This is a genomic window from Nitrosomonas sp., from assembly GCA_031316255.1.
Classification (GTDB): Bacteria; Pseudomonadota; Gammaproteobacteria; order Burkholderiales; family Nitrosomonadaceae; genus Nitrosomonas.
This window is the reverse complement of the sequence record JALDQW010000001.1, coordinates 1730145-1845487: the sequence shown is the minus strand read 5'-3', so window position 1 is coordinate 1845487 and position 115343 is coordinate 1730145. Positions and strand designations below refer to the sequence as shown.

At 47.6% G+C, this 115343-nt stretch carries 92 protein-coding genes and 1 pseudogene (1 of these 93 only partly in view); 40 read left to right on the top strand and 53 right to left on the bottom strand.

Annotated features, from left to right (window positions below; all coding sequences use genetic code 11):
* The first annotated feature begins 5 nt into the window (after positions 1-5).
* The gene (locus MRK00_08225; protein MDR4517358.1) at positions 6-1955 is read left to right on the top strand and encodes a hypothetical protein; all 1950 of its coding nucleotides are present in this window, start codon (positions 6-8) and stop codon (positions 1953-1955) included.
* Here the strand turns inward: MRK00_08225 and MRK00_08220 are convergent.
* The gene (locus MRK00_08220; protein ID MDR4517357.1) at positions 1881-2186 is read right to left on the bottom strand and encodes a hypothetical protein; all 306 of its coding nucleotides are present in this window, start codon (positions 2184-2186) and stop codon (positions 1881-1883) included. The genes MRK00_08225 and MRK00_08220 overlap by 75 nt on opposite strands.
* Positions 2187-2215: 29 nt before the next feature.
* A complete protein-coding gene (locus MRK00_08215; GenBank protein MDR4517356.1) occupies positions 2216-6721 on the bottom strand; it encodes a hypothetical protein in 4506 nt (1501 codons plus the stop codon).
* 153 nt (positions 6722-6874) lie between these two features.
* Between MRK00_08215 and MRK00_08210 the strand changes: the two genes are divergently transcribed.
* Entirely contained in the window at positions 6875-8074 is a 1200-nt protein-coding gene (locus tag MRK00_08210; GenBank protein ID MDR4517355.1) for an ISNCY family transposase, read from the top strand.
* Positions 8075-8302: 228 nt separating this feature from the next.
* Here MRK00_08210 and MRK00_08205 read toward each other — a convergent pair whose 3' ends face one another.
* From MRK00_08205 to MRK00_08180, 6 genes are read right to left on the bottom strand one after another with little or no spacing between them, the layout of a single operon-like run.
* A complete protein-coding gene (locus MRK00_08205) occupies positions 8303-10081 on the bottom strand; it encodes a BatD family protein (GenBank protein ID MDR4517354.1) in 1779 nt (592 codons plus the stop codon).
* 2 nt (positions 10082-10083) lie between these two features.
* Positions 10084-11856 (bottom strand): VWA domain-containing protein, encoded by a 1773-nt coding sequence (locus tag MRK00_08200; protein ID MDR4517353.1) that lies wholly within the window; start codon positions 11854-11856, stop codon positions 10084-10086.
* A 27-nt stretch (positions 11857-11883) separates the two neighbouring features.
* Positions 11884-12879, bottom strand: coding sequence for a VWA domain-containing protein (locus tag MRK00_08195; GenBank protein ID MDR4517352.1), 996 nt, complete (start codon positions 12877-12879; stop codon positions 11884-11886).
* Positions 12872-13348, bottom strand: a complete 477-nt coding sequence (locus tag MRK00_08190; GenBank protein ID MDR4517351.1) for a DUF4381 domain-containing protein — start codon at positions 13346-13348, stop codon at positions 12872-12874. Before MRK00_08190 ends, MRK00_08195 begins: the two co-directional genes overlap by 8 nt.
* A 5-nt stretch (positions 13349-13353) precedes the next feature.
* A complete protein-coding gene (locus MRK00_08185; protein MDR4517350.1) occupies positions 13354-14268 on the bottom strand; it encodes a DUF58 domain-containing protein in 915 nt (304 codons plus the stop codon).
* On the bottom strand, positions 14265-15248 hold the full coding sequence (locus MRK00_08180) for an AAA family ATPase (GenBank protein ID MDR4517349.1): 984 nt from the start codon (positions 15246-15248) through the stop codon (positions 14265-14267). Before MRK00_08180 ends, MRK00_08185 begins: the two co-directional genes overlap by 4 nt.
* Positions 15249-15779: 531 nt before the next feature.
* Between MRK00_08180 and MRK00_08175 the strand changes: the two genes are divergently transcribed.
* Both MRK00_08175 and MRK00_08170 read left to right on the top strand, forming a co-directional pair.
* Complete coding sequence (locus MRK00_08175; GenBank protein ID MDR4517348.1) at positions 15780-17066, top strand: DUF3391 domain-containing protein; 1287 nt, start codon at positions 15780-15782, stop codon at positions 17064-17066.
* A gap of 19 nt (positions 17067-17085) precedes the next feature.
* Complete coding sequence (locus MRK00_08170; GenBank protein MDR4517347.1) at positions 17086-18372, top strand: GGDEF domain-containing phosphodiesterase; 1287 nt, start codon at positions 17086-17088, stop codon at positions 18370-18372.
* Positions 18373-18408: 36 nt separating this feature from the next.
* Here the strand turns inward: MRK00_08170 and MRK00_08165 are convergent, their stop codons facing one another.
* The 16 genes from MRK00_08165 to MRK00_08090 all read right to left on the bottom strand — a co-directional run bounded on the left by MRK00_08165 (position 18409) and on the right by MRK00_08090 (position 35827).
* Positions 18409-19134: a M48 family metallopeptidase gene (locus MRK00_08165; protein MDR4517346.1), complete on the bottom strand. Its 726-nt coding sequence runs from the start codon at positions 19132-19134 to the stop codon at positions 18409-18411.
* Positions 19135-19136: 2 nt separating this feature from the next.
* Positions 19137-19898, bottom strand: a complete 762-nt coding sequence (locus tag MRK00_08160) for a 1-acyl-sn-glycerol-3-phosphate acyltransferase (protein MDR4517345.1) — start codon at positions 19896-19898, stop codon at positions 19137-19139.
* 2 nt (positions 19899-19900) lie between these two features.
* On the bottom strand, positions 19901-20440 hold the full coding sequence (gene gmhB, locus MRK00_08155) for a D-glycero-beta-D-manno-heptose 1,7-bisphosphate 7-phosphatase (GenBank protein ID MDR4517344.1): 540 nt from the start codon (positions 20438-20440) through the stop codon (positions 19901-19903).
* A 1-nt stretch (position 20441) separates the two neighbouring features.
* The gene (gene glyS, locus MRK00_08150; protein ID MDR4517343.1) at positions 20442-22583 is read right to left on the bottom strand and encodes a glycine--tRNA ligase subunit beta; all 2142 of its coding nucleotides are present in this window, start codon (positions 22581-22583) and stop codon (positions 20442-20444) included.
* Positions 22580-23521 carry a glycine--tRNA ligase subunit alpha gene (glyQ, locus tag MRK00_08145; GenBank protein ID MDR4517342.1) on the bottom strand — a complete coding sequence of 314 codons (942 nt, stop codon included), beginning with the start codon at positions 23519-23521 and terminating at the stop codon, positions 22580-22582. The genes glyS and glyQ overlap by 4 nt, the downstream gene beginning before the upstream one ends.
* Before the next feature lie 233 nt (positions 23522-23754).
* A complete protein-coding gene (locus tag MRK00_08140) occupies positions 23755-25782 on the bottom strand; it encodes a TonB-dependent receptor (protein ID MDR4517341.1) in 2028 nt (675 codons plus the stop codon).
* Between the two features lie 156 nt (positions 25783-25938).
* Positions 25939-28536, bottom strand: coding sequence for a glycosyltransferase family 39 protein (locus tag MRK00_08135; protein MDR4517340.1), 2598 nt, complete (start codon positions 28534-28536; stop codon positions 25939-25941).
* Positions 28537-28576: 40 nt separating this feature from the next.
* A complete protein-coding gene (gene mltG / locus MRK00_08130) occupies positions 28577-29584 on the bottom strand; it encodes an endolytic transglycosylase MltG (GenBank protein ID MDR4517339.1) in 1008 nt (335 codons plus the stop codon).
* 18 nt (positions 29585-29602) lie between these two features.
* Entirely contained in the window at positions 29603-30844 is a 1242-nt protein-coding gene (fabF, locus tag MRK00_08125) for a beta-ketoacyl-ACP synthase II (GenBank protein MDR4517338.1), read from the bottom strand.
* A 28-nt stretch (positions 30845-30872) separates the two neighbouring features.
* On the bottom strand, positions 30873-31112 hold the full coding sequence (gene acpP / locus MRK00_08120) for an acyl carrier protein (GenBank protein MDR4517337.1): 240 nt from the start codon (positions 31110-31112) through the stop codon (positions 30873-30875).
* Positions 31113-31273: 161 nt separating this feature from the next.
* Entirely contained in the window at positions 31274-32011 is a 738-nt protein-coding gene (gene fabG / locus MRK00_08115; protein ID MDR4517336.1) for a 3-oxoacyl-ACP reductase FabG, read from the bottom strand.
* A gap of 63 nt (positions 32012-32074) precedes the next feature.
* Positions 32075-33013, bottom strand: coding sequence for an ACP S-malonyltransferase (gene fabD / locus MRK00_08110; protein MDR4517335.1), 939 nt, complete (start codon positions 33011-33013; stop codon positions 32075-32077).
* A gap of 3 nt (positions 33014-33016) precedes the next feature.
* Complete coding sequence (locus tag MRK00_08105) at positions 33017-33973, bottom strand: ketoacyl-ACP synthase III (protein ID MDR4517334.1); 957 nt, start codon at positions 33971-33973, stop codon at positions 33017-33019.
* A gap of 56 nt (positions 33974-34029) precedes the next feature.
* Complete coding sequence (gene plsX / locus MRK00_08100) at positions 34030-35043, bottom strand: phosphate acyltransferase PlsX (protein MDR4517333.1); 1014 nt, start codon at positions 35041-35043, stop codon at positions 34030-34032.
* 72 nt (positions 35044-35115) lie between these two features.
* Positions 35116-35298: a 50S ribosomal protein L32 gene (gene rpmF / locus MRK00_08095; GenBank protein ID MDR4517332.1), complete on the bottom strand. Its 183-nt coding sequence runs from the start codon at positions 35296-35298 to the stop codon at positions 35116-35118.
* A gap of 13 nt (positions 35299-35311) precedes the next feature.
* The gene (locus MRK00_08090) at positions 35312-35827 is read right to left on the bottom strand and encodes a YceD family protein (GenBank protein MDR4517331.1); all 516 of its coding nucleotides are present in this window, start codon (positions 35825-35827) and stop codon (positions 35312-35314) included.
* Positions 35828-35868: 41 nt separating this feature from the next.
* On the opposite strand from MRK00_08090, the gene MRK00_08085 reads away from it, so the two are divergent.
* The 3 genes from MRK00_08085 to zapD all read left to right on the top strand — a co-directional run bounded on the left by MRK00_08085 (position 35869) and on the right by zapD (position 38747).
* Positions 35869-36480 carry a Maf family nucleotide pyrophosphatase gene (locus MRK00_08085; protein MDR4517330.1) on the top strand — a complete coding sequence of 204 codons (612 nt, stop codon included), beginning with the start codon at positions 35869-35871 and terminating at the stop codon, positions 36478-36480.
* A 146-nt stretch (positions 36481-36626) separates the two neighbouring features.
* Complete coding sequence (locus tag MRK00_08080) at positions 36627-37817, top strand: TIGR03087 family PEP-CTERM/XrtA system glycosyltransferase (protein ID MDR4517329.1); 1191 nt, start codon at positions 36627-36629, stop codon at positions 37815-37817.
* Between the two features lie 174 nt (positions 37818-37991).
* Positions 37992-38747 (top strand): cell division protein ZapD, encoded by a 756-nt coding sequence (zapD, locus tag MRK00_08075; protein ID MDR4517328.1) that lies wholly within the window; start codon positions 37992-37994, stop codon positions 38745-38747.
* Between the two features lie 221 nt (positions 38748-38968).
* Here the strand turns inward: zapD and MRK00_08070 are convergent, their stop codons facing one another.
* Positions 38969-39775: a hypothetical protein gene (locus MRK00_08070; GenBank protein ID MDR4517327.1), complete on the bottom strand. Its 807-nt coding sequence runs from the start codon at positions 39773-39775 to the stop codon at positions 38969-38971.
* A gap of 855 nt (positions 39776-40630) precedes the next feature.
* Between MRK00_08070 and MRK00_08065 the strand changes: the two genes are divergently transcribed.
* The 3 genes from MRK00_08065 to MRK00_08055 all read left to right on the top strand — a co-directional run bounded on the left by MRK00_08065 (position 40631) and on the right by MRK00_08055 (position 44105).
* The gene (locus MRK00_08065; GenBank protein MDR4517326.1) at positions 40631-41269 is read left to right on the top strand and encodes a hypothetical protein; all 639 of its coding nucleotides are present in this window, start codon (positions 40631-40633) and stop codon (positions 41267-41269) included.
* Between the two features lie 320 nt (positions 41270-41589).
* Positions 41590-42801 carry an IS256 family transposase gene (locus MRK00_08060; GenBank protein ID MDR4517325.1) on the top strand — a complete coding sequence of 404 codons (1212 nt, stop codon included), beginning with the start codon at positions 41590-41592 and terminating at the stop codon, positions 42799-42801.
* A 284-nt stretch (positions 42802-43085) separates the two neighbouring features.
* Positions 43086-44105, top strand: coding sequence for a ribonuclease T (locus tag MRK00_08055; GenBank protein ID MDR4517324.1), 1020 nt, complete (start codon positions 43086-43088; stop codon positions 44103-44105).
* A gap of 3 nt (positions 44106-44108) precedes the next feature.
* Here MRK00_08055 and MRK00_08050 read toward each other — a convergent pair whose 3' ends face one another.
* Positions 44109-44513 (bottom strand): hypothetical protein, encoded by a 405-nt coding sequence (locus MRK00_08050; protein ID MDR4517323.1) that lies wholly within the window; start codon positions 44511-44513, stop codon positions 44109-44111.
* A 276-nt stretch (positions 44514-44789) separates the two neighbouring features.
* Here MRK00_08050 and MRK00_08045 point away from each other — a divergent pair, with 276 nt between their 5' ends.
* Positions 44790-45770: an endonuclease/exonuclease/phosphatase family protein gene (locus MRK00_08045; protein ID MDR4517322.1), complete on the top strand. Its 981-nt coding sequence runs from the start codon at positions 44790-44792 to the stop codon at positions 45768-45770.
* Between the two features lie 677 nt (positions 45771-46447).
* Here MRK00_08045 and MRK00_08040 read toward each other — a convergent pair.
* The 8 genes from MRK00_08040 to atpD are packed head-to-tail and all read right to left on the bottom strand — an operon-like array spanning position 46448 to position 52608.
* Positions 46448-47308, bottom strand: coding sequence for a F0F1 ATP synthase subunit gamma (locus tag MRK00_08040; GenBank protein MDR4517321.1), 861 nt, complete (start codon positions 47306-47308; stop codon positions 46448-46450).
* On the bottom strand, positions 47292-48785 hold the full coding sequence (locus MRK00_08035) for a F0F1 ATP synthase subunit alpha (GenBank protein MDR4517320.1): 1494 nt from the start codon (positions 48783-48785) through the stop codon (positions 47292-47294). Before MRK00_08035 ends, MRK00_08040 begins: the two co-directional genes overlap by 17 nt.
* Positions 48786-48789: 4 nt before the next feature.
* Positions 48790-49548 carry a F0F1 ATP synthase subunit delta gene (locus MRK00_08030; GenBank protein ID MDR4517319.1) on the bottom strand — a complete coding sequence of 253 codons (759 nt, stop codon included), beginning with the start codon at positions 49546-49548 and terminating at the stop codon, positions 48790-48792.
* 36 nt (positions 49549-49584) lie between these two features.
* Positions 49585-49851, bottom strand: a complete 267-nt coding sequence (locus MRK00_08025) for a F0F1 ATP synthase subunit C (protein ID MDR4517318.1) — start codon at positions 49849-49851, stop codon at positions 49585-49587.
* On the bottom strand, positions 49848-50519 hold the full coding sequence (locus MRK00_08020) for a F0F1 ATP synthase subunit A (protein ID MDR4517317.1): 672 nt from the start codon (positions 50517-50519) through the stop codon (positions 49848-49850). Before MRK00_08020 ends, MRK00_08025 begins: the two co-directional genes overlap by 4 nt.
* Positions 50519-50791 (bottom strand): AtpZ/AtpI family protein, encoded by a 273-nt coding sequence (locus MRK00_08015; GenBank protein ID MDR4517316.1) that lies wholly within the window; start codon positions 50789-50791, stop codon positions 50519-50521. The genes MRK00_08020 and MRK00_08015 overlap by 1 nt, the downstream gene beginning before the upstream one ends.
* Before the next feature lie 24 nt (positions 50792-50815).
* A complete protein-coding gene (locus MRK00_08010; GenBank protein ID MDR4517315.1) occupies positions 50816-51223 on the bottom strand; it encodes a F0F1 ATP synthase subunit epsilon in 408 nt (135 codons plus the stop codon).
* Positions 51220-52608, bottom strand: coding sequence for a F0F1 ATP synthase subunit beta (gene atpD / locus MRK00_08005; GenBank protein ID MDR4517314.1), 1389 nt, complete (start codon positions 52606-52608; stop codon positions 51220-51222). Before atpD ends, MRK00_08010 begins: the two co-directional genes overlap by 4 nt.
* A gap of 163 nt (positions 52609-52771) precedes the next feature.
* On the opposite strand from atpD, the gene MRK00_08000 reads away from it, so the two are divergent.
* On the top strand, positions 52772-53809 hold the full coding sequence (locus MRK00_08000) for a folate-binding protein (protein ID MDR4517313.1): 1038 nt from the start codon (positions 52772-52774) through the stop codon (positions 53807-53809).
* A gap of 30 nt (positions 53810-53839) precedes the next feature.
* Here the strand turns inward: MRK00_08000 and MRK00_07995 are convergent, their stop codons facing one another.
* Positions 53840-55864, bottom strand: a complete 2025-nt coding sequence (locus tag MRK00_07995; GenBank protein MDR4517312.1) for a TonB-dependent receptor — start codon at positions 55862-55864, stop codon at positions 53840-53842.
* A gap of 475 nt (positions 55865-56339) precedes the next feature.
* Here MRK00_07995 and MRK00_07990 point away from each other — a divergent pair, with 475 nt between their 5' ends.
* From MRK00_07990 to MRK00_07975, 4 genes are all read left to right on the top strand, one after another.
* Positions 56340-56858 (top strand): YfiR family protein, encoded by a 519-nt coding sequence (locus tag MRK00_07990; GenBank protein ID MDR4517311.1) that lies wholly within the window; start codon positions 56340-56342, stop codon positions 56856-56858.
* Entirely contained in the window at positions 56855-59632 is a 2778-nt protein-coding gene (locus tag MRK00_07985; protein ID MDR4517310.1) for a response regulator, read from the top strand. The genes MRK00_07990 and MRK00_07985 overlap by 4 nt, the downstream gene beginning before the upstream one ends.
* 112 nt (positions 59633-59744) lie before the next feature.
* Positions 59745-60923 carry an acetyl-CoA C-acyltransferase family protein gene (locus tag MRK00_07980; protein MDR4517309.1) on the top strand — a complete coding sequence of 393 codons (1179 nt, stop codon included), beginning with the start codon at positions 59745-59747 and terminating at the stop codon, positions 60921-60923.
* Positions 60924-60944: 21 nt separating this feature from the next.
* A complete protein-coding gene (locus MRK00_07975; GenBank protein ID MDR4517308.1) occupies positions 60945-61331 on the top strand; it encodes a hypothetical protein in 387 nt (128 codons plus the stop codon).
* A gap of 18 nt (positions 61332-61349) precedes the next feature.
* Here MRK00_07975 and MRK00_07970 read toward each other — a convergent pair whose 3' ends face one another.
* The 5 genes from MRK00_07970 to MRK00_07950 all read right to left on the bottom strand — a co-directional run bounded on the left by MRK00_07970 (position 61350) and on the right by MRK00_07950 (position 65306).
* Complete coding sequence (locus MRK00_07970) at positions 61350-61520, bottom strand: DUF3330 domain-containing protein (protein MDR4517307.1); 171 nt, start codon at positions 61518-61520, stop codon at positions 61350-61352.
* 41 nt (positions 61521-61561) lie between these two features.
* Entirely contained in the window at positions 61562-62233 is a 672-nt protein-coding gene (locus MRK00_07965; GenBank protein MDR4517306.1) for a hypothetical protein, read from the bottom strand.
* Entirely contained in the window at positions 62208-62741 is a 534-nt protein-coding gene (locus tag MRK00_07960; GenBank protein MDR4517305.1) for a universal stress protein, read from the bottom strand. The genes MRK00_07965 and MRK00_07960 overlap by 26 nt, the downstream gene beginning before the upstream one ends.
* Before the next feature lie 166 nt (positions 62742-62907).
* On the bottom strand, positions 62908-64446 hold the full coding sequence (locus MRK00_07955) for a putative sulfate exporter family transporter (GenBank protein ID MDR4517304.1): 1539 nt from the start codon (positions 64444-64446) through the stop codon (positions 62908-62910).
* Between the two features lie 224 nt (positions 64447-64670).
* Positions 64671-65306, bottom strand: a complete 636-nt coding sequence (locus MRK00_07950; protein ID MDR4517303.1) for a hypothetical protein — start codon at positions 65304-65306, stop codon at positions 64671-64673.
* Between the two features lie 145 nt (positions 65307-65451).
* On the opposite strand from MRK00_07950, the gene msrB reads away from it, so the two are divergent.
* From msrB to MRK00_07935, 3 genes are all read left to right on the top strand, one after another.
* Positions 65452-65928: a peptide-methionine (R)-S-oxide reductase MsrB gene (gene msrB, locus MRK00_07945; protein ID MDR4517302.1), complete on the top strand. Its 477-nt coding sequence runs from the start codon at positions 65452-65454 to the stop codon at positions 65926-65928.
* Entirely contained in the window at positions 65925-67373 is a 1449-nt protein-coding gene (nhaC, locus tag MRK00_07940) for a Na+/H+ antiporter NhaC (protein MDR4517301.1), read from the top strand. The genes msrB and nhaC overlap by 4 nt, the downstream gene beginning before the upstream one ends.
* 208 nt (positions 67374-67581) lie before the next feature.
* Entirely contained in the window at positions 67582-67779 is a 198-nt protein-coding gene (locus MRK00_07935; GenBank protein ID MDR4517300.1) for a hypothetical protein, read from the top strand.
* Between the two features lie 208 nt (positions 67780-67987).
* On the opposite strand, the gene MRK00_07930 is transcribed toward MRK00_07935, so the two are convergent.
* The 3 genes from MRK00_07930 to MRK00_07920 form a co-directional block, all read right to left on the bottom strand.
* On the bottom strand, positions 67988-69286 hold the full coding sequence (locus MRK00_07930) for a diguanylate cyclase (GenBank protein ID MDR4517299.1): 1299 nt from the start codon (positions 69284-69286) through the stop codon (positions 67988-67990).
* A 145-nt stretch (positions 69287-69431) separates the two neighbouring features.
* Positions 69432-70631, bottom strand: coding sequence for an ISNCY family transposase (locus MRK00_07925; protein ID MDR4517298.1), 1200 nt, complete (start codon positions 70629-70631; stop codon positions 69432-69434).
* Between the two features lie 228 nt (positions 70632-70859).
* Entirely contained in the window at positions 70860-72368 is a 1509-nt protein-coding gene (locus MRK00_07920) for an NAD(P)H-hydrate dehydratase (GenBank protein MDR4517297.1), read from the bottom strand.
* 77 nt (positions 72369-72445) lie between these two features.
* On the opposite strand from MRK00_07920, the gene purL reads away from it, so the two are divergent.
* The 4 genes from purL (at position 72446) to MRK00_07900 (ending at position 80141) form a co-directional block, all read left to right on the top strand.
* Complete coding sequence (gene purL, locus MRK00_07915) at positions 72446-76480, top strand: phosphoribosylformylglycinamidine synthase (protein ID MDR4517296.1); 4035 nt, start codon at positions 72446-72448, stop codon at positions 76478-76480.
* Between the two features lie 17 nt (positions 76481-76497).
* Positions 76498-77757: a ChaN family lipoprotein gene (locus MRK00_07910; GenBank protein ID MDR4517295.1), complete on the top strand. Its 1260-nt coding sequence runs from the start codon at positions 76498-76500 to the stop codon at positions 77755-77757.
* Positions 77758-77885: 128 nt separating this feature from the next.
* The gene (locus tag MRK00_07905; protein MDR4517294.1) at positions 77886-79895 is read left to right on the top strand and encodes a M1 family peptidase; all 2010 of its coding nucleotides are present in this window, start codon (positions 77886-77888) and stop codon (positions 79893-79895) included.
* Between the two features lie 48 nt (positions 79896-79943).
* Positions 79944-80141, top strand: coding sequence for a DUF2283 domain-containing protein (locus MRK00_07900; protein ID MDR4517293.1), 198 nt, complete (start codon positions 79944-79946; stop codon positions 80139-80141).
* A gap of 306 nt (positions 80142-80447) precedes the next feature.
* On the opposite strand, the gene MRK00_07895 is transcribed toward MRK00_07900, so the two are convergent.
* Positions 80448-81227, bottom strand: a complete 780-nt coding sequence (locus MRK00_07895; GenBank protein MDR4517292.1) for a hypothetical protein — start codon at positions 81225-81227, stop codon at positions 80448-80450.
* A gap of 424 nt (positions 81228-81651) precedes the next feature.
* Here MRK00_07895 and MRK00_07890 point away from each other — a divergent pair, with 424 nt between their 5' ends.
* Positions 81652-81894 carry a BolA/IbaG family iron-sulfur metabolism protein gene (locus MRK00_07890; protein ID MDR4517291.1) on the top strand — a complete coding sequence of 81 codons (243 nt, stop codon included), beginning with the start codon at positions 81652-81654 and terminating at the stop codon, positions 81892-81894.
* A gap of 294 nt (positions 81895-82188) precedes the next feature.
* Here MRK00_07890 and prsT read toward each other — a convergent pair whose 3' ends face one another.
* Positions 82189-84987: a PEP-CTERM system TPR-repeat protein PrsT gene (prsT, locus tag MRK00_07885; GenBank protein MDR4517290.1), complete on the bottom strand. Its 2799-nt coding sequence runs from the start codon at positions 84985-84987 to the stop codon at positions 82189-82191.
* Between the two features lie 281 nt (positions 84988-85268).
* Here prsT and MRK00_07880 point away from each other — a divergent pair, with 281 nt between their 5' ends.
* From MRK00_07880 to hrpA, 5 genes are all read left to right on the top strand, one after another.
* Positions 85269-86549, top strand: a complete 1281-nt coding sequence (locus MRK00_07880) for a nucleotide sugar dehydrogenase (GenBank protein ID MDR4517289.1) — start codon at positions 85269-85271, stop codon at positions 86547-86549.
* A 26-nt stretch (positions 86550-86575) separates the two neighbouring features.
* Positions 86576-87622 carry an NAD-dependent epimerase/dehydratase family protein gene (locus MRK00_07875; protein ID MDR4517288.1) on the top strand — a complete coding sequence of 349 codons (1047 nt, stop codon included), beginning with the start codon at positions 86576-86578 and terminating at the stop codon, positions 87620-87622.
* A gap of 122 nt (positions 87623-87744) precedes the next feature.
* The gene (djlA, locus tag MRK00_07870; protein MDR4517287.1) at positions 87745-88533 is read left to right on the top strand and encodes a co-chaperone DjlA; all 789 of its coding nucleotides are present in this window, start codon (positions 87745-87747) and stop codon (positions 88531-88533) included.
* Positions 88530-89150, top strand: coding sequence for a glutathione S-transferase (locus tag MRK00_07865; protein ID MDR4517286.1), 621 nt, complete (start codon positions 88530-88532; stop codon positions 89148-89150). Before djlA ends, MRK00_07865 begins: the two co-directional genes overlap by 4 nt.
* A 15-nt stretch (positions 89151-89165) precedes the next feature.
* Positions 89166-92939, top strand: a complete 3774-nt coding sequence (hrpA, locus tag MRK00_07860; GenBank protein ID MDR4517285.1) for an ATP-dependent RNA helicase HrpA — start codon at positions 89166-89168, stop codon at positions 92937-92939.
* A gap of 874 nt (positions 92940-93813) precedes the next feature.
* On the opposite strand, the gene speA is transcribed toward hrpA, so the two are convergent.
* The 3 genes from speA to MRK00_07845 all read right to left on the bottom strand — a co-directional run bounded on the left by speA (position 93814) and on the right by MRK00_07845 (position 98084).
* A complete protein-coding gene (gene speA, locus MRK00_07855) occupies positions 93814-95763 on the bottom strand; it encodes a biosynthetic arginine decarboxylase (protein ID MDR4517284.1) in 1950 nt (649 codons plus the stop codon).
* A gap of 12 nt (positions 95764-95775) precedes the next feature.
* Positions 95776-96723, bottom strand: coding sequence for an agmatinase (gene speB, locus MRK00_07850; protein MDR4517283.1), 948 nt, complete (start codon positions 96721-96723; stop codon positions 95776-95778).
* Positions 96724-96806: 83 nt separating this feature from the next.
* The gene (locus MRK00_07845; protein MDR4517282.1) at positions 96807-98084 is read right to left on the bottom strand and encodes a hypothetical protein; all 1278 of its coding nucleotides are present in this window, start codon (positions 98082-98084) and stop codon (positions 96807-96809) included.
* 351 nt (positions 98085-98435) lie between these two features.
* Here MRK00_07845 and MRK00_07840 point away from each other — a divergent pair, with 351 nt between their 5' ends.
* The 4 genes from MRK00_07840 to MRK00_07825 are packed head-to-tail and all read left to right on the top strand — an operon-like array spanning position 98436 to position 103057.
* Positions 98436-99536 carry a phospholipase D-like domain-containing protein gene (locus tag MRK00_07840; protein MDR4517281.1) on the top strand — a complete coding sequence of 367 codons (1101 nt, stop codon included), beginning with the start codon at positions 98436-98438 and terminating at the stop codon, positions 99534-99536.
* A gap of 18 nt (positions 99537-99554) precedes the next feature.
* Positions 99555-100955 carry a hypothetical protein gene (locus MRK00_07835; protein MDR4517280.1) on the top strand — a complete coding sequence of 467 codons (1401 nt, stop codon included), beginning with the start codon at positions 99555-99557 and terminating at the stop codon, positions 100953-100955.
* Between the two features lie 57 nt (positions 100956-101012).
* Positions 101013-101891: an N-acetylneuraminate synthase family protein gene (locus MRK00_07830; protein MDR4517279.1), complete on the top strand. Its 879-nt coding sequence runs from the start codon at positions 101013-101015 to the stop codon at positions 101889-101891.
* Complete coding sequence (locus MRK00_07825; GenBank protein MDR4517278.1) at positions 101891-103057, top strand: N-acylneuraminate cytidylyltransferase; 1167 nt, start codon at positions 101891-101893, stop codon at positions 103055-103057. The genes MRK00_07830 and MRK00_07825 overlap by 1 nt, the downstream gene beginning before the upstream one ends.
* A 136-nt stretch (positions 103058-103193) precedes the next feature.
* Here MRK00_07825 and MRK00_07820 read toward each other — a convergent pair whose 3' ends face one another.
* From MRK00_07820 to MRK00_07810, 3 genes are all read right to left on the bottom strand, one after another.
* A complete protein-coding gene (locus tag MRK00_07820) occupies positions 103194-104522 on the bottom strand; it encodes an HD domain-containing protein (protein ID MDR4517277.1) in 1329 nt (442 codons plus the stop codon).
* Positions 104523-105476: 954 nt separating this feature from the next.
* Positions 105477-106673 carry an ATP-binding protein gene (locus tag MRK00_07815; GenBank protein MDR4517276.1) on the bottom strand — a complete coding sequence of 399 codons (1197 nt, stop codon included), beginning with the start codon at positions 106671-106673 and terminating at the stop codon, positions 105477-105479.
* A gap of 132 nt (positions 106674-106805) precedes the next feature.
* Positions 106806-107033 carry a hypothetical protein gene (locus MRK00_07810; protein MDR4517275.1) on the bottom strand — a complete coding sequence of 76 codons (228 nt, stop codon included), beginning with the start codon at positions 107031-107033 and terminating at the stop codon, positions 106806-106808.
* A gap of 17 nt (positions 107034-107050) precedes the next feature.
* Here MRK00_07810 and MRK00_07805 point away from each other — a divergent pair, with 17 nt between their 5' ends.
* The 7 genes and pseudogenes from MRK00_07805 to thiO all read left to right on the top strand — a co-directional run bounded on the left by MRK00_07805 (position 107051) and on the right by thiO (position 114140).
* Positions 107051-107959 carry an efflux RND transporter periplasmic adaptor subunit gene (locus tag MRK00_07805; GenBank protein ID MDR4517274.1) on the top strand — a complete coding sequence of 303 codons (909 nt, stop codon included), beginning with the start codon at positions 107051-107053 and terminating at the stop codon, positions 107957-107959.
* Entirely contained in the window at positions 107956-109134 is a 1179-nt protein-coding gene (gene devC / locus MRK00_07800) for an ABC transporter permease DevC (protein MDR4517273.1), read from the top strand. The genes MRK00_07805 and devC overlap by 4 nt, the downstream gene beginning before the upstream one ends.
* Positions 109134-109811: an ATP-binding cassette domain-containing protein gene (locus MRK00_07795; GenBank protein ID MDR4517272.1), complete on the top strand. Its 678-nt coding sequence runs from the start codon at positions 109134-109136 to the stop codon at positions 109809-109811. The genes devC and MRK00_07795 overlap by 1 nt, the downstream gene beginning before the upstream one ends.
* Positions 109812-109922: 111 nt before the next feature.
* Entirely contained in the window at positions 109923-110651 is a 729-nt protein-coding gene (locus tag MRK00_07790) for an NAD(P)-binding protein (GenBank protein ID MDR4517271.1), read from the top strand.
* Positions 110644-111486, top strand: coding sequence for an FAD-dependent oxidoreductase (locus tag MRK00_07785; protein ID MDR4517270.1), 843 nt, complete (start codon positions 110644-110646; stop codon positions 111484-111486). Before MRK00_07790 ends, MRK00_07785 begins: the two co-directional genes overlap by 8 nt.
* Before the next feature lie 1316 nt (positions 111487-112802).
* A pseudogene (locus tag MRK00_07780) lies at positions 112803-112942 on the top strand (transposase).
* Positions 112943-113045: 103 nt separating this feature from the next.
* Positions 113046-114140, top strand: a complete 1095-nt coding sequence (gene thiO, locus MRK00_07775) for a glycine oxidase ThiO (GenBank protein ID MDR4517269.1) — start codon at positions 113046-113048, stop codon at positions 114138-114140.
* 41 nt (positions 114141-114181) lie between these two features.
* On the opposite strand, the gene ispH is transcribed toward thiO, so the two are convergent.
* Positions 114182-115126, bottom strand: a complete 945-nt coding sequence (gene ispH / locus MRK00_07770; GenBank protein MDR4517268.1) for a 4-hydroxy-3-methylbut-2-enyl diphosphate reductase — start codon at positions 115124-115126, stop codon at positions 114182-114184.
* A gap of 54 nt (positions 115127-115180) precedes the next feature.
* Positions 115181-115343, bottom strand: the 3' portion of a protein-coding gene (locus MRK00_07765) for a 3-deoxy-7-phosphoheptulonate synthase (protein MDR4517267.1). Its footprint extends 959 nt past the window's final position; 163 of the gene's 1122 nt are visible here — the last part of the coding sequence; its start codon lies beyond the right edge, outside the window; its stop codon occupies positions 115181-115183.

Below are 115343 nucleotides of genomic sequence, written 5' to 3'. Positions count from 1 at the left end.
GTCAAATGCGAAACTATTCATTCATCAAATTATTAATGATTGGTTTTTGCTATTTTTTTATAGCATCCCATTCACAAGCTGCGGTCATAACAATTAACGGAGGGAAAGTAGAATACTGGCGCAATCATGCCATTGGCACGCCCAGCAATGACTTTGATCGCGCCGTTATCGTCATCCATGGCAGCGACCTTGATGCGGAAATTAATTATAACCAAATCAGCAATGCCGCTGAAACCGAGGGCATGCTAGACAGCACGCTGATCGCAGCACCAAAATTACCAGAATCCCAACAGAGTGATGCCGACATGCTGTATTGGGAAGATGGAGGAGATGGTTGGCGAGGAGGCTACAATTCTGTGAATGGCGCAGAGGTATCTTCGTTCTCGGTAATTGATGTAATTTTGCAGCAAATTAACGATAATTTTCCCAACATTAAAATGGTTACTGTCGTTGGGCATTCAGCAGGCGGTCAGTTCGTGCAACGCTATGCCGCAATAAATGTAAAAGAACAAAACTTGCGCGCAGACTTGAAAGTAAAATATGTCGTCGCCAATCCAAGTACTTATATGTATCTTTCTACTGATCGTCCTGAGCCGGTCGGCAATGGTTGCGACAGTATTTTTGAAACGGATTATTATAACAGTTACTTTTATGGGCTTTGGGGAGTACATCTTCTTCCCTACACAAGTTCGTCTAATGGATATCCCAACCAAGATTGGTCGCAACTCACTACACAAATCATTAATCAGTTAACTTCCCGTGAGGTCTACATTATGCTGGGCACTGCGGACACTTCAGCCAATGGCGGACTCGTTACCTCATGTCAAGCCAATGCACAAGGTCCGAATCGATATGAACGCGGCCTGAATTATTATGCGCATATCAAGGACCATTACCCCAACGCCAATCATGAAAAGATCGAAATAACTAATGTAGCCCATAAGTACGACGTCATGTATAACTCTCGCAAAGGACGCGAAGTAATCCTTTACGCCAGGAATGACAATGACTGGCAAAACTTGGGCGGTATTATAGAGGAACAGCCAGAATGTGTATCATGGGGCCCGGATCGTATCGATTGCTTTGCGCGTGGCGGCGACAATAATCTATATCATAAGTGGTGGAATGGTTCGGACTGGCATGGCTGGCAAAATCTCAATGTTGAGACAATAAGTCAGGCCAGTTGTCTCTCAAGGATGCCGGATACCATCGACTGCTTCGTTCGCGGAGAGAGTAATCGCATGCACAAAGTATCCTGGGATGGCTCGGTGTGGGATGTTTTGGATTTAGGTGGCGTCATCCAGGATCAGCCTGAATGCGTTTCTTGGGGAGCCAGCCGCATCGACTGCTTTGCGCGCGGTGGCAATGATCATATGTACCACAAGTATTGGGACGGCGCGAGCTGGCATGGGTGGGATGATCTAGGCGGAGTGATCAAGGAACAGCCCTCCTGCGTTTCCTGGGGACCCAACCGTATAGATTGTTTTGCACGCGGCGGTGCAAATCGTATGTACCATAAATGGTGGAGCGGTTCAAACTGGCATGGGTGGGAAAATCTCGGAGGAATTCTTAAAGACCGGCCAGAATGTGTCAGCTGGGGACCGAATCGTATTGATTGTTTTGTTCGAAGTAGCAGTTATACCATGCGCCATAAATCGTGGAATGGCTCTAGTTGGCTGATATGGCGATCTCGGGGTGGCAGCATCAAAGGTCAACCTGCATGTGTTTCCTGGGGATCGAATCGTATCGACTGCTTTGCTCGAGGCGATGAAGATCGCATGTATCACAAGTGGTGGAATGGAAACAGTTGGGGGGGCTGGGAAAACCTGAATGGATTGGTCAAAGGCAAACCCAACTGCGTCTCATGGGAACCTCATCGTCTAGACTGCTTTGCCCGCGGTAATGGTGACAATATGTACCATACCTTCTGGAACGACATACAATGGAATCCCTGATTCTACCGAGTCGGATTCAACTGAACCCAACAGCAAGATAGCAAGGGTCGGGCCGGGGTGACGGGACAAACCAGACTGAATCCGGTCATATTCAAGTGACCGTTTAATTGCCTCGTCTCCCGGCAGATTAGTTGTATACGGCATTCCCCGCACTTGATCCTCATACATTACATCTTGCGGCGGCGCATCAAACCAACCGGTTTTTGCGTCGCTATTGACATGATGTTGCAATGCAAGACTGGGTATCCTCTTGCTGGTACTTAAATCAACGGCATATCGATTGCCCCGCTCAGATCCGCCATCAACGGAAAGTCATCTCGCATTTCGATCATTCCTGTGGACTTAATGAAAAAGTAAGCTCCGAAAAGAGCGTTGCTATAGAAAACACGGGCTACGGCCTCGAAGCCACCTTCCGTCTTATCGATGACCCATGCCGGGTGCGCCGCTGCCAAGAGCAATTTACGGTCGGCGGGTGACATTGACGCTTCGAACATCGCATCGTTCATATGATCGAATATGAAGAACGGCCCTTCATCACCTCTCACAAAGAAACAGAAGAACCTCAGATAGTCAAGAGTATTATCCGCGTTAAGGCTGAGATCATGCTTGGCATTAAACTCATGAATTGGCGGAGACTCCCCGTTTAGATAAGCAACATCGTCTCCGTTTTCAAGAAAATAGAGCGCACGGTTAGGATGCTCCCACGATTTCGCGCGGACCTTGAAGATACCGCTGCCCGGATAGAATGACAACGCGCCTCGTTCCACGATCCATCCGCTTGCATCACTTGTCGCTTTCGCTTTCTTCAACACACCTTTGGTGTGCTTAATAAAGATTTTCGCACTCTTACTGTCTACCTTATGCCAGCCAGCATGAACATCCCAGTTCCGGCCTTCTTGCAAAGCTCTCGGTTCTTTGTCGGCGGAAACCGAACTACGGATTACGTCACTACTGAGGTCGATCGGTCTGCGTCCCCAAGAATCCTCGATTGTCCATGCAGATGAATCATTGAGAAGCGGTGCAATTCTACTAACCCAGTCCTCAAGATTGAGCGCTGCGATGTGATGAAGAATCGTCCAGCCAAACCGATCAGCTTCACGGAATACCTCTGGGAAGGCATCAACAATCTTCCTGAGAAGTGCGTCTGGCACGCCACACTGCAAGGAAACGTACAATTCTCCCTGGAATCCATATTCGGCCACCCCGACGCTTAGTCGCTCTGTGTCAATCATTCTTGACGCCAGGTTCCAGTTTTTTGCGCTCAGCGCACGCGTAAAAGGTGTTTGCCCACGCTTGTTAAGTGAATTTAGTTGTTCACTGGTTGCTTGGTTGATCTGTTTTTTGATCAAATCTGTCGGGGCATTTGACTTTGTGAGCAGGTGCAGCACGGTATTCCCATGCTCGTCGGTAAGTAGATCTTGCGGCAAGCCATTCTCGCGAATATAGCGACGCACAGCGCTCCAAACGCCAAGCTTAAGAGCCACGAAAAACCCCGTTGGCCCTTCTTTTCGGACAGGTTTCGCGAGGTTAACTCTCGGGTCTTCAAGCAATAAGCGCTGAGCGCGCTCGACATTCATCGCGAGTCCGAGCGGTGTGGTTTCATTTGGTCCGCTTGCCGCATTCACATCGACACGCTCATCTGCTAATAAAACACTAAGCGTTTCAATAAGCTTTTCAATATCATTATCTTCGGCTTTCAGATCCAATGTCCAGAATAATATCTTGAACGGACTGGCTTCACTTTCCATTGGATCAATGTATCGCAATAGCAAACGAACGCATTCAGAATGGTAATTTTTAACCGCGACTTCAAACGCTGACATCCTTAACGCTACGTTGTTAAAAGATTCCGATTGATTTGTATTAGCTAGGACTCGATCTAAAATGGATTTACTTCCGTTCGCAGCAGCTATAACCAGACAGTTAGGCGCATTCTCTGTTTCTGTTTCATCAGTGAGGTACTCACATAGCAATTCGAATACATTTATTGCGTCCCAGCCGGCTGCATAATGAATCGGCATCCATCCCCGGTTGTCTTTGCTAGTCGGCGAAAAGTTATAATAATGAACAAGGTCGCGTGCAGCATGATAATTATCATATCGAGCAGCGTAGTGCAGAAGAGACGCCTCGCTTGGGCAAGCAAGCTTTTTCTCGAGCTGTTCTTTCGGAGCTTGCTTTGCTGCAGCATCCATTAACGCCATAAAAATATCGTGCCTGCCCATCTGGATGGGCGCAAGTACTGGCGGCCACCCTGCCTCTCCAAGAAAAGGGTTTACTCCAGCTTCTAATAGAAACTCAACTGCTTTAAACTGCCCCCACGCAGCTTGAACAAGGGGGCTAGTCGGCCTCTTTCCATGCTCATAAAACACGTGCAGACTATCAGAATCTAGGCGTAAAAACTGTTTCAACATGAACATCAAACCATAGGATGCCGCCAAAGTTGCATGATTATGCTTCCCTTTCTTCGGCGACATCACAACCGGAGCGCGCGGAGTGCGACTATGTGAGAAGATATTTAAACAAAATTCAAATAGTATACGATCGCGATTAGGTATGTCGGCATTATCAAACGCCCAATGCCTACGATAAACGGCAAGTACCTCTGCAGCCTCCGGGATTTCACTTTCAGTTTTTTTTGAACGCCTGATTTTTGGACGCCTCTCTGATTCCCACACCTTCGATCGATCGCGCAACCGTTCCTTCATCACCAAAAAATCTCGTCGACTATCACACCAACCCTTAGCTTCTGCCCAGTTTTCTAGAACGGTTTCGTGGACTAACCTTATCAATCCATCTCCTGCGCCAACAATTAATCGATGACGACTAAAACTATCAATCAATGCCTGCTCATTTTTGTAAGGAACTTGTCTAGGCGCAGCAACAAGCTGAAGTCTTTCACCTTCAACACCGACAAGCGGTTGAAGGAAATAGTCGAGGGCATCATCTTTGATGTCACCTATTTTGGCGCGTTGCCACGCACTCGCCGCCTGCTGCTGAATAATATCTTCGAAGTCAAGCGATTCGCCGCCATCATTCAGCATGGCATGTGAAATCGCATCTTCGGCATCGGCAGACGGATCGAACAGCATGAGGTTCCGGGTCCTTTCTGGTTCGAACCTCTCATTAACATAGTTCCATAGGTGATAGAGACGTAGCGCGAGGAGTGGTAATACCGAGTTGCGGGCCGCATAATCGTCCCTGTCTTGTAATTTACTCAGATTGCTTTTAAGTTTATCCACCACGTCGTTCGCCAGCTTATAGCCAGTATCAGCGAAGGGTCTACGGATGACCTCGTCAATAAAATTGCTCGTGAGTTCGACCTCCACTTCATGAGCTGTCTCGAATGCCTTTCCAAGCTCAAGTTGGTCGTGTTTAGACTTACGGCTGCTTTCCAGTGTGTAAACGATGCCGATATTTGGAAAATCAACCGCTTCTTGAACAAACTGCAGTAGTGAGCGCCAGTTGCCAGCTTCCCGTCCTGTCAGCATATCGACAATTTCTTCAAATTGATCAAGACCGAGAACCAAACTCGAATCTCGGGTTTGTGACTGCACTAAGGCATTAGAAATGATCTCGGCTGCTTTTTTCGGCGCGTCGGCCCCTCGATTCACGGCGTCAAAGATGTCATTATTCGGAATCGCGAGTTGAGCTTGTCTTGCGATCGCCTCCAGGATTGTAAAAACCACTGGCTTTCGTTGACCGGTCGAAGTTCGGAAATCCTCCGGCCGAAAAACTGCTATGTGGAATCGGCGCCTATGCTCTGGATCGGTGAGACTGCGCAGTATGCCTGCGCGAAGAACGGAAGACTTACCGCTACCACTTGGTCCAACCAATCGGACAACGGGGACCCGTGCTGTATCGGCGAAGCGCTCCAATAAATGTGCAACGCAAGATTTAATAATTGAGCTGCGGCCTACGAACCTTTCACCGTGACCGATATCATAGTACTCAAGTTCGCGATAAGGATTACCGGTCGCACCGCGTTTGCGGCAAATCTTCTCTGTAACAAAACTACGTACACTTCGACGCAGTTCTTCATATGTCGAGGTTGGGTTCTGGTTCAGTCCTCTTTCGGCTAATGCACGCATCCAATTATGTACAGCTATTGATTGCGGCGCATATTCTTTATCATCCCAAGATGTCCGCTCCGCGCGGGTCATACCCGCTGTTTGCTTGTTAAACCAGCGACTTCTATTGAGCGCTATCTCTTCACCGCCATATATAATTGGTCCGTCTGCCATCAGGCAAAGCAAACCGGGTTTACCTGCCGGATAGTTATCACTACGATAGCCGCGAGCGTCAAGAAACTCGAAGACCCCTCCTGTCAGTGGGAAGAAACCTTCATCAAGCAGCTTGCGTGTTTGATCAGGGTCATCTGGCCATTCCGGTGCTAAACGATAACGGCTGTTTTGCATCCAATCTTCAACGCCGCCAATAATGCTTGCGTCAAAGCCGTCTTCCAGCGGAAGTCCTATCCTCTCACCCACAATGTAAACAACTCCTAGACATTCGTTTGACGAGGGCCGAGGGATACTGCGCTGCATGGTACGTCGTTGATCCGGACCTTCTGGCCCGATATGGATATCCCAAACGTAGGCAATCACATCATTTTTGCCATACTCGCGGAGAACATCCTGCACAACACGTTGTGCGATAGCCATTTCTTCCAAAACGTCACTCGAACCGGCAATAAGAATGAATGATTCATCAATCTTCAAAAACCCTTCGGGATCAGTTTCCATTCCCGAATTCTCTTCATTTGTCATATTCCATGGCTCCTCAAACTCAATCTTACGTTCATTTTAACAAATCATGTTAGATCCACAAGAATTCGAAATCTAGGTGTAGAGAACAAATAAACTGTCCGGGTATGTAGCAAATGATTTGTCCGGATTATCTTAGTCCCAGGAGGGACAAGGATGAAACGGACAGAATGGCTACAGGAGACACGGAAGATGAGATTTGAGGAAGCCTATGGGAATTATAAAAGTGGGAGTATCACGCAAGACGAAGCAGCAAAGCTGCTTGGTGTATGTGATCGCACATTTCGGCGCTACATGAACAAATACGACGAAGGTGGTCTGGATGCGTTATTGGACAAGCGGCTGACCCAGGCATCGCACCGCTGTGCGCCAGTGGATGAAGTGATGCGTTTAACGGAACAGTATCGCAACCGTTATTCTGGCTGGAATGCCAGGCATTTTCATGCATGGTATTGCAAGGACGGTGGCACACGCAGTTATACGTGGGTTAAGAGCCGGTTACAAGAAGCTGGGTTGATCAAACGTACATCAAAGCGTGGCGCGCATCGAAAACGTCGTGAACGCTCACCACTGACCGGAATGATGATTCATCAGGATGGCAGCACCCATGAATGGGTAGCCAATCAGAAATGGGATTTAATCGTCACTATGGACGATGCAACCAGTGAACATTACTCGATGTTTTTTGTTCAGGAAGAAGGCACTGCCAGCAGCTTCAGAGGCGTTCAGGCGGTGATAGAGAAGCAAGGATTGTTCTGTTCCTTTTATTCAGACCGAGGCAGTCACTACTGGCATACACCAGAGGCTGGTGGCAAAGTAGACAAACATAATCTTACGCAGTTTGGACAAGCCATGAAGCGGCTCGGAATTGAAATGATCGCGGCCTACTCGCCACAGGCGCGTGGACGCAGTGAGCGCATGTTCCGCACCCATCAAGAACGTTTACCCAAGGAACTGGCGCTGGCAGGCATCGCCGACATGGAAACGGCAAACCGTTATCTGCAGGAAGTCTATATGCCTGCTTTTAACGATGAATTCAAGCAGCCTGCTGCGGTAGATGGATCAGCATTTGTACCCTGGATCGGTGGAGAAATTGAGGATTTCCTGTGCGAGCGTCATGAGCGTGTCGTGGGTCATGACAATTGCGTCAGCTTCAACAACTTGAAGCTGCAAATTCCTGCCAATCAACATCGGTGTCATTACGTGAAGGCCAAGGTGACAGTACTGCGCTATCCCGACGGCAAGTTAGCGATCTTGCATGGGCCGCGGAAAATTGCCCAGTACGATAAAGCAGGCCAGGAAATAAAACATGATGAAAAGCTGTTGCGTAAATCCGCCGCCACAGCTTCGCAATGAACATCGAGAGGAGTTCACTGCGTTTAATTGCAAAGCGGACAGTTTATTTGCTATAAAACCGGACAATTCTATTTGTTGACAACAGAATTCGAAATCTAGGAATACTTATTTATATTAAAATTGTTCCCGTTACCCCGCCAAAGCGTATTGTTCATCGATACGTTATTTCCAACATCGCTCATCGATATAATGGAAGAACAAAATGCCACATTATCATTACCCTTTCTTTCAGGAATACAACCCAGGCAAAGCACTTTTGGTTTTATTACTATTAGACGCATAATCAGTTCTAGGCAATTCAGCAATCAGTTTCGCCAGTTCCTGCCCGTCCCAGCTTTCCGGATCATCCTGATACAACACCCTATCCAAATGTGTTAACGCCGCACTGATAGCCGGATTATTCAGACGCATCGAGAGCTCTTCAAGTCCTTTGGGTGGAGACTCCGGCCAGTGGCATGCCGCCCATTTGAGCAGAAAATGGCGCGCTTGTTGGGGGTTGTTGTCCTTGCAGGCGGCTAAAAAGAGTTTTCTGGCTTTGCGGCTGTTCCCGGATTCCTGGCCGGATACTTTTTTCTCGTCACCCACCTGAATCACGCGATGGCGTCTGTTGTTCCACCAGAGCCCCAGGGTAATCAGCCACAAGGCGGCAAACAACAGGCTTGCCCAGAACCAGCCGGAATGATTGAGAGTTGAAGACGTTGCAGCGCAATCACTTTGCAGCAGCGGGTTTGCCGGCATTCCTTGTGCAGTGTGTTGTCCAGCGTGTTGTGCGGTTGTTTCACCGAATTCAAACGCAAAATCATTGAATGCTGCTGCAGGGTTTTGCTGCTGTCCGGCAGCAGGAAGCACTTCCAGGGTGCGCTCCGGCAGTGTGGCGACCTGTTCGCTGTCAGTGACGGTATTCCACCAGTGCAAGGTAAAAGCCGGCAGCGTGTATTTGCCCGGTTGCGTGGGCATGTACGCCAGTCGCAGTGTTTTTTCCCCCTGGACAGTATTCGGCAGGTTTTGCGTGTTCGATTGCGCGCGGTCGGGATAGAGTTTGAAACCCTCGGGATCCTTCAGTTTCAGTTCCGGCAGTTGTTCACCCGTCACGCCCAAGGCTTTGATGGTGATGGTACGGGTAACCGGGTCGCCAAAATTGATTTGATTGTCTTCGGGCTGCCAGGTTTCATGCAGTTCAACCGCTTGTGCAGGCAGCCAGTAAGGCGATTTACTTTGACTCGGCCGTGGCCGCACATCCAGCGTAATCGTTTCACCGCGTAACCGGACAGGCCGGGTGTTGGAAAAAAAGCGGTCAAAAAAAGGATCGTGCCGCTGCGTCTGATCCGGGATTTGTGCGTTCAATACCGGCGCGGGAATCACCAGTTTGCCGCTGTTCTGCGGAAAAACGGCAAATTCCCGTTCAATCACGTTGTAAGACCGGCCATTGGGTTGCGCCAGGTATTCACGGTCATCTCCGAGCTTATGCACCAGCGCATTTTCATGTTCGGGTTCACTCAGGGTTCCCTGCGCCAGATTGACGGCAAAAAACACCCGTTGTGTGTAACGCACCATGCCCTGTACATACGGATCGGTTTTATCGACTTCCGTTTCCAGGAAAATCGGCGCGGCCCTATCGGGGTCTGTGCTGACGGATGCGTCGGCAACCTGCAGCGTCAGTTCAGGCGTATATTCGCCATTGATATTGAGTGGCGGGATGGTCAATGCGCCGCTGCGTTTGGGAATCAACGAAATCGTCCAGGTAGTGCGCGAATCCATTTTGCCATTGACGATATTGACGCGGCTGCCGCTCATGGTTCCGGTGACGTCAAAATCCTGGTTCAATGGATGGGTATCCGGCATGGATGAAACCCGCCCTTCGGCTTCGATGGTCAACCGCACGGTTTCACCCTCGCTGATGCGATCACGATCAAGCTGCGCGGTCAGTGCGGCAAAAGCAGGCGGCGCAAACATACTCAAATAACCCAGCAAAACTGTAATGACCAAGATAATGTGTTTTCTATTCATTGCTATTGTTGTCTTCGTTGCACATGTTCGAGCATGAATTTGCGGCGCAACAGGCCGGAAGGGTCTTCGGGAATCTGCCGCAGCCATTGTTCCAGTGCAATGTCTTCCTCGGTCGGCAGCGTGTCATGTATTTCTGGCGCATCCTCTGGGGTCGGTGCATTCAGCCGCGCGTCCTGTTGTTCGTCCAGTTGTTCATCGTGCTGCGCATCATTGGGTTGCGGTTCGGCCTGGGTGTCCTCGGCATGTTGTTCATCACTTTCGTCGTTTTTGTCGCGCTTGTCGTTTTGCGCTTGGTCTTCAGGCTGCGTCATATCGTTTTGTTCCGAATCGCCTTCCGAACCATTTTCTTCATTTCGGTCATCGCCGCTTTCTGTCCCATCCTCTCCTTTTTCGTCCTGCTCGCCATCACCATTTTGCTGCTGCGATTCGCCATCCTGCTGCTGGTCTTGCAGCAGTTTTTCCAGCAATTCGAGGTTGGCTTTGGCGTCGTCATGCGCAGGATTTTGTTCCAGCACGTCACGATACGCATCGATTGCCTGTTGCAGATCCCCTGCCCGGGCGAGCGCATTGCCCTGGTTATATCTGGCTTCCATATCGTCCGATTCGGCAAACGCCTGTGCCGCAGCGGCATAATCTCCGGCTTCATACAATGCCATACCGCGCCAGTTGGGATCGAGAAACTGTTGTGCGGCGGTTTGCGGGTCGCCTTGCTGCAAATGCTTTTGCGCCTGCTGGTCCGCGCGCATCCATAAATCCTGCCAGCTAAACGCATATGCCGGCGGCGGGGATATCAATAAAACCGCAAATCCCAGCAACCAGCCACGGCGGAACGATACGGCGGCAAGCAATACGACCAACGGCAAAACCCAAACGCCATATTCCACCCAGCGTTCAATGCCGCCTGCACCGCTTTCCATTTGACCGAAATCACCGGTGGCGGAAATTTCGGGCAAAAGCCGGTTCAAGTCCTGGTCATCGGTTGTCAGTTGACTGTATGCACCACCCCCGGCACGTGCAAGTTCCTGTAGCGGTGCCGCATTAAAACGGATGACTTCGGTAACGCCGTCGTGCATGATCGCGCCGCCCAGCGCCGTGCCGACGCCCAATATGGAAAGCGAATAACCCCGTTCACGCAATTTTCGCGCTTGGGCCAGCGCCGCGGCTGGATCTTCGATGCCGTCGGTAATCAGCAATAACTCGCCATGCCTGATCCCTTTCAAGTCCAGCAGATCGCCGGCCATTTGTAATGCAGGCGCTGCAAAATCGCCTTTTGCAGGCATGATATCCGTACTCAGTGCGGTAATCAGATTTTTAATCGTGTCATTATCTTCGGTTAACGGCGTGACAATATGCGGTTCGCCTGCAAAAACGACTAATCCGGTGCGCCCTTCTCTCGACCGTTCCAGGATGTCCATGATCTTGAAACGCGCGCGTTCCAGGCGCGATGGCGTCAAATCGCGGGCATCCATGGTTGGCGACAAATCAAGGATGACTACCCGCGACATTTGCGATTGCCAGACTGGCTCCGGCTGACGTTCCCATACCGGTCCGGCCAGAATAATAATGGCCAGCAGCCAGCCTACGGCAAGCAAAACGAAAGGCAGGCGCGCCGATCTTCCGGGCGATTCCAGCCATAGGCCGGACAATAACGGCTGGTCAAAGACAGCCTGCCATGCCGCGCCTGCGGACTGCTTACGCCAAAGTGTGATCAGCAGCCATACCGCCGGTATCAACGCCAGAAACCATAATGGACGTAAAAAATGAAATTCACTCATAACACCCAAAGCATTAAATACAGTTGATTACCCCGTCCGCCACCAGCGCACCGCAAGCATGAAACTGATTATCAGTCCAAGACCCAGCGGCCAGATGAACAGCTCAGTTGTCGGACGCACCACGCGGCTGCCTTTTAACGTGGGCTCCAGTTCATCCAGCTGACCGTAAATGGATTGCAGCGTATCGCGGTCTGTTGCGCGGAAATATTGCCCGCCGGTCAGGTCAGCAATCATTTTTAAAGTTTCCTCATCAAGATCGGAAGCCGGATTGACCATACGCATGCCGAAAAAACTTTGCATTTCTCTCGCTTCACCGCCGACACCGATGGTATAAATCCGCAACCCCTGTTGTGCGGCAAGTTCCGCAGCTTTGCGCGGCTGGACATGACCCGCGTTATTGGCGCCGTCAGTGAGCAGCACCAGCACCGCTTCTTCATGGTCATCCTGCAAATGTTTCAAATGCCGCATATGCTTTAGCGCCATACCAATGGCATCACCGATCGCTGTTTCACGGCCTGCAATACCGATCACAGTATCCTGCAGCAGGCTGGCCACGGTATTGTGGTCAAACGTCAATGGCGTCTGTAAATACGCTTCGCTGCCGAACAAAATCAGTCCGATGCGATCGCCTTCGCGGCGGCGGATAAAGTCACCGGCCACCTGTTTGACCACTTCCATCCGGTTTGTGCGCCCGTCGCCCATATCGGCAATTTCCATGCTGCCGGAAACATCGACGGCCAGAATCAGATTACGGCCCGTTTCGGGCAATTCGGCTTCTTCGCCTAACCATTGCGGCCTGGCCGCAGCGGCAACCAGCAAAAACCAGCATACGAATAAACCCCATGTACGCATGGACCGCAACTGAAAACGGCTGATTATCGTGGTGGTTTTTTCCTGATAGGCATTGATGAACGGCGCAAACAATACACCCTGATTTATCCCCGTCACCGGCGGCAAGAAACGCCAAAACATCCACGGTAAAACCAGACACGCAAACATCCAGGGCCAGGCAAACTCAAACATCTGTCTTTTTTTGTGGGGTATTGATTTTAATCCACTGGTTAACGAGCACAATCAATTCATTCAGTGCTTCTGAATCTGCACGTTCATTGTTATACGAATCGGTCAATAATAACTGCCCCGGTCCAGCGGAAAATTTCCCGTTGCCACCGTTAACATCCAGAAATGCCAGCCAGGATTCTCCGGTAAGCGACGCGACTTCGTTCACAGACCAACAGGCCATTGCATACCGTTTCAGCAACTGATTCACAATAGCGACAGGCTGCGCAATATTGTCCATATTTTTTTTCAACAGTTTGAGTTCATCTAACGCGGCGCGCTGCGGCGCAATGCGTTTCTTGTATCTGTAAATCAGCACGATAAAAATAACCGCAAGTACACCTGCAATCCACCACCCCGGCGCGGGCGGCCACCAGCTGACGGGTGAAGGCGCATGTAATGGTCGCAGTGCTGCAAGCGGATCTTCTATCATATCGCCTAGATCCCTTTTTTATGCCGGGTCAAGCCGGCGCGCAATACGGGCACCATCGGATCATTGGTGGCGATTTCCAACATATGAATCGCATGACGCAGGCACAAGCCGCGTATTTTCTCGCGATGCAACTGAAATTGCGTTTGCCAATGATCAATGACCGACGCATTGCTCGTGTCCACAGACACGCGTTTCTGATTGACGCCAAGACGATAAAAGCCTGCCGGTGGCGGTGATGCCTCCAGCGGGTCATAAAGCAATGCAGCAATCACATCATTATGCTGCCCCATGGCGCTCAGATATTTTTCAGCATTATCGCCCAGTTCTCTGAAATCGCTGAGGATGATGATCATACTGCCCGGAAGCGCAATCCGGGCCATGCGTGCAAGTGCACGATCCATGCGGCCGGATACGATATTGCCCGGTTCAGCCGGTTGTAATTGTATCATTGCCTGCAGCAGGGGGAGCAATCCGGAATCACGCGCCGCCGGTTGTATTTCGCGGTGCTGGCCTGCCGCCTGGATTATGCCGCCGACACGATCACCCGCACGCACGGCCGCCCACCCCAGTAAAGCGCTCAAACGGCCCGCCAGAACAGATTTATATTGCGTGCGGCTGCCAAAATACATGCCCGGATGCAAATCGACCAGAAACATTACCGGGCGCTCGCGTTCTTCACGAAAAAGCTTGGTATGCGGACGTCCGCGTCGCGCGGTTACGCGCCAGTCAATTGTTCGCGCATCATCGCCAGGTTGATACGCGCGCACTTCATCGAACTCCATCCCGCGGCCATGGTACACCGAAAGATAACCGCCCGCCTGCGCCGACAATACGCGCCTGCGCGCGCCGAGTTCCAAGCCGCGCGCTGTTGCACGCAACCGGATCAAGGCGTTTAATTCCAGCGCGGTGCCTTCGCTCATGGCGACGGTACGTTGACTAAAATCTGGTCAATACACTGCTGGGAAGTGATGCCTTCCGCTTCTGCTTCATAATTCAACAAAATTCTGTGCCGCAATGCATCCGCTGCGACTTTTTGCACGTCTTCAGGCGTCACAAAATCCCGCTCAGCCAGCCAAGCCGTGGCGCGCGCAGCACGTTCAATGGCAATGGCGCCGCGCGGACTCGCACCCCACCGAATCCAGCTGGACAACTCTTGCCCATATTGCGCGGGATTGCGGGTTGTTTCGATGATTTCAACGATATATTCCTCAACCGCTTCGGCCAGATGCAACTGCATGATTTCACGCCGGGCCGTGAAAACTTGTTCCTGTGTCAATTTACTGAGCGAATAAGGCGCTTTACGATCCAGCGAACACAGGGTCTCATGACGCACCAGTTGCAGGATCCTACGGCTGGCGTTTTTATCCGGATAATCCACGCGCACATGCAACAGAAAACGGTCCAGCTGCGCTTCAGGCAACGGGTAAGTGCCTTCCTGCTCAATCGGGTTTTGCGTAGCCATGACCATAAATAACGGCGGCAATGGATAACTGGCTGCACCGACTGTAATCTGCCGCTCTTCCATCGCTTCGAGCAAAGCAGACTGCACCTTGGCAGGCGCACGGTTGATTTCATCGGCGAGTATCACATTATGAAACAGTGGCCCTTTATTAAAGGTGAAACTGCCGGTTTCCGGATGAAAAACGTCGCTGCCGGTTAAATCCGCTGGCAACAAATCGGGCGTAAATTGTATACGATGAAAATCGGCTTCCAGACCACTCGCCAGAGACTTGATCGCGCGCGTCTTGGCCAAACCAGGCGCACCTTCCAGCAACAAATGGCCATCGCATAACAATGTCAGCAAAAGGCGCTGCACCAATGCCTGCTGACCGACAATCTGTTGCTCGATATCATGGTAAAGCTGCGTAAATGCTTGTCTGCAAATCTTATTATTTGTCATTTTTTATGTGCTTTTTATATGTTTCCGGATTTTTTGAATCGATACATTTCAAGAAGTTCCGGAGGGACACTGAATGATCGAAACAGGAGACAAATTTTTGACCATAACACACTCCTTTCTTTTATCCCAGAATGACTGATAGTCATACGTCGCTCTGTACTCAGCACAACACACTGCAATGGGCATATGCTGACAATCCGCACCAATGAATTCAGTAAAAAAGCATCGATCGATATCAAACAAGCGAGAAATGATCGTTTTGTAACTTCTTTTCTTCATTTTGTTCTGGCAATTTTCAGGTATAACTATTGTTGGAAAGCGCTGAAAAAAACACAACACAGCACGTGCGTTTGAATGTACACCAACACCGATACAGCAGTATATTGAATTATAAACCGACATTGATACCAACAAGTCAAAAAAGCTCAATTTATTGAAACGATTAAAATAATGCATCATTTGTATTTAAGCTATCAATGCCCTATGTTTTGCTTCAAGATTGCTCGCAATTGCTTTTTCAACAGGTGCTGAATGGGTACCAGCCAATCCATCTACAAAATAAGAGTTCGGGAGTTGAGATTCGGAATGTATGTCAGCAAGCTTGACCGCCCCTGGCTGGAAACACCTTACTCGATCCAGGGGATTCTGATTAAAACCATGGAGGACATTTTAGAGTTAGAACGTCACTGTGTATTTGTTTATGTCGATTTCAACAAAAGCGAATCGCATATCGTCAAGAAATACAGTTCCTGCACATTGAATACAGTAAAAATCCACGAAACAAAAAAAACTTCTCCACGAGCCTATAAAACGCCCAGAGCCGCTGTTGAAAAGACACCTTTTCATGGCAGTCAAATCTATACCGATACGCGTACTGTTGAAGAAGAACTTCCAGTCGCCGCCAAGGTGCATCATATCGCGCAGGAAGTTATCAAGGCAATCAGGACAAACTACGAACACAGCAACAATATCGAGGTGCGGGATGCGCGAAATGCTGTCTACGCAATGAGCGACAGCATTGTGCGCAATCCTGATGCGATGCTGTTGCTCGCGCAACTTAAGTCATCAGGAGAACTGCTTTACGACAATGCAGTGAATAATTCAATTCTTCTGCTTGCTTTTGGCCGGCATCTGGGTCTTCCACGCGCGGAGCTCTCCTTGCTCGGACTGGGCGGGTTGCTTATGGATATCGGAAAATTACGTGTTCCTGCCGAGATAACGGCAAAAGTTGATTTTCTTGACGCTGAAGAACTCACACAGCTCAAAAAACATGTCACGCACGGTGAAACAATTATCAAGCAATCGGGAGATATTCCTGAAGCAGTATTTGATATCGTTTCACAACACCATGAGCGGGAAGATGGCAGCGGCTATCCCCGCGGACTCAATGCCAATCAACTAAATACCTATGCCCGCATGGCCGCAATCGTCGATAGTTACCAGGAGCTTGTCAGATCGCAACCAAACTCGCCGACGCCAAAAACATCTCAGGTCTTTAATCTCCTCAAGAAGCAATCGAGCTACGGGTTGAATGCAACGCTGGTCGAACAATTTGCGCATTGCGTCGGTTTTTTTCCGGTCGGAAGCCTGGTGGAACTCAATAGTGGCGAAGTGGCCATTGTATTAACGCACAGCCGTTCCAAAAGATCTTTGCCAGAAGTCATGGTTGTGCTTGATACGAATAAAAAACCTTATGACAGCCCCGAAACACGCGATTTAAAATTACTGAAACCCGGCCCTGACGGTATTCCATATACCATCGTGCAGGATCTGCCTCACGGCGCCTATAACATTGATATCAAAAAATACTATTTATGAAATATCGGTCAATCAATTCATGACAATTCATAGCTATCAAGACTTTCTAAGTATTGCATCAAAAACACTATTCGATGCCAACAATACGGATCTTCACAGTGCCGTCATAGTGGTAGAACTGGAAGGACTTCCTGCACTTGACGGGATTCTGGGCTATACAGAAGTTGATGAAATACTCGGCCAGTTGATCCAGCAAATGGTCGATGCATTGAACACTACGGATATTGTCGGCCCGGCCGGGCGTTACCAGATCTGTTGTCTGTTTTCCGATCTGCTCACGGCCAATCACGCAATACTGGCCGCACACAAAATCATACGTATCTTTACACAACCGCATCAATTCAATAATCGCCGCATCACTTTATTGCCGCGTATCGGCATCGCGCTCAATAGCACTCATAGCGGTGATCTCAAACAGCTCATGAGTAATGCAAGTTCAGCGCTTCATCATGCCAAACGCAATAGAGAATCGATTCAATTATTTGACGAAAAAGAAAAAAACCAGATTCTTTCCGGTATAGATACTTGGTCAGAACTTGACCGCGCGATTGAAACAGGCGACCTGCAGCTGGTCTATCAACCGCAATTATGGACAGCCACAGGAAAGCTCCGGTCGGCTGAAGCATTATTGCGCTGGAACCATCCGACAAGAGGGTTTATTCCGCCCGAGAAACTGATCCATGTTGCCGAAGGAACGGAATTGATGACCAAACTGACACTATGGGTTTTTAACACTGCGTTACGACAATGCGCAGAATACCGTAAGGCGGGTATGAATACAGGTGTTTCAGTCAATTTGTCGGCAAGTGATTTAAGCGATCTGGAACTGGTCGAACTGATTGAACAGGCTGTGAATATATGGGGAGTTTCTCCAGAAAATGTCATGATCGAATTGACTGAAACAACCATTATGGAAAATCAACCCGGTTCTTTGGAAACGCTGCACGAACTCAAAAATATCGGATTCAAGCTGGCAATGGATGATTTCGGAACAGGTTATTCTTCAATGGAGCGCTTGCTGCAATTGCCCCTGGACGAAATAAAAATCGACAAGATGTTTGTTAAAGACATGTTAACGCAATCAGTTCACGAACGCATAGTGAGTTCGATGATCAATTTAGGTCATCAGCTTGACTTGCATATCATTGCTGAAGGTGTAGAAAATCGGGCCACTTATGAACGCCTACAAACGCTAGGTTGTGACGCTGTACAGGGCTACCTCATAGGAAACGGCATGCCGCATACCGAGTTAATCAAACTCGGACTTCGACTCAATAATCAATCATTTCTGCAAACAATTGATTGATGACTTCATTCCCCGGCAAGCAAATTATCGGTCCGGTTAGATGAGATGGATAAATTGGCATTCTCTTAGCTTTGCACGCGCCCGTTGATAATCCGGATAAATAGCGGCAACACGTTGCCAGAATCTGGGCGAATGATTCATTTCGATCAAATGACACAGCTCATGCGCAACAACATAATCGACTACATGTAACGGCAATTGAACAAGACGCCAGTTCAACCGAACCATTCCGCGGCTATTGCAACTGCCCCATCGCGTTTTGGCGTTTGACAGCTTGAATGGCGGTTTGGGTACCCCGAGTTTATCCGCATAAAGCTCGATGCGTTCGCCAAAACAAATCAGGGCCTGTTGCCGATACCATGCATGAATCCATTTCTGCAATTGTTCGGGGGTAATCTGGAGTGCCAAATCGGGTGGTTTTGTTGTCCCGTTGCCCACTACAGGCACCATTTGAATCTGACCCGATATCTCTATCTCTGGTCTCCATAAATCGCCGAGCAGAGGATACAGCGCTTGGTTCTGCAGTGCCCCGGCATGATTCAACTGTTTTTTGTTTTGCCATGCGTCAAGCTTCTTGAGTATCCAATCAGCTCTGGACTGTAACAGCATATCAATTTGAGCATAGGGATAACCACGCGGAAAATCGAACGGAACAGAAACCTGCAACCCTTCATGGTCAATTTTCAAGCCAATCGTTCTGCGTCGGGTGCGCTTTAACCGGTAATCGATAGCCTGACCTGCCAGACAAATCCGTTGCAACATGACTACATGGTGTTGGCTTTGTTATCATCGGTAATGGTTGCTACCGCAGCCGTTTTTCTTTGACTGATGCGCGCCACCTCGGTTTCAATCCAGTTTTCCACCTGTTCATTAAGTGCGTTGGCTTCCATTCCTGTCGGGTCGATCGGTTTGCCGATACTAACGGTAATGACACCTGGTTTTTTTATAAATGCATTCCTTGCCCAGAATTCACCTGCATTATGCGCCACAGGCACTACAAGTGTATTGGTATGCGTAGCCAGCCACGCACCGCCAATGCGGTATCTTCCTTTCTTGCCCGGCGGGATTCGCGTACCTTCCGGGAAAATCACCACCCAGAAACCATTCTTTAATCGGTCCTGACCCTGGTCAACTACTTGATCCAAAGCACTCCTGCCTGCGCTGCGATCAATCGCAATCGGACTTGTCATGGCCAATCCCCAACCAAAAAAAGGGATACGCAAAAGTTCTTTTTTCAGCACCCATACCTGCGGCGGAAAGATTTTCTGGAATGCCAGTGTTTCCCAGGCTGACTGATGCTTAGACAACACAATACTCGGCGTCTTTGGGATATTTTCCGCGCCCAGAATCCGGTAACGCAGGCCGCAAATATGATGCAACAAAAATAGAATAATGCGTGTCCACGTTGAAGTCACCCGGTAACGTGCATGCGCTGAGAGCGGAAAACAGGCCAGCGTAAAAATCGCGTATGGCGGCGTTATGATTACAAGCAACAGCATATAAAGTGTAGAACGCAGCAAAGCCATCATCAAGTCGGTCCCACAATCGCGTCAACTGCAGCAGACAAGTCATCAAACACCCGTGTTCGCGGGGGTAATTCGTCTTGTTCCAGAGTAGCCCTGCCTTTTCCGGTCAACAGCAGAACGGGTAATGCATCGACTGCATCGGCTGCCTGCAAATCGCGTAGTGCATCACCAACGACTGGTACATTCTTTAAATCCGTACCATAACGCTGCATGATTTCCTCAAACATGCCTGTTTTCGGTTTTCGGCATTTACATTTGTCATGACCGGTGTGCGGACAGAAAAAAATGGAATCAATACGCCCACCCACTTGGGCAGCCGCCTTGTACATCTTGTCGTTAATCGCATTAAAAGTCACCATGTCGAGTAAACCTCGTCCGATACCGGACTGATTGGTGGCTGTAACAATACGATAGCCGGAATGCGTCAAATGTGCGATGGCTTCCATACTGCCCGGAATAGGCTGCCATTCATCCGGGGTTTTGATGAATGTTTCGCTACATTGGTTAATGACACCGTTGTGATCAAGAATAATCAGTTTCATATCAGCGAACCAGTTTGGATAAATCGGCCACACGATTCATGGCTTGATGTAATAAGTTTAATAAACAAAGCCGGTTTGCGCGCAAATCCGCTTCGTCGATATTGACCATCACTTGGTCAAAAAAGGTATCGATCGGCGCCTTTAACGCGGCCAGTGCCTGCAAAGACTCAGTATAACGGCCTGCCTCAAATGCGGTATCAGCTTGTGATTTTACCGTCTCCAGTTTTTCATAAAGCGCCTGCTCAGCAGATTCTTTGAGTAACCCGGTATCCAGCCGGATATTTCCAGGATTTCCCAAGCCAATGTTGGCTTTTTCCCTGAAATCTTTTTCCAGAATATTATTTACACGCTTGTTGGCGGCGGCGAGACTGATTGCCTCGGGCAACTTTTCAAACGCCCGTACAGCTTCCAGTCTTTTCGGAATGTCACGGAGCATTTTAGGCGAGAGACTTAATACAGCATCTATTTCCTGTATCTGATAACCTTGTTCACGCAGGCTACCAGCCAGACGATCGTATAGAAACTGCAACGGGGATTCCGCTGCGTCCGGGTACTTGTCATCAAACGCCAGTCTGGCTTCCTTAAGCAGAAAATCCAACGATAAGGGCAATTCTTTTTCAATCAGCATGCGAATCACGCCCAACGCGTGGCGGCGCAATGCAAACGGATCCTTGTCACCGGTTGGAATCTGATTAATACTGAACAAACCGGTCAGTGTTTCAAGTTTATCCGCAAGCGCAACGCAGATACCGACAGTATTGCGCGGTAACGTATCGCCGGAAAAACGCGGCTTGTAATGGTCCTCGATAGCATGCGCGATCGTTTCGCTGTGTCCGTCGTGCAGTGCATAGTAATAGCCCATAACACCCTGCAGTTCAGGAAACTCACCGACCATTTCAGTCAGTAGGTCCGTTTTGGCTAACAGCGACGTCTTACCGGCTTCATCCGCGAGCGTTTCACCGCCGAGCAGCAAGGCGATCGACCGGGCAATGACGCGCACCCTCTGGATACGCTCGCCCTGTGTACCCAGTTTATTGTGGTATACCACATGATCAAGTCCGGGCAGACGTGATTCCAGTGTTTTTTTTCGGTCCTGCTCAAAGAAAAACTTGGCATCGGCCAAACGTGAGCGCACAACCCGTTCATTGCCTTCAACCACCAGGCCAGGATCGGATGGCCGGATATTGGAAACCAGCAGGAATTTGTTCGCCAGTTTTCCATCGGAATCCATCAATGGAAAATATTTCTGATTAACCTTCATCGTCAGAATCAGACATTCCTGTGGCACTTCAAGAAACTCAGACTCAAACTGTCCAACCAACACATTGGGCAATTCAACCAGCGCAGTCACTTCGCTGAGCAAAGCATTGTCTTGCAGCAATACCCGGTTCTCTCGCGCAGCTGCTTCATTCAATTGGCGCATGATTTCAGTCTGCCGCGCTTCAAAACCGGCGATGACTTCGCCTTCTGTCAACAGTTGTTGCGCATAACTGTCTGCATCCCGCAACTGTATGGTTGTGTTTTTTGCCGCAAAGCGGTGTCCCTGGGTTTCACGCCCGGAACACAACCCCAACGCCGCTACCGGTATAATATCGGCGCCGTGAAGCGCAACCAGGCCATGTGCGGGTCGGACAAAATTAACACTGTCCCAGCCGTCAGACAGTTGATACGTCATCACTTTAGGGATCGGCAATGCATTGATGGCTATATCGAGCACATTCTGCAGACCTTCTTTTATGCTCACTCCGGTTACAACACTCTCCAAAAATAACGTTTCTGTTTTGCCGTCCTGAACACGCTTCAGTTGTGAAACAACAGCAGCGTCCGCACCCAGATTGGCCAGTTTCTTCAACAATGGCGGCGTGGGGTTCCCGTGTTCATCCAATCCAACCTTCACCGGCATGAGTTTTTGCGAAACGGACTTATCCGCAGCCTGTGACGCGACATCAGCGATCCAAACAGCCAGCCGCCTAGGAGTGGCATAGACTTTTTTATTTTTGGTGCCTTCCGAAATCAAACCATGGTCCCGCAAGCTTGTTTCAATCAATTCGGCAAAATTTAATGCCAGATTCTCAAGTGACTTGGGTGGCAATTCTTCCACCAGCAACTCGACGAGTAAGTTTTGCGTCATCGTGTCGTTCATGCTGTCTCAACCGATTCCGTGGATGGTCTGGATTTTGGCATTTGGGCGACCCATTCACGTGGCGCCATTGGAAACGGCGGATCAAGATTCTCCCGGCTGGCATAGTAGGCCTGCGCCACATTGCGCGACAAGTTGCGGATGCGGCCGATATAGGCAGCGCGTTCAGTGACGGAAATTGCACCGCGCGCATCAAGCAGGTTAAACGTATGCGCGGCTTTAAGCACCTGTTCATAAGCAGGCAGCGCCAGTTTGCGCTCGATCAAATTTTCAGCCTGTGTTTCATGACTGGCGAATGCATGGAATAAATAGTCAGAATCACTCTGCTCAAAATTATAGATTGACTGTTCCACCTCATTCTGGTGATAGACATCCCGGTAAGTCAGTCCCTCTGTCCATACAAGGTCGAACACATTCTCCACACCCTGCAAATACATGGCCAGGCGTTCCAGACCGTAAGTAATTTCACCGGTAATCGGTTTGCAGTTGATACCGCCGACCTGCTGAAAATACGTAAACTGAGTAACCTCCATGCCATTGAGCCAGGCTTCCCATCCCAATCCCCAGGCACCCAGTGTCGGATTTTCCCAGTCATCCTCAACCAGGCGTACATCGTTTTGCTGCAAATCGAAGCCGAGTTCACGCAATGAATCAAAATACAAATCCAGGATGTTTTTTGGCGCGGGTTTGAATACAACCTGAAACTGATAATAATGCTGCAACCGGTTGGGATTATCGCCATAACGGCCATCCTTTGGACGGCGCGAAGGTTGGACATACGCCGCTTTCCATGGCTCCGGCCCGATCGCGCGTAAAAAAGTAGCGGTATGGCTGGTACCCGCCCCAACCTCCATGTCATAGGGCTGAAGAATGGCACACCCTTGACGGGCCCAGTATTGTTGCAAGGAAAAAATAATTTCCTGGAAAGTATGTTTCTTCATGAAAAAACCTGCAGCAACTCCAATAATGACAGAATAGCCGAATTTTACAGGGTTTTACATGAAGCGCGAAAGATTGATGGCTTTTTCAGGGATAAGGAAACGGACATAAAGCAGTCAATGTATAGCATTGACTCCTACGGGCAAAAGCGTATTATGGATTTTTCCGGCTGAATACAGAGATTGCATTAACAGAGCTTGATAACCGGTCTTACAGAAAAAAATCATTACCGGAACTAGAAATCCCAGCGTACCCCCGTATAAATTCCTCTTGGAATGCGTGATGCAACGGTATTAATAAAGTCTGATTGCGATTCCCGGTGATTCTCACTGAACAAATTTTGTCCTACGAGAAAAAATTCGACATTTTTTACCGGCTTCCAGCTCATTTTGGCATCCATGGTTATATAATTTGAAATATTATAAAAAGGCAAATCATCCACATAACGCAGCCAGAGGTTAAACTGAAGCCTTTCGGACAAATCAAAGTTTGATCTCAGAGACATTTGATGGCGCGGGTTCGCTTTACCCGCTCCGCCGGTAGAAGCATCAATTTCAACAAAGGCGGGATTTGATTTTGTATCGATCTCCAGATAGCTGTAATTCCCCTGCAAGCGCCATCGCTCATGAGGCCGCCAATCGATGGATACTTCTGCGCCATAAGACTGAGCAGAGCCCTGATTATTAAAAAATACCGGCAGCATTAAATGCTCTTGCTGGAGTAACGTAAGAATCAGATCGCGATGCGCTCCAGCGACCGTCCTGATCATACCCACTTCAAAGTCGCGCAAATCGCTGTAGTCATTATAAAAACCGGCGATATCTATAGACGCATGCGTGTTAAATTGATGACGATAACCGAGTTCGTAGGCAATCAGCTTCTCAGAGCCAAAACGATTCGACCCAAGAATGGCTTGCATTATGGGTAACGAAGAGCCCGTCAAATCGGGCTGAGGCGGGATAACACCGTTATTAATTATCACATCATGTTCTCCGCGAGAAGGCGTGCGAACAGCACGTGATATTGAGGCCCAGACTGAGTTCCGGGTATCCGGCGTCCACATAATACGCGCATTCGGCTGCACCTCGACACCGCTAAAATTGTTATAACCCAGACGCACGCCCAGCGAGAACTTCAGTTTGTCCGGCAACACGCTGATTTCATCACGAATAAAACCGCTGACAAAATAGTTCGACGCTTGTCGGGGAACAAAAGTAGTGAACAATGTATCGCGCGCATTCGTACTGAATAAACGATAATTCACCCCCCAGGTCAGATCATGTCTGTCAAACAACGGAAACCGATGCTGAAATTCGGTATCAAAACTTTCAACGTATTTGGCCTGAGGCGCAAGTTGATTACTCACACGGTCATAATATGTTTGCAGCATCATCGAGGACCGCTCGGAAATACTGCGATCCCAGCGCAAGCGAATATTACCGCCGGTCTCATTGCGATTTATGATATGCGGGTTAGAATTCGATTGTAATAAAACGGGGGGTATCACAGTATCAGTAATACCATTGACAAACATATCACCCTGCAGGGTGAAATCATCGTTACCACGCACATGATCCACACGAAAACCTGCCCTTGCGGAATGCCAGTTATCATTTGCGCTGGCACCCGACAGTGTTGTGGTATGGTCCCGGATAAATCCTTTGGCATAAACACGAAAAGGGGTATCTTCATTGATTTTCCCGCCATAACGCGCGCCGACAAAACCCTGTTCAAAGCTGCCGCCGCCGGCTGTAAACAGTGCGCCCTGCGTTTGCTCAGCCTTCTTGGTGATAATATTAATGACGCCATTGACTGCATTGACACCCCACAGCGTCGCAGCCGGGCCACGGACAACCTCTATTCGGTCTATATCTTCAATGAATGTATCCTGCTGACTCCAAATGACGCCCGAAGACAGCGGTGTATAGACGCTGCGCCCATCCATAAGAACCAACAGCTTATTGGAAAAACGGCCGTTAAAACCACGAATACTGATAGACCACTTATCTGTTCCTATTCTCGCAACCTGTACACCCGGCGCCATGCGCAACGCTTCAGGTATACTTGTCGCACCCGAACGACGAATGTCCTCGCCAGAAATAACAAAAACCGCAGAAGGAACTTCGCTCAAGCGCTGCGATCTTTTTGATACGCTGACCACCTCGACATTCATTAATTCCTCGAGGCTCATTGCGAAAATATCTTGATCTTTCGTTACATGCGCATCCGTGCTGTTCGCTGCGGCCAGACTTCGAGTCAACATCAGAAAAAGCAGTAATAGAAAAATTTGTGTTTTGAAAAACATCGTATATCGAATTCTGGTTTACTTCTTTAGGCCAATATGGGTAAGTAACTTAACGGTAGATCAATTCACTGCATTAAGAAAAGAAAATCTACCCTGCTCAAAATTCTTATTGTTTCAAATCGGTATTCCGCCAAACCCTTTTGAAATACGATAATACACACGCCTCAGTAATATACCATCCCTCTGGATCATTCGATATTTAATTTCGCCTGGCTGAACAAGCATTTGCTTCAAATTATCGCCGTCCCTGATCCGCTCAATTTGAATCGCTTTCATACCGATCTGGATAATTGGCCGATTGGTAGGTGGCTGCGATGGAAACCAGAGGTTATACATCGCACCACTATCGCCAAATAAATTACGCGAACGAATATCCAGATTGCCGCGCGCATGGTTATAAAAATACAAACTGCTGGCTACCGACCATTTGCTCATCCCGACGATAATAGGCTCCTGTTGTGTCTGTTGCCTGACTTCTTCAGCAATTTTCTCGACTTCGAGTGTTGTTTCGCGCCAGAAATAATGCTCGGTAAAAAAGTGATACGGTAATCCAGGTATGCCCAGCACAAGATAATGCAGGGCAAATGCATAGACAAACAAGCAAGCTGCAATAGTAATCCGCCATGTTTTCTGCAACCATTCCGACAACTTGCCCGAGCTGGTTGCATAACCCATCATTGCTGCAACAGAAGGCAGTACCGCAAACCAGACAGGTCCGGTCCAGTGAAATTTCGGATGATCAAAAATACTGAAAATGAAGAAAATAAAAAGCGGAACGCCGGTAAGAATCTGAACAAACAACTGTTTTCTTGCTGGCAACATGTGTTTTACCGCATCATCATCCTTAAAACCGCTTGAGCGCAACGCCAGTATGGCGGCTAAGAAACCTATGGGCGTCAGCAGGATCATGATATAAACCATAAAATAATGCACTGAAAACTGACTTTGATCTGCCACATGCCGAGTTGTCTGGAACATAAAGGAGGTCCACTCATGCTGAAAATTCCAGATCAGTACTGGCGAAAAAATAAGCAATGCAAGAATAGCTGCGAGATAAGGATGCGGACGAACCAGCCAGCGACGCGCGACCGGATCGATCAAAACATAACACAACGCCGCCAAACCGAGCAAAGCCAGCGTATACTTTGACAATAAACCCAGGCCAAATGCAATGCCCATCCCCAGCCATGCAGATCGCTGACCCGCAACCAACGCTCGCTCCATAAAATAAAGCGTTGCTATCCATGTCGCAGCCAACGGCGCATCCGGTGTCATTATGAAACCGGACAGAAATCCCAGCGGTAACACGGAAAACAGCAATACCGCCCGCATTGCAGTAGACTTGTCGTACAAGTTCTGCGCGTAAGCATACAGAAAACCCAGAGCGATCAGATTGCACACAAATGCACCCGCACGCACGCCGGCCTCGTTATCGCCCAGCACCGCTGTGCCCAGCCAGATCAGCCACGCAACCATGGGCGGATGATCATAAAAACTCAAATCCATATGTTGCGCATATTGCCAATAATAGGCTTCATCAGGAATCAATTGCGCAAGCCCCAGATAAATCAAACGCAGTACGATACAAAATGAAACAACGCCTATCGCTGCGACCCGCCAGCGTATATTGAGTGACGGTCGATACTTTTCGTCCGGAAAAACATAAAAAGCGGAACCCAGATAATTAACAAGCGCGGTTGTCATAATTGCGGGAAATATAGCGAGTGAAGGCGGCAAATGTCCAATATAAACGAACAAAGCCAGTACCCCGCCACGCAACAAAAGCGCAAGCACGCCCACCGTTAAGAAACGGCCGAACCGGTGCCATTGTAGATAACTGGCATGCTGCTGGCGGAATGCCCAGGTTGCATTCAACGTATAATTCACACTCACAGCAACAAAAAAACTGACAAAATGCGCCAGTGCAAGCCCGGCTTCATGATCAATCATCCACTTGAAAACAAGGATATCCACCATTACACCCAGCAATCCGACGAGCGCAAAACGTCCGGCTGTACGCCGGGTTACCGCACCACCCGCCAATGTCATCAGGCGCTGCATATAAGCCAGTTGATGAGAAAACGATAGCTTTGAAGTCCCACGCACACGGTCGCGAAAGCAGATCGGTATTTCCTTGATGCGCAAATTGCCATCATTAGCCATCAAGATTTCGAGCAAAATTTTGTAACCATGAGCCTGTTTGGAAACAGTTGCCGCCAATTCCTTGCGAAATGCAAAAAAACCGGATGTTGCGTCACTGACATCGCAAAACGGGCGCGCTAACCAGCCCCCCATTCGCGACAACAGTTGCCTATAAACTGGCCAGTTATGCGTGTTGCCGCCGTTGATATAACGGCTGCCGATAACCACATCGTAGCCGTCTTGCAGTATGGGCGTCACTAGGGCATTTAATTGTTCATGCGGATGACTGAGATCGGCATCCATGACTACAATCACATCGCTGCGTGCCACATCTGCACCGGTCAAAATGGAAGTGGTTAAATCCGGTTTTCCGGTCCTCTCGATCAGTTGGATATTAGAATACTTCTGCCAGGCGCGAATTTTGTCAGGCGTGCCGTCGCTTGAACTGTCGTCGACAAAAATGACTTCAAAATTGTCCGATGGAATATTCAGTGCGAAAAGCCGGGTTAACAATAAATCAATATTTTCTGATTCGTTCAGTGTGGGTACTACGATTGAAAACTGTGTCATGCAGCGCCACAAAATGCTAATTTTTGTTTTAACACCATGATTAATTATTTCGCCGTCTCTGATATTTGTTTACTGCACGGTTATGGTCTGCCAGATTAGTAGAAAATTTTGACTCTCCGTTGCCTTTCGCCACAAAATAAAGTGCATCTGTCGTGGCGGGATTTACAGCTGCATATATCGATGCAAGTCCCGGCATGGCAATCGGAGTCGGTGGCAGCCCTCCCCGGGTATAGGTATTAAAAGCATGGTCTGTTTGCAGATCTTTTTTGCGCAAATTACCGTCGAATTGATCACCGAGACCGTAAATTACGGTCGGATCCGTTTGCAACCGCATACCGATACGCAAACGATTGATAAAAACGCCGGCAATCTCCGCACGATCGCTTTCCAAGCCGGTTTCTTTCTCAACGATGGATGCCAGAATAAGCGCCTCGTATGGCGACTTCAGCGGCAGAGAATCCATGCGTTCCAACCAGGCTGCTTGTAGATGGTTCTGCATGGTTTGATAGGCACGCTGCAGAATTTCAATATCCGTACTGTTTTTGACAAAATAATAGGTATCAGGGAAAAACATGCCTTCGGCAAATTCTTCGTTGGCACCGAGTAGTTGCATGATTTCCGCATCACTCAGATCGGCGGTTGTATTTCGTATATCCGGATGATCATACAATGCCGTTCTGAATTGGGAAAAAGTCCAACCTTCCACAAACATGACTTTATTCTGTCGGATATCGCCCTTGATCAAATAGTCCAGCAATGCAATTTGTGAAAGATTTTCGGTCAGCCAATAGTCACCGGCTTTGATTGCCGACTCTTTACCTTGGTAGCGCGCCAGCAGTATAAAAGACCATTGATCGGGAAGAATGCCTGCATCATGCAATTTCCGGGCAATCTGTTTCAGGTTGCTACCGGAATCAATCGAGAATTCATAGGGAATTTCTGGCAGTACGATATCGCGATGATAATGATGATAAAGCCACCCCGAGATCAGAGTGGCTACAAGAAGGAAACTTAAAAAAATAATGAAAAGGCGTTTAAGCGTACGCATGCGCCATCAAATTAAACGTTACATTTTTCGAAATACTAGCGTTCCATTGGTGCCACCAAATCCAAAGGAATTAGACAATGCAACATTAATATTCATTCTTCGTGCTTCGTTGGGGACATAATCAAGGTCACACTGTGGATCCTGATTATCCAGATTGATTGTCGGTGGAGAAATTTGATGATAAATAGCCAACGCAGAAAAAATGGCTTCAATACCGCCTGCCGCACCCAGCAGATGTCCAGTCATTGATTTTGTTGAATTTACAGCAAGTTTCTTGGCATGTTCACCAAAACACCGTTTTACTGCAATGGTCTCTGCAATATCACCTAAAGGTGTTGATGTGCCATGCGCATTGACATAGTCAACTTCTGATAGATCAATCTTTGAATTTTTAAGCGCATTTATCATGCAACGCGCAGCACCTTCACCATCTTCACTCGGTGCAGTCATATGATAAGCATCTGCACTCATGCCGAAACCGGCCAACTCGGCATAAATGGTCGCACCCCTGCGTTTGGCATGCTCCAATTCTTCCAGTACCAGCACGCCGGCACCTTCGCCCAACACAAAACCATCGCGCGCCTGATCCCACGGCCGACTCGCCGCCTCGGGATTATCATTACTCACCGACAATGCCTTGGCAGCTGCAAAACCCCCAATCGCCAAAGGTGTAACACAGGACTCGGCGCCGCCACAAATCATGATATCCGCATCGTCATATTCAATCATCCGTGCCGAACTTCCGATACTATGCGTCGCTGTCGTGCATGCGGTCACGATTGCAATGTTAGGGCCCTTATACCCATACTTTATGGATAGATTTCCCGAAATCATGTTGATAATCGTACTCGGAATGAAAAAAGGCGAAATTTTTCGGGGTCCACCCTTATGATAGGCTTCATCCATATGTTCAATCATCGGCAGACCGCCAATGCCCGAACCGATATTCACACCGATGCGTTCGGCTTCCAGCTCGGATATATCTTCTATACCCGCATCCTTGATTGATTGGGTTGCTGCAGCCATACCGTAGTGGATAAAAATATCCATCCGGCGCGCCTCTTTGGATGGAAGATATTCACTGATATCAAAATCATCCACCTCTCCGGCAATCTGAGAAGCAAAAGCTGATGCATCAAAACGGGTAATGCGGGAAATACCGGACTTGCCGGCCACGATATTTTCCCATGCTCCTGAAATTGTGTTTCCAACGGGTGAGACAATTCCCATCCCGGTAACAACCACCCTGCGTTTGGACAAAATGACTCCGTTGAATTACGTAATATAATTAATTGCTTGCGTTCTCACTGACATAGTCAATCGCTTCCTGGACGGTATTGATTTTTTCGGCCTGCTCGTCTGGAATCTCGCATTCAAATTCTTCTTCTAGCGCCATCACGAGTTCCACTGTATCCAGTGAATCTGCACCCAAATCGTTCACAAATGATGATTCGTTTTTTACTTCCTCTTCTTTTACACCAAGTTGCTCAGCTACGATTTTTTTTATGCGCTGTTCTATGTTTTCCATTTAAATGCTTCCTTCTAAGTAAGAAATAGATCTCGTATTTTAACAAATTTTAAAATTCTGCAAAACAAGAAAATAAACTGAAACAATACCTGCAGCAGAAAAAAATATTACAGGAATATTACTAAAAAACAAATACCTGCAATCATTATTCATACAACCTGTTAATCCATATACATACCACCATTCACATGCAGTGTAGAACCGGTAATATAGCCCGCCGCAGACGATGCAAGAAAAGCCACCGCTGCAGCAACCTCTTCCGATTGCCCCAGCCGTCCCAAAGGCACATGCTGGATCAGGCTTTGTTGTTGCGCTTCACTGAGCGCACGGGTCATGTCTGTATCAATGAATCCCGGCGCAATACAATTTACCGTGATATTACGGCTTCCCACTTCGCGCGCCAATGATTTACTGAAACCGAATATGCCCGCTTTGGCAGCAGCATAATTTGTCTGTCCTATATTTCCAATAGAACCGACAACAGAAGAAATATTAATAATGCGTCCATAACGTGCTTTCATCATGGCTCGAAGTACTGCCCTGCTTAGTCGGAAAGCCGATTTAAGATTGGTTTCCATGATATCGTCCCATTCCTCATCCTTCATCCGCACCAGGAGATTATCACGGGTAATACCTGCATTGTTGACCAGAATTTCAATTTCACCGAATTTCTCGCGAATAGTCTCAAACGCACTGTTGATTTGATCAGTATCATTGACATTCAAAACAACACCCATACCGCGAACCCCTGCACTGTGCAAATACTGGCCGATCGCTTCCGCACCATTTTGAGTCGTCGCAGTACCCATTACAGTAGCGCCATGTTGCCCCAGTTTCTGTGCAATAGCCTGTCCTATACCCCGACTGGCGCCTGTCACCAATGCTACTTTATTTTCCAAATCGTTCCTCCATTACACCTATCGCTGCCTGATAGCTGTAGGCATTGTTCCTTGCATATCCAGTTATTTGAAATTGGCCACCGCCTGCCTGATTGCCTCACTGCTGGTCAGCGACACATGTTGCAAATTACGATCAATACGTTTATTGAGCCCGGTTAAAATGTTTCCCGGACCACTCTCGACACTATGTGTGATCCCTTCCGCTGCAAAAGCCTTTATCGTATCGACCCAACGAACGGGACTGAACAGTTGCCTGGTCAAAATAGCCTTAATCGAATCCACATCATCGTGCGACTTTGCGTCAACATTATGCAGGATCGGAATATCCGGCGATCGTAATGACACTTGTTCGAGCTGTTGCTGCATTTTCTCGGCCGCAGGTTTCATGAGCTGACAATGCGACGGAATACTCATTGGCAGCATTACGGCGCGCTTGGCCCCTTTTTCCTTGGCCAGTTCAATACCTTTCAAAACTGCATTCTTATGCCCTGCAATAACCACCTGCCCCGGCGAATTAAAGTTGGCCGGCTCCAGAGATTCCTGATTGTTTAACGCCACGACCTCCTGGCATACTGTTTCTACAGCCGCATCTTCCAATCCAAGTATGGCGGCCATACCGCCAACACCTTCCGGTACAGCCTGTTGCATGACCTGTCCACGAAAACGAACCAGTTTAAGTCCATCAGCAAAGCTTAACGCACCCGACGCAACCAGTGCGGTATATTCACCCAGACTGTGTCCCGCCAAAAGCGCAGGTTTTTCACCCCCCATGGCTTCCCAGGCACGATACACAGCCACTCCCCCCATTAACATCAACGGCTGTGTATTCACTGTCAGATTCAGGTCTTCTACAGGTCCGTCGTTAACCAACGCCCAGAAATCCTGTGCAAGAACATCCGATGCCTCAACAAATGTATCACGTATGATCGGTAAATCATCGTAACCGGCCATCATACCGACCGATTGCGAACCCTGACCGGGAAAAACGAATGCAAATTTCATTGATTACCAGCGCAGCAGTACCGCCCCCCATGTGAAACCACCGCCAACACCTTCTAGCAGCACAAGCTGATCCTTATGGATACGGCCATCCCTCACCGCCATATCCAGTGCCAGAGGAATAGAAGCCGCGGATGTATTGCCGTGTTTGTCAACGGTTACAACGACTTTGTCCAAGGGTATACCCAGTTTCTGTGCCGTTGAACGAATAATGCGAATATTGGCCTGATGCGGTATCAGCCAGTCGATATCCGAAGGTGTCAACTTGTTTTCTTCAACCGCCTCATGCACAACATCTTCCAGCACTTTGACCGCAAATTTAAAAACCGTTCCGCCTTCCATATTGATATAGGGATCGCCCTGAACCACACCACCACCGATACTGCCTGGAACCGAAAGCACATCCTTGTAACTGCCGCTGGCATGCAAATGACTTGATAAAATACCGGGTTCTTCACTTTGAGAAAGCACAACCGCACCGGCGCCATCGCCAAACAAAACACAGGTGCTTCGATCTTTCCAATCCAATATTTTGGAGTAAATTTCAGCGCCGACAATCAGCGCATTCCGGCATTTGCCGGAACTGACAAACATATCGGCAGTCGCCAGCGCATAAACAAAACCACTGCAAACAGCCTGTACATCGAACGCCGGACAATGATCTATACCCAGTTTATCTTGCAAAATACACGCGGTGCTCGGAAAAATCATATCCGGTGTAGTCGTTGCCACAATGATTAAATCAATATCCTTATTGGTCACACCCGCCGCTTTCATTGCTTCTTGACTGGCAAAATACGCCAAATCACTGGCCTTTTGATCATCACGCGCAATATGACGCTGCGTAATTCCCGTGCGCGAGCGTATCCATTCATCACTTGTTTCCACCATCTTTTCCAAGTCATGATTGGTTAGAATCTTTTCCGGCAAATAGCTGCCTGTACCTACGATACGTGAATACATTTGGTTAACAGTTTTCGTTACGTTATATCTTTCTCTTGGAAATCGTTATTATTCTTTCAGGATTGTCTGGACAACTCGGCCACACGTTCAGTGATACGGCGCAACATACCGCCGCGCACTTCGTCGGCCGCACGTTTAATTGCTGAACGAAATGCAAAAACGTCAGCAGACCCGTGACTTTTAATGACAATACCTTTTAGCCCCAGGAAGCTTGCGCCATTATACTGGCGGTGATCCACCCGGCGTTTAAATGCGTTGATTACAGGCAGGGCAACCACACCGGCAAGCTTGGTCAGCAAATTACGTTTAAACTCTTCGCGCAGATACGTAGCCAGCATTTGCGCCAGACCCTCGGATGTTTTAAGCGTCACATTTCCGACAAAGCCGTCGCAGACAACGACATCTGTCGTCCCTTTATAAATGTCATCGCCTTCTACATTACCATAAAAGTTAAGTCCGCTACCACGCAGCAAGTCTGCTGCCTGTTTAACGATTTCGTTACCTTTGATTTCTTCTTCGCCAATATTCAACAACCCTACACTAGGCGCAGTTTTATTTTCTACGGATGAGACCAATGATGCGCCCATAACCCCGAATTGTAACAGGTGTTCGGCTGTGCAATTGACATTTGCGCCCAAATCGAGCACATAAGTATGACCTGTGATAGTTGGCAAAACAACGGCCAGTGCTGGACGATCAATCCCGGGAATTGTTTTCAAAACGAAACGCGAGGTTGCCAGCAATGCGCCTGTATTTCCAGCACTGATACAGGCCTGGGCTTCACCTGTCTTGACCAGATTAATCGAAACGCGCATGGAAGAGTCTTTTTTGTTACGCAAAGCCAGCGCAGGAGATTCATCCATACCCACGACCTCACTTGCCGGATGGATTCTAACACGCGTTCCGGGTTTGAATTTTGCAACCTGTAATTCAGCTTCAATCGCTTCGGGAATACCTACCAGAATAATATTCGCTTCGGGATCATGTTTTAGATAATCAATCGCTGAAGGTACTGTCACATGAGGACCATGATCGCCCCCCATGCAATCTATCGCGACCGTGATATCCAATTTCGAAGCCTTTTTGGCGCGCCGTTCATCTACACTTAAGATTCAATAAACCACAAATTGCTGAAAAATTGTTTAATCGTCGGATTTGGTTTGAACGACCTTTTTACCGCGATAATAGCCATTCGGGCTGATATGATGACGCAGATGAACCTCTCCTGTGCTGGGTTCAATGGCTAATGGTGGATTTTTCAAAGCATCATGCGATCGATGCATCCCCCTTTTTGAAGGGGATTTTTTATTTTGTTGCACTGCCATACACTATAACTCCTTACTTTACTCTATCTTTCTTCAGCGCTTCTAAAGCTGCAAACGGATTCTCTGATTCTGCATCCTCACGCGCCTTATAGCGCTCCGGATCATGTATTTCACATTCACCTTCATTATGTCGCGACGAGATCGATAAACTTAATATAATCTCATCTTCAATCAAATCCGTCACATCCATGTCCACGGTTGCCAAAACGGCATCAACTGTACCGTCCCTGTCCATTTGAGCCAGCTCATTTTCAGTTTCAACCAGCAGCAGGGATGTATTAATATCCAGCATATGCGACAAACCGCCCAGACACCGTTGACAGTTAAGATACATCTCACCGGCAACCTGTATATGCAGACAAGGTTTGTTATTCTGGTCCAGCGCACCAATTACCCGGTAGCTCACTTCACCTTTGTTTTCATACAGAAAGTCCTGTATGCGTTCCAGATCAGCAAGCCGGATTTTACCATGATGCTCCCCTGCTTTGCGCACAAAATCAAGCGGATCTATTACAAATGATACAGACATAAGGCGCGCATGTTATATTTTTTATCTTTCAGTGTCAAAAAATGCAAAAAGAAACTTTGAAAATACAAAAAATTACTCAAAAAATCGTCCTCGGATCCAGCTCAATTTACCGCCGGGAACTGTTGCAGCGCTTGCAACTACCCTTTGAAACCGACAATCCGCAGGTTGACGAATCAGTGCTCCCTAATGAAACGCCTGAAGAAACAGCCCTGCGTCTGGCCGAGGCCAAAGCACGGTTTGTCGCCCAAAAATTTTCACAGGCGCTGATTATCGGGTCTGATCAGGTCGCAGTATTGAATGGCGTCCATCTCGGCAAACCGTTGACACATGGGAATGCAGTTAAGCAATTGCAACGCATTCGCGGACAGAAAGTTACTTTCAGTACCGCATTATGTCTATTAAACAGTCACACAGGCCGACTGCAAGCCCGGGTAGTTCCGTATCACGTCAAATTCCGCCAACTGAGCGATCAGCAAATTGAAAATTATCTCACCAAGGAGCAGCCCTACCACTGTGCCGGCAGCGCAAAATCAGAAGGCCTCGGCATCGCACTCATCGAACAGATGAACGGCGACGATCCCAACGCACTGATCGGCTTGCCGCTGATCGCGCTCATCGAAATGTTGAGCAATGAAGGCGTCAGCGTAATCTAATCCGATAAAGTCATAAGGTACTGACAAATCCACCAAACCCGGCAATATCAAACCGAAAGAGTAACCAGTACACCATGGTACAGTTGACGGCGCACCAGGATTGATGTGTAATCAAATCCGTCATCCCACAACAAACAGTTCATCCAATGAATATTTTATACATCTGCCACCGTTTTCCATACCCTCCTGAAGGCGGCGGAAAAGTTCGCGCGTTTCATATGATTAAGCACTTGACCGAACAAGGCCACAAAGTATGGGTTGCCTCGCTTGCCAGATCACAGCAGGAGTTCGATGAATGCGCCGGCATCGCAGAATACTGTCATCAATATACGATAGGCCTGGTTAATGAATCCGTACAATGGGCGCGAATGATTGCGTATTTGCCGACACCCATGCCATCCTCGTTGGCTTATTTTTACAGCAGCAAACTAAAAAAACAGATCAATGCCTGGCTGGATACAGAGAATTTTGACGCGATCTTTGTTCATTGTTCGGCTGTCGCACACTATGTGGAAAATGTCCAAAATATTCCCAAAATACTTGACTATGCCGATATGGATTCCCAGAAATGGCTCATCTATAGAAGTTTCAAACCTTTTCCCCTAAACTGGGGATATTGGCTGGAAGGGACAAAACTGATGTATTCCGAGAAATCGCTTGCGTCCAAATTTGATTTGTCCACCTGCATTACAAAGGCCGAACTGGAAACACTTGACAGCTTTAACACGGCAAAAAAAACTGACTGGTTTCCCAATGGCGTGGACGCCGAGTTTTTTAAACCGGACGGCACTCAATACGATCCGCATAGCATTTCTTTTATTGGCCGCATGGACTACTATCCCAATCAACAGTGCATGCTCGAATTCTGTCATCAGACTTTACCGCTGATTCAGGAGAAAATACCTGAAGCAAAACTTTATATTGTTGGCGCAGAACCGCCCCGGGAAATACGCGAACTAGAAAACATTCCCGGCGTTATTGTAACCGGCAGCGTAGAAGATGTACGCCCATACGTTCTAAAAACTGCCGCAATGGTTGCACCGCTCAATATCGCGCGCGGAACACAAAATAAAATTCTGGAGGCAATGGCCATGGGCGTTCCCGTCGTATCCAGCACACTGGCTGCAGGCGGCGTCGATGCAATACCCGGCGAACATTTTTTGACCGCCGACACACCGGCAGAATATGCCGAGAAACTCACCAGTCTTATGGAATCCGCTCCCTTAAGAGACAAACTTGCCAAAGTGGGCAGAGAAAGAATGCTCTCAAATCATTCCTGGCATGAGAGTATGAAAAAAATGGAAGCACTCATTTTAAGCTGCATCAAAAAAACATAACACAAAACGTTTTCTTGAATTATCTTTACGATGAATCCTTAAAGCAAATCCAGACAAAAAAGCTCGTTTCACCTTGCACCTTGGCCACTAATTCGATTATTACCAAATTTTCATTTGTATAATTTTATCGCTTAAGGCAAGATTTGGTTTTATCGTCTAAAAAAATATTCCATCGTGATCTGCTACGAACACCCGCTCAATGAACGCATCCGTACCCTGTTACGATTAGAAGACCTGTTCAAAAAAATAGACTTCTTCTCCGCCAAGGATTCTCCGCTACAACATCATGCTTCGCTGATGACGTTGTTTGAGGTACTGGAAGTCACCAGCCGTTCGGATATCAAAACCGATTTATTACAGGAATTGGAACGGCAAAAGCAGATGCTCGAAACACTACGCAAAAACCCGAATATTTCAGAAACGGCGCTGGATGATGTTCTGGATAATATCCAGACCACTTTTCGATCCATGCTGGAAATATCCGGCAAGGTTGGCGAGTATCTGCGCGATAACGAATGGCTTATGACCATCAAACAGCGCACCAGCATTCCGGGCGGCGTATGTGAGTTTGACCTGCCGTCCTACCATTACTGGTTGAATCTGGATCCGGCCATGCGCCGGAAGGATTTCAACGAATGGCTGGCTCCCATGCTGCCCATTCGCAACGCATTTGGAATCGTGCTCTATCTATTGAGAAGCAGTGGAAAAACCACACAAAACATTGCCCATCAGGGCATTTTCCAGCAGCCTGGAAGCGATTATTTCGCGCATTTGCTGCGCGTCAGAGTCAACGAAGATTTTCCTTGCGTTCCAGAAATCAGCGCCAACAAGTATGCACTGAATATCCGCTTTATTCCCTCGCAATCCGGGCAACGCGCAAAAGTTTACGAGAAAGATGTCGCATTTGAACTGACGTTTTGTAATCTTTAGCATTGTTTCAATTAATCCCACAAGATGATTATGATAAAACGCATTCGGAAATTTTAAACGGAGCGGGCTTGACAGAGACTGAAGCATACACTTATTTTTTCTTGATTCGCGACCCCAGTTTTCCTCAAACAATTACCATTATTAAAATAGCATTGATGCATGTGAAAATAATTCCTAAAGAAACTGCCTAAAAAAATACAGGCTCACTTCTGACCTTATCTTTATAGCTCCTCTATCGAGATATTCCTGAATTCGAGAATTCCTACCGCTGAATTCCTATCTAGCCAAGTCTCAACCACTAAATCAAATTTTTTTATTTCATTAGCTCTTGTCGAAAGATTGGGGAATTTCATAGTCATGGTTACAGGCACATCTGCAATTAGAATAATACGTCGAAAGTCTCCTCTATTTGAAAGGACGACTTCATTCACACCATATTGCTCTCCGTAATTATCAAATACACGAGTTCCATAAATTTCAGTAAAATGACCAACTTTAGGATTAAAATAATTGTATCGATCCACAATAGTAACTAGACCCCTATCACGATATTTGCTGGTAAGTTCTAGAGTACACGCCAGCGTATTTCCATTTTCTCTGTTACAACCATTGAACGCATACTCCACGCCATGCAATGACTTGGTTACCTTCTGGTATGGTTTTTCCTGTACTTCTTTAGGGCTTTTTTCTTGTGATTTTCTCTGCAATGATTGATGAGCCTTAATACATTTAACGTATTCCTTATACATGTCAACTGCTGCTGTATCTCCCAGACCATCTCTATACATTGGCCCACCACCTTCCAGCTGCTTTAAAGCTAATTCCGCATTGGCACCGCTTTTAAGGAATTTAGCCTGCAGTTTACCTGCGTTTGAATTTTCATATTTACCACTACATATCGCGATAGCATCTCTAGTATCTTGACTAATTGGTCTTAAACCTTTTAATTCATTGGAGTTAGGTGTAATCGAACATCCCGTAATAAATAAAATAAAAATAAATTTCCCAAATATTTTTAAACTATGCATATACAACCTCAATTTCTCTAAAAAAACTATTCTCTCAAACAAATTTCCACGTTCGTAACCAGCATAAATTTAACAAAACCATTAAAAAGCAGTATAAACATCAATATGATATGCAAGATTTTATTATCGATGTCAAGTCAATCTTAGCAACAACAACCTTTTTAGCAAGAAAAAGAATTTCATTTCTACCTGTTCAAGAAGTATTAATACAATAAAAACTGGCAAAGCAAATTATTATCTTTATAACTCTATGTTTTTATTCAGAGGGCAGTTATGCCATATATTTGCTACGCACACTATGGGGTCGTCTTGCAATCATGCACGCACAAAGGGGTTCGGTCTTGCACGCACAAATGGGTTCGGTCTTGCATTAATACATTCATAGATAATCGTCAGGCCTATATTAGTAGGCTATTATTCTAGACCTGAACACCCCACAGTACAACTGGATTGGTTGCCTGTTGCGAGCCAGGCAGAGAGGAGAATTTGAATGTTGTATTGCAAGACCCATTTTCCCTGCAAGCGCAGATAGGGGTCACAAGCGCAGATACGGATAGGGGTCACGTACGGATAGGGGTCACGTACGGATAGGGGTCAGGTCGCGAATCAAGAAAAATAAGGTATACTACAGCTCGTATCAAGACCACTCTGGAATTCTTTATTATGGACCCCTTCTTTCCTTCAGAAAAAAGACAATGGTTTGATTGTGACCGTTCTGGCATGGAGCATCAATACTGTTTTCTTCTGTATTGGTTTTATTGCTGCCTTTTCTTGGGGATTATTAAGAATCTTGCTCAAAGATAGATAACCGATCCAGCTATATAACTTCCAACTTTCTCGAGGTTTAAATTATCTATGTACTATAAACATCCCAGCACAACATTAAACAGGTTGTTTTCCAATCGTCCCTATCAAGGCACTGATCCCATGAAAGCCAAGTATCTGTTTATTGGCCTTGATGCAAATTATGCTGAAGATATTGATCAATCCGGAATATCACAAGAAATGTATGAATATCTTGATGACGATGTTTTATTTTGGGAAAAATACGGCGTGCACCATCCTTTCTTACTGGACAATTACAAAGGCGATGGCAAGTTCTATCACCGCAGTTTCGCAAAAATCGGCTTTACCAAAACGCATGCACCTGAAATTGCTTTTATAGAATTACTGCATTTACCAACGTATGGCAGGAGTAAACTCGTACCGTCCGATCTTGACGATCAACATCTGGCATGGCTGAATCGGGTTATCCTGGAAGGTGATTCAAAATATATCTTCATGCCTGCCAGTGTTGGCAATCTGATGCGCCGAACCGGACATTTCCCGTGGATAGCGGCCAAGCCTGATGCTACCGATAGCGAACTGAAGGTTTGGTTCACCGATGAAAACAAAACTGTCTTTTGGCATTATCACTTTTCAACTTACGGAAAATTTGCCGCCACCAAGGAAAAGCAGGCCGTCGCGATTCGAGGATTGATCAACGACGATTGATTAACTGGGATAATCGCAAGAATGAAGGAAATCGTGATTTTCCTAATGATAGTTGGACGCGCCTGGATTCAATCAAAGCAAGTAAATAGAAACAGCAGGACCACTTAGTAGTAAATTGCCTTAAAATATGAATAAGAGGTTTTAACAGCAATTATTGAGCAGCTACATGAGTAGCAAGCAATTTTTAGAAACAATTAAACCACTAATTCAATAGCTCCCAGACATTATTAAAACTGACGTTCTGTAACTTGTAATTACGATTTGGGAGTATTAGAAATTCTGTGTCATTCCTTTAGTATTAAATTTTATAGGAGTGACGAATGAACAAGACTACAGTGCAATTTGATTTTGAAGAAGCCTTGGAATCCTTGAAAGCGGGGCGGAATTTGAATGGAAAAGATGGCATATTAACGCCATTGATCAAACAACTCACTGAAGCTGCATTGGCGGCGGAACTTGAACAGCATATCAAATCCGGGGATGAACAGAACCGGAAGAATGGCACGACGCCAAAGACTGTAAAATCAGCATCAGGTAGTTTTCAACTGGAAACACCCAGAGACCGCAACGGTACATTTGAACCTCAGTTGGTTAAAAAGCATCAGACTCATCTTACCGATGAAATCGAACGCAAAATTCTATCGTTATTTGCGTTGGGCTCCAGCTATCAGGATATCTCTGGGCATATTGCCGAGATATACGGCATTGACGTTTCATCGGCGACGATCAGTGCAGTCACTGACAAGCTTATTCCGGAGCTTAGGGAATGGCAGCAACGGCCATTGGATAGTCACTATCCGTTCGTGTGGCTGGATGCCATACATCACAAAGTGAAAGACGATGGCCGGTATGTCAGCAAGGCAGTTTATACCGTACTTGGCTTAAACATTGAAGGAAGGAAGGAAGTGCTGGGGTTGTATGTTTCGGAAAGCGAAGGCGCCCGATTCTGGCTTTCCGTACTGACAGACCTGAATAATCGTGGCGTACAGGATATCCTCATTGCCGCCGTTGACGGACTCGTGGGTTTTCCTGAGGCAATCAACAGTATTTTTCCAGAAACCGAGGTTCAGTTATGCATTATTCATCAAATCCGCAATTCGATGAAATATGTGGCGTCAAAAAATCAAAAAGCATTCATGGCTGACCTGAAACCGGTATACAAAGCGCCGACCATTGATGCAGCTGAAGATGCGCTTGATGCATTGGAAGCCAAATGGGGAAAACAGTATCCCATCGTGATTCAATCCTGGCGCAACAAATGGGAAAATTTATCGGTATACTTCAAATATCCTGAACCGATACGCCGTGTGATTTATACAACCAACACCATTGAGGCCGTACATCGCCAATTTCGCAAACTGACAAAAACCAAAGGTGGATTTCCGAATGAAAACAGTCTGTTGAAATTATTGTATGTTGGTATCAAAAACGCCAGCAAAAAATGGACAATGCCAATACTAAACTGGAATTTGACATTATCCCAGCTTGCGATATATTTTGAGGGGCGTTTGGATGCGGCGCTGGATTTATGAATTTAATACAGATTTTTATGTCACCGCTGAAACTGGTTAGCGTATCGACACGAATTGTGTCGATCGGTCACCGGTTTCAGTGGTCAACAAGCGAAGCGCGTTAGGTGATTGGCAAACTGACACAGAATTTTGAACACCCTCTACGATTTACGGAACGAATAACCTGAGTACAGTCTTTTTCCGGTTCAACTTATAAGAAATGATCTTCGGCAACTTAACCGTGACCGGTTTTATCGCTATAATCTGTTGTCAATTTCTGATCTTTATGTCATCAAGGGGGCGTTATGATTAAGAAAATTCAGTTTGTCACGGTTTTGCTTGTGCTTTTTGCTTTATCAAATAGCCTGCTGGCCAGTGCCCCTGCGAGCGGCACATTGACCGCAACGCAATCATGTGAAGCGTTTGTTTCAAAAAACAAAAGAACAAATCCCGGAGATGTCCAACTGAGTATTGGACAGACATACGCAATCATTGAAGTCAATAAAGCCAATGCTCCATCCTGGTACCGGTTGACGATTCCCGATGCGCAGCCGCATGAACGCTGGGTGGCGGAAAATTGCGGCCAGATTGATGTCAAGATTGGCGACGGGCCAGGTGGCGGCGGTTCGTCTGGAAACAGGCAATGCAATACCGCCGGACTGGAAGACAGCTATGTACTGGCTTTAAGTTGGCAACCGGCGTTTTGTGAAACCAGCAGCGGTCGAAACAAGCCGGAATGCCAGATCGATGACAAGACGACGTATCAGGCCGGCAACTTTACTTTGCATGGACTGTGGCCGAACAGACAGGAATGCGGTACAGAATATGGCTATTGCGGGGAAGTAAAAAACAATCCAGGCCATTTCTGTGATTATCCGCAATTACAGCTTTTTACCGATGTCCGGAAAAATCTGGAACAGGTCATGCCAAGTGCTGCCGCGGGCTCCTGCCTGCAGCGTCATGAATGGTTTAAACATGGTACGTGTCAGACCAATTTGACCATAGATGAATACTTTGAAGTGGCGGTTAACATGACCCGGCAATTCAATGCATCGGGTATTGGTTACTTTATGTCCCGTCATATCGGTGAGACGGTAACAGAAGCTGCATTCATTGCGCGTATCGACTGTGCGTTAGGACAGGATACGCATAAAAGCATTGAACTGAAGTGTCAAGGCGATAATCTGGTTGATGTGTATATTCATCTGACGGATGTGCCGGATAACAAAGCGGATCTGGAGACGTTAATGAATAGGGAAAATCGCGCATTTAAATCTAACTGCGGTGGAGAATTTACTGTTGATCCCATTGGATTCGCACATTAGCAATTATTCATTACCGCAGGCTGTTTTCCATTCGATTTCATCAATGCTTCCGGGTTGAATTTCTTCCCATTGCTGCGGTTGGCTATAGGCGCGGACAAGTTCGCCTTGTCCCATGTTCCAACTGTATTGCTTAAACGCCAACAATTTGACATGTTTGGTCCGGCAGTCAAATTTGCGCCGAACTTTCTCTGAAAGAAAATAAATGCCTGTATCTTCCTGTTCAATTTTATAATCCAGCAGAGCCCATATCTTTACCTCGTCATTTGTCCCACTCTTAGTCGCTAAGTCTGCGTAAACCGCATAACCGCCGTTCTTGTCGCTTTCACTGACCAGGATCCATCCAGCCATTGTCATCGTGGCGTCAGCACTTAAGAACAGCAACGATAAAGTCAATATTAGTTTTTTCATCATGTTTCTTTGCCATTTTGTCAGATATGGCGTATCTATGTGTTGTAAGAAAAGAAATGCCATTGCGGTGTATCAGTATATCCGTCCCGGACGGCAAAACACAATTTGTTGGTTTTCTGGCTATTCAGTCAGGCAACATCCAATCGAATGTTTCCAGAACGGATTGAGTGCGATAAACTGGCTTTTAAATTGGCCTTTAACAATAGCATTTCGAAATTAGATACCCTGCAGTTTTTTAAAATGTACGCTTTTTACTGACTGACAAGGAGGTAAAGTATGAGAAATCTATACGTTATCCTGATCGCAGGCATTCTGTTTTTGTCGGGTTGTTCAAGTATTCCTTCAGGTAATGACGGGGATGTGCAGCTTGCGCAGTGTGATGATGTTGTAGATCGGGGACATCTGAATATTTTATCCATCAATCTGTTATTTTCTGAAACTCAGACACGTGATCAGCGATTGGATGCGATCGCCGGGTTTGTATCGGATGTTCCGGTAGATGTTATCCTGCTTCAGGAAGTTGCCAGCGGTGTTTTGGTAGGTACTGCCAACACTGCGTTTGATCTGCAGGGAAAATTACGTGACCGTGGGTACGGATACGATCTGCAAACCGCATTTGAAACCGGTTTGCCCGGACTTCTGGGGGTAGCGAATGCAGTTTTAACCCGCTGTGAAGTTGATTTCAAGATGGTAAAACGGTTGCCCAAGGCTTCCGAACTTGAATTTAAAAATCATGATATCAAGTTGCCAAGAAACGTGATGATGACCCGTTTAAACATTCCCGGTTTCGGCAAGATCAATGTTTACAATACGCATTTGTGCGCCAAGTGCAGTGCTGAGGAACTTGACGCGCAGCTAGAGACATTATTGACGTTTGTCGTTGAAGCGGAATCATTTTATCCTCAAAACAATCCGGTTATTCTGGGGGGTGATTTTAATATCGACCGGTTCCGGGTTGATCCTTTTGCGGAAGGAGTTTTCTATGACAAAATCACAGATGCCGGTTTTACCGATGCCTATGCTGTCGGACGTTCTCTGGAGAATTTGTGCTCAAATCCGGCGGCAGCTGACCAGCATTGTACAGTCGGCGTTTCCACACTGGATGCGGGTGACTCGGCAAGACGGATTGATTATATCTTTGTTAAAGATATCAGTGGTTTGACTGAGAGTCGTGTGGTCTTCAATAATCTTGTTGACGAGAATCAGGTTGGTGTTTCCGATCATGCGGGTGTTTTCGTTTCGATAAGATTGCCATAAAAATCCTGTTGGTTTCAGTAGGCAAAATCGGCAAAGGCTGGTTTGCTGTGGTGCATACCGCCGTCATGTACGTCGGTACGATTCTTTTTCCCCCAACCCTGGTATAAAGTGTCAACCACATTCTCCTAAATGTTAGTTGGTTTTGGTGTGATCTGACAGACCTTATGGATAGCGGAAAGCTTTATTAATTTAGGGTGCATTTAAGTCATGACAAGTTCGCTATTTCATGAAGTCCGTCAGGTCACTCAAATCTGACACAGCTCATTTGGATTTATACCCGTACATAAAACACGCCCTTCCGTGCGCATCATTGCAGAACAGGTGTTTGCGTGATATCTGTAAATTAATTTTTTGCGTTATTCGATATGGCTGAATTATGAGTCAATTTACTTTTATCCTTTAGGCGACGCTACTGTCTTCGAAAGATCGTTCCTGAAAAATAGCAGCATGACGGATAGATAAGCGAGCATGCCGATAACAATCAGTTGAAATCAGTACACAACTTCTCCTGATACGCCGAATACGAATTGACTCGGATAGATTACACAAACACATGAAAATACCCGAAATAAAAGGTCTGAGGATCGCTTTAGGCAATCGGCATAACAGTGCCGACAATCTTTAAATTGATGACGCATACTCTCGGCTGGCCGATGCGCCATACGCGAATTGCGTTGTCATAGGCGAAGTGTCGACTCCCCGGTATTCGATAGTGCTTCGGCGCTTAGAAGAATAACTTCGATTTCTTCAATTATTTCTTCCTGACGCACTCTGTTAAAGTGCTGATGTAATTGCGCATCGTTTTTTTCCAGGCGGCGAATGGCGTTTTCCATATGTTCCAGCCGCATATGATTTTCCATCATTAATGATGTATAAAAAACCTGGTGCAATGCAGCATAAAGATAGTGGTCAGTTAATTGCGCCAGAAACTGTACCGGTTCTACATTCAGCATAGGCGGATAGGCAAAATCGGATTTCTTCTGCGGCGGCGCAAGCGGCAGCAATTGCCTCAGATTTACAGTTTCTTTTTCATAATCATGATAAACAGCGCTGATTTGACCGATCTTTTCAAGCGTCAAATGTTGATGTAACTGATTGAGAATCTCTGCCAAATGCAATAACGTGACCTGAATTTCATCGGCAACGCCATGTCCGTTGATACAGGCCACAACACGCTGATCACCCTGAAACTTGTCATGTAACCGGCTGCCGACAATCAGAAGCAGTGTGTTTTCCTGTTGTTCGCGGGTTTGCACAAATTCAAATAATGCTTTGTTAAAGTCGCCGCAAAAACCACGCTCAGATCCGATAACAATCCACAGTTGCTGCAACGCTGCCGGCGATGTTTGCGGATGCGGATGAAAGCTTAAAAAATCCTGCGACACCGATTCAATACTGGAAACAACACGCTGTTGCGTGGACAGAAAAACATCGAGCTTGCGTATTTCCAGTAGCGCCAGGTTTTTCATGGCGTTCAGGATGCCTTTTATTTCATCCAGCGTAGTGATTCGCTTTTTTATTTCATGCCGCTTGCTCATCGCTTTGCTGTTTTAACCAGGCATTGACCAGTCTTTTCCATTGATCGCGTCCTTCATCAATATTCAAATCGGCATTGGCTACCTGTTCTTGCAAGTGCGCCAAAAGTGTTTTGATCTGTTCCAGTTCCACCGTATCGAATAACCCTTCGTTATAGGCCACCAACCAGGCCATCTGAAATTCGATCGTAACGGGGGATAACGATTCCTGTTTGAGTATTTCCCGTAAAATTTTTCCGCGGCGTATCCGTGCTTCCATGCTTTTATCCAGTTTTGATCCAAAACGTGTAAACACTTCGAGCTCAAGAAACTGCAGGTAATCGAGTTTCATACGTCCGGCTTCTTTTTTGATGGCTGGGTGTTGCGCTTTGCCGCCGATACGGGAAACTGAGCGGGTTACATCAATCGCGGGCAAAAAACCGCGCACAAAAAGCTGGTGATCCACATAGATTTGACCATCGGTAATCGAAATCAGATTGGTTGGAATATAAGCGGCGATTTCCCCCTGCTCTGTTTCTATAATGGGCAGTGCCGTCATACTACCGCCGCCTTGACGGGTGGAAAGATGTGTGGAGCGTTCCAACAGACGCGAGTGCAGATAAAAAATATCGCCGGGATAAGCTTCACGACCCGGGGGCCTGCGCAGCAGGAGTGATAACTCGCGGTAGCTGCGCGCGTGCGTGCTTAAGTCGTCGTATACAATCAGGGTATCACGGCCTTGGGCCATCCAGGCTTCGGCGACGGCACATCCTGCAAATGGCGCCAGATATTTAAGGCCTGGCATCGCGCTTGCTTCCGCCACAACCAGAACTGTATAGTCCAGCGCCCCCGCGCGGCGTAACGTTTCTACTGTGTAAACAACAGCAGAACGTTTCTGGCCTATCAAGACATAAATACAGTTAACTGCTTTTCCCCGCTGGTTAATCACCGTATCGATTGCAAGCGTGCTTTTTCCACACCCATTATCGCCGATTATCAACTGCCGCTGACCTTTGCCAATCGGGATCAGTGCATCGATAATTTTGTTGCCGGTATAAACCGGTTGCGAAACAAAATCGCGTGCGATGATAGGTGGCGAATGCATATCCAGCAAACGGAATGTGTCGTAAGACAATGAGCCTGCACCATCCAGCGGCCTTCCCAGAGGATCGATGACGCGTCCGAGCAGCACATCGCCGGTACCGATATGCAGGCGGTTGCCAGTCAGGAAAACGGATGTGCCCGCAGTGAGTTGTGCGGTCTGTTCCAACAGTATTGCACCCACACGGTCACGTCCCAAGTGGAAAACTTGCGCCCTGCTGCCATCTTCCAGATGAACCATTTCGTCCATACAGGCCGACGGCAAGCCACTAATCCAGGCGATGCCGTCACCGACTGAAATGACCGTGCCCTGCTCAGACATGCGCAGCCGATATTGATAACGGGATAACCGGGCTGCCTGTTTGCGCAATGGCGAATCGGGTGGTAAAACGGTTGTCATGACATTATTCTTCTTGTTCTGCCTGTGCCAGAGGTTTGCTGAAGAATTTTAGTTCGTCGCGTAAATTGGCATGCAAGACCCACGGACCGATGGTCATATGAATTCCGGCCAATAATGTCTCATCACATTGAAATTCAATCGCTGTTTTCTTATTGACCAGCCCGGACAACGCATCGGACAACGCTTCCCGGTGCCTATCGGCTAAAGGAAACGCACTTTGCACGATAATCTGTGCGGCTGGTGCGGCGGCAGCCTCGGCGATTGCGCGTTTGTCTGCTTCGTTCAGACTGGACAAGTCCTCAATTAGAAGCTCAAACAAATGTGTTTCCAGTTCGGGGGTCGCCACCCGGGTCAACAGTTTGCTGGCAAATGCGACACCCTGCGCGATGGCTTTTTCCTCAATCATTTTTTCATAATCACATCGACAGCGTTCATCCAGAATTCGGCGCCGCTCGGTTTCCTCGTCAATTTTTTGCGTGATTTCCGCCAGTTTGCGTTCGCGTAACTCGGCCAGTTCAGCCGCCAACTGCGCATGGGCAGTTTCTTTTTCATTTTCCCACTCGACCAGAAACTGTTCGTTTTTTTGTTTAAGCGCTTTGGCTTCTTCCTCGATGCGTTTGGCATCCGCTAAGGCCTGATCGATACCAGTACGGCGCTCGTCGATAATGTCCAATACTGGTTGATACAAAAACCGCTTTAAGATCCAGATAAGGATCAGAAAATTGATAATCTCAAGTAGAAAGGTGGTCCAGTCGAAATCCACGCGCCGTTTCCGTTTAGTGATCGATGTTAATCATTCTTATTGAACGAGATATTCCATCAAGGGATTGCGGAACAAGATAATCAATACAATGACAAGCACATAAATAGCCAGCGATTCAATCATGGCCAGACCGATAAATAACGTGCGCATGACTGATTTTTCCGCCTCGGGCTGACGCGCCAGTGCGTCAAGCGCCTGACTGATTGCGCGTCCCATGGCCAGCGCCGGAAACATCATGCCGATTGCGACAGCCAGCGCAGCGCATACAGTCGATAAAATTGTAAACCAGGTCATGTCGCTCATAGCTGTTTTCCTTTTTCACTTTGCTGAGATTGCATCGCGCCAGCAACATAAATCAATGCTAGCATTCCGAAAATATATGCCTGAACCAATGCTTCAACGATATGCAGCATCAATAAAGGTATTGGCACCAGTAAGCCTGCCACCAGTAAAACCAACAACGCCACCAGTTCCAGACTCATGATATTACCAAACAGACGCACAGCCAGAGCAATTGTTCTTGTTACTTCGCTGATCAAATGAAATGGCAGTAACAGTGGTGTTGGGCTCAGGTAATGCTTAAAGTAACGCATGCCACTCTGGCGTATACCAAACCAGTGTACGGATAAAAAAACCAGAATGGCCAGACCCGCAGTCACTGACAGATTTCCCGTCGGCGAATGCAATTGTGGGATCAGACCGGTCAGATTGGCAATTACAATATAAATCCAGAGTGTGGCGATAAAAGGCAAGAGTTGTCGCGCCTGTCCGGGCAACACCGCCGCTATGCCGGCTTCCATGGTTGAGATAATGCCTTCCAGTGCTGTTTGCAGCGGACCAGGTTTCAGGGACAGGCTACGCGTTACAAACCAGCTCAATACGCCCAACACCAGCATAATTCCCCACGTGGTAATTACAAGGGTGGTGATTCCTATTGAGCCGATATAAAATACAATGGTATTTTCTTCCATTAGTCATGCTCCCGCACGAACAGATAGACATTGATAAAGCCTATAACGAGGCCCACAATCAGCAAACCGATAGTCCAGTGTATCGAATAGTCGTCAGTCTGGTCGTCCAGCCAGTTACCCAGATATAAGCCCGCGATAACCGGTAAAACAAACAGCAGCGAAAGCGTTCCCATAAATATCGATTGCGCAAGCAGTGTAGAACGCTCCGCTTCAGCTTTCCGCATGCGTTTAATTTGTTTTTCAACAGACTTGCGTAACTGCTTATCATCCATTACAGTCTCCATCGCAGATAACTGTTATAAGTGAATCCCGCTTCTCTGCATCTGCCACAATCGACGAAACATTTCCTGCTCCAAATGACTCAGGCTTTCTTTGATTTCTCGCAATGACTCCTCTTCCGTCAGCAATTGCTGCATTAATCCAGTGCTGATTCGCTGATAATCGCTGTCACAAAGAAAACGGCGTGAACTGATATACAGATTGTTATTCAGAAAATAAAGGATACCGCCGGGAAATGCAAGATAATACCAATCGCCGCTTTGTATTTGATAACGCGCCAGACCATAATTGAGCGCAGTCATCATACGTGCATGTCCGGCAAGAATTCCAAAACTGCCTGAAGAATCCGCACCGATGAAGCTGGTTACATGCTCAACCGGAATATATTGTGTCGCACTTTGCATGTGTAATGTAAATGTTTTCATACCACTGCATCCATGGTGCCGCGCATATAACAGCGTTCTTCCGGCACGGAATCGTAATCCCCCCGCAAGAATGCTTCGCAATCCGCCAATGTCTGCTCAAGTTTAACCGAAACGCCTTGAATACCGCTATGGGAACTCATGACATGAAATGGTTGCGTCAGATAACGTTGCAGTTTCCGCGCCCGCATGACAATGCGCTGATCTTTTTCCGATAAAGCTTCCATTCCCAACATGGCAATCATATCCTCAAGCTCCTGATAACGCGCCAAGTGCTCGCGCACGCGTTCCGCCACGCCATAGTGCCGATCGCCGAGAAACACGCGATCCATCATTTTGCTGGAAGATTGCAGCGGATCGACGGTTGGGTAAATGCCCTTGGCGGCCTGCGTACGCGAGAGAATTACGGTGGTGTCGAGATGGGACAAAATTGTGCTGACAGCCGGATCAGTCATGTCATCCGCAGGGACATAAACGGCCTCCACGGCAGTGATATTGCCACTGCGGGTGGAGATAATACGTTCCTGTAATTCAGCAACTTCGCTCATCAGCGTGGGTTGATAACCGACTGTTGCCGGCATGCGCCCAAGCAATCCCGAGATCTCACTTCCAGCCTGCACAAAACGAAAAACATTGTCCATGAGCAGCAAAACTTCTTTATGCATGGAATCCCGCAGATACTCGGCATACGTCAATGCGGACAACCCAACTCGAAACCGCACGCCCGGCGATTCATCCATTTGTCCATACAGCATTAATGTTTGCGGCATCACGCCCGCTTCACGCATTTCGTGCCAGAGTTCATGGCCTTCACGGATGCGTTCGCCGACACCGGCAAAAACAGAAACCCCCTGATGAAGATGGACGATTGCATGCATGAATTCCATAATCAATACGGTTTTGCCGACGCCTGCGCCGCCAAACAAACCTGTCTTGCCGCCTTTGATAAACGGACATAACAAATCAATGACCTTGATTCCGGATTCAAGAATACCCGTTGCAGGCACGGTTTCAGAAAGCTGGGCTGGCGGCGCTATAATGTTGCGCATTTCTGTTGTTTCAAGTGGGAGCTGGCCATCAAGCGGCGCGCCAAACATGTCCAGCATCCGGTTGAGGCAATCCGGTGTGACCGGAATTCGTAGCGGCCCGCCGCTATCAAACATGGTTATCCCGCGTTTTAGCCCACCCGTCGAATGCAACGCGATTGCGCGTACCCGTTTTGCGTCTAAGTGACGGTATACTTCAAACAAATAGTTCTGATGATCTACGGTGCAGAACAATGCCTGGTGCAACGGCGGCAAACGGTCGCATATCACATCGACTACGGGTCCGTGAATTTCTTCAATCAGGCCAATCGGGTCATTCGCGGACGCAATTGCGTGCACCATTTGTTCCATGAAGTGAGTTTCCTCAATAGTGGGCTGTAAAACCGGGTTATACCTTAAACGAATTGCCGCATGTAAACAAGATGCCAGGATTGCGCTGCCTGATATTTTTCTTCAAGCGGGATATCGTATAATTAATGGTTATAACTAATTCTTGCTTAATATGATGCTTGAAAGCTGGCGTACTTTTTTACAAGATTCTAATGCTGTGATTGAAAACGATCAGGTTGTTCATTTTGATAACCGCTTGGCGGAATTAAAACAGGTACAAAATGGAACGATACTGGTTGATTTGTCTCATTATGGGCTGCTGCGTTTCTCAGGGGTAGATGTGCAAACGTTTCTGCAGAACCAGTTAAGTTGCGATGTCAGAGAAGTGACCGAAAACCAGGGGCAATATGGCAGCTATTGCACACCCAAAGGACGGGTGCTGGCCAGTTTCATTCTGTGGCAAAAAGATGATGCGTGGATAATGCAGTTACCGGCCAGTCTGTGTGCGGGCATGCAAAAAAAGCTGTCCATGTTTATTTTGCGCGCTAAAGTTAACATTACTGACAGCAGCAATCAATGGGTACGCATGGGTATAGCCGGTAAAGAAGCCTGCCAACGCCTGCAGGAAGTCCTGGAAATTTCACCCGAAGAATGCGCCCAATTGCGCATGATACATACTTCGGACGCCAGTATTCTTTGCCATGCGCCTGACCGGCTGGAGCTTATCGCCATAGAGGCATCTGCGCATAAAATATGGCAATTGTTAAGCAAAAATGCTTGTCCTGCCGGAGCCGGCTGCTGGAACTGGCTGGAAATAAACGCGGGCATACCGGCTATTACGGTTGAGACCCAGGAACAGTTTTTGCCACAGATGATTAATCTGGATCTGATCGGTGGCGTCAGTTTTAAAAAAGGATGTTATCCGGGGCAGGAAATCGTTGCGCGCACCCAGCATCTCGGTCAACTCAAGCGCAGAATGTATCTGGCGAATATTGGGACAAATGATCCGGTATCGGCTGGCGATGACATATTTGGCACAGATGCCGAAAATCAGTCTTGCGGTAAAATCGTCAATGCTGCAGCATCGCCGGATGGCGGATTTGATGTGCTTGCTGTCATTCAAATCAGCAGTGTTGACGCTGGAAAATTGTACCTGAAATATCCCGATGGGCCCGAATTGCATATCCGCAGATTGCCTTATTCGCCGAAATAGCGGATCAACCCTTCCGTTCTTTTATCGGTACTAAAAAGTGTACAGTATTCTGCCATAAATGCTTCGCGGTATTTGTGACGGGATGCCGTCAGTGGAATCAAATTCCTGATGTGTTTTATTGGTAACATTTTGTCCGACAACAGCGAGTTCCATCTTGCGGGACGGACGCCATGCCAATCTCAGGTCAAGACGTGCTTGTGTTTGTATATTACGCCCGGCCAAACTGTCGGTGTAATAAAAGTTGCTGTTCAACTCCAGATTATAAGGCAGCTGAATATCTGAACGTACCGAGAATTGATGACGCGGATCTGAATTCTCAAGAATGAATAACCGCTCCAGATCCGCTGTGCTGTTTTTGACATAGCGTCCGTCCAATTTGAACCAGGTATAACTCGATGCGAGTTGCCAAAAAGGAGTAACCTGCCATTTTGTCATGACCTCGGCGCCATAAGTATTTGCTTTTGCCAGATTGTCTACCGTGCTGAGAAACAGCAAATGCGGCAGGGGCATGGCTTCAAAAATCGGCCCGCTTCTCTCGCTTGTTCCCAGGTCGTCATAGAGGTTAAAAAATAATGCGGTGTCCACCGAAAAATGACGTGTCAGCAGACTGCGATAACCCATTTCGAATGCATTGATATTTTCAGAACGGAATTTTCGGTCGCCAAAGATGCCGAATAACAATGGCAATGAATTCGGGGTATCACCCGGCAAAGCCAGGAAATTGATGCGTATATCATGGCTTGAACGCGACGGAACACGGACCGCCCGGGAATAAGCAGCCCAAACAGAATGTTGATCATTGATTTCAAACAATAAACGCACATTCGGCTGATATTCGAATCCAGTAAAATCATTGTGTTCGATTTTGGTGCCAGCGGTAAAACGCAGTTTCTGCGTCAACTGTATTTCATCCTGTATAAATGCGTTAAACGTTTTGTAATGACGGCTTGACGGGGTGAAGGAAACCACGAAATCATTGCCCAGTTCATCGAGTACGCTGCGGTAACCTATACCCCAGACGACATCATGACTATTGAACAAACGGCGTTGATTCTGAATCTCGAGATCTACAGTATGCACCAGGTTGGTGCTGCCCAGGGCCTCGCGCTTGAAGTAGTCATAATAGGCTTGAACACGCCATTTATTATCATCCGAAACATATTTGTTCCAAAGAAAGACCAGATTTCCGGCCTGATAATTGATGGTATCCCTGAGAACGAGCGGTGCTGGCGGTGTTAATGAAGTCGAAGTGCCCAGTTGGCCGGCCGTGCCGACAGTATACCCGCCTTGCAGCATCCAGTCGCTGTTACGCGTCGAACTACCGTCGATACGGAAGCCTGTATTCAGGTTGCGCCATTGGTCATTGGCCGGCCCTAAATTTGATTGATCATGCAGTTGATCGTAGTTTTCGTGGTGGCGACCCTTGGCGTAGAGCCGGAAACTGGTGTCGTCATTGATTTTGCCGCCGACGCGTGCGGTCAGGTTCCGTTCCAGAGAGCCACCGATTAATGCGACAGTTGTACCCTGCGTATCGCGCGCATTTTTGGTAATAATATTGATGACGCCATTGACCGCATTTGCACCCCATAAAGCGCCGCCGGGTCCGCGGACAATTTCGATACGGTCGATATCCTCCAGCACCATATCGTGCATGTTCCAATAAACACCAGAAAATAACGGCGTATAGATTGTTCTGCCATCGACCATGACCAGTGTTTTTTGGGCAAAACGGTCGTTAAAGCCACGAATCGTCACAGCCCACTTGTTTGCGTCAATCTGGGCGACCTGCACACCTGGTACGCCGCGAAAAACATCGGGTAACGTCGTTGCGCCTGAACGGCGTATATCGTCCTGGGAAATGACGTGAATGGCTGAAGCCGACTTTAAAACAGATTGCGGTTTTTTACTCGTCGAAATAACTTTGACATTCAGCAGTTCTTCAAGATCGATTGCATAGATATCGTCACGTTTGTTTTGAGCGATGGCTGACTCTGGCAGCACTATCCACAGGAGAAGACAGAAAAATGCAAGCGTGAAGCGCCGATGGTACGCCATTACTATTAAACTATAGTCGGGTAAGCTACTGCTTCTGATTAAAATGGGAATTAATCGATAACATCTTGTGTTCTGATCGAGCTATAACGAGTTGTCCATGATTGTAAATGATATTTTTATATTAACCAATATAAAAATAGTGCTTGTTGTTCCGACCGTAAAGGTTCGACTGCGTGTCAGCTGGTTTTCTAAAACTGCTTCCGTCAATAGTTGATCCAAACGTCTAATGTGTTTGCAATTACAAAATGTGTTCGTCTGCACTACAGCTATTTGCTTTTATAAAATCGCAGAAGATCAAGTGTTATTGGCTATCATTAATATGATAGTATTTGCCGTGTGAAATTAATATCCAAGTGGATTTGGTGTAACGTAAGGACTACTGACACTTAATTTATAAGCGCAGTAAAAAATATTGTGATTCGTTCAGAATAGTGATGCATTTCTCTTTCATCATCCATCATTAAGCATGATAAAAGTGGCAAATATTTTGCGGATACTGATGATTCTGGGCGTCGTCTTTCTCAGTCAGAACATCAATGGCGAATCGCTGCCGGAATACCGTTTAAAAGCCGCTTTTGTATACAATTTTATTGCCTATACCGAATGGCCGAATGATCTTGGTTCCGATGTCAATCTTTGTCTGATAGGCAATCATCCTTTTGGTGATGAAATTGATTCACTGGATGGGCGTCATGTGAATCAATTTCAAGTTGCCGTAAAATTCAAAGCACTATCCGATGATTTTCTGGATTGTGAAGCGGTCTTCGTATCCAGTGACGCGATCAAATATTTACCGGAAATTCTTCAGAAACTCAACGACAACCCGGTACTGACTATTGCCGATACGGAAAGCGCAATTGATCGTGGAATTATGCTGAATATGAGAATTGCGCATGAAAAGTTATTTTTTGAAGCTAACCAAAAGAGTGCGCGAAATGCTGGCCTGATGCTGAGCGCCAGACTGCTCCGTTTGGCAGCCCGGGTATACCAATGAACAACGAAAATAATTCAAAAAAAATTGCTCAGTCAACGTTGAATGCGCGTTTATTGCGTATTGCCCGAATGACGTTAGGCATTACGCTGATTATCGTTGCGTTCGTGCTTGTTATTGGCAATTTTACGCTCAGTCTATTATCTTTGATCAATTCGAACGAATCCAGGGCAACCGCTTTTGCTGAAAATTTGGCCGCCTCACTGGTGTTCGATGATTCAGGATCAGCTCAGGAATTACTCAATTCATTGGCAAGCTCAGATGATGTATCTGTCGCGATTGTATTTACACAGGAACATCGGAGATTTGCCAGCTTTCAAACCAGACGGACTCTGTCTCCCGATACGTTTAACTTGCCTGCTCGGAATCTGGAAATCACCCTGCATCATATTAAGTTGGTGCAACCCATTCTTTTCCAGCAGGAAAAATATGGTTACTTTTATTTGGTTACGAGCTTGTCCGCGATTTACTGGCAAACTGCGTGGCTTGCGTTTATTATTTTTATTACCGCAGTAGTTGCCATGACGATCAGCCATATACTGTTGTACCGGTTAAATACGGCTGTCTTGATTCCATTAACCAAATTAAGTAACTTGATTACACAGGTTTCCGATAAAACCGATTTTAATATCCGCGCCGATCAAAGTTGCATCGTGGAACTGAATACGCTGGCCAATGGATTTAACCATATGCTGGAACAAATTGGTCACCGCGAAAAACGCCTGGCTGGACAAAGGGAACTGCTCGAAATTGAGGTTGCGGCAAGGACGGCGGAGCTGCTCACAGCCAAGGAAGCCGCCGAGGCGGCCAGTTCTGCAAAAAGTGAGTTTCTTGCAACCATGAGCCATGAAATCCGCACGCCGTTGAATGGCGTACTTGGAATGAATGAACTGTTGTTAAACAGCAATTTAAATCCGCAACAAAGGGTATGGGCTGAGTCCGTACAGTTATCCGGCCATCATTTGCTTGGCGTGATTAATGACATTCTTGATTTTTCAAAATTCGAGTCGGGTTATATGCTGTTGGAATCAACCGATTTTGATCTTGTGGGCCTTGTTGAAGAAGCTGTGGCAATGTTCGCGCAGCAAGCTAAAGACAAGAATCTGGAGCTGGCAGTACAATTTTTGCCGCCAAACACACCAATGAATTTGCGCGGCGATCCGTTCAGATTGAGACAGATCATCATTAATCTTATCAATAATGCAATCAAATTTACCCAAAAGGGGGAAGTCGTTGTACGAACGGCGATTGCGGGAGAAACAGAAAAACAATTAAAGATTCGATTATGTATAGAAGATACCGGTATTGGTATTGAGCCTCATGCGATAAAAAAAATCTTTGAGCATTTTTCACAAGCAGATGCCAGAACAACGCGCCAATATGGCGGAACAGGTCTTGGCCTGGCGATATGCAAACTGCTCGTTGAATTAATGCATGGTCAAATCTGGGTAGACAGCGTGCCAGGAAAAGGCTCGCGTTTCTATGTTGAACTGGAATTAGACAAAGCCCATAAACCTGTGGTCAATATTGCTGATAGTCAACTCTTCAAAGATGTATACGTACTCGTAGTTGACGATAACCGAACCAATCGGGAAATTCTGGTCAATCAACTGGCGAGCTGGAACATGCAAGTCTACTGCGCCCCCGGCGGAGCGGAAGCACTGCATATTATGAAACAGGCTGCCAAGGATCACATATTTTTCCGTCTGGCCATTCTGGACATGCATATGCCGGGCATGGATGGACTGGAATTGGCGCGTGCCATTCAATCGGATGCCCAATTTAGCCGGCCCAGCTTGATGATGTTGACATCAACGATGGAAGACAAGCTGGAGAGTAGTCCGGAAATAGATATTGAGCGTTTTATCCAAAAACCCATTCGGCAGAGTGATCTTTATAATGTAATTGCAAATATTTTAGCCGTTACACCTGCTCAATTGTCTGTTCAAGCAAAGTGTAAAATGTCGGAAGAGAAAAATCTGCAAGGCGTAGTGTTGCTAGCGGAAGATAACCCGGTTAACCAGCAGGTTGCATGTGCCATGCTGGAAAGTATGGGTTTGCAGATAGCGCTTGCTGTCAATGGACAGGAAGCGTATCAAATGGTGCAAAATAAGCGTTATGATCTGGTGTTTATGGATTGTCAAATGCCGGTTATGGATGGCTATGAAGCGACCAGGTTGATTCGGCAATTGCCGGATGAACGAGGCAATCTCTCGATCGTGGCATTGACAGCCAATGCATTGTCAGACGATCGGCAAAGGTGCCTTGATGTCGGAATGAATGATTTTTTGTCGAAACCTTTTTCATTGGCACAGTTGCGCGCCATACTGGAACGATGGCTGCCACAACATGGCAAAGGCGGCCAGGTGGAAACAGAAGGTGCTGCTGTCGCAGAACATGAATCATCTTTGACGGCTGATCGTATGGTGATTAACAGAGAAAAGCTGGCTGTATTGAGCGCGCTTGACACGAATGACGATAAGTATTTTTTAAAAAATGTTTTGTCGGTTTTTCAAACATCTGCGCCACGAACCTTGTCCCAATTGAATCAGGCTGTTGTTACCAGGGATGCCGAGACCATTAAACAGACTGCACATACGTTAAAATCCAGTGCAGCAAATATCGGCGCGGAGCAGTTGGCTTATTTATGTCAATGTATGGAAACAAGCGCCACCGAAAAACAATTGGATACTGCACAAAAATTAATGGGTACGCTTCAACATGAAGCTGACAAGGTGTTTAAAGAACTTCTACCGTTAATTGACGAAATGAAGTAGTCAGGAAATATGATACACGGTCTATTTTTTGGCAAGAAGTGGACAGTTATGATAAATACTCGTCAGAAACATAGACTGAATATCCAGTAGACGGAACGAATAGAGGAATTGCATGCGTGAAGTAGTTGTTCTCAGTGGTGTACGGACTGCAATCGGCGATTATGGCGGCGCACTGAAGGATTACGCGCCGGCAGATCTCGCCGCGAAGGTTGTCAATGAAGCCGTCAGGCGGTCTGCAGCCGATCCTGACGAAATCGGCCATGGAGTCTTTGGCAATGTCATTCACGGCGAAACGCGGGACATGTATTTGGCGCGTGTTGCCTGCATGAATGGCGGACTGCCCCAGCATACCGCGGCACTTACTGTAAATCGCTTGTGTGGCAGCGGCTTGCAGGCCATTATTTCAGCGAGCCAGTATATCCTGCTCAACGATACCGATGTTGCCGTCGCCGGCGGCGCTGAATCCATGAGCCGGGGCGGCTATCTGTTACCTTCACTGCGCTGGGGGCAGCGCATGCAAGACGGCGGCACAGTCGACATGATGGTGGGCGCATTGACAGACCCTTTTGAATATGTGCATATGGGAGTAACCGCAGAAAATATTGCACAGAAATGGCAGATTAACCGTGAAGAACAGGATGCGTATGCTGTTGAAAGCCACCGTCGCGCCATTCACGCGATTCATCAGGGTTATTTTAAAGATCAAATATTGCCTGTTGAAATTAAGACCCGTAAAGGAGAATTCATTTTCGATACCGACGAACATCCGCGCGAGAATGTCACTATGGAAGCATTGTCCAGACTGAATGCTGTATTCCAGAAGGGCGGTACAGTTACCGCAGGTAATGCGTCAGGTATTAACGACTGTGCTGCTGCGATTGTTTTAATGGATGGAAAAATGGCTGAGAAGCGTAATATGAACCCAGTAGCGCGTCTGGTTTCTTACGGTCACGCCGGTGTGGATCCACAATTTATGGGTATGGGGCCAGTTCCGGCAGTGCAGAAAGCACTTGAACGTGCATGCATTAATATAAACGATATTGATGTGGTTGAATCGAACGAGGCGTTTGCCGTACAGGCTTGTGCGGTAGCAAAAGAATTGCACTTCGATTCGGCCAGAACAAACCCTAACGGCGGAGCAGTTGCACTTGGGCATCCGATCGGTGCTACCGGTACAATATTGACGATCAAAGCAATTTATGAACTGCATCGCACAGGTGGGCGGTATGCGCTGGTAACGATGTGCATAGGCGGCGGTCAGGGTATTGCCGCAGTATTCGAACGCTTATAACAAATAATGGAGGTCAAGACGGTGAAATTACTTGTGTTATTGTTGTTACTGATATCGTCTCACAATGGATGGGCTGAAAGCGAGCAGCAAATTATTCAACTGGAAAAAGCGCTAATGCGTGTTCAACAGGACGCTCAGGCAACGCACCAGCAGTTCCTCATGATCCAGGAATTACGCCGCAATGAAGTACTGGGCTCTCCACTCGCCGATCTTCCCGGTGCAACTGCTGAGAGTACACCCATTCCAAAATATGAAGATATGATTCAACGTCAACAGGAAAGAAAAAATCGTATTGAGCAATATACTGCCGATTTGGACCAGCTTTATTCGCGTTTTCGGGCGCTGGAGGAAGAACGGCAACTGCTTATGGATCAAATTAACCAGCTTGAACAACAACCAACTGAATAGTGTTGCTGGAAAAACCTGCTAATCCTTTTTCTCGTTTTGTGCCTCCCATTTCGCAAAGCATTCAAGGCTGCAATAGTGCAGCACATAATCGCTGCCCTCCCCACTCTTGGCTTCTGAAGCCGGAATTTCTTTCAAGCAAACTTCGCAGGCAACAGTTTCCGGATCGACCGGCTTTAGCTTATCATTCATGATCATTTCCTCGTTGAGATACTATCTGTCGATTGAATGCTTTATACAGTATATTCCAAAAAATAAACAACCGCTCCCAGCATGATCAGGGCCAGCTCAAAGAAAGCCACCCAGAACAGGATTGCAGTTATACGGCGCCCCATCGGTTTCATGGGTTGCCACAGATAACGCATATACCAGCGCCATAACCCGAAGCGTGACCATTTCTGCCAGTTGATCAAATAGCGTTGTATATCATTTGCCCAGACGGTGATACTCTTGTCCACACGATGCAATTGTTGTTTGCGTTCGATCTCGGGTATGCCATTATAAAAATCAGTAATAGTTAATTTTGACTGATTTTTAAAAGATTCATCGTATGGGTTGGACATCGATTCAATCATAAAAGTTGTACGGTTTTTCAGGCCTTGCGCGTAATCAATCTGAATACCTTCCGCTAATTGTTGGGTGGTAAAAGTCAGTTCAAATTCAAACGGTGGTTGCTGGCTGATATTTTGCCCCCTGAAGTAATACCGGTTGGCGCCTATTTGTTGCCACTCCCTGAAATTGAGCATGGGATTGATGCGAAACATCCGTTCAATATCCTGACAAAACAGTTTGAGTTCTGTTGCGTTCAGTGGGGTTTGGACAATAGCCCAGGCGGCGTCCTGGTTGTCCGCTTTATTTGATGTGCCTATGGTGTTGAGTCTAACCGGTTTTTTCGGTACTGGCATGTGTTACACCGCCTTCTTTTGGGTACGGCACGATCAACACAGCGGTGCGTGTGACGTGCATTATTTTTTTTGTCAGCATAGTGGAACGCAATCCGGACAAGCCGGGTATTTTGCCAGGACGTGGCGAACCGATGACAAGCAGATCGTATGTTTGTTGTGTTAAATAATGCAGCAGGGCATCATCCGGTTTTCCAAACAGAATAACCCGATTATAGTTTAACGCTTGCGCAGCGACCTTTTGGTTCAAGCGGTCGCACTGTTGATCGACTTCCTGTTCCAGCTCTGTTTGCAGATATGCGCGAAACTGATCACGGGTTGCGCCGTTATTAAGCCAGTCATCGCCTGTCATATGCTGCCAGAATTCGGGGACAACGATAAGATGGTCGATTGTTCCCGCTTTCGCACAAACGTGCAAGGCCATGTTTTCAGCAGCCATGGCGCCTGTTGTGCCATGGCTGGCAAGCAAAATATGTTTGAAAGGATTGCAGTCCGCGGATTCTGATGCCAAGGCGCGTGAGCCTCAATAGAAGAAGTAGATCGCCATAGCCAGAATAAATGCCAGAATGAGCGCGACGGCATCTTCCTTGCGATCGCTGCCAAAAATGGATAATGCCGACCCACGTTCAAAGGTTTTAATTTCCTTGTTTTGCATGGTACGCCTTAAATGTATATTGTTATACAGTTTCACTAATGAGCAGCATGACCACGATCAGTGATAACGCGGCTTTGATAAACCCCACTATGCCGCCTATAATGGCGGGTTCGCCACCGGCCTGTTTCATTGCACTTACCGTAATCTGCATACCAAGACCGACCAGGCCAAATGCAAATAACCAGGTAATCCATTGCCGGAAAGCTTCTATTTTTTTTGCGGTGTGCCGTACAGCTTTATGTGCGGCAGTCAGGATTTCATTGGCTTCATCAGACAGGATTCTCGCGTTAATGATGCGCCGAACGGCATTATCATCGTCTATGGACATGATTTTTCCATTTTCGATTAATCGTTCCAGCGCCTTGCGCTCATCGGTTTGTTCGATATTACTGATCTGTACACTGAGCAGCCGGACTTGTCCGGGTTTCAGGAGATTTTCCATCTCAAATCCCTGCTCTGGCGTATTGCCAAAATACTTGCCCTGATAATGACTTGCCGGAGCAAAGATTCCTGTCGTTGACAGTGCAAACATCAGGATGAAGCCCAGCACAAAAACGGGAAATTTAGTGATGACGACGTGCCCGACATTTACCTGTGCTGTTGAAGCAGTGCCTTCTTTTTTGACATACCAGATAGCCAGCCACAATACGACAACCGGAAGAATCAGTACCCGGGTGATATTGAAGATTTCGGCAACCATTAAAGTTTCAATACCGTCGGGCTGAAATGCCAATGCTGCGCCTGCAACCTGTGCTGAATTCAGGATACCGGTACCCGCCCATGCGCCGAATTGCACATAACTCATATCCAGCAAATGGCCAATAATCGGGAATACGAACATGCATCCAACGCCCCATAGTAAAATGGTGCCTATCGTATACGCGATTTCTACCGGTTTGGCTTGTACGACAGGGGCTACAGCGACTGTTGCAGATACCCCGCATACGCCCATGCCTGCCGATAAAACCCCGCCCATTGAATTGGAAATATTGCGCCGTGATCCTATCCATAAAACAATGCCAACTGATCCCAGTACAAAAAAACCGATCATGACAATGGAAAGACCGCCAAGGTTTTTCAACTCAGCCGCGCTGTAGAGTGCACCGAGAAGAATGACGCCTGTTTTGAGTCCAAGACGGGATAAACGTATGCCGTTCTTTGCCCATTCCGGAATTTTGAAAACATTGACAATGATGATGCCGGTAACAATGCCTAGAACGACATAGTTGAGTCCGAACAATTCGTGTATATATTTTCCGGTGCCGCCAATTTCGCCGTAGTTAACACTAATTACCGCGATCTGTGGCGCAATAAACCAGCGTATCAGCATGGTAATGAAAAGAATCAGCATTCCTCCGGCAATTGTGGACGAGTAATAGTCCAAATGACCTTCTTTATGCGAACCGAGCCAATGCCAACATCCTGTAAGGACAGCAACTGTTCCGAAGTATAAAGGCAACGTGTTGAGTTCATCAAGGTATTGATACGCCTTGCCGGAGGCAAGATATTCCAGTAGCGGGTTCAATAAACCGGTGTCCGCAGAATACCAGATTGCGAGCATTGAAAGACCAATGATTAAAAGAGCGGGGCTTTTCTGGGTGTAAATCATGTTAATTTACAGATAAGCTATTTTTTCGGAATCATGTAAATCAGTATGTTGTGGATTCAAGTAAAAAATCTAAAAAATAAAACGATCAAATCACTCGGAACAACGTCGCTTTCTATCGAAATGGACGCGCTAATCTCCTAAACTGTGGCGCAACGCCAATTTACAAACGGCAAATGCTAATGCCATTTGTTAATTCTTTTTAATTGATTCCTGAGTCCTTGCAATGGAAAGCCCCGTTCATAGGCTTTTTTTGCATAAAGCAGTGCTTTATCGTAGTCTTTCTTCTTGAAATAAAGTAAGCCCAAGTTATAGCTTGTCGTTGGATTGCCTGGTTCAATTTCTGCAGCAAACTGCAGTTGTTCCAATGCCAAATCCAGCTTGTTGATTTTTAATAAGTGACTGCTGAATATGCTGCGCACCATAGCATCATCCGGCCTAAAGCGAACAGCCCTGTCAAAATAACATAATGCTGAATAACTCGCGCCGGGGGGCTGCGGCTTTTTATCTCTTAATGATAATCTGCTCATGGCATCAAGCGCGCGATGGTGGTTTGGGAAAACCTTTAAAACAAAATCAATATCTTGACCAACGAGCCCTGTTGAACCAGAAATTAATTGTTCGACTTCTTTAGTAAAATGATGCGACTCCACCATTTTTAAAGTTCCACTGATGTTGGAATCCCTGTAATCATGGGGCCCATTCGTGTGCCACAAGTCTCCGCATACTGGAGATGCCAAAAGCATATTTGTTTTTAGCAAAAATACCAGACTGAAGATCGTCGCCAAGAGAAATTGAATACTTTTTACATTCATATGAATTTAAAACGATAGAAATACGGTTACGCAGCCAACAACTCACACCGGAATACTATAATAATGGAAACGCGAATTACATAATATTGCCATTAAATTGATTGCACTTACAATAAATAATCTATATCGATAAAAGAAATCCGACATGAACGACTTAAACCGCCAATATGCGCTTTCCGAGAAAAATTTATTAAAACAGAAAGAAAAACTGACCGCTTTGCAATTTCAGGTTACCCAGAATGCCGGCACCGAACCGCCGTTCCAGAATGCGTTCTGGAACAACAAGGACACGGGGATTTATGTTGACATCGTCTCAGGTGAACCGCTGTTCGCATCCATTCATAAATTTGACTCGGGTACCGGTTGGCCAAGTTTTTACCGTCCAATCAATTCGCATTTTATCCAGCAAAAACCTGATCATACCTTATTGATGCAACGCACGGAAGTGCGTAGCCGTTATGCGAACAGTCATCTGGGGCATGTGTTTGATGATGGGCCACCACCTACGGGACTGCGCTACTGCATCAATTCTGCATCTCTGAAATTCATCCCGAAAGATGACTTGCAAGCGGCGGGTTACGGCGAATATGCCGCCTTGTTTGACGAGCAGAAAAATAAATGACGCAAACGCCACAAAAAATATCAAATAGCGAAAAACAGCTTGAAGCACTATTAGCGGATAAGCGTTTACCGTCATTCATCCACGCCATGATCTGTTTTCTGGGTGTGTTTGCAATGATTTCACTGGGCCTGTTCGTACTTCAAGCAAGTTTGCACGCGATCATTTTTCTCACGCTGATCTGGGGCGCCATTCAGGCATCCTGGCTGGGACATTCGTTCATTGCCATCCGGCAGATGATGAGTCAAGGTATTTATAAGGCCCTGCCCGCGATATATATTTTTTTGCTGATTGGCATGGTTATCGCCAGTTATATGCAAAGTGGTACGGTCGCAAGCCTACTCTACTACGGTATAGATTTGCTCAATCCCGTGATTTTCCTGCCTGTTGGACTGATTTTATGCAGTTTTATGTCAGTTGCAACCGGCACGTCATGGGGAACCGTCGGTACTGTCGGTGTCGTGTTGATGGGGATTGGCGAAACAATGGGCATTCCGTTGCCAATTGTGGCCGGCATGGTGATTTCCGGAGCCACGTTTGGCGACAAATTGTCGCCAATATCAGATACCACGAATCTTGCGGCCATGAGCGCGGATACCAATCTTTACCGTCATATCCAGTCCATGCTCTATACCACAACCCCCACATTCCTGATTGTACTGGGTCTGTTTGTTTTGCTGGGCATGCAATACACCGAAAATATGCTGCCCAGAGCGCATATCGAAGAAATCAGGGTTGCATTGGCCGGCGGCTATCTACTGAATCCATGGATTACTTTATTACCATTAATTGTGATGTTTGGTCTGAGCGTTAAACGCTATTCTCCGGAAGTCAGCATGTCCATGAGTATTTTGCTCGCAATGCTGATCGCTATTGTTTACCAGGAAAAAAATGGCGTTGATGTGTTGAACACGCTCTGGCTGAATACCGATGGCACAACCGGTATTGAAAATATTGATGCACTACTTGGACGCGGCGGTATGTACAGTATGGCATGGACATTATTGCTGTCGATCATGGCGCTGGCATTGGGCGGTATTTTGCATCATGCCGGATTTCTGCGCGTTTTGCTGGTCAATATTATCGTGCATATCAAACGCGTCAGTACACTGATCGCGGCAACCATTGCTGCAGGTTTTGCCAGTAATATCGCCATGGGTGAGGCATATATCTCCATCATTCTGAATTGCCAGTTATTTAAGGGCTTTTATGATGAAAAAGGTTTGGATAAGGCCGTGCTGTCGCGTTCCGTGGAAGAAGGCGCGACACTGACCACAGCACTGATACCCTGGACAACCACAGGCACTTTTTATGCCGCAACTCTGGGAATAGCAACATTGGAATACGCACCGTACGCGTTGCTGAATATATTGAATCCGTTCGTTTCGATAGTCATGGCTTTTGTGGGCATCGGTCTAATGCAAAACAAACTGCACACAAAACCATGAAATCAGACTGTTACGTCCATGATCGCAATAATTAATTGTCCGCTCGGAAGGGATAATAATCATCGTTCTTGTATGTTTAGTTTATTTCAGTATATACTTCTGAGCTGGCTGTTTTTTTATAAATCAAGATATAGATATTAATAATAACAATAGATTGTATAAATTATTTACATAACTTATAAATATTCGATAATTACTAGGAGATGCAATGAAATTTTCAGTTATATACGCAGCACTACTTGCACTTATTTTATCAGGTTGCGGCAGCTTGTTTGACGCTGCAGATATGGGCGATCCAAATCTGGTTGATCAAGAATGCGAATTCGGAATTGATGGTAATGGTAACTGTCTGGCAGAAGGCGTAGATCCACGTCCTTATGGCGGAACCAGCAAACCAGGTCACTAATTGTAGCCTTTAATAGCCAAAACTGGCCTCTTTAATTGAGGTAAACAAAACCGCCCGTCGAGGCGGTTTTTTTATTTCAGTAAACAGGCGAAATATACACCGTCAATTAATCCATACCAGATTGGTGCCTAAAACAATTCAATACATCCATCCGTGATTGAAACAAAATCCGCCATTTCAATTGCAAGCGATTTAGCGATTTAGCGGTTTAGCTGCTTTCTACCCGGTTGCGTCCCATTTTCTTCGCACTATAGAGCGCTTCGTCCGCTGCCTTGAGCAGAAATCCGGACACGTCATCTTTTTGGGGAGTTATTGCGCATACGCCCAGGCTAATTGTGACCACATCCGAAATTTCGGATAATTCAAATTTCAATTTGAGTGCCTGGATTCTTTCGCGGCATTCTTCAGCCAATTGAATCGCGTCCTTTAATTCTGTTTCTGGTAATAACAGCACAAATTCTTCTCCACCACATCGGGCAACCATGTCTTTGGGGCGTTTGGCTACGAGCGCCAACGTTTTGGCGACTGTTTTCAGACAGTTGTCACCTTGTTGGTGACCGTAAAAATCGTTATAAATTTTAAAAAAATCGACATCGATCATAATTAACGAAAGCGGTTTCTGGTTTCGTCTTGCCTGTTTCCATTCCCGACTTAGGGCGTCGTCGAAAGAACGTCTGTTAGCAATATCAGTCAGTGCGTCTTTAAACGATAAATTTTCCAATTCCTGGTTTAATTGGAGCAATTTGTTCTGTGTAAGCTTGAGTTGCTGAGTGTGAAGCCTGGTTTTGCTAAAAAAGTAAGTTAACGAAAAAATACCGATAATCCAAAGAAATCCGTAGCTCATATAGATATAGCTTAAAGATTCTTTCTTGGCATTTAAGTAGGGTGTCATGGGAACCGCAACTCCCAGCGCACCGCTAAGATCGCCTTCCTTATAGTTTTGACTGGCGTGACAATGCAGGCATTCAGCTGTTATGAACAGTGGAATCATCAAGCGAAGATGCGGGGTGTCGCCTATGTTTACGACTTCTTTTTTGCTCAGCGCACCGTTCTTAAATGCGTTCAGTGCGCTCAATTCCCATTGATCGGGCATATTCTGCTCTGGATTAAGCAGAATCTCAGGAAAAGCGGTTACTTTACTTTTGGGCACAGGTAATTCGTTATATTCATTCATCACCTGAGTAAGTATATGCACAGGATTGATCAATGTGAGTTTTCTTCCTGATGGGGTAATGATATCCCGGTCGGAAATGTGAGAAAGCAGTGGGTTTGGTTTAACATGTTTACTTCTCGGTACATAAACTCCGCCATGAGAAGTACCCCAGCGCCGCAGTGCAATGTCTCTGTAAATGTATGCCTGAGCCACATTGGATGCCAACTCGACTGATTGCCTTTGTGCACTTTGATAATTCCATAACATGGACATGAAAATAATGGTTGTCCATACTGTGATCGTAATGATCAGCCACAATGCGTAGTTATGCTGTTTTGTTTCTGTTGCGGTCATCGGGTTGCTTGTGTATGAAATAGCGTAAAAAAAATTTTTAAGTTCTCTATTTAAGGAGATTTGTTGTCAACAAATAGAATTGTCCGGTTTTATAGCAAATAAACTGTCCGCTTTGCAATTAAACGCAGTGAACTCCTCTCGATGTTCATTGCGAAGCTGTGGCGGCGGATTTACGCAACAGCTTTTCATCATGTTTTATTTCCTGGCCTGCTTTATCGTACTGGGCAATTTTCCGCGGCCCATGCAAGATCGCTAACTTGCCGTCGGGATAGCGCAGTACTGTCACCTTGGCCTTCACGTAATGACACCGATGTTGATTGGCAGGAATTTGCAGCTTCAAGTTGTTGAAGCTGACGCAATTGTCATGACCCACGACACGCTCATGACGCTCGCACAGGAAATCCTCAATTTCTCCACCGATCCAGGGTACAAATGCTGATCCATCTACCGCAGCAGGCTGCTTGAATTCATCGTTAAAAGCAGGCATATAGACTTCCTGCAGATAACGGTTTGCCGTTTCCATGTCGGCGATGCCTGCCAGCGCCAGTTCCTTGGGTAAACGTTCTTGATGGGTGCGGAACATGCGCTCACTGCGTCCACGCGCCTGTGGCGAGTAGGCCGCGATCATTTCAATTCCGAGCCGCTTCATGGCTTGTCCAAACTGCGTAAGATTATGTTTGTCTACTTTGCCACCAGCCTCTGGTGTATGCCAGTAGTGACTGCCTCGGTCTGAATAAAAGGAACAGAACAATCCTTGCTTCTCTATCACCGCCTGAACGCCTCTGAAGCTGCTGGCAGTGCCTTCTTCCTGAACAAAAAACATCGAGTAATGTTCACTGGTTGCATCGTCCATAGTGACGATTAAATCCCATTTCTGATTGGCTACCCATTCATGGGTGCTGCCATCCTGATGAATCATCATTCCGGTCAGTGGTGAGCGTTCACGACGTTTTCGATGCGCGCCACGCTTTGATGTACGTTTGATCAACCCAGCTTCTTGTAACCGGCTCTTAACCCACGTATAACTGCGTGTGCCACCGTCCTTGCAATACCATGCATGAAAATGCCTGGCATTCCAGCCAGAATAACGGTTGCGATACTGTTCCGTTAAACGCATCACTTCATCCACTGGCGCACAGCGGTGCGATGCCTGGGTCAGCCGCTTGTCCAATAACGCATCCAGACCACCTTCGTCGTATTTGTTCATGTAGCGCCGAAATGTGCGATCACATACACCAAGCAGCTTTGCTGCTTCGTCTTGCGTGATACTCCCACTTTTATAATTCCCATAGGCTTCCTCAAATCTCATCTTCCGTGTCTCCTGTAGCCATTCTGTCCGTTTCATCCTTGTCCCTCCTGGGACTAAGATAATCCGGACAAATCATTTGCTACATACCCGGACAGTTTATTTGTTCTCTACACCGTAGGGCAGTGTATTGTTTGTCCGCGTGAGCAAGAAATGCCGGCCTGCCAGTCAAACGGCATTAGCCATGCTGGATGCGGGCTTTGTGGCGAGCTTGGATGTTTTTTCCATGAATAAATGGTGATAGCGTTTTCAAAGAAGTATCCTTTCTCATTCGTAAATCCATGTATTCAGCAGCAATCGTGCAGCAGAAATGATTTCTGATGCCGTCATTCCGACAGGCCCGTGATGTTGTTTAAGCAATTCATCCGCCGCTGCGCCGTGGAGATAGACTGCCAGCAGCAGTGCATCTTGCGGCTTTTGTCCCTGCGCAATCAATGCGCCGATCATGCCAGCAAGAACATCACCTGTCCCGGCGCTGCTCAGACCCGGATTACCGCTGGTGTTAAAAAAACATGTGCCGTCCGGCGTCGCACAGATACTGCCTGCGCCTTTAAGTACGATCAGGCAATTGAATTTTTCCGATAGTTTTGATGCGGCATCGATGCGATTACTTTGTACAGTCGACACATTCGTGTCCAATAAGCGCGCTGCTTCAGCGGGGTGCGGAGTCAGCACGGTGGGGACATCGCGTTGTTTGAGTTTTCTGGCCAATTCGCTGTGAAAGGCAATATGGTTAAGCGCGTCGGCATCCAGAACCAGGGAGAAATCGCTGTCAAGCGCACGTTCCACCCAGCCATAGGTTGATTCGTTCATGGCCATTCCCGGACCGGCAATCAGGCAATGAACTGTGCTTAATTCGAATAATTCCGATGGCGAGCGCAGCATTAATTCCGGATGCAGCAGATCGATTTCGGGTGCAGATACAACCAGCATGCCCAGATAAACCCGTCCGGCGCCAAGATATAACGCTGCCCGTCCAGCCAGCAAGGCCGCGCCAATCATGCCGGAATTGCCGCCCAGAATGGCGACGTTGCCAAAGCTGCCTTTGTGGCTGTTGGCCGGGCGCGGCGGCAACAGTACAGAATCAACCAGTTTCCGGTTGATAACCCACGCCCGGGGTGGTTGTATGGATGCCGCGTCAAGATCGAGACCGCAAACAATGATTTCACCGCAACACTGTGGCCCGTACTGGGTCAGAATGCCGGGTTTAAATCCAATAAAAGTAACGGTAACCGTAGCGTTGATAGCCGCGCCATAAATATCGCCATTATCGCTGCTGAGTCCGGAAGGGATATCAAGCGACAGCACGGGACACTGCAGTGTGTTGACGGTGTTAATCCAATCCAGATACTGACCAGCAAGCGGCCGGTCCCGTTTCAATCCGATACCGAATATGCCGTCGATAACCAGATCCCAGTTTTCGTTATCCGGCATGTCCGGCTGGATTTCTCCCAGATTATCCAGCCAGGCGAGTCTGGCCTTTTTGGCATCCGTTGGCAGGCGATCTGAATCTGCACAAAAAACGACTGTGACAGCATGGTGCCATTGCTTCAGATAGCGTGCCGCGACAAAAGCATCGCCGCCATTGTTGCCGGGACCGGCCAAAACCAGAACGCGCATGGCACTTTCCATGGTGCTGGCGAATCTTTCTCTGGCAACTTCAGCTGCTGCGCGGCCTGCTTTCTCCATTAAATCAGGCGGATTAGGCTGGGCAAATGCCGTCTGTTCAATTTTTCGTATTTCTTCGGTTAGAAAAACCGGATCGCGTGTATTCATCATCTGGACTGTGCGGTGTGAACGGAATAACTTGTTTCTCGTGTAAAATGGCATTTTTGATCATGATATTTTTACCGATGCTTAGATTCTGCGGCGGCAACGCGTTTTCCTCTTTCAGGCTGGACAAGCTGGCGAACGCGCTTAGCGCAATAAAGATACAAGTGTCTCATATTTACACAGAATATTGGTATTTCTGTGCAGTCAGCCAGCCATTGACCGATCAAGAAACGACAGTACTCGAAAAACTGTTGAATAGTTGTCCGCCGCAAAATTCAGTGGATACGGGCGCGATGTTTTTTCTCGTTATTCCACGTCCCGGAACAATTTCACCCTGGTCCAGCAAGGCGACGGATATTGCCCGCCACTGTGGACTGAATGTCATTGAGCGTATTGAACGCGGGATTGCCTACACGTTTAAAACGGATCTGCCGCTTTCTGCCGAGCAGCAGCAAGCGTTACAGTCAGTATTGCATGATCGCATGACTGAGACGGTTGTGCAGTCATTTGACGCGGCGGAGCGGCTGTTCCATCATTTTGCGCCGCAGCCATTGAGAATTATCGATCTTCAATCGGATGGTCCGCAGGCGCTGGAAAAAGCCAATACCGAAATGGGGCTGGCATTATCGGCAGATGAAATCGATTATCTTGCCTATCATTTCAAACAGGCCGGACGCAATCCGACGGATGTGGAACTCATGATGTTTGCACAGGCAAATTCCGAACACTGCCGCCACAAAATTTTCAATGCCAGCTGGATTATCGACGGTCAGGCGCAAAACCAGTCGCTTTTTGCCATGATTCGCAATACGCACAGACACAATCCGCAAGGCACGCTCGTCGCCTATGCGGATAATGCGAGTATTGTTGAAGGTGCCAAAATTGCGCGTTTTTATCCTGGAAGAAATAATGTTTATTCGTATCAACAGGAGCAGACGCATTGGCTCATGAAGGTGGAAACACATAATCATCCGACCGCGATTTCACCGTTTCCGGGCGCTGCTACCGGTGTCGGCGGCGAAATACGCGATGAAGGTGCTACCGGCCGCGGCGCCAAGCCGAAGGCCGGACTGACCGGATTTTCGGTATCCAATCTGAATATTCCGGATTTCAGGCAACCCTGGGAATACAGCGATGCCGATCAACAAGCCACCTATGGCAAGCCCGCTCGTATTGCATCCGCCCTGCAGATTATGCTCGAAGGTCCTATCGGAGGGGCTGCGTTTAATAATGAATTTGGCCGTCCGAATCTGGCGGGTTATTTCCGAACCTATGAGGAAAATGTCGCCGGAGAAATGCGCGGTTACCACAAACCGATCATGCTCGCCGGTGGGATCGGACAAATCGCTGCAAACCATATCCGTAAAGAGAAATTTCCGGCCGGTTCACTGTTGATTCAACTGGGTGGGCCCGGTATGTTGATTGGACTTGGTGGCGGTGCGGCTTCAAGTATGGATACCGGAGTGAATGTGGAAGCACTCGATTTTGATTCGGTTCAGCGCGGCAATCCGGAAATGCAACGCCGTGCGCAGGAAGTCATCGACCGGTGCTGGCAAATGGAACGCAGCGGAGCGGAAAACCCCATTTTGTTTATTCACGATGTTGGCGCGGGCGGCTTGTCGAATGCCTTTCCCGAACTGGTTCATGATTCGGGCCGCGGCGGGCGAGTCAATCTGCGTGCTGTACCTTCTGAAGAGCCGGGCATGTCGCCGATGCAGATCTGGAGCAATGAGGCGCAGGAACGCTATGTGCTGGCCATCCGTCCCGAGTCGCTTGCATTATTCCGGGAAATCTGCGCGCGCGAACGCTGTCCCTTTGCCGTTGTCGGGGAAGCAACAGCGGAAGACCGACTTGTTGTTGCCGATGAAGACTACGCATCCGCAGCGCCCCCGGTCGATATGGCGCTGTCGGTATTGCTCGGCAAGCCGCCCAAAATGACGCGGCAAGTTGAGCATCGCAGTCAATTATTGCCGGCTCTGGATATCCATACAATTGATTTAAAAGATGCAGTCTACAGGCTATTGCGATTACCAGCGGTAGCAGATAAAACCTTTCTGATCAGTATTGGCGATCGCAGCGTGGGCGGCATGACAGCGCGCGACCAGATGGTTGGTCCGTGGCAAATACCGGTTGCCGATGTGGCGGTTACCATGATGGGGTACCAGACCTATTTCGGCGAAGCTTTCTCCATCGGCGAGCGCACACCGCTGGCGCTGATCGATTCCGCCGCAGCGGCGCGCATGGCGGTTGGCGAAGCAATTACCAATATTGCCGCGGCCGCTATTCAGCAACTCGGTGATGTCAAGTTGTCCGCCAACTGGATGGCCGCAGCCGGACATCCTGGAGAAGATGCCGGTTTGTTTGACGCGGTGCATGCCGTTGGCATGGAACTGTGTCCGCAATTGGGTATCAGCATTCCGGTGGGCAAAGATTCCATGTCGATGAAAACAACCTGGCAGGAAAATGACGAACAAACCGGCGAAAGAATCGGCAAGGCAGTCACGGCGCCAGTGTCGTTAATCATATCGGCTTTTTCCAGAGTCAGCGATGTCCAGCGCACGTTAACGCCGCAGTTGCGCACCGATTGCGGCGAGACTGAACTTGTCCTGATCGACCTGGGACGTGGAAAAAACCGCATGGGTGGATCGGCGCTGGCACAGGTCTATAAACAGATCGGCAATGAAGCACCGGATATCGACGGGCAATCGGGCGCTGAAAAACTCAAGGCATTTTTTACCGTTATCCAGCAGCTCAACAAAGCGGATGCAATACTGGCTTATCATGACCGTTCGGATGGCGGATTGTTCGCAGCCGTATGCGAAATGATGTTTGCCGGTCATGTGGGAGTTACCGTCAATCTGGATCAGCTCTGCTTCGATGCAATGTCCAGCGATATCGACGGGGCAGAACTGCACGCTGCGCAGTTAAGCGGCCGTTCAATGGAACGGTTATTCGCGGTATTGTTTAATGAAGAATTGGGCGCAGTCCTACAGATCGAGGTCCGGAAGCGTACGTTCGTTATGAACACACTGGCTGAAGCCGGTTTGCGCGACACGAGTTTTATCATCGGACAGCTCAATGCGGCGGACGAACTGCGCCTGATGCGCAACAACAAGCCTGTTCTGGCTGAAACACGCGTTGACCTGCAACGCGCCTGGTCGGAAACGTCCTATCAGTTGCAAGCGCTGCGAGACAATCCGGCCTGCGCCCGGCAGGAATATGAGCGCATTCTGGATGACAATGATCCGGGGTTGCATGTTACGCTTGGTTTCGATACAGAAGATAATCCTGCCACGCCATTTCTGCGTGCTCGTTCCCGTCCGGGCATCGCGATTCTGCGCGAACAGGGTGTCAATGGTCATGTGGAAATGGCGGCTGCATTCGACCGCGCGGGGTTTTCGGCGATCGATGTGCATATGAGCGATATCATTAGCGGAAAGGTAACGCTCAACGACTTTAAAGGCATCGCTGCGTGCGGTGGTTTTTCTTACGGCGATGTGCTTGGCGCCGGTGAAGGATGGGCGAAGTCGATTTTGTTCAATTCGCGCGCACGCGATGCGTTTGAGGCGTTCTTTCAGCGTACAGACACGTTTGCACTGGGCGTCTGTAACGGTTGCCAGATGATGAGCAATCTGCGCGAAATCATTCCTGGTGCTGAACACTGGCCGCGCTTTGTGCGTAATCTTTCGGAACAATTTGAAGCGCGCTTTGTCATGGTAGAAGTACAGGGAAGTCCATCGATACTGTTTGAAGGCATGACCGGCAGCCGTATGCCGATTACTGTGGCGCATGGCGAAGGGCGCACGGATTTCGGCAGCCAGAAGCTGGCGGAGAGCAGTGCGCTGGTTACTTTGCGTTATGTCGACAACCGGGGACAGGTTACTGAAACCTATCCGGGTAATCCGAACGGTTCGCCGCACGGGATTACCGGCATGACAACGCCGGATGGACGGTTCAATATATTGATGCCGCATCCGGAACGCGTTTTCCGCATTGCGCAGCATTCGTGGTACCCCCCCGAATCAAGCGATTCGGGCCGGCGCGTTCGGACAAAGACACGTGAAGACGCGCCCTGGATACGTCTTTTCAGAAATGCCCGCAAATGGATAGGATAATGATAAAAATATTAACTATGAAAATAAAACGATTTGTAAACAGCCTGACCACACAAGCTACACGGAGTTTGGCGGCAATCTGTTTTGCCTCGAATTTGGCTGTTGTTCAGGCGAGTCCGGCGATTGAATCCACCGTCAAGCCAGGTCATAAACCCGCGCAGACAAATTGCGTGCCGCTGGGCAGCTGGATTATACCGGGTGCCGGTCAGGCTGCTTACGCAGATGTGATTGACCGCGCGGTCGGGCATTCAGTGGTGCTGCTCGGTGAAACCCATGTCAATGCGGATCATCACCGCTGGCAGTTGCAGGTGCTTGCGGCAATGCATGCCGTACGTCCGGATATGGTCATCGGGTTCGAAATGTTTCCGCGCCGCGTGCAGCCGGTGCTGGATCAATGGGTCGCGGGCGAGCTGGATGAAAAAGCATTTCTGGCGGCATCCGAATGGGACAGGGTCTGGAATACCGACCCTGAACTCTATCTGCCGCTGTTTCACTTTGCACGCATGAATCGTATTCCGATGGTGGCCTTGAATATCGAGCCGCGATTGCGTCATCTTGTTTCCGAGAAAGGATTTCATGGTGTACCTGTTGAACAACGGGAAGGCCTGACGCGTCCTGCGGAACCCAGTCAGGCATATCTTGATTTCCTCATGCCAATCTACAAGCAGCATGACCGCAAGGATAAAAAAGCCGGTGAAATCGGCTTTGACGACCCCGATTTCAGGCGCTTTTATGCTGGCCAGCAGCTTTGGGACCGCGCAATGGCGCAGGTCCTGCATCAGGTATTGGTCACTGCGGAAAACGGGAAAAAACCGCTGGTTGTCGGTGTAATGGGTTCAGGCCATGTGGTGCATGGTTATGGCGTTCCGCACCAGCTCCACGATCTCGGTATCAAGGATATCGCCACATTGTTGCCGTGGGATACCAATAAATCCTGCAAACAGCTCGTGACTGGTGTCGCCGATGCCGTGTTTGGCGTTTTGCCGCATATTTCCGATCCGTTCACCGAGCCGAAATATCAACGTCTCGGCATCCGTTTCGAAATGGCGCGTGGCGGCGCGCTGGTGCTGCAGGTGGAAAAGGGCAGCATCGCCGAGGCTTCGGGCCTGCAGGATGCCGATGTGATACTGGAAATGGCGGGCGTAACGCTGCAGACGACCGATGACGTTATCAATATCGTCAAACGCCATGCGCCGGGCACTTGGCTGCCGCTGAGCGTGAAGCGCAATGACCGGGAAATGGAGATCATTGCCAGGTTTCCGGCGATAAAACCCTGAACAGGCAACTGCCGTGACTCAATCATGGCGGTTTTTGTTTTCTCCGGATTATACTCAAACCACTGATACAACCCATGCAACAGATGATTAAACACAACCGGTTTTTCTTTTGCTTTTTGTTTCTCTGCATGCTCAATTCAACTCCGGTTTCGGCCCAGGCCCAGCCGATACCCGGTAGTGCCAGGGATCATGCCAGTTCAATCGATTATGATATTGAAGTAAGTATCGATCCAGAAACCCGCATGCTGGAAGGGAAAGGCATTATCACATTCAATAAGACGCGCGATCATATTTTGATCCTTGACGCGCGCTTTGAAGTTACCCAGGCGTTAATCAACGAAATGCCGTTTGCACCGGAAACAGATGCAGCAAGCCGGACGCATGTCTGGCAAATTCCTTACGCAATACTGCGACCGTATCAACTCGAAATTCACTGGCGCGGCCAGTTGCATCCGCTCGACGACACGCTCGATCATGAACAGACGCTCGGCAGGCCGGTTGCTGTCAGCGGGGAAGCGGGGACATTTTTGCCCGATGCGTCGAACTGGTATCCGCGCGTGACAAATGGCCAGATCCATTACACGTTGCAGGTTGAATTGCCGCCAGGCCAGCGCGGTCTGGTGGCGGGGCGTCTGGTCGAAGAACACGACACCGAATCCGGATATCGGGCGCGTTTTGAATTTACCCATCCCGCCGCGGGCATTGATTTAATGGCCGGCCCTTACAAAATCGCCACGGATCATTACACGGGCGTCAGGGGTGAGTCGATACAACTGCGCACCTACTTCCATCCACAGATCGGCGCGCTGGCCAATGATTATCTGGAGTCCGTCAAGCGCTATTTCAAGCTGTACGAATCGTGGATCGGTGCTTATCCGTTTACCGAATTCAGCATTGTTTCCAGCCCGACGCCAACCGGTTTCGGCATGCCGACGCTGACCTATCTCGGCATCAATGTGCTGCAACTGCCGTTTATCAAAGACACGTCGCTCGGCCATGAAGTGCTGCACAACTGGTGGGGCAATGCGGTGTACCCGGACTACAAAAGCGGCAACTGGTCGGAAGGGCTGACGACATTCATGGCCGATTACGCTTACAAGGAGCAGGAAGGCGAAGATGAAGCCCGCGAAATGCGTCTTGGCTGGCTGCGCGACTTTGCCGCGCTGGAAACCGGTCAGGATGAACCGCTTATCGCATTTACCTCACGCACGCACGGAGCCTCGAAAATTGTCGGTTACCATAAATCCGCCATGCTTTTTTTCATGCTGCGCGATCTGATTGGCGAAGATATGTTTAACCGCTCGATACAAGGCATCTGGGGCATGCAGCGCTTTAAAGTGACGGCATGGCCGCATCTGCAAAGGGCGTTTGAAATCATTTCTGCGCGCGACCTGCAGCCGTTTTTCGACCAATGGCTGCACCGCGCGGGTGCGCCGGACTTGTCCGTCCGTGAAGCCAGACAGGAGCCTTCTGAAGCCGGTTACCGTTTGCACATCACGTTGACGCAATCCGAACCGCCGTACCAGTTACGCGTGCCGGTCGCCGTGCAAACCGAGTCGGGCGAGGAAACACATCTGCTCGACCTGCAACACACTGAACAAACCTTCACGCTCGATCTTGAGGATAAAGCACAGTCCGTCATCCTCGATCCGGATATCCGCCTGTTCCGTCAACTCGCCCCGGGCGAAGCCCCGCCGATCCTGCGCGAAATCATGGTCAACCCCACCACGGCAACTGTTTTATTATCGGATAACGAAGAAACAAAAAACATTGCCGCAACGCTGGCCAAAAAACTGCAACGCAGAGAACCGCAAATACTGCCAGCCGATCAACCCATTCCAACCGTCCCGACTTTGGTGATCGGCCTGCACCAAGAAGTCAACGCCTGGCTGGAAGCCAAAGACCTGTCGGCAAAACCAAGCGAAGTCAGCGAAAAAGGAACCGCGCAAGCCTGGACGTTAACCGGCCCGGAAGGCGCATCTCTGGCAATCGTTTCCGCGCAGGATAATGCTGCACTCGAAGCGCTCATACGCCCCCTGCCACATTACGGACGACAGAGCTATATCGTATTTGAAGGGCGGCAGGCAGTGGATCGAGGAATTTGGTCGGTAAGGGTGCAGCGGGTTGCTGTTGATTAGTTTACTGAGCTCAGTTATTCAGAACTTTTTTGGCCGGCGATTTTAACCATGAAGATTTGTTATTTTGAAGATACCGACACGCTCTACATTGAATTCAAAACGGCTGATATCGAAGAGACCAAGGAACAGGATGAGAACACCCCACTTAATGTTGATTCACAGGGTAATATCGTTGCCATTACGGTAGAGCATGCGAGTATGCGAACTGATATTCAGCAGCTGACTTTAGCCGGAATTGCGGCTTGATGACAACGGCATTTCATGACAATTTTTAGTATCCTGGAGACGAAATAGGAGCTTAGGCAATAATTCTAGACCTGTCCCCGAGCTCGTACGAACTCCCGTAAATTTAATAACCATGTTTCAAGACTTAAACGCGTTGAACGCAATAAACGTAAGAATGCCCAGTTATTATAAAACAGAGTTACATCGGATAATCAAACAAGCAGTGATTGAGTGATTTGATAACACATTAAGTCCTTGGACCTGATGCAGTTAGTCTAGCCATAAAAAAACTAGTGATAAACAATTACACAGTTAATGAAACAGCTCCTAATATCCCAACAAATCAATTGCTCTTTCACGGGAAATTTGAATTTCCTCTCGGGTCAAATCATAACCTGCTTTTTTACCACCCATTAATAAACCATATGTAGTCTGTGTGTTCTTATCGGGATGTTTTAAGCCCAGCACATGGCCTATCTCATGTGCAATCGTTCGGCTTAAAGAGCCTTTTCTGAAAGGCGATGCTTCTGTTAATTGAAATTTTTCGGGTGGGCTTTCTGCTCTGGATGCTTTATCTGTCCACTGACCGATTAGAATGCGTCGGCGTTTCGGTTTTGCATTACCTTGGGATTTTTCACCCAGATAAGGCACCAGATAAATATTAATTGCATCCGGGTTATGATTATCCTGGTTAATTAACTTGTTTAATTTTTTAATTCGACGAGGATCTGATTTGCCACGGCTGTCACGACGGGATTGTACGACATCACCAAGAAGCCTCGCCTTTTCAGTTGGATTGAGTGATCGGCTATGCAGAATGCGCTCCAATTCGAACGATATCCCTGCCTTGCGCCATATCCGGTTAACTTCGGGTATGACAACGTGCTCGATATCGTAACTGCTAACCCAGTTGCGCATTTGCAATCCGTTTTTCTGCATATTCAGGTCAGTGACGATATGAAACCGCACCGGGACGGAAACGACAGATTCTCCCCGCACATCGTCAAGCACTGTCAAAGCAAATAATGCAAACCAGAAAAAAGATAGTCGCGGTGGTTTCTTCTGTACTTGAAATTCGTTAGAACCAGAAATACGGTATTGTTGCATGGCAGTCTGTTGAAAATTTTCACTGCTTCTGATAATAATTGATCAAGAACCTTGATTAATCGTGTATGAACTATATTTTTCACATGCATTTCCTTTCAAACAATATCTTGGCAACATTTTCACAGCCCATCAGGACTTGCAATTGAGTCATAAAGAATAAAGTGCACATCTAAACAATCGAGAGTTAGCAAAAAACGTTTGTTTCTAACAGCTTATTCTATTGGCTTCCATTGGGAATTTATCTCATGGGAAATATGGATTTAACCATATGAAGATTAACTTGAAAACAGATTATCCATTTCCAAATCAACATAATTCTTTACAATAGATTTGCGCTGTTACGATTATCGTGACAGACTGCAAAATAAAAATAATATGAAATGGTTTTTTGATTACGAAAATAAATTTATGAAAGAGAAGAAGAATGATTACTGCAGAAACTATCAGAAACTATATCGAAGCGTCCTTGCCATGCGAATTGGTACAGGTTGAAGGTGACGATGGGCATCATTTTCAGGCAGTTATAGTCAGCGCCGAATTCAGGGGTAAACGTATGATTCAACAACACCAGCTTGTTTATCAGGCGCTTGGCGACAAGATGAAACAGGAAATACATGCATTATCAATGAAAACCTTTACGCCGGAAGAATGGTCGAAAAAAAACTGAACATACTGAAAAAACCACTCGCAAGTCGTTGCAAAGCGATTTTTAAAACACTACCCATCTGATATTGCCGGGTAGAAGACTATAAGAGCTACCGCGGCGTTATGCAACAAGGCGCAGCACACAAAAAAGAATATCCCCTTTTTTAAATACTGCAACGCAATTGCAGGATGCCACGGTAACGCTCGTACCTGACAATAGAACCGAATAAAGACACGACACATCTCCAATGCGAAGCGCAGCTTATTCGGCTCCTGTTTTAGTTAACAGTTCACTAATTGAGAACAGCCCCTAGTATTATTGCACTTGTTTCAACAGCTCCCTGGCTGCATTGATTTCAGGGAAATCCGAATCTGGTGCAGTAATTACGCTCAGAATTTGTTTTGCTTGCGTCGGATTGCCGGATTTTATCAAGGCATAGGCGTAGTGATACTGTATCGTGGCATTATTAGACTCCTTCGATGCAGCACTTCCAAGCAATGGCAATGCACGTTCAATCTCGCCTTTTTCCACAAGAATCCAACCGAGTGTATCCATGATCGCAGGCAATTCTGGCGCTATTTTATAGGCCTTTTCTGCGTATTCTAACGCGCGTGGATCTTTATTATTTTGATAAAGCCATGCCAAATTGTTCAGAGACATGATATGTCTCGGGTTTTCTTGCACTATGGCTTCGTACTCTTTAGTGGCTTTTTCATAGTGTTTTTTGGAAAGATAATTATTCGCAAGATATAAACGCGTTGCACTGTCATTAGGATTGTTTGATAACCACTGTGTAATATGCGCATTTGCTTTCGCATCGTTTCCAGCCTGGCTCAGGGCTGAATGCATTTTAATAGCAAGCGGACTTGTTTGCTTGATTGAAAATGCTTTCTCATACACCTTGACGGCCATTTCAGGTTTCTGTTGCCTCATCAGCACGTCACCTTCCACTTCGTAACCAACCGACTGGTCAGCGTGCTCTTGCTGAATTCTATGTGCAATTGACATTGCCTCATGTTCTTTCTGTTCGATTATAGCTAATCTTGCCTGCGCCACTTTGGCTTCAACAAAATTAGGATTAATATGCAACGCCCTTCTTAACGCTGAGGATGCACCCTCATAATCCTTCATTTCAGCATGAATCTCGGCGATCTTTAATTGCACCAACGCCGATTCAGGCATTCTGGCAGCTAACCGTTCAAAGCTATCCAAAGCTGCAGCGTGATTGTTATGTGCAAGCTGTACTTGGCCGAGAAGCTCAAGCACACGCGGCTCATTCGGGTGTGTTCCATTAAGTTTGCGTGCAAGTAAAAGCGCTTTTTCTTTATCGTTGAAGCGCAGATAATGCGCAGACAATATTAACGCGGGCTCAAGCGCATTCGGATTTTTATTACTGGCCTGTTCAAACCATTTTGTCGCATCGTCTACATTACCTTGCACGAGCGCCAGTTCAGCAAGCGCATGCATGGCCTGAATATGTTTGTCGTCCTTATTGAGTATGGCTTCGAAACGTTTTCTCGCCACATCCGGTTTTTGTTCTTGTATATCCAGACGAGCCAGATTCGAGATTGCAGGAAAAAAGTCTGGTTGCAGCGAAAGCGCCTGGTTAAGACTAACACGGGCCTGGGCAAAATCATTCAGACCCATATAGGCAAGACCTTTCAGATTCCTGAAAAGTGGATTCTGCAAATCTTTTGCTTCTAACTCTTTGATTATAGGCAAAGCCTTATTGAATTCATTTGAACGGAAGTGCGCGAGTACAAGTAGAATACTTGCCCTGGAAGAATTTTTATCCAAATCTACAGCGAGCTCAAGTTCTGCAATGCCGTGTTCGCGATCTCCCCTTGCCAGCATACTCATGCCCAGAGCAGTATGCAATGCCGCATTATCGGGCAAGAGCTCATTGGCTCTCTCGAAATACTCAGAAGCCTTGGCAAAATCCCCGGACCGCATATACGTTTCACCTGCAAGTGTCAACAACCGAACATCGTTTTGCGCATACGGCAAAACGGGTTCCAGGACTCTTATGGCTTGTTGCGTTTTGTTTCGCCCTAATAATGTACCAATCAGTAACTTGCGTGCATGGATATTTCCTGGAATTTTTTCTAAATATTGCTCCAGATTTTGTTCTGCCTGTATCAAAGAACCGAGTGCAAGCTGAATGGTGCCAGCCAGCAGTATACTGGGCAGATGGTCTGGCGCGCTTCTGAGTACTGTCTGGATGGTAGCCAGCGCCTCAGCATGTTTCCCATCATTAAAATCCAGGGCTGCCTGTGAATAGCTAAGCGATAAGCTGTTAGGTGCGATTTCGCGTGCGCGCATTATGCTGTTTCTTGCATCGTCAAATTTACGCAAAGCAATTTCCAGCGTGATCTTGCCATTGTGCGCTCCGATATTGTCAGGCGCCAACCGGATAACCTGCTCAAACGTATCTAGCGCCTGCTCTGGCTTGTTTTGGGCCTGCAGCAGATTCGCTTTAAACAACAAGGCCATAACATTCTCCGGATTCATTTCAACTGCTTTGTTCGCGAGTTGATTCGCTGAATCCAAGTCATTTTCAGACCATGCATGTTGCGCCAATCCGATTAAAACTTCCGGGGAATTCGGGTTTTCTTCGAGTATTTTATCGAGTAGAGCCTTGGATTCTTCATTCCTGCCCACAGCAAGCAACGCCCTGCCGCGTAAGATCTGGATTTCCACCGGACTATTGTCGGCATATTTTTCTGACAAATCGATCAAATACTGAAACTTACCTAAATCAAATAATACCTGACCCAGGACAGGTAATACTTTATTCCCGTCCACCCCTAAATCCAGAGCCCTGTCCAGTTCTTTTTCCGCAGACAATAAATCATTGCTGTCTTTGTAAAGAGTCCCGAGCAAAAAACGCGCCCTGCCATTATTAGGTTCTTGCTGAACAGCATTTTTTAACTGAATAATCGCTGCGTTATCATTCCCTTTTTTCTGGTACTCTATAGCTTCTGTGATCAAGGTTTCAGTATCTTTGGTTTCCCCGCATGCTGTTAAACCAATCGCAAGCAGTACGAAAATTGCAACTGGTTTTGAGCAGGTCAACCAGTATTTTTTTAAGACACGAGAATAGAAGTTATGCATATGGGCCCTCCGATTTGTCATTGCTGCAAAACCGTTTGATCTTTCTGAGAAAAAGACATTGTTTATTGATGTCGTTATTTATAGCATATTACGGATTGACATGTTTGGACATTTGGACACCAAATAGGGCTTAGTTTGAGTGATTGATTTTTTGTTTCCACTGGTAAGACGCTATGAAGCGCTATGCATTACGCTAAAGTACAATATCAATTTATTATAAAACCGTTATATTACCTACTTCATCTTAAGTTAAAAAAGTGCGTTAAATTGGAGAAGAAATCATGGATATAGTTGCTGTGGTAGGACTGGGATATGTTGGATTGCCACTCGCCGTTGAATTTGGAAAGAATCGACAAACGATTGGGTATGATTTATCCACCAGCAAAATTCAGCTTTATCGACAACACATTGATCCAACAGGCGAAGTATCAACCGAAGATTTAAAACAAGCAAACCAGCTTTTTTTTACGACAGATGCCGCTGATTTGTCCCAGGCCGATTATATTGTGGTCGCCGTACCGACACCTGTCGACCAGGCGCATCAACCGGATTTCAGTCCTTTGGTCGGTGCAAGCGAAACGGTAGGCAAAAACATGAAGCGCGGCGCCATTGTTATCTATGAATCAACAGTCTACCCAGGCGCGACAGAAGAAGTCTGTATTCCGGTTCTGGAAAAATTTTCCGGCCTCAAGTGGAAACAGGATTTTAATGTCGGTTACTCTCCGGAACGTATCAACCCGGGCGATAAACAACATACACTCACAACTATTATCAAGGTTGTATCGGGCGATAATGAAAACGCGCTGGAAAAAGTCGCACAATTGTATGAAAGCGTTGTGACTGCAGGCGTATATCGTGCCGCCAGTATAAAAGTTGCTGAAGCGGCAAAGGTTATCGAGAATACACAACGGGATTTAAACATTGCACTGATGAATGAACTGGCGATGATTTTTGACAAACTCGGCATCGATACCTTGGACATTCTGGAAGCTGCGGGAACCAAATGGAATTTTCTCCCGTTTCGCCCGGGGCTTGTCGGCGGTCATTGTATCGGCGTTGACCCCTACTATCTGACGCACAAGGCTGAGATGATCGGATATATGCCACAGGTAATTCTGGCCGGCCGACGCATCAATGACAATATGGCCAAATATGTCGCAGAGCAGACAATCAAACAGATCATTAAAGCGGGATTTAATGTACGGGACGCCAAAGTGAATATTCTTGGCCTGACTTTTAAGGAAAATTGTCCCGACTTGAGAAATTCAAAAGTGATCGATGTCATTCGTGAATTGGAAGATTACGGCGTAGAGGTTCATGTGTGCGATCCGGTAACCGACACGGATGAAGCATTACATGAATATGGTATAACGCTTGAAACATGGGAAAACCTGCCCCGTGCCGAGGCCATGATTATTGCCGTATCACATGTAGATTTTTTAATGAAAACAATACCTGACATACAAGCTAAAATCGTCGAGAATGGATGTTTTATCGATGTTAAATCAAAATTCAGCCAATCAGCATTTCAAGAAGCGGGGTTTCATGTCTGGCGGCTTTAGACCGATTATGCAAGGGATCATTTGAAATGAAGCGCTATCAGGAAATTCAACACCATTTATCCAGTAACAGATACCGCTGGCTGATAACCGGTGTAGCCGGATTTATTGGCTCCAACTTACTGGAAGCCCTAATAAAACTAAATCAGAACGTGGTAGGGCTGGATAATTTTTCGACAGGGCATCAGCATAACCTGGATCAGGTACAATCCCTGGTCAGCCCTGATATCTGGAATAATTTCCAGTTTATTCAAGGTGATATTCGTGATCTCAATGCGTGCAAAGCAGTTTGCAAGGACGTTGATTTCGTATTGCATCAGGCTGCCCTGGGATCTGTACCCCGTTCGATTAATGACCCTATTTTAACCAATGAAAACAATGTATCGGGCTTTCTGAACATGCTGGTGGCAACGCGGGATGCCGGGGTCAAGCGATTCGTTTATGCTGCATCGAGTTCTACCTATGGCGATCACCCAGGTTTACCCAAAGTAGAATCGGTAATTGGGCAGCCACTTTCACCCTACGCGGTAACCAAGTATGTGAATGAACTTTATGCTGATGTTTTTGCGCGCTGTTATGAAACAAAATCCATCGGATTGCGGTATTTCAATGTTTTTGGCCCCAGACAGGATCCCAACGGCGCCTACGCAGCGGTGATCCCCCTGTGGGTATCCGCGCTCATTAAAAACAAAACGCTTTATATTAATGGCGATGGTGAAACCAGCAGGGATTTTTGTTATGTCGATAATGTCGTACAGGCTAATCTACTGTCCGCGCTGACCACGAACGAAGCCGCTGTCAATGAAGTTTATAATGTAGCGCTAAACGAACGCACGAGTCTGAACCAACTCTACCAGATGATGCACGCATTGCTGCTGGACAGATTTCCGCATCTGGAAACGTACCGGCCAGAGTATGTCGATTTTCGCAAGGGCGATGTCCGTCATTCACAGGCAGACATCACAAAGGCAAGAAATTTACTTGGCTTTGAACCCTCACACACCATCGGAGAAGGATTAAAATCTGCGATGAATTGGTATGTCGACAATCTTGTTGAAAAATCGTATACAGAATAAGTGATGATCGTAACAAAAACATTACCCTGTATGCACAAAATAGTTTGCGCCAAGCCCTACAGCAGTTTCGTCCTCTCGGGTGATTCACAGTAAAACCGATTTAATGTGTACCGGGGGTCGTTTTGTTTAGGATTTTAGGTGTTCTGGCAGGTTTTTTTATCCTGGGTGTTCTGGGCAGCATTCTGGGCTATTTGCTGGGCAGCATTATCGACCGGTTCAGAACGTCAGATTCCGCAGAAATCAATACCTATACGGCTGCACGCCGCCAATCGGTATTTCTGGAAACCGTTTTTACCTTAATGGGCAAACTGGCCAAGGCAGACGGCCGCGTTTCAGAAACTGAAATTGCTCATGTAGAACAGTTCATGCACATGCTCGGCATGTCGGCAGAACACAGGCTCAAAGCCATTGCCTTGTTTAAACGGGGTGCATCGTCCATGTTCGATATCAAACCCAAATTGACTGAATTCATGCAGGTATGCGGTAATTCGAGAAACCTCAAACAGATGCTGCTGATTTATCTGATTAATTTTGGATTGTCTGACGGCCAGCTGAGCGGTTCAGAAGTGCGCCTATTAAAGGAAATTTCCGGTCGTCTGGGTTATAGCAGAACTGCATTCGATCGGCTGCTCGAAATGATTCAGAGTCAGTTACATTTTTCCAACGGACGACCGATGTCTGTTAATGCACTTGAAGATGCGTATAAAGCGCTGGGGGTTAACAGAAACAGTTCCGACGCAGAAATCAAGCGCGCTTACCGCAAACTGATCAGTCAGTATCATCCGGATAAATTGATGGGACAGGGTCTTCCCGAAGAAATGATATCGGTTGCCACTGAACAGGCCAAGGAAGTCCAGTCAGCCTACGATCTGATCAAGAAAAATCGCGAACAAACCCGCGCCACGGCATGATTGACGATTCCAGTAACATAAAGCCACTGCTTTACACATTTCGCCGTTGTCCCTTTGCCATCCGGGCGCGAATGGCCATTAAAACAAGCGGTATTGATGTGAATATGCATGAAGTCAAACTGCGCGACAAACCCACAGCGTTGCTGGAATGCTCTCCAAAAGGCACTGTGCCGGTTTTGCAGTTGGCAGACGGACGGGTCATTGATGAAAGTCTCGATATCATGTTGTGGGCGTTATCCATCAATGATCCCGAACACTGGCGGGATGAATCCAATGGACTTTCTGAAGCGGCGCAGACGTTGATTAAACGAAACGACGGACCATTTAAGCAGGCGCTCGATTATTATAAGTACTCGGTCAGGCACCCGGAACATTCAGAGCAGCATTATCGCGAGCAGGCGGAATTTTTCCTGAAAGAACTCGACGCACGTTTAAGCCGGACGGAATATCTGATGGGAAGCCGTCTGACTGTTCCGGATTTTGCCATTTTTCCGTTTATCCGCCAGTTCTCCAATGTCGATAAGGACTGGTTTTATGCTTCGCCGTACACGCATCTGATTCAATGGCTTGATGCACGGATATCATCGGATTTGTTTGCGGCCGTCATGCAAAAGTAAGTTATCATCCGATTCATGAAACAGGGAACAGCCGACGTGCAGGCACACCGTCTTGCACAGTTACCCAAACCGGTTTACAACGATGAACTTCCCGTCGTAGTCAAACGGGAAGACATTAAACGCGCGATTGCGCAAAATCAGGTTGTCATTCTTTGCGGTGAAACCGGTTCGGGAAAGACGACACAACTGCCCAAAATATGCCTGGAACTTGAGCGCGGCGTAAACGGCATGATCGGCCATACCCAGCCGCGCCGGATTGCAGCACGCTCGGTGGCCAAACGCATTGCCGCAGAACTGAACACTGAACTTGGCCAGGCTGTGGGGTACAAAGTGCGATTCTCGGATAAGATCAGCCCAGGCAGCTACATCAAACTTATGACCGACGGTATCCTGCTGGCGGAAACGCAGAATGATCCCAAACTGCTGGCTTACGACACCATTATCATAGACGAAGCGCACGAGCGCAGCCTGAACATCGATTTTCTGCTCGGTTATCTCACCCGCCTGTTACCGTCAAGACCCGATTTCAAGCTAATCGTCACCTCCGCCACCATCGATGCAGCGCGTTTTTCCAGGCATTTTAGCAATGCACCGGTGATTGAAGTTTCCGGCCGCACCTATCCGGTAGAAATCCGTTATCAACCGGTCGTACCGGATGATGAAGATCTCGACATGCAGCAGAAAATTCTCAATGCGGTCGATGAGATCATGCAAATGGGTCAATCGGGGGATATGCTGATTTTTCTGCCGGGTGAACGCGAAATCCGCGAAACCGCCGAAACGCTGCGCAAACATCATTTCGACCGCAACACATCCGGCGTTCCCGGCGTGGAAATATTGCCGCTGTTTGCGCGCCTGTCGTTCAGCGAACAGGAGCGCATTTTCAAGACCGGCCAGGCGCGCCGCATTGTTCTGGCAACCAACGTCGCGGAAACTTCGCTGACCGTGCCCGGCATTCGCTACGTCATAGACAGCGGCTGGGCGCGCATCAACCGTTACAGCTACCGCAACAAAGTCGAGCAATTGCACACCGAAAAGATTTCACGCGCTTCGGCCAATCAGCGCGCGGGACGCTGCGGGCGTGTTGCCAGCGGCATCTGCTTCCGGCTGTATTCGGAAGACGATTTTCAGGCAAGGCCGGAATTTACCGAACCCGAAATCCTGCGCTCATCACTGGCGTCCGTGATTTTGCGCATGAAGTCCCTCAAAATTGGCGACGTTGAAAGCTTCCCGTTTCTGGAACCGCCCTCTTCACGCATGATATCCGATGGTTATCAGTTGCTCGCGGAGCTCGGCGGCGTTGACGAAGACAAACAACTGACGCGGCTCGGCTGGCAACTGGCGAAATTTCCAATCGATCCGCGAATCGCACGCATGGTGCTCGCGGCGAAACAGGAAAACTGCCTGCAAGAGGTGCTCATCATCGCATCGGCATTGAGTCTGCAAGACCCACGCGACAGGCCGTTCGAGCATCAAAACGCAGCCGATCAGGCGCACCGACGGTTTATCGATGAACGTTCCGATTTCATGGGCTATCTGAAATTGTGGGAGTTTTTTGACAAACTCCTGAAACACAAAAAATCCAACCGCAAACTGATCGCACAGTGCCGCGATCATTTTTTGTCTTACCGCCGTCTGCGCGAATGGCGCGAAATCCATAATCAACTTCATGTGCTGATCAAGGAGTTCGGTTTCAGGCCGAACGAAGTTCCGGCGACCTACGATGAAATACACCGCGCCCTGCTCGCGGGACTGCTCGGCAATATTGGTCTAAAAACGGAAAAAGAAGGCGAATACCTGGGCGCGCGCGGCATCAAGTTCTCGATATTTCCCGGTTCGGCGTTAAAAAAAGGGAAGGCCAAGGCCAAATGGGCGGTCTGTGCCGAACTGGTAGAAACCAGCAAGCTCTATGGACGCGGCGTTGCGCGCATCGATCCGGTATGGCTGGAGAAAATCGCGGGAAGTTTGTGCAAACGCCATTACTTCGAACCCCACTGGGAAAAAAAGCGCGCCGAAGTGATCGCCTATGAACGCATTACCTTGTATGGATTGCCGATAGTAACCAAAAGACCGATACACTATGGCCGGATCAATCCAGTCGAATCACGCGAAATCTTTATCCGCAGCGCGCTGGTTGCCGGTGAATATGTCACCAAAGCACCGTTTTTCCGGCATAATCAGCAACTTGTCAAAGACATTGAAGAACTCGAGCACAAAACCCGGCGGCAGGATGTGCTGGTCGACGACACGGAAATTTTTGCGTTTTACGATGTGCTGATTCCGCAGAAAATCTATAACGGTTTCGGTTTTGAAAAATGGCGCAAATTGGCCGAGCGAGAAAACCCGAAACTGCTGCACCTCGACCGCGATTTATTGATACGTCGTCAGGGAGACGCCGTTGAAACCCAGTTTCCCGAACAGTTTGTCTTATCTGACGGCAGCGTCTTTCCGTTGAACTACCGTTTCGATCCGGGGCATCTCCTTGACGGCGTTACCGTCACCATTTCCTTGTCCGTACTCAACCGGCTGGATGCGCAGCAGTTTGAAACGCTGGTGCCCGGACTGATTCGTGAAAAAGTGACCTGGTATCTCAAAGCATTACCCAAACAGATACGCCGCCTGCTCGTGCCGATTCCCGAATCGGTGACCGAATTTTTGCAATGGCAGTCTGTTTCCGCAAAAGATTCTGCACTTCACGATGCGCTGGCAAAGTTCATATTGCGAAAAACGACGCTCGCCATTCCCGTTGATACCTGGGCAGACAAAGCCCTGCCGCCGCATTTGTTGATGAATTTCAGCATCGTCGATGAAGCCGGCGAGGAACTCGCCATGAGCCGCAACCTTGAAGAACTGCAAGAGAAATTCGGCGGCGCGGCACAGACCACTTTCCGGCAATTAAGTCTAGACGATGAAAAAATCGACATCGAACGCGACGATATCAAACGCTGGGATTTCGGCGATCTGCCTGAAGAGATGACGTTTACCCGTAACGGATGCAAACTCATCGGTTATCCAGCGCTGGTCGATGAAACAGATCATGTGGCGATCCGTCTGTTCGACACCCGCGCTGCCGCCGACCTTGCCATGCGCGGCGGCATTTGCCGCCTGATGCAATTTGAATTCAGGGAACGCATGAAACAGCTCGATAAAAGCATCCCCGGTTTCCGGCAGGCCGCGCTGCAACTGTCCACCTGCATCAATCCGGGCGATCTGAAACAGAATCTTCTCGCCACCATTACCGACCGGGCGTTTATCGGCAATGGCCCGCTCCCCAGAACGCAACAAGCGTTTATCGAACAATTTCCAACAGCCAGGGAACGATTGCCGCAGGTTATCGAGAACTACACGCAAACACTCAGCGAAATCGGCGCGGCGTACCATGATCTGGCGCAATGCCGCTCAACGATGAAACAGATCAATCCGAGAATAAAAACAGAACTCGACGATCAGCTCAGCCACCTGATTTACCCCGGCTTTATTAGTGACACGCCGTGGGAACGGCTGAAACATTTTCCGCGCTACCTCAAAGGCATGCGCGTACGTCTCGAGAAGTCAACCCACAACCTGCTGCGCGACGAACAGCATGCTGCAGAAATCAAAACACTCTGGATGCGTTATGAACAGTGCCGCGAGAAACATCAGAAACTGGGGATCGATGACTTAAATTTAGCTGAATTTCGTTGGCAGATTGAGGAGCTCAGAATTTCACTGTTTTCCCAGGAACTCAAAACCCCGCTGCCGGTTTCGGTGAAGCGGCTGGAGAAGTTGTGGGAGAAGGTTAGGAAGTAAGTGGGTTTTATAGCTGGGAAAGAGTGTGTTACTACCACATAAACACGCTGGAATTCAGCTTGATTCTGTTGTTAACAGCATAGGCTTCTTTGAACTAATGGGTATAATCCTTCTCGCTTATTTTTTGATCAGAGACTTGCCCCCTCTGTGATCTCTAACAATTTTATCTGATGTCTCGGCAAGTGATTCGACTAGAAGAAATAATAAAATCTAATTGTTTCCCTTAGTGAAGAATAATAGTATCTCTCATATGAATCACGTAATAGTTTAGTTAAACTGCTTTGCTTCTCTAATAAAAATTGAAGGAGCAGTTCATATGAAATCTTTTGTAATTTTATCAGTTTTTACGCTTGCGGTAATTTTTTGTCTGGGTGTTGTTGCATCAGCAGTGACCCCTCCTGCGGCCGAACAACCTAAGATACAGAAAAAAATCTGAACTAAGCGCCGTTTGTTATCATAACAACTGATCGCAGGACAAGTGCATCGTGAAACAAACGCTAGCTGTCTAGTTGAAGTTACGCTTTGCACTCTCTGGCTTACACAAGAAAGCAAGAAAGAAAACAAGCCCGTACTCGCCTTTGGCAAGACCGAACCCCTTTGGTAGTTTCAAAAAACGCTACGCAGCCTGTAACAATCGTACAAGTCAGTGATTGTTCCCGTTGCGCGCTGCTGGGTTATCGGCTGGGCACCCGTGAGCGGGCTTCATCAACCATGCCATCGGTGCTTTTCAATCCGATCCGCCCGCCCATGCCAGCTATCGGATTAATCAAAAAACCGACGCGTTTCGTCAACATGCTCAATCGTATTCAATGCCGCCACCTCTCCTTACCAAAAGGAGCTTCCCTTATCCCGGAAAGCTCACACCAGGATGGGATTACAGGGTGCTTTCACGGGCATTACAGTATGTCGTGTCTTCCAGATGGCGGTTATAAATCGACAGAATCCGGGTGCCATCCGTCGGCCTGATGCGCCCGGCATTGACCTGACGGCGGACAAACTCGGACATGCGCCGGTCCAGATCATTGGGAAAATACTGCACCTGGCTTAGCATGTCCTTGACGCTGACACCTTTCAACAATTCCTCTATCCAGAATCCGCCTTCTTCTTCCGCATTCGCGTAAACATGCACTTCATCCACGCGCCCGAACAGGTTATGCGCGTCGCCAAGTATTTCCTGATAGGCACCGACAAGAAAAATGCCCAGATAATACGATTCATTGGAACGAAAATCATGCAAGGGAAGATAATTAACCGTGCCCAATGATGTGATATATTGACTGACCTTGCCATCGGAATCGCAGGTCAGATCCACAAGCTGTCCTCTGCGTTCCGGTTTTTCAAGCAACCTGTGCAACGGCATGACCGGAAAAACCTGTCCGATTGCCCAGTGATCGATAATCGAATGGAACACCGAAAACCCGCCCAGATAGAGATCGGTAAGCTGCTTTTCGAGTTCCAGCTGTTCAGCGGGAACAGGGTTTAATTCTGCTGCACTCAGCTTGCGCAGCACGACCCGGCAAACACTCCAGTAGAGGGCATCCAGCTGCGCCAAATGTTCGACGGGCAGGTAACCCAATCGCGCCATTTGTTCCCCCTCCTCTCTGATCACCTGCGCTTCGTGATAACACTCAAGCAGCGACTCGGCTTCCTCATTCAGTTCCGCTTCCCGATACACCCTGTGCAAACGTTCAACGATAGTTGGCGCATCGTCAGAAGTATCCGCCAACGGCGGACTGTCAGGCTTATGCACGCCCAGAATAGGAACGACAAGCAGGGAATGATGCGCGGTCAGCGCACGTCCGCTTTCCGACAAAAGATCCGGAACGGGCACCTGACGTGCATCGCAGATTTCCTTGACGGTATAAACAACGACGTTGGCATATTCGCTTAAACCGTAATTGATAAAACTGTCCGGATTGTTGTAACCGGCGCCATAATTAACGCCCAGTCCGCCACCGACATCCAGATACTTGATCTTCAATCCGCGCAACACCAGATCTGCATAAATCTGCGTGATTTCCTTGACCGCGCTGCGCAACACCTGAATATCGGAAATCTGGCTACCCAGATGAAAATGCAGCAGTTCGAGTTGCTCAGTCAGTTCCAGGCTTTCAAGCAACCGTACCGCCTTGACCAATTCAGGCACAGTGAGCCCAAATTTGGAGCGTGCGCCACCCGACTCAGACCAGTGCCCCGATCCCCGCGTGCTCAGCTTCAGACGAACACCCAGACGCGGTTTCACGGCACGTGTTTTAGCCAGCGCCATCAACTGATCAAATTCTGAATATTTTTCGATAATCGGCACAACCTGTTGCCCAAGCTGCTGGGCGTTCAACATCAAATTCAGCATGACAGTGTCTTTAACGCCGTTACACAACAGCAGTGTCGTGTCACCCACGAGCGGCAATGTTGCCAGCAGTTCTGCTTTGGAACCGCATTCAAGGCCGATATTGAATTCCCGGCCAGCATCCAGAATCTCATCGACCACTTCATGCAACTGATTGACCTTGACCGGATAAACGCTACGGTAAGTGCCTTCATAGCCGCATTCCCGTATGGTTTCCTGAAACTGAATATTGAGACGCCGTACGCGATGATTGATGATGTCCTGAAAACGAATCAGCATGGGCAAGGCAACCCCTTCCGCGCGTGCGGCGCGGATGACGTCCATCACATCAATTGCAAGTGTCTGATCCGGATTGGAACAAACCGAAACGTTGCCCCGCTCGTTTACCGAATAAAATCCATCCGACCAGCTGTCCATGGCGTACAGTACCTGGGAATCGGCACAACTCCATTGAGAGTTCACAGTATCGTCACGCATGAAAAGAGTGTTTCATTCTTTGGGTTGTCCACGGTTTTCAGCGAAAAGACATAGCAGTTCAATCGCTATCTGCGCCGCTGCAAGTGCTGTAATTTCGGCATGATCATACGCTGGCGCGACTTCGACCACATCCATACCGACCAGATTGATACCGCGCAATTCACGGATAATGTTCAATGCCTGAAAGGTGGAAAGGCCACCCGGTACCGGTGTACCTGTACCCGGCGCAAATGCAGGGTCCAGGCAATCGATATCAAACGTAATATAAACCGGTGTACCCTCTACACGTTCACGTATCTGTCGGGCAATTTCAGCACCTGGCGTATGGTATACATCGGCCGCTGACACGATATTGAATCCCATGGTATCGTCATTAATCGTCCTGATGCCGATCTGTGTGGATGTCGAAGGATTGACGATATTTTCACGCGCTGCATGGTAAAACATGGTGCCATGATTGACATCTTTGTCAATCGAAGGCCAGGTATCCGTATGCGCATCAAAATGAATCAGGCTGATCGTGCCATATGCAGCGGCATGCGCCCGCAGACTGGGGTAAGTCATGAAATGATCCCCACCCAGCATCAGCGATGCCGCACCCGCATGAATAATCTGCTCGAAATGCTTCTCAATGTGAGATACATCCAGCAGATTATCGCCCACCGGCTCGCAATCACCATAGTCAACCACCCGTAACACGGCGAGCGGATCCACCTGCCACGGCCAGGGACGCTCCCACGCCAGCGACAGCGATGCATTGCGTATCGCGCGCGGTCCCAGACGTGCGCCTGATCGATTGGTTGTGGCGATATCCATCGGAACCCCTGAGACAACCACATCCACATCCGTCAGATCGGCCTGGTAAGGTACTCGAAAAAAACTGGAAGCCCCGCCAAAACTCGGCGTATGCGACATTCCCTGTCCCGGTCTGCCCCGGAATCCACTATCCCAACTATTCATCAATACCCTTTCACACGATGGTGATTAAATTACAATCAATCAATTTAACTGCGCGTATTATCATAATAATCCGTTTTTCGAGACTATTCTTGCAAACCTCCCGCCTGTTCTTTCAGCAAAGCAACATAACGCGGCAGCACATCTGCATCCGGGCCGTCAATCACTTCCTGGATAAATCGCTGCCGATGGGCTTCAACATAAAAAGCATCGCAACCTTTCTGCAGAAAGGTGTCAATCTTATGATACACATCATCGCGGCATTTCAGTTCGGTCTCCGGCATATAGTCTGCTATAGTCGATCTTCCAGCATGCAAGTAATCCGCCGCCAGCACCGGTTTTCCCGCCTTGACCGCTTCAAATACCACAGACGTTGCCAAATCGATCATGACATCGGCCCAATCCATTAAATGTGTCGAATGCGCGTTGTCTTCAGCGATGCGCACATTCTGAAGCTTTAACAATGTCTTGTCACGGGTTAAAGACTGCCGCCAGCCGCCGCGTGTATGCGGTTTGATGATTAATTCTGTGCCTGGGAAGGCAGCGATCAGATGAATTACTTCACCGACTTCTTCCCAAAAAATCGTAAAATCGTCTTTTCTGAGGAAAAAGACGAGTTTCAGCCGGCTATCGGAATTTTTCAACGGGGAAGGCGGAATGATCATTTTGAGTCTGAGCAGCCACTCGTCACAGTAGCGCGGCGAGCCAAGTACTGCCAGCGATGCTTCAGCCATGAAAGGCTGGAAGCGCGTCGCACACAGCGCATTGGGTACCACAAGCTTGTTGAATATCCGCCCGGCAGAATACATATCGTCAGGCGCCAGGCGCCATTCGCCATGCCGAATCAGTTGACTGGCATGCGGGCTGTCACCATGCGGCAGCGACACTGCACCCAGTCCCCTCGCATGCGCCATCGACACGATAGTCTCAACCCATTCCAGGCATACCGGCGAATTTCGGGTGATCCAGTCGAATACCACTACACCTCCAGCTTGATCCGCGAAACTTCGCTTTAACAGCCTCTCGGAAACAGCATCCCATATACGCATGCGTTTTTGAGTATCGTAAATCGAGGTCAACGCATTCATCCATGCGCCAAAAAATGAGCGGCGCAGACGCTGATTTAACAGAATGGTTTGCAGTTGCCATCCGACAAATTGATGCAGAGGCAAAATCTCGAACAGGCGGGCTATTCTTACGCCATTGAGTGAATTCAAGAATTGAATACGGAAATCATCAGCAAGCTTGGCTTTCTTCAATAATACGATATCGCAACTATTCCCCGATTCAACCCATTTGGTTATGACCGGTGTAATGTGATCAATGTCGTTGTAGTGGCGAAGAAAAAAAAGCGCTTTTCTCATAAAAAAACGAATTTGATTTTAATCTCTCAAAAACTGGCTGTGGTTAAATATCACATTAATTCCGTCCTGTTTGCAAGCTATTCTTTTATTCGCGGCGCCTATTTCACAAAAATGTAACAAACGGTTTGCTAAAATCCAGCGTGTTTCTTTTTAATTTTGATCAAAAGTTCTGCACTTTTTCAATGGCTAAGTATTAACACGTATGTTTTTAGGAGTTGCAACCGTATACCATAAACTTGTAGGGTAGGTTGATTAACCATTTGTCATAGTGGGCTTTATATTTATGAAACAGATTCGTGCTTTATCATAATCAGTCATATGATCATATGAACAACGGAAGATAGGTATAGCATGCTAATGAACACGTCGGAATCATTTGAAATACATTTCGGCAACCCGTCCAAACCGGCAGGTTATTTGCGAGATGTGCTGGCCAGTCACGTTTCTGCTGTACCACCAGGTGGTGAAATAGACTGGGTGACCTATTATTTTCGCGATATCAGATTGGCCGAATCGCTGATCCAGGCACATAAGAAAGGCGTTAAAGTAACGGTAATTCTGCCGGCCGCACCCCGTGTTTCAGATGCAAATCAGGTCGTGATTAAAATGCTTTCCGGGAAAAATGGGCTGGGCAACGGACTTAAAGTGGTCAATTTTCCGGGTATCCCTGCGCCGCCCGGAAGAGCCTGGAAACCGCAATTACACGAAAAACTTTACTGTTTCTCGCATCCCAGGCCCATAGCTTTTGTCGGTTCTTACAATCCTTCCGGTAACAGCCCCGAATCGCAGCCGGAAATCATTCGTGAAATCGGTGACCAGGATCGGGGTTACAATGTTCTGGCAGGAATCGTTGAACCAAAGCTTGTGCAACATCTCATTGAACACGTTCGCCGCATGCATCAGACGTCACCCGGTTTATTTTACCGATTCACTGATGATGCAAACCACGTGTTCAAAAGCTCAGATACCACGATTCATTTCCTGCCGAGTATACGGTCGCATCCGGTTGTGCAGTTTTTGAACCAGCTTGGGACTGGAGCACGTGTGCGAATTGCCGCTTCCCATATCAGAGCAACCCATGCCGCCGACATCATGATTGAATTGGCCCGGCGCGGTGCTGAAGTCGAAATTATCGCAGAATCAACACACCGGCGCGTGACGCCAGATATCGAACAGCGATTAATTAATGCCGGTATCCGGTTCAGACGCGCAGACATCCCCGGCGGCGCTCCGATGCACCTCAAGTTTGTTTTGGTTGAAAACAGCGGCCAGGTTTGGTCCATATTTGGCAGTTTTAACTGGACCAAACCTTCGTTCTGGCTAAATCATGAAATTATCGTTATTACCAGCAATCCATCGATTTTCAATCAGTTCACAAATTGCTGGAATATGCTTAAAAATGAAGCAACTTTAACGGCCGAACAAAAAGACCTTGCTATTCATCAATCATAAAGGAAACGCAATCACCATATGCAAAATTCCGCCTCAACGCTCATTATTCCTGTAGAAAGCCAGGTGCGCGAACTGGATGCGAAGCTATTACTGGCCTGTTTCGCGGCCGAGCGCGGATTTCCCGTCATCATTGGATCGCGGGCGTACATACACTTTCAGGCTGCCTCGATTCCGCGCGGTGTTTATCTGGCAAAAAGCATGCGTCATTTAAGTAATTTAATGTTTCTCATCTTGCGTAAACTCGGTCATGACATTGTCGCCTGGGAGGAAGAAGCACTTGTCCATCCGCCTGCGGAAACTTATTTCACACTCCGGTTATCCCCGGTAACGGTCAGAAATGTCTCTCACGTGTTTGCCTGGGGTCAGGAAAATGTTGATTTATTAAAGAACTATCCCGAGTTACCAACAAATCTCCCCATTCATGTCACAGGCAATCCGCGCGGCGACATGCTGCGAACGGAGCTTCGCCCTTACTTTGATGCAGTCGCTAAAGCACTAAAACAGCGATATGGAAATTTTATTCTTATCAACACGAATTTCAGCGATGTCAATCCATACATTCCCAATATCGGCTTGTTTTTACCCGCCCAGGATTCGCAGCAACCCAAACGCCTGGGTCAATCCGGTGCAGGCATGAGCATGGCATTCGCTGAAGGTCTGCACGAACATAAACTGGCGGTATTGGAGGACTTCAAACAACTGATACCTGCGCTCGAAAACGCATTTCCGGATCTCAATATCATAGTCCGTCCGCATCCCAGTGAAAATCAGAAGCTCTATCACGATATCGCGGCGCAATGCAATCGGGTCAAGGTGATCACCGAAGGCAATGTCATACCCTGGCTTCTGGCGAGTGAGGCACTGGTCCACAATGGCTGCACAACAGGGCTTGAAGCCTATGTTTTGGGTGTTCCCGCAGTTTCCTATCTGGCGACATTGAATGAATTCTACGACTATGACTTCCAGGGCCTACCAACAAAATTAAGTCATCAATGTTTCAATTTTTCACAATTACAAGAAACATTGTCCAGGATACACAATGGTGAAATTGGCGCGGCAGATGGAAAGGAGCGTCTTGATCTCATCAATTATTATTTGGCGGCACGCAATGGTCCGTTCGCATGCGAAAGAATTCTTGACATTCTGGAGGCCAATGGATACAAGGAAAAACAACCCCCTGCGCAATCTACGTTTAATTACCTGCAGGGGTGGCTATTCACCAAGGTAAAAACTGCGCTGACATACATCAATATGCACAAGCCCGGTCCTAATCGTTCAGCTTATCATGATCATCGATTTCCGGAATTATCCGTAGCCGATATCGAGCATAGAATTGCGCAACTGGGTAGTTTATTGGGGCGTTTTGAAAATATTCATGTTGAAGAATTCTCAAAACATATTTTTAGAATCAGTACGTAACGCTATTGCATGAACTGTATCAATAGTGTTGGCGTAAATTGAGTGACGGGAATTGATATGAAAGCACCTAAAGTAGTGGCGGAAATCGGCTGTAATCATAAGGGAAATATCGAAATTGCAAAGGAAATGATAGGCGTTGCAGCAACTTTTGCAAAATGCGATTTCGTCAAATTTCAGAAACGTTCGAATAAGGAGCTGCTTTCACCCGAAGAATACAATGCACCCCACCCTAATCCACAAAACAGTTACGGTGAGACCTATGGTGCACATCGGGAATTTCTGGAATTCGATGTTGATCAACACCGACAACTCAAGCAGTATTGTGAAAGCTTAAAAATAGGCTATTCAACATCCGTCTGGGATCTAACTTCTACAAAACAAATTGCGGGCCTGGAACCTGATTTTATTAAAATACCATCGGCATGCAATCTCAATTTTGCCATGCTGGAATATCTTGCCCGCGATTATAAAGGCGATATTCATATTTCGCTTGGCATGACGACGCCTTCCGAAACAGACCAGATTGTTACATTTATGGAAAAATTTAATAGCGCCAGGCGTGTCGTGTTATATGCCTGTACATCCGGTTATCCGGTACCTTTTGATCAGGTCTGCTTGCTTGAATTGCAAAAACTGCACACACAATACGACAAGCGCGTAAAAGAAATAGGTTTTTCCGGGCACCACCTTGGCATTGCCGTTGACAGCGCAGCCGTGGCGCTGGGAGCACGCTGGATTGAACGACATTTTACGCTGGACAGAACGTGGAAAGGAACCGATCATGCCGCTTCGCTGGAACCGGATGGCTTGCGCCGTTTAACCCGGGATACACAAGCCGTTTCAGCAGCCTTGACATACAAAACAACCGACATTATGGAAATCGAAGCCCCTCAGCGCAAGAAACTCAAACGTATCTCAGGGATTCACTTCGACTGATGCGCTGGGTTGCTTTTATGCCGTTGAGGGCACATTCCAAATCGATTATCGACAAAAATATTCGTGTCATAGCTGGCCGGCCACTATTTGCCTGGAGCCTTGAGCAGGCAATCATCTCAAAATGTTTTGACGAAGTTTTTGTGGCTACGGATTCACCTAAAATCGGCAGCAAAGTGCGCGATGAGTTTTCTTCAATGGTTACCGTCCTCGATCGATCTGCAGAAACCTGCACTGATACCGCGAGTACTGAAAGCGCCATGCTCGAATTTCAACAAAAAAATTCTTTCGATGTTGTCTGCCTGATTCAGGCAACTTCCCCTTTAACCCTCGCTGCCGATTTTATTGCCGCCAAACAGATGTTTCTGGAAAACAATATGGATTCCTTATTGACTGCGGTACGTTCAAAACGGTTTTTCTGGAACGGAGAGGGTGCTCCGGTCAATTATGATCCGTTAAAACGCCCCAGACGCCAGGACTTTGAAGGCTATCTCATGGAAAATGGCGCTTTTTACATGACGGGGTCGAAAATTCTGGAAGATTATGGTAATCGCCTGGGGGGTCGTATTGGTATCTATGAAATGACACCTGAGACCGCAGTAGAAATTGATGATGAAATCGACTGGGTAATTGTGGAACAATTATTGTTGCGGCAGAAAAAATTAAAAAACCGGTTCGATGTTACAACACTCAAAGCTTTGGTGCTCGACGTAGATGGAACATTGACAGACGGTGGCATGTACTATAGCCCGGAGGGAGAGGCGCTGAAAAAATTCCAGACCCGGGATGCGCATGGCATGCAGCGGCTGCAAGAACACGGTATTAAACTTTGCGTGATCAGTGCTGAAGACAGCCCGGCAGTCGCGGCAAGAATGAAAAAACTTCGTATTGAGGCGTATTATCCAGGGATAAAAGATAAACTCAAATTTTTAACTGAACAAGCAAAATACTGGCAAATTCCTTTAACAGACATTGGCTATATGGGTGATGATCTCTGTGATCTGGAGTGTTTGAAGAACGTGGGATTTCCATTTTGTCCAGCTGACGCAGTTCCTGAAATTTTGCAACAGGCACATTATGTCAGTACGCATTCTGGTGGAAATGGCGCCGTACGAGAAGTCTGTGACTTAATACTGGGTCAAATTCAAAAAGATGTTTCAATGGATTAAGACATTCATAATTCAAACGCAGTTTTAATAGCAATCCAAAGCTACAGAAAGCATACAGCGTATCATCCAAATCGATATGCAGGCTATGACAGCATGCTCTCCAGATACGAGCCGGAAGAGAATGTGGATGATAGGATTAGTCTGCCGCCGTCAGAAAATGACCGGCAATACAGCGCTTTATCCTATTGACCATTTGCGTTTCTTCCAAGCTGCGTAATTCATGATAAATTTCGGGTGCAATGTTGACAAAAACATCAATTAATCCTGGATCAAAGTGCCGGTTGCTTTTTTGTATGATAAGATTTATCGCCTCATCTATCGGCCATGATGTTTTATATGGCCGCTCGGAAGTCAGGGCGTCGAATACATCTGCGATAGCGAATATACGTGCATTTAAAGGAATCGCATTACCGCTGACTCCTTTCGGATAACCGCTGCCGTCGTATTTTTCATGATGAAACTCGACGACATCCCGTGCGCCACTGATCCAGCTGGACTGTTTCAAAATATCCACGCCAAGCAGCACATGTGTTTTCATAATTTCGAATTCCTGTGGCGTCAATTTTCCAGGTTTTAGTAAAATCGGGTCACGTATGCCGATTTTTCCGACATCGTGTAAAAAGGCGCCCATAATCAGGTTGCGTATTTCATTGCGTGGCAAACCAATCGTTTCACCAAGCCGCAATGCGTAGTAGGTTACTCTGTAATTATGGGTGTTGGTATCCGAATCCCGTTCGGCAATGGCGCATCCTAATACATTCATGAGTTCAAGATTTCCCATGAGAAGATCGTCGGATAACCGGAACAATCCCCGATTGAGTGTCATAATAATGGGGTACATCAACAGTGTGCTGAATGTGATGCTGATGGACACAAACAGCACAGTGCGGATCAATTCGGATATGATCGAATCCAGCGTTTGTTCATCGACCTGGTAGATGCCTTCGAAATACCCTGCAGGACTCAACGACTTGCTCTCGTTGCCTTTTATGGGCACGAGTACAAGTATTAATAATTTCTCATTAACCAAGTGAAATTCGTGCGTAAACGCGCCACGTTGTGGAAACTGATGACGATGCTGGTCAATCCAGTTCTCTGTCGTTTCTTCTCCCGGTCGAATTGCTTCCACTCTGAGTTGTTTATTGCGGTCATACAGTTCGACAATAAGGAAATTCTGCCTCACGAGTTGCTGCGCAAGATTAGTCAGGCGCTGTTGCGCGGTTGTATCAAGATGCGTCAGATCATAATATATTTCATCGCTGAGCAGGGTTGATTCATGCAATGCCAGTTGATGAACAAACTGTTGAAACCGGCGCACTTCCGACCATAAAATCGCTCCGCCAATCACAATGCAAAGCAACAGCCAGCCAAAAAACAGCCGGATCAGGATTTTCCGATGAATAACCCGGGCCGTAGTAAGCGCGGCCTGCGAATCAATATTGTTATTTAAGCGTTGTGGCTTCATGTACTCAGGAAAAAAGGAGATTGATCGCGCGTCGAGGAAGTCTATCACGTAAACTGCGTAATCTGATTTTACGACTTCAATCCGCATTACTCCTTGTTTATTCAATGCGTATAATCATACCGCATCAATAATTGTTTTTTTTCTTGCAAGACAACATTCAAATTTTCCTCTCCGCTTAGCTCGCAACACACTCCAATGTAGCTGGCAAACGATCCAGTTGTACTGTGGGGTGTTCAGGTCTGGAATAATAGCGTACGAATATAGGCCTGACGATTATCTGAGCATGTATTAATGCAAGACCGAACCCCTTTGTGCGCTGCGGTTTCCGCCGGCGGGGTCCTCCTGTGGATTTATGCGCTTGCTGAGTCAGGTTATCAAGCAAGTGCCGCCTCGCCTGCGCCCTGTCCTGTCGTCCAGGTGCTCGCAAGGCGGCTGATAGGAATTAACTTATTGTCTTAAAGGCAGGATACCTTTATATTTCCGGCGAATGATTAACAATATGTATTTGCGAGCATCGAAGGGCGAGCATCGAAGGGGACAGGTCGCACGCATCGAAGGGGACAGGTCGCGAATCACGAATTTTTAAAAATATTTCTAAGTTCTTCATCCGCAACTTGATCGTAAGCGTTTAGCCCCACCATCTGGAAAGCAAAAATGGGGTCACCCATTAGCCGACCTGAGTCACGTCTTGCAATACAATACAAAGCGGCATATAGGGTAGGCGCACATGGTCGTGTCTTGCAAAACAGCCTTCAAATTTTCCTCTCTGCCTAGCTCGCAACACGCTCCAACACAGCAGGCAACCGATCCAATTGTCCTGTGGAATGTTCAGGTCTAGAATTATAGACTACTAATATAGGCCTGACGAATATCTGAGCATGTATTAATGCAAGACCGAACACAAATAGAACGCTCACCTTTTAATGAAGAATTCTTAACAAAGCATAGCAGGGATTACAGGCCGGTAATTGCAAGGTCCTGCGATAAAAATTCCACAATACCGACGGCTTCTGTATTTTCTGCGACCGGGAACCTTTCCGTACCGGAATACACGATAAACTTTTTGGTGGCGCCAATGTCTGCGCAAGCGGTATGAAAAGCTGCCTTAACTTTCAAAACAGCCGTACGTTTAATTTCTATTGCCCAGACTTCTGCGCGCGGCCCTTCTATAATCAGATCGATTTCTGTCTGTGCCGTGGTTCTATAATAACTATAGCGCCATTTGTCCGATAACATACCGACAATGTTTTCTATGACAAATCCTTCCCATGAATAGCCAAGCACGGGATTTCCTAACAGCACCTCATAATCGGATATGTTCAGAAGGCGGTGTAGAAGGCCTGTATCACGCACATAGATCTTGGGTGATTTGACAAGCCGCTTCTTTGTATTGCCGGCCCACGGCTGGACTTGCCGTATCATGTAGAGATCAGTCAGGATATCAAGATAGTTGCGTATGGTTGTGTGACTGACTTCGAGGCTTTTCCCCACACTGGACAAATTAACCTGCTGTCCGTGAAAATGGGATAGCATCATCCAGAAACGGCGCATTCTGGCAGCCGGGATTTGCAGGCCCATTTGCGGGATATCGCGCTCGACGTAAGAAGCGATGAAAGCGGAGCGCCAGTCCCAGCTTTCATTATCACTTGCTGCAAGATAACTGTCCGGAAAGCCGCCACGAAACCATAGTTTTTCCGGGTTAAAGCCCAGAGAATCCGCTGCCCGAACTTCAACAATGGATAAAGGCTTTAATTCCAGAAACTGAATACGCCCGGCCAGTGTTTCTGAAGTTTGCTGCAAAAGATCACGGGAAGCCGATCCCAACAACAGAAACTGGGCATTCCTCTCCCCTGCCCGTTTTCGAATGTCGACCAGCCCTCTCAAAATACGAAACAAGTCGGGCTTGAGCTGCACTTCGTCAATAATCAGCAATTGATTTTCAAAACGGCGCAAATAATTTTCTGGATCGGCCAGTTTGGAAAAATCAGAATCCAGTTCAAGATCCAGATATGAAACAGGTTTACCGATGTTGTCCTGGGTGATTTCAAGTGCCAGTGTCGTCTTGCCAACCTGCCGCGGACCCAGCAACGCAACCACAGGCATGACACCCAGGATTCTGATCAGATCATTCTTAAGTTGACGCGCTATCATTAATGCATTATGCAAGCATTACTTTCATATTTCAATAAAAACATACCAAAATTATTGCAATTTGAAATAAATATCCAAATTTGTGGTGCTGCCACCAACAATCTCGTCATTTGGAACAATGAGATAAATTTTTTAATAACAAACAGGCATCTGACGGTCAGATACAAAAACCGGATTAAACGCGAGCATGAAAAAAAACACAGAATCACTGCGGCTTCTACGATACGCATCGCACCTGCGGCGGATAAGCCGATTGCAGCCGATTGCGGCTTGCGCAAAAGTTTTAACTACAGTATCGTAATCCAATCGTAATCTTATCCGCCACACCATCGCCGCCATCGTCACCATTGTCGCCTTCACACACCATAGACCTACCCATGCGCGCTAAAACATCACGTCTGCCTTTACTGCTTTTACCGTTTTTGCTGCTAATCGCACTCAGTGCAAACCTGCCCGCAACAACCGCCGAAGCGCGCAATAACAGCCAGGGCGTCGGTGCATTGGGCCGCATCGAACCGCGTTCACGGGTAATCAGAATATCCCATAACGCAGGGCCCGAGGGCGCCCGGGTGGAACGACTGCATTTTGCAGAAGGTGATCGGGTCGAAGCGGACGACGAGCTCGCAACGTTGTCGGATCATGACAAGAAAAAGGCGGAACTCGAAACGGCACAAGCCCGCATCAAGGTGCTGAAAGCGCAACGCGACAGCGAACAGGTCGCATTCGATTTCAATCGAAAGGAACACTTGCGCTTCCAGTCGCTCAAGCAGGATTCGATGGCGAGTATTTCGCTCGCGGATGCCAAATATATGGCGTTTGCGCAGTCGGAAGCAAATCTGAAGCGTTTGACCGCTGAAATCGCACATGCCGAATCGGAAAGCCGCGTTGCTGCAGAAGCATTGAAAAACACCCGCATCCGCGCGCCGATTGCAGGCACTGTATTAAAAATACTGACACGCCCCGGCGAACGCATCGACGACAATGGTCTGCTGGAAATGGCGGATTTGACACAACTCGATGTCGTAGCCGAAATCTACGAAGCCGATCTGCCGCGCGTCAAGATCGGTCAGCAGGCGACCATTAGCGCTGCCGGGATGAGCCAGTCCTATACCGCGCTGGTGCGTGAAATCGGCTATCTGGTGCGCAAAAACGATCTCAACGACACTGACCCACTCGCGGACAGAGATAATCGCATCGTCGAAGTGCGGCTTACACTCGACCCGGCAGCAGTCGTCCAGCTGCAGCACCAGATTTTCCGTCAGGTGCATGTACGGATTAGTCCATGAACGCGCTTTCCTGGTGCTATTTCCCGGCACGCCTGGCCTGGCGGCAGCTCATCCATGACCGCGCCAAACTGATCGCCGCAATCGCCGGCGTTTTGTTCGCCTGCGTGCTGGTGTTCATGCAACTGGGTTTTAAGGATTCGCTGTACGCCAGCGCGGCTTCCGCGCCGACCAAACTGAGTGGCGATTTATTTCTGATGCACAAACAAAGCGAGGCGATGTGGCGGCCGGTTGCATTCAACCGCAGCGAACTCATGCGCGCACTCGGTCATCCTGCGGTTGCCGAAGTCGCTCCTCTGTACCTGGGACTCGCGCCGTTTAAAAATATCGAAACGCAAGTCAAGCGCACGTTAATGGTCTACGGTTTCGACCCGGACGCCGAGCTGTTCGCTGTCGACACCATCAGAAACAACCGGGATTCATTGCAGGTCAAGGACACCGTCATGTTTGACGAATTTTCCCGCCCTGAATTCGGGCCGGTGCGCCGGTTGCTTGAAGCCGGACGCACACAAACAGAAATCAACGACTATAAAATTCGCATTATCGGCCTGTTCCGGCTGGGTGTCTCATTTGCTGCGGACGGTAACGTGGTCACCAGCGATCTGAACTTTTTGCGTATTTTTCCAGGCCGGCGCGCCGACGGCATCGACATGGGCGTAATCAAGCTCCACCCCGATGCATCGGCTGCACAAGCCCAACAGGTTAAGGCTGAGCTTAAACAGCAGCTCAACCCGTTCGTCAACATTTTCACCTTTGACGAATTGCTGCAATACGAAAAAAATTACTGGTCTGAAACCGCGCCGATCGGTTTCATTTTCGGTTTCGGCACCGTGATGGGACTGGTTGTTGGCCTGGTCATCGTCTACCAGATCCTGTTTACCGATATCGTCAATCACCGCTACGAGTTTGCCACGCTGAAAGCCATGGGTTACAAGCAAAGCTATTTCGTACGCCTGGTATTCGCCACTGCGTTTTTTCTCGCGGTACTGGGTTTCATTCCGGGCTTTATCCTGTCGATCAGCCTGTACCATCTGGCCGAGTCGCAAATGTTTATGCCCATGCCCATGACGGTTACCAAAGTCGCAACGGTTTTCGGTTTCATTCTGTCGATGTGCTTTATTGCCGGATTCCTCGCGATCCGAAAACTCAAAGACGCCAACCCCGCGGACATGTTCTGATGACCCACGCAATCGACGTCCGCCAGCTGAACTTCAGTTTCAGCCATGACAAGCTCTCGCAACCCGTACTGAAAAACATCACCATCGCAATCGGCAAAGGTGAAATTGTTTTAATGACCGGCCCCTCCGGCTCCGGAAAAACGACCTTTCTGACCATCGTCGGCGGCCTGCGCCAGGCGTTCGACGGCAGCGTTGAAGTCCTTGGCGAACAATTGATCAACAGCAGCGAGCAAACCAAGGTCAATATCCGCCAGCAAACTGGTTACATCTTTCAGCAACACAATCTGCTCAAATCGCTCACCGCACAACAGAATGTCAGCATGACACTGGAAATGTTCGATCACATGACGGAAACGGAACGCCTCAAACGCGCCAGCGACATGCTCTCGGCCGTCGGTCTCGGCGACCGGCTGCATTACAAGCCGGATCAGCTCTCCGGCGGTCAGCGCCAGCGCGTCTCCATTGCCAGAGCATTGGCAGGCCAACCCAAAATCGTGCTCGCCGACGAACCCACCGCATCGCTGGACAAGCAAAGCGGACAGGAAGCCGTCACCATCCTCAAACAACTCGCCCGGGAATCCGGCGCCAGCATCTTGTTGGTCACCCACGATTACCGCATTCTGGACATCGCCGACCGTGTGGTGGAATTAGAGGATGGGGAGATTCGGCAGGGTTAAACCCCGTATTGTGCGGGTGTGGATAGGACACCAGCGGCCACTCGGCGTCAAACGTCCAATCAGTTTCTGGTATGATTGACTGACCCTACAGAAAAAGAGGAAAACCCTCGAATGACTGCCAAACCGTCAGCAAACGCGTTCGATGTCATTGTCATCGGTTCCGGCATGGGCGGAATGACAGCAGCCGCTGCGCTTTCCCGACTGGATCACAAAGTTTTGCTGCTTGAGCAAGCGCAGACGATTGGCGGGCTGACTCACGCTTTCACACGCGATGGTTTCAGCTGGGATGTCGGCCTCCACTATTGCGGCACGTTCGGCCACGACCAGCTCGCGGGCCGGATCCTGGACTGGCTCAGCGGCGGAACAATCGAGTTTCGTTCGGTCGGTACCGTTTACGATACACTGCATTTTCCGGATGAATTCGAAATCCCCGTAGGACGCCCGGTTGCAGCCTACAAGATGGAGCTCAAAGACCGTTTTCCCGGCAATGTTGCCGAAATCGACGCCTATTTCGAGGCGTTGCTGTCGGCAGAAGAAGCCGGGCACATGGTTGGCGCCGAGCGCGCGATGCCCGAGCCATTCCGTTCCGCGCATCACTGGTGGAACAAGCATAAAATCCAGCACTGGTGCGGCCGCACGACCGGCGAGGTCATCACGGAGTTCATCAGCGACCCGAAGCTCGCCGCCGTATTGTCGGCACAGTGGGGGACATATGGCGGCAAACCGAAAGAAGCGAGTTTCGCCGTTCACGCCACCGTCATGGGCCACTATCTCGAAGGCGCCACCTACCCCGTTGGCGGTTCCGCTGCCATCGCACGGGAGGCTTGTTCCCGTGATTGAAGCAGCGGGCGGCAGCGTCCGGGCCGCAACATTGGTCAGCGAAATATTGCTTGACGATAACAACGCCGTGGGTGTATGCACCCGGTCTGGCGAAGAAATCATTGCGCCGTTCATTGTCTCGGCGATCGGCGCCGGTGAAACGGTAAAGCACCTGTTGCCGGCGGCAATTCGCGAACAGCCCTGGGCTCGCGAGATAGCCAGTTTCAAACCATCGATATGCCACTTCGAGGTTTTCCTCGGCTTCGAGGGAGATATTGCCCGACACGGCGCAACGCGCTCGAACCACTGGTTTTACGAAAGCTGGAATACCAATGACGCCATATGGTCAGCGGCGGACAACGAGTCAATCCCGATGATGTTTGTCTCGTTCCCGTCCCTCAAGAACCCGTCTCATAACCCAGGCTTGTCGAACAAACATACCGGTCAAATGATGGTTTGGGCCGACTGGTCATCGGTGGCCGAATTTGCGGCTGGCGGCAATGAGGTGCACGCTGGTGCGTGGACGGCGTTCAAGCAGCGCATCGAGGCGCGAATGATGACGTATTTCGAGGAAAAGTTTCCGGCATTGGCACCGCTCGTCGTTTATCGGAAACTGGGCACCCCGCTCGCAACCGCTTCATTCACCGGCCACGAAAAGGGCGGGTTCTATGGCGTCGAAACGACCCCACGCCGCATGTTGTCAGACGCACTGAACGCCCGCACGCCTGTTCCCGGTTTATTCCTCGCGGGTCAGGACATTATGAGCCCTGGAATCGCGGGAGCGCTGTCGGGTGGCATGCTCGGCGCCGCAGCAATTGATTCGCGTGTTTTCCTGAAACTCAGACAAGGCTCATGAATCGATTTTACCGGATGGAAACAAGAATTCTCTGAATCATTCTCGATACTCGACATTGTTGAAAGAAAAAATCAAGCTTACACAGCTAGCGCGAAATCAAGAACCAAAGTACCAACCAGGTTTATTTGTATATCGGAACCGAAAAATACATCGGCTGTCAACACTCCGTTGCTATAGGACAACCGGGAAGAAGCGAATGCTTGATTACCAACCACCAAAATGTTTGCGTCAATTGTGGATTGATCTATTTTATCGTTTTGCAACTGACTGGAGTCAAATATGTAATCGGTTGATTAGGCCGCCCGGGGACTATCACCTATCGAGCTGAAATCTAAATTTTCGGCACCAGTCCAACCGGTCTGTGAAATTGGGCCAGGCGGTAAGCCTGGGGTATTAGTTCTGGTTGATAGCGGTTCTAGCAATCAAGCCTTTCTGAATGATCTGGGTTTGCGCGCGATGCATTATCTGATTGCATTGAAGCTCAAGCAGCAGCAAAACTAAAACCGCAAAAATTTTAGGGTTAATTTTAAAACTAATCTTTCATTGTCAGAAAATGTAGGTTAGAATTCATACGCATAATAGTTAGGTTGCAAATAATAATAAATGCTATTATGATGAAAAATAATAATAACCCAGTAGGTTACGCTAGAATTAGGTTGCCGCATCGTGGTAGTAAACGCCGCTAAAAAATACTGGGGAGCAGAGAAATCTGTTGTGTTTTCTAACATAACCCCGCTTTTTTGTGAGGTTAAAGTGGTAAAGTCGAGTTTTTAAAATCGACTTTTGTTTTTAGTAGGTAAAATTAAGACAAAATAGTTAATAAATTAATAAGGAGATTGAGTTATGAGCGATGATTCAAACAGAGCAACAGATGCACAAACACTGAAACTGATCGGTATTACAACAGTTGCATTTATAGTGATTGGCCTAATCGTTTACCAAATGTAAATTGATTAGTTCAAGAAGTGCACAAATATCGGTTTAACACTTAAACAGATATTTGTGCATTCTAAGCTTTTAACACTTAGAATTGAAATTGACCTAACCTCAAACATTCACAATTCGAGTAATCAGTTATTGCTCGCACCCAATCAATCCACAAAGCATCAAACAGTTTTTGCATGAGAGAAATTCTAATTTCTCACCGCGGTTGTCAACAATTGTTGAACAATAATCCGTCGAATAGCAAATCAACAGTGTACCAGTCAGATTTATAAACGAGACCACCCTATTAACTGTGCAATTGTCTATTATGAGTTTCTTTAAAGGATAGACGATGAACACAGAAAAACCAGAAAATTTTGCCCGAGAAACTGCGAAACCAGACGCGTTTTACTTCATTGGATAAAATGATTCTAAGTCTGTATGCCAAAGGCATGACAACACGTAAAATTGTGGCGACATTCAAGGAGATGTACAGTGCAAAAGGACCGCCACGTTGATATCCAGGGTAACGTAGGCAGTTACACAATTTAATTTACAGTCCCTATTTTTCCGCCAACCTTTACATGAAAACGATATCGTTTTGTTTTTTAGAAATTTAGAATGATGGTATGGGTATGCAACACGATGTGATTATTGTTGGAGCGGGTATCATCGGCTTGGCAACTGCAGAACGTCTGCTTAAACAGGGGATTAAGGTATTAATCTTGGAACGTGGACAAGTAGGGCAAGAATCTTCATGGGCCGGTGGCGGAATTTTATCCCCCTTATTCCCTTGGAATTATACAGAGACTGTGACACGTCTAACGCTTTACAGCGCCAGTTTGTTTTCTGACTGGGCATCGGCATTACACTCTGCGACAGGTATTGATCCGGAGTATAGTCAATGCGGTATGTTTGTTTTACCACCCTATGATTTAGAAACCGCTTTACACTGGTGTTCAAAAAATAATACAAACATTCAGCAAATAAAACTGTCTGTACCTCGCCCAACTGATAACACTAATATGAATTGTAACGATCCAGAACAAACAATCTACTTACCTGGTATTGCACAAATCCGGAATCCCAGGTTACTCAGTGCACTACATCAGCATGTGATTCAATTGGGTGGAAAAATCATTGAAAACTGTACTGTCCAAGGGTTAACCGTTAAGCATAATAAGGTTCAATCCCTTCAATCATCACGCCAACAGTTTGCAGCAGACAACTTTATTATTGCAGCGGGTGCCTGGACTAAAGAGGTTTTAGGGAAATACGCATTTGATTTAGATATCAGACCTATCTGTGGCCAGATGCTATTGTTTAAATTCGACAACCCACCATTAAAGGCAATTCTGGTTAAAGGCAGTTCTTATATCATTCCCCGCAAAGACGGGCACCTTCTGGTCGGCAGTACACTGGAAGACAGGGGATTTAATAAACGGGTAACAGTCTCAGCCAGAAAGAAGTTATTGCATGATGCAATAAGCATGCTCCCTCAACTATATAACATGCCTATAAAAAACCATTGGTCAGGTCTGCGTCCTGCATCGCCAGAGAATATCCCTACGATCAGCCGGCATCCTAATCTAACGAATCTATATATTAACAGCGGACATTTTCGTTATGGCGTAACAATGGCCCCTGCCAGTGCAGAGATTTTGGTAAACAACATCATCGGCACCACTCAGCCTTTTGATATCACGCCCTATCAAGCAAAGTGGCAATAAAAAAGCAACATTCACTATTTGCATCCTTCTTACTGCAAATTTCATGCTTTGGGCAGTGGAAAAACAACCGACTCCACCACACCGCTTAATTCTTCAACGTTAACCGCTTCACCCGTTTGGTGTGCACCAATCTGTTTGATCTGCGATATGACTTGCTGAACCAATATTTCTGGCGCAGATGCACCCGCTGTAATGCCAATCTGGCGCTTATTAATAAACCAGTCATCATTTAATTGCTCAGCATTATCCACCATATAGGCCTCAACATCAGCATTCCTTGCAACTTCACATAAACGGTTTGAATTTGAGCTATTGGGTGAACCCACCACAATCACCAGATCGCATTGAGTAACCATTTTTTTTACTGCATCCTGACGATTCTGAGTGGCATAACAAATGTCATCTTTTTTAGGGCCGGTAATCATTGGAAAACGATTTTTCAAGGCATCAACAATACGCGCCGCATCATCAACAGATAAAGTCGTCTGCGTTACATAAGCCAAATTAGCTGCATCTTTCACCTGAATATTTTTTACGTCCTCTTCAGTTTCAACCAGGTACATACCTTTATCATCACCTTCAGCCTGACCCATTGTGCCTTCAACTTCAGGGTGGCCTTGATGACCAATCATTATGATCTCCTTGCCTTCCTTACGCATTTTGGCCACTTCAACATGCACCTTGGTAACCAGTGGGCATGTTGCATCAAATACTTTTAACTCTCGTTCAGCCGCTTCTCTCCTGACTGCATGAGAAACGCCATGCGCACTAAAAATCAGAATGCTATTTTTCGGCACTTCATCCAGGTTTTCAACAAAAACAGCGCCTTTTTTTTCTAAATCCTCTACAACAAAACGATTATGCACAACTTCGTGACGCACGTAAATTGGCGCGCCATGCATCGACAATGCGCGCTCTACAATGCCAATTGCACGATCTACACCCGCACAAAAGCCTCTGGGATTCGAGAGTAATACCTTGATCATTTATTCTTCTCCACGAAAAGAAGCATACAAAATTCTTAAACTGTAAATGCTGATTTAACCCTGATTCTGGTAACGTCTAGCAAGCTCAACACGATTCAAATACGCAGCACGTGCAATCTGAATATCTTCCAAATAAAGTGGCAATTCCTTCAAAAGCAATGCCTGCGGTCCATCAACCAATGCTTTGTTAGGTGCAGGATGAAAATCGACCAGGACC

Coding starts and splice junctions, on each gene's coding strand:
- MRK00_07805 (MDR4517274.1), top strand. CDS start 107,051: ATGCGCGCTAAAACATCACGTCTGCCTTTACTGCTTTTACCGTTTTTG.
- gmhB (MDR4517344.1), bottom strand. CDS start 20,440: ATGAAACTGATTATTCTTGATCACAACGGTGTCATTAACCAATGTAGC.
- MRK00_08175 (MDR4517348.1), top strand. CDS start 15,780: ATGGGTACCAGCCAATCCATCTACAAAATAAGAGTTCGGGAGTTGAGA.
- MRK00_07795 (MDR4517272.1), top strand. CDS start 109,134: ATGACCCACGCAATCGACGTCCGCCAGCTGAACTTCAGTTTCAGCCAT.
- MRK00_07950 (MDR4517303.1), bottom strand. CDS start 65,306: ATGAATGTAAAAAGTATTCAATTTCTCTTGGCGACGATCTTCAGTCTG.
- nhaC (MDR4517301.1), top strand. CDS start 65,925: ATGACGCAAACGCCACAAAAAATATCAAATAGCGAAAAACAGCTTGAA.
- MRK00_08160 (MDR4517345.1), bottom strand. CDS start 19,898: ATGGCTTTGCTGCGTTCTACACTTTATATGCTGTTGCTTGTAATCATA.
- MRK00_08180 (MDR4517349.1), bottom strand. CDS start 15,248: ATGACAAATAATAAGATTTGCAGACAAGCATTTACGCAGCTTTACCAT.
- MRK00_08225 (MDR4517358.1), top strand. CDS start 6: ATGCGAAACTATTCATTCATCAAATTATTAATGATTGGTTTTTGCTAT.
- MRK00_08010 (MDR4517315.1), bottom strand. CDS start 51,223: ATGAAAACATTTACATTACACATGCAAAGTGCGACACAATATATTCCG.
- MRK00_08020 (MDR4517317.1), bottom strand. CDS start 50,519: ATGGAAGAAAATACCATTGTATTTTATATCGGCTCAATAGGAATCACC.
- fabD (MDR4517335.1), bottom strand. CDS start 33,013: ATGAAATTTGCATTCGTTTTTCCCGGTCAGGGTTCGCAATCGGTCGGT.
- MRK00_08060 (MDR4517325.1), top strand. CDS start 41,590: ATGAACAAGACTACAGTGCAATTTGATTTTGAAGAAGCCTTGGAATCC.
- MRK00_07920 (MDR4517297.1), bottom strand. CDS start 72,368: ATGAATACACGCGATCCGGTTTTTCTAACCGAAGAAATACGAAAAATT.
- MRK00_07985 (MDR4517310.1), top strand. CDS start 56,855: ATGAACAACGAAAATAATTCAAAAAAAATTGCTCAGTCAACGTTGAAT.
- speB (MDR4517283.1), bottom strand. CDS start 96,723: ATGAATAGTTGGGATAGTGGATTCCGGGGCAGACCGGGACAGGGAATG.
- MRK00_07875 (MDR4517288.1), top strand. CDS start 86,576: ATGAAGCGCTATCAGGAAATTCAACACCATTTATCCAGTAACAGATAC.
- prsT (MDR4517290.1), bottom strand. CDS start 84,987: ATGCATAACTTCTATTCTCGTGTCTTAAAAAAATACTGGTTGACCTGC.
- MRK00_07925 (MDR4517298.1), bottom strand. CDS start 70,631: ATGAAACGGACAGAATGGCTACAGGAGACACGGAAGATGAGATTTGAG.
- MRK00_07790 (MDR4517271.1), top strand. CDS start 109,923: ATGACTGCCAAACCGTCAGCAAACGCGTTCGATGTCATTGTCATCGGT.
- MRK00_07895 (MDR4517292.1), bottom strand. CDS start 81,227: ATGCAACAATACCGTATTTCTGGTTCTAACGAATTTCAAGTACAGAAG.
- MRK00_07965 (MDR4517306.1), bottom strand. CDS start 62,233: ATGCCAGTACCGAAAAAACCGGTTAGACTCAACACCATAGGCACATCA.
- MRK00_07995 (MDR4517312.1), bottom strand. CDS start 55,864: ATGGCGTACCATCGGCGCTTCACGCTTGCATTTTTCTGTCTTCTCCTG.
- MRK00_07890 (MDR4517291.1), top strand. CDS start 81,652: ATGATTACTGCAGAAACTATCAGAAACTATATCGAAGCGTCCTTGCCA.
- MRK00_08195 (MDR4517352.1), bottom strand. CDS start 12,879: ATGTTTGAGTTTGCCTGGCCCTGGATGTTTGCGTGTCTGGTTTTACCG.
- MRK00_08215 (MDR4517356.1), bottom strand. CDS start 6,721: ATGACAAATGAAGAGAATTCGGGAATGGAAACTGATCCCGAAGGGTTT.
- MRK00_08045 (MDR4517322.1), top strand. CDS start 44,790: ATGAGAAATCTATACGTTATCCTGATCGCAGGCATTCTGTTTTTGTCG.
- MRK00_08190 (MDR4517351.1), bottom strand. CDS start 13,348: ATGATAGAAGATCCGCTTGCAGCACTGCGACCATTACATGCGCCTTCA.
- MRK00_07955 (MDR4517304.1), bottom strand. CDS start 64,446: ATGCTCGCAATCTGGTATTCTGCGGACACCGGTTTATTGAACCCGCTA.
- ispH (MDR4517268.1), bottom strand. CDS start 115,126: ATGATCAAGGTATTACTCTCGAATCCCAGAGGCTTTTGTGCGGGTGTA.
- MRK00_08105 (MDR4517334.1), bottom strand. CDS start 33,973: ATGTATTCACGTATCGTAGGTACAGGCAGCTATTTGCCGGAAAAGATT.
- MRK00_07935 (MDR4517300.1), top strand. CDS start 67,582: ATGAAATTTTCAGTTATATACGCAGCACTACTTGCACTTATTTTATCA.
- acpP (MDR4517337.1), bottom strand. CDS start 31,112: ATGGAAAACATAGAACAGCGCATAAAAAAAATCGTAGCTGAGCAACTT.
- MRK00_08185 (MDR4517350.1), bottom strand. CDS start 14,268: ATGAGCGAAGGCACCGCGCTGGAATTAAACGCCTTGATCCGGTTGCGT.
- thiO (MDR4517269.1), top strand. CDS start 113,046: ATGCAACACGATGTGATTATTGTTGGAGCGGGTATCATCGGCTTGGCA.
- MRK00_08200 (MDR4517353.1), bottom strand. CDS start 11,856: ATGAGTGAATTTCATTTTTTACGTCCATTATGGTTTCTGGCGTTGATA.
- MRK00_08135 (MDR4517340.1), bottom strand. CDS start 28,536: ATGACACAGTTTTCAATCGTAGTACCCACACTGAACGAATCAGAAAAT.
- msrB (MDR4517302.1), top strand. CDS start 65,452: ATGAACGACTTAAACCGCCAATATGCGCTTTCCGAGAAAAATTTATTA.
- MRK00_08015 (MDR4517316.1), bottom strand. CDS start 50,791: ATGGATGATAAGCAGTTACGCAAGTCTGTTGAAAAACAAATTAAACGC.
- MRK00_08025 (MDR4517318.1), bottom strand. CDS start 49,851: ATGAGCGACATGACCTGGTTTACAATTTTATCGACTGTATGCGCTGCG.
- MRK00_07820 (MDR4517277.1), bottom strand. CDS start 104,522: ATGAAGCCACAACGCTTAAATAACAATATTGATTCGCAGGCCGCGCTT.
- MRK00_08080 (MDR4517329.1), top strand. CDS start 36,627: ATGAATATTTTATACATCTGCCACCGTTTTCCATACCCTCCTGAAGGC.
- MRK00_07980 (MDR4517309.1), top strand. CDS start 59,745: ATGCGTGAAGTAGTTGTTCTCAGTGGTGTACGGACTGCAATCGGCGAT.
- mltG (MDR4517339.1), bottom strand. CDS start 29,584: ATGCGTACGCTTAAACGCCTTTTCATTATTTTTTTAAGTTTCCTTCTT.
- MRK00_07825 (MDR4517278.1), top strand. CDS start 101,891: ATGCGCTGGGTTGCTTTTATGCCGTTGAGGGCACATTCCAAATCGATT.
- atpD (MDR4517314.1), bottom strand. CDS start 52,608: ATGGTGCACGCAATTGCGTCCGCGAATGACCCGATTGGCCTGATTGAA.
- MRK00_07815 (MDR4517276.1), bottom strand. CDS start 106,673: ATGATAGCGCGTCAACTTAAGAATGATCTGATCAGAATCCTGGGTGTC.
- glyQ (MDR4517342.1), bottom strand. CDS start 23,521: ATGAAGAAACATACTTTCCAGGAAATTATTTTTTCCTTGCAACAATAC.
- speA (MDR4517284.1), bottom strand. CDS start 95,763: ATGCGTGACGATACTGTGAACTCTCAATGGAGTTGTGCCGATTCCCAG.
- hrpA (MDR4517285.1), top strand. CDS start 89,166: ATGAAACAGGGAACAGCCGACGTGCAGGCACACCGTCTTGCACAGTTA.
- MRK00_07910 (MDR4517295.1), top strand. CDS start 76,498: ATGAAAATAAAACGATTTGTAAACAGCCTGACCACACAAGCTACACGG.
- glyS (MDR4517343.1), bottom strand. CDS start 22,583: ATGAACGACACGATGACGCAAAACTTACTCGTCGAGTTGCTGGTGGAA.
- MRK00_07900 (MDR4517293.1), top strand. CDS start 79,944: ATGAAGATTTGTTATTTTGAAGATACCGACACGCTCTACATTGAATTC.
- rpmF (MDR4517332.1), bottom strand. CDS start 35,298: ATGGCAGTGCAACAAAATAAAAAATCCCCTTCAAAAAGGGGGATGCAT.
- MRK00_07840 (MDR4517281.1), top strand. CDS start 98,436: ATGCTAATGAACACGTCGGAATCATTTGAAATACATTTCGGCAACCCG.
- MRK00_08050 (MDR4517323.1), bottom strand. CDS start 44,513: ATGAAAAAACTAATATTGACTTTATCGTTGCTGTTCTTAAGTGCTGAC.
- MRK00_07835 (MDR4517280.1), top strand. CDS start 99,555: ATGCAAAATTCCGCCTCAACGCTCATTATTCCTGTAGAAAGCCAGGTG.
- MRK00_08085 (MDR4517330.1), top strand. CDS start 35,869: ATGCAAAAAGAAACTTTGAAAATACAAAAAATTACTCAAAAAATCGTC.
- MRK00_07905 (MDR4517294.1), top strand. CDS start 77,886: ATGCTCAATTCAACTCCGGTTTCGGCCCAGGCCCAGCCGATACCCGGT.
- purL (MDR4517296.1), top strand. CDS start 72,446: ATGCTTAGATTCTGCGGCGGCAACGCGTTTTCCTCTTTCAGGCTGGAC.
- MRK00_07830 (MDR4517279.1), top strand. CDS start 101,013: ATGAAAGCACCTAAAGTAGTGGCGGAAATCGGCTGTAATCATAAGGGA.
- MRK00_08165 (MDR4517346.1), bottom strand. CDS start 19,134: ATGTTGCAACGGATTTGTCTGGCAGGTCAGGCTATCGATTACCGGTTA.
- MRK00_08205 (MDR4517354.1), bottom strand. CDS start 10,081: ATGAATAGAAAACACATTATCTTGGTCATTACAGTTTTGCTGGGTTAT.
- MRK00_08170 (MDR4517347.1), top strand. CDS start 17,086: ATGACAATTCATAGCTATCAAGACTTTCTAAGTATTGCATCAAAAACA.
- MRK00_08210 (MDR4517355.1), top strand. CDS start 6,875: ATGAAACGGACAGAATGGCTACAGGAGACACGGAAGATGAGATTTGAG.
- MRK00_07880 (MDR4517289.1), top strand. CDS start 85,269: ATGGATATAGTTGCTGTGGTAGGACTGGGATATGTTGGATTGCCACTC.
- MRK00_08055 (MDR4517324.1), top strand. CDS start 43,086: ATGATTAAGAAAATTCAGTTTGTCACGGTTTTGCTTGTGCTTTTTGCT.
- MRK00_08090 (MDR4517331.1), bottom strand. CDS start 35,827: ATGTCTGTATCATTTGTAATAGATCCGCTTGATTTTGTGCGCAAAGCA.
- MRK00_07970 (MDR4517307.1), bottom strand. CDS start 61,520: ATGAATGATAAGCTAAAGCCGGTCGATCCGGAAACTGTTGCCTGCGAA.
- MRK00_08140 (MDR4517341.1), bottom strand. CDS start 25,782: ATGTTGACTCGAAGTCTGGCCGCAGCGAACAGCACGGATGCGCATGTA.
- MRK00_08000 (MDR4517313.1), top strand. CDS start 52,772: ATGCTTGAAAGCTGGCGTACTTTTTTACAAGATTCTAATGCTGTGATT.
- MRK00_08035 (MDR4517320.1), bottom strand. CDS start 48,785: ATGACAACCGTTTTACCACCCGATTCGCCATTGCGCAAACAGGCAGCC.
- MRK00_07930 (MDR4517299.1), bottom strand. CDS start 69,286: ATGACCGCAACAGAAACAAAACAGCATAACTACGCATTGTGGCTGATC.
- MRK00_07865 (MDR4517286.1), top strand. CDS start 88,530: ATGATTGACGATTCCAGTAACATAAAGCCACTGCTTTACACATTTCGC.
- MRK00_07845 (MDR4517282.1), bottom strand. CDS start 98,084: ATGAGAAAAGCGCTTTTTTTTCTTCGCCACTACAACGACATTGATCAC.
- MRK00_08070 (MDR4517327.1), bottom strand. CDS start 39,775: ATGCATAGTTTAAAAATATTTGGGAAATTTATTTTTATTTTATTTATT.
- MRK00_08065 (MDR4517326.1), top strand. CDS start 40,631: ATGTACTATAAACATCCCAGCACAACATTAAACAGGTTGTTTTCCAAT.
- MRK00_08040 (MDR4517321.1), bottom strand. CDS start 47,308: ATGAGCAAGCGGCATGAAATAAAAAAGCGAATCACTACGCTGGATGAA.
- devC (MDR4517273.1), top strand. CDS start 107,956: ATGAACGCGCTTTCCTGGTGCTATTTCCCGGCACGCCTGGCCTGGCGG.